The following is a 114,535-nucleotide window of genomic DNA, read 5'->3' as shown; positions in this document are numbered from 1 at the left end:
AGCAGGAGCAACAGCAGCTGATTCAGGCGAAGCTGCTTAAGCCGTACATGGCGGCGCGTCATGAAGAAATTTCGCTCTGGAATCAGGAAAACGGTGAAGGCGAATCGGTGCTGAACCTGCGCAAAATGACCAATATTGGAACCTTCCGCGCCTATTTAAATGAATATCTGCGTAATCACCCGCGGATCCGCAAAGATATGACGCTGATGGTTCGCCAGTTAGCGCCAGAAGCTAACGGGCTGCCAGTTGAAATATACGCGTTCACTAACACGGTCGTCTGGGCGGAATATGAGGCGATTCAGGCCGATATTTTCGACCATATATTCGCCGTGGTGGATGAATTTGGTCTGCGTATTCATCAGTCTCCGACCGGAAACGATATTCGCTCGCTGGCTGGCGTAATAGCGAAATAATCAGGCGCTGGCGCGGGAGATAAAGCGCCAGTCCATCATCACTCTTTCCGTGGGCGCATCCGGGTTATCGATTTTATTCAACAACAAATCGACCGCCTTGCGCCCAATATCCCGCGACGGCTGTTCGATGGTGGTGAGCGAAATCATCTCCGCCAGTTCCGTACCGTCAAACCCGACTACCGCAATGTCTTCCGGCACGCGTAATCCCGCCTGCTGGATCGCATGCAATGCGCCTGCCGCCAGGGTATCGGAAACGGCAAAGACCGCGTCCGGCGGGTTTTCCTTCAGCAGGTTTTGCATCGCCGCCATTCCGGCGCCGAAGCTGAGATCGCTGGCGTATTCCACCGCCTGGTAAGCCAGATCTTTCAGGTGGATAACGCTCTTATAGCCACGCTCGCGCAGGCGGGCATATTTATAACTCAGGTCGTGGTTAATCATCGCGATCCGCCCGCGCCCGCCGTCGGCAAGCTGGCTGACGGCATGCTGCGAGGCGTCCACATCGTTAATCCCGACGCAGGAGACCGCACCGGCATCGGCGTATTCGGCGCACTGCACCCACGGCGCAGTGCCAATCAGGGCGGCCAGCTCAGGAAGCTTTGAGAAGGCATCCATGGTGATAATGCCGTCGACAATTTTACCGGACAGCAAACTCAGCCCCGAACGCGAGCGTTCAATGTCAGAGCCGGAGTTGCACAGCAGAATGCGGTAGCCGTTCTTTTCGGCTTCCTCTTCAATGCCTTTCACCACTTCGGCGCAGAACGGGTTAGCGATGTTCGACACCATTACCAGAATCATATAGCTGCGGGCAGTCCGCAGCTGGCGCGCCAGCAGGTTGGGCTGGTAATTACTCTCTTTGATCGCCTGCAGGACGCGTTCGCGGTTTTTCGCTTTCACGGTATCGCTGTTGTTAAGCACGCGAGAGACCGTTGCCACGGACACCCCGGCAAGCTGAGCGATTTTCTGAATGGACATAGCGACGGCATTTCCTGCGGTTAACGTTTTATGCAGGCTACCATAAATTCGTTGCCCGGCGAACCGGGCAACACGTCAATACGCAACGCGCACCCAGCGCTGCTGCTGATGGCTTTTCACTATCGCATCAATGATATACATGACGTTCGCGCCGTCATGGAACGTCGCAAACAGCGGCTGTGCCGGCATCTCCCCCTGCATCACGGCGCGGTAAAACTGCGCCATCATATTTTTAAAGGCATCAGGCCAGCCTTCGATATGTCCGCCAGGAAAATGGGCGCTTTCGGCCACGTCACGGTTCATCAGGTTTGGATCGTCGGAGAGGGTCTGGTTTGCCTGCGCGCGATGGCCGATCCAGAGTTGCTGCGGCACCTCCTGATCCCACGCCACGGACCGTTCGCTGCCGTTAATTTCAAACGTCAGCCGATTTTTGCGCCCGGCGCTGACCTGCGAGACGTTAAAACTGCCTTTGCTGCCATCGTCGAAGCGCACCAGCACCGAGCCAAAATCTTCGGTGGTGACCGGTTTGTCTTCATCGTTCGCGCTGCGATCATCCGTGAAGGTCCGGTTTCCTGCCGCACTGGCCTTGCGCGTTGGCCAGACGATGGCGAGATCGGCCATCACGTCAGTGATCCGCCGCCCGGTCACAAACTGCACCGTGTCACACCAGTGGGAGCCAATATCCGCCACCGCGCGCGACGCACCGCCCAGCGCGGCATCCACCCGCCAGTTATAGTCGGTTTCCAGCAGCATCCAGTCCTGCAGATAGCTGCCATGCGTGGCAAACAGCCGACCGAGACTGCCCTCGCGCCTCATGCTGGCCGCCTGGCGCACCATCGCAAACTGGCGATAGACAAAGCTGACGCCGTGTACCACGCCCGCCTGCTCAGCCAGAGCCACCAGCTCGCGGGCCTCTTCCGGGGTCATACACAGCGGCTTTTCGGAAAAAACATGCTTACCCGCCCGCAAAATCTGGCGGTTAATCTCTGCGTGCAGATGGTTTGGCGTGCAGTTATGCACCACGTGCAGATCCGGATGGGCGAGCAGTGCCTCAACGTTCCCGTAAGCATGGGGCACATTCAGCTGGCGCGCCTTTTCCTGCGCTTGTGAAAGCGAGCTGTCGCACAGGGCGACCACCTGCACACTGCCGAGACGCCGCAGCGCCTCAATGTGCGCCGGGCCGATAAAGCCGCTGCCGACGATCCCGACGTTAATCATGGCTGCCTCCCGCGGCGAAATCGTCAAACGCGCGCCCGGATACCGGTATGATATGACGACGGATAAATTCGCTGCCTTCTCGGGCACCGGTATCGCCATCCTTAAGACAGCACTCCCACTCCAGCACTGCCCAGCCCTCGTAGTCGTACTGGGTCAGTTTGCTGAAAATACCGGTGAAGTCGATCTGCCCGTCGCCCGGCGACCGGAAGCGACCCGGACGATGAAGCCACGACTGGTAGCCACCGTATACGCCGCTGCGCCCGTTGGGACGAAACTCCGCATCTTTGACGTGAAACGCTTTAATGCGCGCATGGTAGAGATCGATAAACGTCAGGTAGTCCATCTGCTGAAGCAGCATATGGCTGGGATCGTAGAGAATATTGCAGCGCGGGTGGTTGTCCACAAGCGCCAGAAAACGCTCAAACGTCACGCCGTCATGCAGGTCTTCCCCCGGATGCAGCTCATAACAGACATCGACGCCGTACTCATCAAAAGTGTCCAGAATGGGCCGCCAGCGGGTTGCCAGCGTCTGGAAAGCGTCCTGAAAACGCTGCGCATTGTGCGGCGGCCACGGGTAGAAAAATGGCCACGCCAGCGATCCAGAAAAAGTGGCGTGCGCTGTCAGGCCTAATTTTTCGGAGGCCGCCGCCGCCTGATTCAGTTTGCTGGTCGCCCACGCCCGACGGGCCGCGTCGTTATCCCTCACGCCTGCCGGCGCGAAATGGTCAAACGCGTCGCCGTAGACCGGGTTCACCGCAATAAGCTGCCCTTCCAGATGGGTCGACAGCTCGCTGATCGCCAGCCCGTGCTCCGCCAGCGTGCCGGTAATGTCGTCACAGTAGGCCTGGCTCTCAGCCGCTTTCTCCACGTCAAAAATGTGCGGATGATTGCAGGGGATCTGCACGGCTTTGTAGCCCTTACCTGCTGCCCAGCCTGCCAGCCCATCCAGCGAGTTAAACGGCGCTTCTGCGCTGATAAACTGCGACAGGAAAATACCGGGTCCCTTAATCGTTCTCATACCACCTCCTGAACGTTACGCCTTGTCATCGTCATATTTGAACGTGAGAAGGAAAATCAGCGCAATCACCGCTGCCGCCACCGCCGGGATCCACCAGAAGGTGACCCACGCCTGCGGCACGGCCTGTCCCGCCACCAGACGGTTATACAGCGCGCCAGAAATCTGCGAACCAAGCAGCATGCCGATGCCATAGGTGAACATCACGATCATGCTCTGCGCCTGGCCTTTCACCTTTTCGCCCGCCACGCGGTCGGTATAGATAAAGCCCACCACAAAGAAGAAGTCATAGCACACACCGTGCAGCAGGATGCCGAGATAGAGCAGGAAACGTCCCTCCTCACTCACTCCCATGGCAAACATCGCGTAACGGACAAACCACGCCAGCATGCCGACCAGCAGCATAACTTTCACGCCCAGACGACGGAAAAGCAGCGGGATCACCAGCATGAAGACAATCTCTGACATCTGGCCGAACGACATCGCGGTGCTGACATCAGCAATCCCGGCATCCGCCAGATACGAGGCGGTGTAAGCGTAGTAGGTGCCAAGCGGCACGGAAATCAGCATTGCGCAGACGGAAAAGACCAGGAAGTGGCGGGTTTTCAGCAGGGCAAACGCATCAGCGCAGAACAGATCGCGAACCTGGACCGGCATCCCTTTTGCCGGGGCGGGCGTGTGCGGCAGCGTCAGGCTGTAAAGTGCCAGCAGCACGGAGCTCGCCGCCGCAACCTGGAAGATCGTGACGCTGGAGGCTACGCCGGTAACGCCGATAAAGATCCCCGCGACAATCCAGCCGATAGTGCCGAACACGCGCACCACCGGGAAGGTTTTATCGACGTTTGCCAGGCTGTGAAACGCGATGTTGTTCGTTAACGCCAGCGTCGGCATATAACAAAGCGTGTAGCCAAACAGCAGGCCGATCAGCAGCGCACCATTTTCAGCGATCAGCGCCCCCGGAACGAACCACAGGATAGCCGCGCCCGCCAGGTGCATTACCGCCATCACCTTCTGCGAGGCGAAGAAGCGATCCACCAGCATCCCGAGCACGAACGGCGACAAAATAGAGGCGATGGGCCCGGCGGAGAACGCATCACCAATCAGCAACGACATATTGTGCTGGGTCATCACCAGACCCAGCGTGACCGACCAGCTACCCCAGATAAAAAACTGCAGAAACATCATCAGCGACAGACGCGGAACCAGCAGCCGGTGCTGCGCTATCACCTTTCCACTACTTTCAGTTGTTGACACCATAATGAGCCTCACCCTAGAAAAGTAATCGATTACAAATACCCTCAAATGAAAAGTAATCGATTACAAAATAAAGATCCTGTGGATCAGGAGAGATTTGGGAGAGGGGTCACGATAAAGAGGTTAATCGCGTTGGGATGAGAAACCGGATAGCTCGCCCTCTCCCACCGGGAGAGGACGGCATGCATTATTGCTTGCGGGAAAGTTTAAATGCCGCAAACAGGAAGATGACCCACACCGGGAGCAACATCGCGGAAAGCCGCATGTCGTCCATGGTGCACATCAGCACAAGGATCAACCCGAGGAAAGCGATGCAGAGATAGTTTCCTGCCGGATAAAGCAGCGCTTTAAACTGCGTCTCACGTCCCTTGCGACGCATCGCGGCACGAAAACGCAGGTGCGCCAGGCAGATCATGATCCAGTTCAGCAGCAGGGTGGCAACCACCAGCGCCATCAGCAGGCCAAACGCCTCTTTTGGCAGCAGGTAGTTGATCACCACCACCAAAGAGGTGATCGCACCGGACAACAGCAGAGAATTCACCGGCACGCCGCGACGGCTGACGCGGGTTAAGAACTTCGGCGCATTCCCCTGCACGGAGAGGCCAAACAGCATCCGGCTGTTGGAGTAGACGCCGCTGTTATAGACCGAAAGTGACGCCACCAGAATAACGAAGTTCAACGCTGAGGCCACCACATTGCTGTTGAGATCGTGGAAAATCATCACAAACGGACTGCTGTTTGATTTCACCTCAACCCAGGGATAGAGCGCGAGCAATACCACCAGCGAACCGATGTAGAACAGCAGAATACGGTACACCACCTGGTTGACCGCTTTCGGAATGCTTTTATGCGGGTCGCGCGCTTCAGCGGCAGTGATACCAATCAGCTCCAGCCCGCCGAAAGAGAACATGATCACCGCCAGCGAAAGGATAAGCCCCTTCCAGCCGGTCGCCAGGAACCCTCCGTGCTGCCACAGGTTGTCGATCGTGGCACGCTCACCGCCATGACCCGAGAACAGCAACCACAGGCCAAAACCAATCATGCCGATAATCGCCAGCACCTTGATGAGCGCAAACCAGAACTCGGTTTCACCGTACAAACGGACGTTCACAAGGTTGATGGCATTAATGATAATGAAGAAGGCCGCCGCCCAAATCCAGGTGGGCACATCCGGGAGCCAGTACTGCATGTAGATGCCAGCGGCGGTCAGCTCTGCCATCCCCACCAGCACAAACATCACCCAGTAGTTCCAGCCGGAGAGGAACCCCGCAAACGGCCCCCAGTATTTATACGCAAAGTGCGCGAACGAGCCTGACACAGGCTCTTCGACGACCATCTCGCCGAGCTGGCGCATGATCAGGAAAGCGATAATCCCGGCGAGGGCATAACCCAGCAATACCGCCGGCCCCGCCATCTGAATGGCCGGGCCGATGCCGAGAAACAGCCCGGTACCGATAGCCCCACCGAGGGCAATTAACTGTATATGTCGATTTTGCAAACCACGTTGCAGCGTCGGATTCTGTTCCGACGAAGCTTCAGCGCTACCGGTGCCTGAAGCGGATGACGCGTCTTTCACGCCCTACCCCTGTCTCTTTTTTAGAAGGGGCACGTTTTAACACTTCAGGCTGGTGGTAGCAAGGGAATGGGGCATCCCTGCCCCGGATAACGAGCGGCGTTCTCAGAATGCGTAGCCCACCGAGACTTTAAAGGTACGCGGTTCGCCCTGGGTGATGTAGGTACCTGAATCATCCACGCTGGACCAGTAGTTTTCATTGGTCACGTTGTCGATACCCGCACGCACCGTCATCTGATTTTGATTGTGGTTAACGGCGAAGCGATAACGCATACCCACATCCAGCGTGGTGTAGCTGTCCAGCTTTTTGGTGTTCGCCAGGTCCGCGTATTGCGTGCCGGAGTGGTTCACGCGCGCGGTAGCGGTCAGGCCATCAATCGGTTTGATGTCATACTCTGCGCCGAGAACGGCATAGAAATTCGGAACGCCAATCGCATCATTACCCTGGTTGAGGCCGTTGTTGGTTTTGGTCAGCTCCGCCTGCAGCCAGGTAGCGCTGGCGTTCAGACGGACGCCCAGCAGGGGCTCACCGAACACATTCAGCTCCACGCCGCGGTTACGCTGCTCGGCATCAAGACCATAATGACCGTTGCTGTTGAGGATCGCCGACGGCATTTTGATCTCAAATAGCGCAAGGGAGCCGCCCACGCGACCAAAATCCGCCTTCACGCCCACTTCGTTCTGCTTAGAGTGAACGATGCCGGTGCTCTGCCCGTAGTTGGTGGCGGTGTTGGGGGCTGCCTGACCCGGCTGCAGCGCTTCAGTGTGGTTAGCATACAGGGAGATCGCCTCCCACGGCTTGTAAACCACGCCGTAGGTAGGCATCCATCGGCTGCCGTCGAAGCCGTCTGCTTTATTTTCCTGCCCGGTAATTTTGTTGTATCCGCGAATGACCACCTTCTGATGACGCGCCCCGGCGGTAAACAGCAGTTTGTCGTCCAGCACGCCCAGCGTATCACTCAACAGCCAGCCCTGCGTCCGGGTACGCCCGCTGGTGAGCGGATCGCTGTATTTTCCGCCTAAGCCGTTGAAACTGGAGCTGTCCGGCATATCCACACCGGTATTGTGATAGATATTGGTGGTTGGGTTATCCGCCGCCGACGACATTTTCCAGCCGATTTTTTCGTTTTTGGTCATCGCGGAGTAACCGACGTTGACTTTATGCGTTACGAAGCCAGTAGCAAAGTTACCGCGAATACCCGCCATCCCGCTGACGGAATCGCTGATGCGGTTGGTATCAAGACGGCTGACCGTCGCCTTACCGCTTTTATCCAGCAGCTTCGGCGCGCTGTAAATCCCTTCTTCGTGAGCGTGCTGTGCGCCGAGGCCGGTATAGGCCGTCCAGTTATCGGTAATGTCGTACTCGCTGCGCCACATCCCGAATTCATTTTCGATGTTGCTGTAGGCCCATTTCTGCGAGAAGTTGCGATCGTTTTTCGGCGGTTCAGGCACGAAATCCACGGCGGATATATTGACGCTGGTTGGGCTGCCATGGAAGGTTTTCTTCTGATACCCCACATCCAGAGAGGTGCGGAAATTGTCGCCTTTGTAGTCGAGGCCGGTGGAGAGCAGCGTAGTGCGGCGGCGATCGTTGGGCACCCCGCTTTCCCCTTCGCGATGGACGAGGTTCACGCGCGCGCCAAACTGGTCGTTGTCGCCATAGCGACGGCCCGCATCCAGCGTAGTGCCAAACTGGGAATCGGAGGTGTAATCGACGCCCACTTTTGCCTGCGGCGTTTCATCCGCGTGTTTTGGCTCAAGGTTAATCATTCCCCCCACGCCTGAACTTGCCGCGCCGTTCATCAGGGCGTTTGCCCCTTTAAAAATCTCAATGCGGTCGACCATCTGCGCATCCACCACCTGACGCGGCAGAACGCCGGACAGGCCGCCGAAGGTCATATCATCTCCGTCAAACTTCAGGCCACGGATACGGAAGGTTTCGGCGCTGTTGCCGTAACCCTGAACGTACTGCACCCCCGCGTCGTTAGCGACCACATCAGCAATGGTTTTCGCCTGCTGATCTTCTACCAGCTTCGAGGTGTAGCTGATGATATTAAACGGCACGTCCATAGCGTTCTGCTGCCCCAGCATCCCCATGCGTCCGCCGTTCGCCACCTGCCCGTCAAGGAACGCCGGCACAAGCTGGTCGCCGCCGGGTTTAAAATCGCTGGCAGGCGCAGACTGGACAATCAGGGTGTCTTCTTTCTTTTCATCCGCCGCCAGGGCGGAGTGCGTGACCGCGCCAATGGCGAGAGCCAGCAGCGTTTTATGCCTTTTCGTGTTGTTCATAATTAACTCATTAAACGTGCGCGCAAAAAGGGCCCGTTGTCGGGCCTTAGAATGTAATCAAGTGCAATGCAAATGAGAACTATACGCATTACATGATTGTTGGCAAGCGTAAACGCACGTCACTGCGTGAGAAAATCGGTTAACAGGCGCGGGAAATCAGGAGGACATATGGACGGGATAGCGTGGCGCATAACCGCCCCGTTTCCGGGACGGTCTTTCAGGCGCGGCGGGAGAACGATAAAACGCGGGCGGTTCCCGCAACATCAATACGCACAGCCGTACCCGGATTCCAGCCAGGCTGGCTTACAGTCTTCAGAACAACAGGCTCCTGATGCCCGGCAAACGCCAGGGTGAGCGTGGACAAATGACCGGTAAAATCGACATCAATTATCGACACCGGGCTTTCATGCGGCGCGCACGCCGTCACGCGCAGTTGTTCAGGGCGCATCATGACGCGGCCCTGCCCGGTGGCATGCGTATTGTTGGTGGGTATCTCACCCAGCGCGCACACCGCATGGCCGGCGGTAAGCTGAGCGGGCAGGATCACCGCGTCGCCCAGAAACAGCGCGGTCTCTTCATCAACGGGCTGAGTGTAGACGTCATACGGGGTACCCACCTGGGTGAAGCGCCCGGAACGCATTACCGCCACCTGGGTGGCAAAAGATAACGCTTCGTTTTGATCGTGTGTCACCAGAATCGAGGCAACGCCCGCTTCCGCCAGCAGGTCAGCGGTCGCTTTGCGGGTCATGGCGCGAAGACCGGTATCGAGCGCCGAGAACGGCTCATCCAGCAGCATCAATGAAGGACGCTGAGCCAGCGCGCGGGCGAGCGCCACACGCTGCTGCTGTCCGCCAGAAATCTCATGCGGCCAGTGGGTCGCGAGCTGCCTGTCCAGCGACACCATCTCCATCAGCGCCTCTACGCGCTGGCGCTTTTCGTGGCGCGTGCCGTCCAGCCCCCAGGCAATGTTGTCTGCAACGCTGAGATGCGGGAATAACGCCCCCTCCTGGGGAACAAAGCCGATGCCGCGCAGATGGGCGGGAACGAAGCTGTTTTCGTCAAACAGCGTTCGGCCCTGCATCACTATCCGCCCGGCGTCCGGCGTTTCAAAGCCGGCAAGAATGCGCAGCAGCGTCGTTTTCCCTGACCCGGACGGCCCGACTATCGCCGTCCGGCTCCCCGGCGCAACGCTCAGGTTTAAGCTGTCGAGCACCTGCACACCGGAAAAGGATTTAGAAATGGACGTCAATTCAAGCATGTCATAGTCCTGCAATTTTTTTCGACTGCACGTAGAGGATGGCGGTCAGCGGGAGTGAAATCAGGATCATCAGCATCGCGTACGGCGCGGCGGCAACATAATCGATCTCACTGGTCAGCGCCCAGAAACCGGTGGAAAGCGTGCGTGTTCCCAGCGGGGAGAGCAGCAGCGTGGCGGTCAGTTCGTTGCTGACGCCGAGGAAAACAAGCGCAGCCCCCGCGGCGGCACCCGGCGCGGCCAGCCGCATGGTGACGCTCCACAGCGCCTTCGCAGGCGTGCTGCCAAGGCTACGCGCCACGTTTTCCAGCTCTACCGGCGCCTGTGCAATCCCGGCCCGCAGGTTGATGAGCGCGCGGGGCATAAACATCAGCAGATAGGCGAGGAACAATGTAATTTCCGTCTGATAAATGGGGCGGGCGTAATGAATCGTCACCGTTACCAGCGCGAGAGCGGTCACAATCCCCGGCAGCGAGCTGGTGATGTAGATACACCCTTCCAGCATCCGGAAGACGCGGTGCGGATAACGGATACCGAGCCACGCAATGGGGATCACGCAGGCCGTGGTCAGCAGTGCCCCACCCACGCCGAGCATGAGCGTCTGGCGCAGGGAGTGCCAGAGGTCCGCGCTCATCCAGTTCTCAATACCGCCCAGCCAGACCCAGCGACAGAGCACAATTAACGGTACGCCCAGCGCCAGCACGATCAGCGTGAGGAAAAACAGCTGGCCCAGCGTGGCCGCGACCGGCTTCAGCGGCCAGCGTTTCTGTTCACGTGCTGCCCCGCCGCCGATGCGCGCATAGCGTGCTTTTCCGCGCGTCACTCCTTCCAGCATTAAGATGGCCAGACAGCATAAGGCCAGCACGCCCGCCAGCATATTGGCTGCCGGGCCGCTGAAGGTAGACTGAAACTGGTCATAAATCGCGGTGGTGAACGTATCAAAGCGGATCATCACGTACAGGCCGTATTCTGCCAGCAGGTGCAGCGCGACCAGCAGCGCCCCGCCGCAGATAGCAAGCTTGAGCTGCGGCAGCACTACGCGGAAAAAGACCCGCCACGGCGGCGTGCCGAGCGACGCGGCCACATCTTCAAGCGTCGGGTCGAGGCGGCGCAGTACCGCGGCAACCGGCATGTAGATAAACGGGTAGTAGGCTAAAACAGAGAGGAATACTCCCGCGGAGAGACCGTGCAGGGAGGGGACGACGCTCACCCAGGCATAGCTTTGTACAAACGCGGGGATTGCCAGCGGGGCGACCGCCAGCGCAGACCATATTCCCCGCCCGGCCAGTCGGGTACGCTCCGTGAGCCAGGCTATCGCCACGCCGGTCACAATACAAAGCGGAACCGCTAAGGCCGTCAGCCACAGCGTGTTGCTGAGCAGCTCAGCAACACGCGGGCGGAACACCAGCGTCTTAATGGTCTCCCAGCCCGTCTCAATGCCAATGGCAATGATAAAACCCAGAGGCAGAAGCGCCATTAATGAAAATAAGACAGCTAACGCAACCATCGGCAGCGCAGGTCGCCTGCGGGCAGGCTCCTGCATCCTGTTTTTTCCGATGTCGAGACTCAGACCAGACATAAGGCGTTCACTTAACTCTCAGGATCACAGCAGGCCGGCTTGCGTCATCAGCTCGATAACTTTTTTGCTGTTAAGCGTTGAAGGTTCCACTTTCGGCGCATCCAGATCTTTCAGCGGAACCAGTTTCGGGTTAGAGGCCGCGTTCACGCCAACCGCATATTCAAACGCGTTGTTGGTGCGCAGGCTCTCCTGACCTTCTTTACCGGTGATCCACTTGATGAATGCCTGAGCCTGTTCTTTGTGTTTGCTGGACGCCAGTACGCCACCGCCGGAAAGGCTGACAAAGGCACCCGGATCCTGATGTTTGAAGTAGTAGAGTTGGGTGTTTTTGCTGTTTTCACCCGTTTTGGACTGATCGACAAAACGGTAGTAGTGATAAATCACACCGCCATCAATCTGGCCGGCGTTAACGGCTTTCATCACGGTGCTGTTACCTTTGTAGGCCACAAAATTGGTTTTCATCGCCTTCAGCCACTCAAGGGTAGCCTGCTCGCCTTTCAGGGCCAGCATCGCACTCACGATCGCCTGGAAATCCGCGCCTGACGGCGATGCCGCCCAGCGGCCTTTCCACTCAGGTTTCGCCAGATCCATCAGCGATGTTGGCAATTGCTGTTCGCTCAATTTTTCCGGGTTATAGACAAACACCGTGCTACGCGCAGCAATCCCGATCCAGCGGCCGTGCGCAGGACGAAATTCCGCAGGCACCTGCTTCAAGGTCTCTGCATCCAGTGGCGCGAACAGTTTGGCATTATCCACCAGAACCATTGAAGGCGAGTTTTCCGTCAGAAACACGTCTGCAGGTGATGCCGTGCCTTCCTGAACCAGCTGGTTACCCAGCTCGCTGTCATCGCCATTACGCAGCGTCACCTTAATACCCGTTTCTTTGGTAAAACCGTCAACCCACGCCTTCACCAGATTTTCATGCTGCGCGTTATAAACAACGATACCTTCGTTGTTATCAGCGGCAAATGCTTGTGTGGAAAGGAAAAGAGATGAAGACAACAAGGCAAGCGAGAAGCATGACAACAGGCGAGAATTCATGAACATATCCTTTATAGACCAGGGTGATTTACCACGCATAGCGTTGTGGGACAGGATTAAAGCACACAAAAACGCTAATGATAATTAGTATCAATCAAGTTTAGTCGTAAAAGTGTAAAATATTCTTATACAGTGGATAAATATGATAAAAATCCAGATTATAAAAATGGATTAAATAAAGATTAAGAAAACCTTAGGCTGGAAAAATAACAAATATTCATTAGCGTTCTATTTATTTCCCGATTATTTAATCGACAGAATGAGATCGGCATAAACGCGTATTTAGCGTAAAACGGGAGAGTGGAAGCAAAAAGGGTGAAGGCAGTAAATGGCACGCCCTGTAGGATTCGAACCTACGACCTACGGCTTAGAAGGCCGTTGCTCTATCCAACTGAGCTAAGGGCGCACTGAGAAGAGTGAACTTCGCGGTGGTGAAACGCCTGGAATTATACGGTCAATGACAGGTGAGTCAATGCCTTTTCGGCTTTCAGGGGCAATTACCGCTAGCCGATTGTAAATACGGCTGTTTTTTCAACATTCATCGCTTTTCCGTCGTAGAATTTCGCGCTGCGAAAAGGCTTAGTTGCATTTAAGTAACGCCTGCTGTTTTCCTGAGCGTCAGCTCGTCACACTAGTGTGACGTATCCCGGCCGCCTGGAGGCTGACAGACAACAGGACCATGGAGTGACAGCGCAAAACCTGACCTATACGCCCCCCCGGTTACAGTACCTTTCTCAGGACATCGTCGGCATCAAACTTGAGCCCATCGTCGCCCTCTCCTCTTTACGCAGGGTCGGCGTGGAGGTCCTTAGCGTCCTGTCTGAAACGCAGCATAGCGAAGCCTTTTTCCGCCATCAGTCTGCAGACTGGTCGATAACGCTGCTTGAAGTACAGCTCACCGCGTTAAAAAATACCCCGCACTGTAATAATTTTTTCATTAATCTGCCGATAACCGTCCTGACAGAGCCCGACGCTTTTCAGCGGCTTAGCCGGATAAAATGTCCGCCGCTGAATATTGAACTTGTCGACCCCAGTGCTTTTTTAACGCTGTCAGCCGCGCAGAGGCAGACCGTTACCCGGAGCCTGTTGCAGCTCATAAGACAAGGTCACGGTATCTGGCTGGATGACATTGATGAAACACTCATCCCGCCCTTTTTATCCTGCCGGTTACCGTTAAGCGGCGTAAAAATCGATAAGGATGCATTCTGGCGTCTACGCGCCACGCCCGCGCTACGGCAACTGGTGTCCCGGTGCTTTCAGCTTGCCGGGAAAGTGCTTATTGAAGGTATTGAGACTGAGCAGGATTGTACCTGGGCACTGCAGGCAGGCGCAGAACTCGGCCAGGGCTATTACTGGCCGTCCTGGACATGGCCGGAGGATTAAAAAGCCATTTCCAGGGGGGAGGCCATGCGAATGACAGTGCGCCGTTACCGGCGGCGGCGTACAGGAAGTGATGCACTGGGATTTACGCGCTCGCCTTTTGCTCCCCCCTTCTTCGACCGGCTCGAATTTTTGAGTCAGTCCATCAGCCAGCCCCGCAAAACAGACGCTCCGTTTATCATTCTGGTGACGGAGGATCATTTTCTGCGCACCGGTTTTCTCAACGGCCAATTTCCCCTGAGCAGCTGTTGCGACTATCCCACGCTGGAGGATGCGTTTAGCGCCCTGGCCCAGTGGCCTTCCGCCCGTCTGGTGGTGGATATTGAAAGCCGCTCCACTGCGCTGATCGACAAGCTGGATCAGCTCAGAAGGCATAGCCTCTATCCCCCTTTTCTGACGCCCTATCTGTTAGTCAGGGCGGATAATTACGATACTCGCCTGTTCTGCAAAGCGGCGGGCCCTTTTCACGTGCTCGAACGTCAGCTGACGCCGTCTGCTTTCCAGCACAGCCTGATGGATACCAGCCCTCCCCAGGGCTGCGATAAAGACTGGTTCTCCCGCACCGAATGGCCTATTTTGCAGGAGTTATCGCGGGGGAAGACCCTTCGCCAGATAGCGTTGATGCAGAATCGCCCCTATAGCCGCATTATCTATCGTCTCAGCTGCATTCTGTTGAAACTGGGTCTGACCCATCGCCAGGAACTGCTGCACCTTCTCAATAACCTCTCAGACTGCACCTTCTAACCCACCCACTAAGCCCTTATTTCCTAAAGACCTTTAGGAATTTACTTATCAATCATGTTACTTATTTGTTAAATTTTAACAATAATTTCAATTTTATAACTATTCCTAATTTACGGGCTTAAACCATGTGAAATGTCACAGAATGAATAATCTGCAGCACTTTCCTCCGTGCGTTAAGTGTTTGATAAAGGAGTTAATAAGACGATAATGATGTAAAAACAAGCGGCTCGGCGAGACTGCCTGGCAGTCGAAAGCGAAGTCTGTAGTATGTTCTGCTGTACGACGGGTGCCCTTTCCGGCGGCGACCCGATCACTTTCAAACGAAGGTCTGGTGCCCTCTGTGAACACTTTTTCGCCATCCGATCCCGCTTTCAGCCCCTGAAAACGGCTGTCGATTTGTTAACATTTGATCAACATACAGTGTGATATGTCATTTTTTGTTATTACATAAAGATCAAAAGATGCGGTAAATGGGATAACAGGATATTTAAGCTAATTTTAAAAAAATAGCTATTCGGATCCAGAAGATAATACAAAGTAATAAGCGAGGGGTAATTTACAGGGTTTTCGGAAAAAACTTACACGGTATAATAAGACGCGTATCAAATATGAATAAGAAAAACCTTTTTGCCAACACCAGCCTAATGAGATGACCGCGCTGAGGCATAGATTTCTTCACTACGTTAACAAGGATGCTTTCGCTCTTTCCAGGGAAATACTACGGTATAAGGATCTGCACATTTATCCTTCCGGCATTTCGAGAGTTTTAACCAAACTCGGCATAACGCTTTTAACAGTCTGAGGCATTAAAAATGAAACCGGCATCCGTTATCATTATGGACGAACACCCTATCGTCAGAATGTCGATAGAAGTCCTGCTACAGAAAAATAAAAACATCACAGTCAAACTCAAGTCTGGCGACAGCCATGAAGTCCTTGACTGTATCCGTAACCACCCTATCGATCTGGTGATCCTGGACATCGAACTTACGGGCACAGATGGCTTCGCTTTACTGAAGAGAATCAGAAACTTAAATAAAGACATCAAGGTCCTGTTCCTCTCTTCAAAATCCGAGTCTTTTTACGCGGGACGCGCCATTCGCGCCGGGGCAAATGGTTTTGTCAGTAAACGAAAAGATTTGGGAGAGATCTACAACGCCGTTGAAATGATCCTGATGGGCTATTCTTTTTTCCCGTCGGAAACGTTGAATTTTATAAACCATTTGGGTTCGGGGAAAGGGATGGTCGCGGATATGCCATTATCGAATCGTGAGGTGACGGTATTACGTTACCTGGCAAATGGTTTATCCAATAAGGAGATTGCAGAGCAGTTGCTATTAAGCAACAAAACCATCAGCGCACATAAATCCAATATTTATTCCAAGCTGGGTGTGCAAAGCATCGTTGAATTAATTGATTATGCCAAAGCACACGAACTGCTATAACCTGAATTCACTCCCTGCAGCTTATCCGAGCTGCAGGGAGTGCGGTCAGCGCTAATTATAATTAATCATGAAAGTGGCATCAGCATCAGCCCGTCCGGGCTGAGGGTTATCAGCAGTGGCAATATAATTGGCATAAAATGACAATGTCGCATTTCCCTGCGCATCAACCGCTACCGACTGGCTGGCCTGCTGAAGTGCCAGACGCGTTTTATCCGCATCCCTGATCTCGACGGCAACGTTGCTTGCCGTACTGGCGTCATTGAGCGCCAGTAACCCGTTATTGCTTCCGTCGGCTTTACCCGAAAACGTGATGGACGCCGCACCAGGCGGACAGCCGGTCAGCTTCAGCGTAAACGGCATGGGCTGCGTGCGGCTTCCCGTGGTGCTGAGCTGTTTCGTGGGCCAGGTTCCCAGCGTAACGCTCTTGTCGCTATCGCTGCCCTCGGCCACACAGGTAAAATCAACAATGTTGCCGTACATCTGAATATTGATCTCCCCCAGCGCAGTGGCTGCCTGCGCGCTGGCGTGAAGCATCATCAGTGTCATTGCGGCGAAATGCCAGTTCCGGTTCCGCATCTCTTCCCCTTAATCGTAATCCACACGCAGATAACCCCGCGACGTAAAACGGCCTTCCGCAGGCTTATTCCCCGTCACGCTGACCGGCCAGACCCGGATCCCCACCTGCGCCTGCGCACTGTCGTCGAGCCGGAACGGAATTTTGCTGGTCAGGTTGTTGGGCGTTAGCGGGGTACCGCTTTCGTTGGCAATCACAAACCCCACATCGGGGTTATCCGACACCACCGCGTTGCTGGAGACCTTTTCTGCCTCAACGCGCATCGTCAGCATTGCGTTCGCTTCCACGTTGGTGCATTTGATGGCGATGGTTTTGCTTTGTGCGGTTACCCCTTCCGGTTTGTTACCCGCCCCGGCCTTGCTGAACAGGGAGGCCCCGATATCGCCGAAGTCAAACTCCACGATATTCCCCGCATTAATGGCGCAGCTTTGCGGCACCTGAATGGTCCCGCTGTAGCTGATGGTGTAGACCGGCGAGGTTAACGGATCAGAAGAGGTAGTGGTGACATAGACGCGGAACATGGTCGCCCGCGGGATCACCACCATATTTATAAACCGTCGGGTCACTTTGAGGCGAAAGACGAGGCTGGAATCCTGAACGCCAAACGGTTTGTTTTTAGAGACGTTCGGGTGACTCCCCATCTGGATGTAACTTTTGGGCGGATAAAATACGCCAGCAAAGCTGTCCGTAATTTTCATTGCCCCATCCAGATAGTCGTTTAGCTTCAGGTACTGATAGCCATCACTTGTTCCCGTGACCGGGTAATCGGTAACATAACTACGTTTGGTTGTGTTCCCGGTAGTGCCCTTCGGACAGACGGCATTCACCCCCACCCACTGCGATTTCTCGCTGAGCGTCACCACCTGTCCGATCTGGTTATTCGAACTGTTAAATTTATCCGTCAGGTCGTAATGCACCTCCGTAGGGACGCCCTTTTCATTCACACACACGGTGGCTAAGGCATTCCCCACGGGCAAAATAGAGAGAAGTGATAAAGCCAGGCAATGGATTTTACTCACAGCGAATCCCCTTAAGTGTGATTGCCTGTTGCAGGCTCTTTTCTGGCAAGCTGTAGTGCGCACGACACTGGGATTGCATCCCGTTGCCCCACTGGATCAGCAGTTCACCTTCCAGCGGCAGGCCGCTCAGGTAAATCTGTCCGTCATCGCCCACCATACTGGTGACGCCGCTCTGGGTTTCACGCACCACGGCACCGAATGGCACAGGCTGGTTGCCGCGCGTGACGGTCAGCAGGGCGCGCACGCCAATACGGGTATCAAAGCTGGCGCGTACCAGCGCCCCTTTTGTCGGCACCACGCTGCTCACGTTATTTTCGATATCGGTGTTATTGCTCATGGTGTTGGTATCCAGCGCCACGCGGTTATAGCGGTAGACGGTGGCATACGGCATCACCGCATAGCCACGCCAGTCGGTTTTCACACCGGTCTGGTTTTCCACGCTCACGCCCGATGCTCCCGGCGCTTTGATCAGAACGTTGGTATCACCCAGCGGCTGGCTGAAGGTTACGCCATCCGCATGGCCGACCACGCCGCCGGAGAGCTGCCAGTTGAGATCGTGCTGGTCGCGTGCGTAGTTGTAGCCAACCCCCAGCGTGCCGTAGGTTGCCTGCCAGTTCGCGCTGGCGCTTCCGCTTGAGCCGTTATTGCTGGTGTGGCCCTGGGTCACGCTGTAGTTCAGGTTGCGATCTTCCAGCAACGTCCCACTGACCCCGGTTTGCCAGCTTGTGTCGCCATCACTATTACGGCTGGCTGACGCCGTGGCATAGGCGCGGTCAATGGCGCTGTCCCGACGAAAACCCTGGCGGGTAAAGAGGCTGAACGGTACGGAGACGTTAAACGACGCGATTCGGTCCGTGCCGTCTATCCCGACCGATTTGTTCCATGACCAGGACACGGAGTAGTTGACGCCCTTCACGCCACCCGCGTACCCCAGCTGATACCAGAGGTTGGACTCATCGGTGCCCCAGTACGTCTGTTCACTACCGGAGATATAGACCGAGCCGTAATCCCCCAGCGACTGGGAAATATTGAGCTGGAAGCGCCCTTTTTTATTCCACGTCAGGTTGTGATAACTCTCCACATCCGGCACACCGTCATCATCCTGGTTGTCGGCATACTGGTAGCCTTCCATTGAACGCCACGCGACATCGTCCAGGGTGTAGAACCCTTTTGTGGAGTAGCGGTAGCCCAGCAGCTGGAAGTTGGTTCCGAATCCGTTAAGCGATTTTGCATAGAGGAAACGCAGCGACTGCCCTTCATGGCGGCTGTCATCCGCAAGCTGGCTGCGGGCATGGGTGATATCGAGCGACACTGCCCCCCAGTCACCGAGGTTTTTCCCGGCCCCGATAGCCACCGCGGTATAACGTGACGCGAGTTGGGTACCGCCGTACAGCGTGTAGCCGTCGCCAAGCCCGGTAATCAACGTACCCTGCGTGAAGAATGGCGTATCCTGTTCGCTGTTGCCGCTGCGGTAATCCCCGGCCACCAGGTCATACTTCCAGCGCCCTTCGCGCTGCAGGAGGGGCACGGTGGAATACGGCACGGTATAGCGCTGCTGGCTGCCATCCTTCTCTTCAACCGTCACCTCAAGGTCACCGCTTGACGAGGTTGGGTTAAGATCGGTGATGGCAAAGGCGCCAGGCTGTACATAGCTTTGATAGATAACGTAGCCGTTCTGCCGAACGACCACTTTGGCGGGCGTTCGGGCGATGCCGCGAACGGTTGGCGCGTAGCCCTGCAGGCTGTCCGGGTACATGCTGTCAGACGAGAAGAGCCGCCCGCCGCGAAAACCCACGCTATCGAAAACATCATTACCGGTATTGCTGTCGCCCAGCACCAGCTCGCTTTTCAGCGGGATCACGGTGCGCTGCGCCCAGGTGCCAATATTCTGCCAGTTGCTGTGCCGCTGCCCGTTATTCTGCGTGTAACGCCATGCGCCATTATTGCGTAAACGCCACGCGCCATAGTTCAGCCCGCTCTGCAGGTTCAGATAATAGCTGTCGTCCTCGCTCCCGCGGTTGCCGGTAAAGCTGTAGTTCACCAGCGCGGCAGGGATCCCTTCATCCCATTGTTCGGGCGGAATGTAGCCGCGTGCGCTGTTCTGCATCGCCACCTGTGGCAGGCTGATATTCAGGCGCAGCGAGGCGAAGTTGAACGCGATCTCACTGCCGGGAATAGCCTTCGCCAGGGGAATACAGGTCTCCCCTTTCACGTTAACCAGCTCAGGAAAGGCCGCGATATTGACGCCAAAACGCTCCAGCATCACGCGCGTAATGCACGGCGACAGCCCACCGGCAACCGGCGGTGTATTGTCGGCCTGCTCGAAGAGCACATCCTGCGTCGCGATAAACTCATCGTTACGCCAGATATCCACGCGATAAACGCCAGGCGCCTGCTGGTGACCTTGTTCAAAACGCGATAAATCCGCCACGTTGGCGGTGTCATCGGACAAGAAGGCCGGGTTAAAGTAGCTTTCGCTCCAGCCAGCCTGTGGCCAGAGCGCTGCCATCAGCGCCAGTGCGACCGGGCAGTAACGTCCCTGGTGATTATTCATCGCGCTGACTCTGCTCACAGGTTGACGCTACGCGCCGGCGTAATGGCACCGTAGTCATTCACGCTCTGCCAGGAGAGCGTACCGCTTGCGGCGGCTGGCAGTACCTGCTGCGCCGAGTTTTTAGGCGCAACCATCAGGTTATCCAGCGTCTGTCCGCCCAGCTTCATATTGACCAGCGTGATGTAATACGGCGAAGCGTTACTGACTTTGAGGTGGTTGCCGACGCGCTCAAAACGCAGCTGCGAGAGCGCCTCTTCCGGCTGCATCGGCAGATTTGTCGGGCGGACAAACAGCTTGATCCGCGACAGGATAGCCAGCTGCAGCACGTTATTGTTTTCCGTTTTCGCTTTGTTCACGGACGGGATCGCTTTCACGTTCATGTAGAAGAGCGATTCACGATCGGCAGGCAGCGCGGGCCCGGCATAAATAATGCGTAGCGTATTTTCGCTGTCCGGCTCGCTGACAAACAGCGGCGGGGTCACGGCAAAGGTTTTTTCTTTTTGCCCGTTCGCATTTTCGATCCACGCGTTGATTAAATAGCGCTCTTGTTTATTGCTGTTGGTGATCGCCAGCGAAGTTTGCTTTGCATCTGCCGGATAAATAACGCGGGTGGCCCCCAGCGCAATACCGCCGGAAGCATTTGCGCATGCAGAAACCATCATTAAAATTAACGATAAAAACAGTCCTGGTTTAATTAGGGTATTCATCACAACCGTACCTTTAATAATGTGTTCGCAGGTGTTATGGATAAATCAACGTAAACCAGACATCCGACTGAATATTGCCTGGCACGAGGTGTTCGGAAATAGCCCGATAGCGGGCGCTAAAATGAAACGCAAGCTCACTGGTATTCACCGGCAACCAGCTGACGGCCGTTGCGTTCGGGATAATCTGACGTTGTTGTTCGTCAAAAAGAGCCAGCCCGACGCCGCTGCTTATCGGTGATTCACCTGGCCGCGATGTCGCCAGAAAAACCTGCGGATCTTCTGCTGGCGTAACGCCCTGAAACTGGATCCCCACGGTGCGCGAGACATCCACGCTGCAATCCAGCAGCCGCACGGTGAAGGGCACATTGACCGTGGAAAAACTGCCCACACCGGAAAATGAATTGGTTCGGTACTGCCCCATTTCGATGCGCATGTTCTGGCTGTCGGGTGCCACGGCGCAGCCGCCGTTCACCAGTTCACCTCTGAGATGAACTTTGCCGCCGTCGATTACCACGGTATGTGCTGAGGCCTGGCAGGCCATCGCAAGGGTTAACAGCAGTAGTGTTCCGGTCCTTGTCATCCTTCGTTCCTGGCCTTTGCGTATGACGGCCTCTTCCCTGAGGCCTGAACATCCCTGTGCGGAGGAATTACTCGTATTTCATTACGAAAGTGGCGTCAGCGTTTGCCTGGCCTGGCTCGGTGGTCGCAGCCGTTGATTTGTAACGCGCGGTGAAGTTCAGGGTGTTAGTCCCTTCGATCAGGTTCTGCGCGGCAGAGAAGGTTGAACCATCTGGAGTCAGGGTGGTGGATTTGCTGTCGAGGATCTCGATGCCCACGCCCTTCGCGGAGTTGTCGTTGTTACCAGAGGTTACCGCCAGCAGGGTTTTGTCGGTCGCGTCGATCTGACCGGTGAACGCAACTGCGGCCGTTTTCGCAACCAGCGGGTCACAATCATTCAGTTCAATGGTGAACGGAATATTAGAGGTGGTGTCACCTACTTTCGTGAACTTCGCGGTACGGTATTGGCCCAGGTTAACCGTCTGCTCGGAAGAATCAGTATTTACTGAACATGCAGCATTAACCAGTTCACCTTTAAAGTGTACGGTACCGCCATTTACGGTAACCGGAGTGGCTGGATCTGCTGCATTTGCGGCACCCGCAACCAGGGCCAGAGTAGCAATAACAGTAGAAGCAATGTTGCTGAGTTTCATGTCTATTCCTTTAAAATGTAAATAACCCTTCCCGCGAATAATCGGGAATAAGAAATACGTTCAATTGATTAATTGAAAGCTTATTTCGGAGGAGACAAAGTAGCTCATGAATGTATTTTAAAATATGTCAAAACGCTGTCATTTCGCCAGGTCACATCCTAATCCCGCCTAAGAAATTGACCATCCCCTCAGAAGGGTTTTTACGGCCTCCTGATGAAAACTCGCAAAGGGTGACTGACAGCGGCGCTCGCTTCTGACAAAATACAGGCAATCCCCCCTTTCAAACGTTACAGACGGAATCTTCTCTCTGATGGCAGCAAAGATTATTGACGGTAAAACGATTGCGCAGCAGGTGCGCTCTGAGGTCGCGGAAAAAGTGAAGGCGCGTAAAGCTGCCGGAAAACGCGCCCCCGGGCTGGCCGTTGTGCTGGTCGGCAGCAACCCGGCATCGCAGATTTATGTCGGCAGCAAACGCAAAGCGTGTGAAGAGGTGGGGTTCGTCTCCCGCTCTTACGATTTGCCGGAAACCACCAGCGAAGCAGAACTGCTGGAACTTATTGATACCCTGAATGCCGACAACGCGATCGACGGTATTCTGGTTCAGCTGCCGCTGCCAGCCGGCATCGACAACGTGAAGGTGCTGGAACGTATCGCCCCCGACAAAGACGTCGACGGTTTCCACCCGTACAACGTGGGCCGTCTGTGCCAGCGCGCCCCGCGTCTGCGTCCGTGCACGCCGCGCGGTATCGTTACGCTGCTGGAGCGTTATAACATCGATACCTACGGTCTGAACGCCGTGGTCATTGGCGCATCAAACATTGTCGGCCGTCCGATGAGCATGGAGTTGCTGCTCGCTGGCTGCACCACCACCGTGACCCACCGCTTCACCAAAAATCTGCGTCATCACGTAGAAAACGCCGATCTGCTGATCGTGGCGGTCGGGAAGCCGGGCTTTATTCCGGGTGAATGGATTAAAGAAGGCGCGATCGTTGTGGACGTCGGTATTAACCGTCTGGAAAACGGGAAAGTGGTCGGTGACGTGGTTTACGAAGATGCTGCGGCTCGCGCCTCTTATATTACCCCAGTACCGGGCGGCGTAGGCCCGATGACCGTTGCCACACTGATTCAGAATACTTTGCAGGCATGCGAAGAGTACCACGACGTAGAGGACGCGTAAGATGGCCACATTTTCATTAGGTAAACACCCGCACGTTGAGCTGTGCGATCTGCTGAAGCTGGAAGGCTGGACCGAAAGCGGCGCACAGGCCAAAATCGCCATTGCCGACGGGCTTGTTAAGGTGGACGGCGCAGTGGAAACCCGCAAGCGCTGCAAAATTGTCGCGGGTCAGACCGTGAGCTTTGAAGGGCAAACCGTGACGGTGACCGTCTGATGCTCTCCCCCTCTCCCGTCGGGAGAGGGAACCCACATTCCCCCACATCCATCACGGTTAATTATCGATCGACTTCAAATAATCACTATTTCATCTGTTGAAAAGTGAAAATTCTGTTGCGCGTTTTTCACTCTTTCCCCACGATAAGTAGAACGTTCTACTAAAACGTTCTACTTACAATAACAGCGCCAAAAAAAGCGCTACTCGGGGGAAATCAGCATGAGTCTGATATCAGGGTTTGTTAAATCGCTCTCTAAATTATCGATGATTGGTCGCGCGTTAATGCTGCCAATTTCACTGCTTCCCGCTGCAGGCCTGCTGCTGGCCTTTGGCGATAAGTTTCACCTGCCGCTGATGATGAACGCGGGCGGGGTTATCTTTGATAACCTGCCGATGCTGTTTGCCATTGGTTCCGCCGTGGGGCTGGCATCCGAGTCCGGCATTGCCGCGCTCTCGGCGGCGGTCTCGGTGTTTGTCACCAACATCACCATCAGCACCGTCTTGAGCATCACGCCGGAAATGGCGTCTCAGGGCGGCAAATACGCGATGGTGGTCGGCATCCCGACGTTGCAGATGGGCGTCTTCGGCGGCCTGATCTGCGGTATTCTCGCCGCCTGGTGCTATAACCGTTTCCACACCCTGCAGCTGCCAGAGTTCCTCGGGTTCTTCTCCGGGAAACGCTTTGTGGCGATTGCGACAGCGTTTCTCTCTTTCCTGCTCGGCCTGCTGTTGCCGTATGTCTGGCAGCATATCCAGGCGGGCATCGATGCGCTCTCCGTGGTGGTTAATGGCGATAATCAGGCAGCCTCGACCTTTATCTTCGGTCTGGTGGAACGTGCGCTGATCCCGCTCGGCCTGCACCACATCTGGTATCCCTCTTTCTGGTATTCGTTTGGGGATTACACCACCCAGGCCGGTCAGGTGATTCACGGCGACCAGACCATCTGGTTCAAGATGCTGGAAGAAGGGGTCAAATCCTTCAGCAGTGACAGCTACCAGAACGCCGGTAAGTTCATGCAGGGTGAATTCCCGCTGATGCTGTTCGCGCTGCCTGCGGCGTGTCTGGCGATGTACCACGAAGCGCACACCAAAAATAAGAAAATCGCGGCCGGTATTTTATTCTCTGCGGCGCTCACCTGCTTCCTGACGGGGATCACCGAGCCGGTTGAATTTACCTTTATCTTCGTCGCCCCTATTCTGTACGTCTTTAACGCCATCATGGCCGGTCTGGCGTACATGACCATGTATCTGCTGCATGCGCATATCGCCAAGTCGTTCTCTGCGGGCTTTATCGACTACCTGTCGTTCGGGATCCTGCCGTCATTTAACGGCTACAAAACCAACTTCCTGAACGCCATTATTATCGGCATTCCGATGGGCCTGATTTACTACTTCACGTTCCGCTTTGTGATCCGTCGTTTCGACGTGAAAACGCCGGGCCGTACAGAAGTGACCGCCAGTGCGGACGATAAGTCAGATTCAGAACTCGCTACAGAGATCATCAACCTGCTGGGCGGCGCGCACAACATCGACTCCGTCGGCTCCTGCATCACCCGTCTGCGCCTGGAAGTGGCAAAAAGTGAAGCAGTTGATAAGGACGGTCTGAACGGCCTTGGCGCCCGCGGCGTAGTGTTCGTCGGTGATAACGGTATTCAGGTGATTTTCGGTGCCAGAGCACAGTTTATCGCCCAGACCATGTCCACCATGATTGGCAAATAATAAGATGCCTGAACGACACGTCTCCTGTACGCTGGGGGACGTTGTCTTATCTGGCTGATAATCGGTAAATTTCAGGGAGCGGTTTTGAAGAAAGTCAGCATTATTGATGTCGCAAAGCATGCGGGCGTTTCGGTCTCCACCGTGTCGCTGGTGCTGCGCCAGAAAGGGAAGATTTCAGACGCAACGATCGCGAAGGTCAATGCTGCCATCACTACGCTGGGCTATGTTCACAACGTCGCCGCTGCCAATCTCCGCGCCAACACCTCCAACCTGATCGGCCTGATCCTGCGCGACTTTAGCGACAGCTTTTCCATTAAGGTGATGGCGAGCATCGTCCAGGAGCTGGAGAGACAGGGGTATATGGTTTTCCTCGGCCAGCCGCTGAACGACCATGAACATCTTGAGCGCTGCCTGCTGTCGTTTAAACAGCAGGGGGTCGCCGGCGTTATCTATCTGGCCTCTGACACCCGGGCATTCTCGCTGCCGGAACACATCCGCCAGTGCCCGCTGCCGCTGGTGGTGGTCTCTCAGTCCCTGCTGGATGAAAAATGCAATCTGGTGATGCGCGACAATCGCCAGGCGGCGAACCTTGCCGCGCGTTATCTTATCGAGCGCGGACACCGCAACATTGCCTACATTGGGGGTCGTGAAGGCTGCCTTATCCGCGAGCAGCGTCTGCTCGGCTTTCGCAGCGCGATGACCCAGAACGGCCTGGTCTGGCGTGAGGAATACTCGCCTGCGTGTAGCGATGACACGCTGGCCGCAGGTTTCGCCACCCGCCAGCTGCTGGAAAAAAACAACACCATTACCGCTCTGCTCTGCCACTCGCCGGATGCGATGATCGGCTCCATCTCCTGCATTCATCAGGTGGGGCGCACCGTGGGGAAAGATGTGTTTCTCACCCAGCAGGTCGCGCTGGTCGGTTTTGAAGATATGCTGCACGTGAACCTGACGTCTCCCTCGTTTACCTACGTTTCCTCCGCCAGTGAGGAGACGGGGCGTCAGGCGGCGGGGTTGATCATCCGCAAGCTAAAAGAGCCGGATCTGCAAACACAGCGTATCACCCTTTCCGGGCAGCTTATTGCCCGGGAATCGGCGTAAATAAGACGCTAACACCATCCTCATTGCGCCCATTCGCTGCTATATTTCCCTGCTTTGCCATGGATAATCGCAATGCCTACCGTTATCACCCACGCTGCAGTGCCTTTGTGTCTGGGTTTAGGCCTGGGACGTAAAATCATCCCTCCCCGCCTGCTGTTTGCCGGCGTCGTCCTCGCCATGCTGCCGGACGCCGACGTGCTGGCGTTTAAGTTCGGCGTTGCCTACGGCAATGTGTTCGGCCACCGCGGCTTTACCCACTCCCTGCTGTTTGCCTTTGTGGTGCCGATACTTTGCGTACTGATGGGCCGACGATGGTTTCGGGCAAGTCTGACCCGCTGCTGGCTGTTCTTAACCGTGTCTCTGCTGTCGCACAGCTTGCTGGATTCCATCACCACCGGGGGAAAAGGCGTCGGCTGGCTGTGGCCGTGGTCAGATGAACGGTTCTTTGCACCGTGGCAGGTCATTAAGGTCGCGCCGTTTGCGCTGTCACGCTATACCACGCCCTACGGGCATCAGGTGATTATGTCGGAACTGCTGTGGGTGTGGCTGCCAGGGGTCGTGCTGATGGGGCTGTTGTGGTGGAAGCGGAGGTAAAAACAAAACGGCAACCCAGTTGCCGTTTTAGTGTTTGCACCCTCTCCCGGTGGGAGAGGGCATCAGCGCGCACCAGAATTATTTTCGACGCCAGGTGGTTCCCTGCGGGCCATCTTCCAGAATGATGCCCATTTCCGTCAGACGGTTACGCGCGGCATCTGCTGCCGCCCAGTCTTTCGCCTGACGCGCTTCCAGACGCGCGTTGATAAGTTGCTCAATCTCCGCCACTTCGCTATCGTCCGCCTGCGCACCGCTTTGCAGGAACAGATCCGGTTCCTGCTCCAGCAGACCCAGTACCGAAGAGAGCTTACGCAGATGGGAGGCCAATGCATTCGCCGCCGCCATATCTTCTGACTTCAGACGGTTAACTTCACGCGCCATATCAAACAGCACGGAGTAGGCTTCCGGCGTGTTGAAGTCATCGTTCATCACGTCAATAAAGCGCGCTTCAAACGCCTCACCGCCTGCCGCGGGTACAGATTTATCGGTACCGCGCAGGGCAGTGTACAGACGCTCCAGCGCCGCACGCGCCTGTTTCAGGTTCTCTTCGCTGTAGTTCAGCTGGCTGCGATAGTGACCAGACATCAGGAAGTAGCGCACGGTTTCCGCATCGTAATATTTCAGCACGTCGCGCACGGTGAAGAAGTTGCCCAGAGATTTAGACATCTTCTCACGGTCAACCATCACCATCCCGGAGTGCATCCAGTAGTTCACGTACTCGCCACCATGCGCACAGGTTGACTGTGCAATTTCGTTTTCATGGTGCGGGAACATCAGATCCGAACCGCCACCGTGAATATCGAAATGTTTGCCCAGCTGTTTGCAGTTCATCGCCGAGCACTCAATGTGCCAGCCAGGACGCCCTTCGCCCCACGGGGAAGGCCAGCTTGGTTCGCCCTCTTTGGACATCTTCCACAGCACGAAGTCCATCGGATTACGCTTCACGTCCACCACATCAACGCGCGCACCGGCCTGCAGCTGATCCAGATCCTGACGGGAAAGCTGACCGTAGGTAGGGTCAGTCGGCACAGAGAACATCACGTCACCGTTATCGGCCACATAGGCGTGACCACGTTCGATCAGCTTCTCGGTGATGTCGATAATTTCGTGGATATGGTGGGTGGCACGCGGCTCGCTGTCCGGACGCTGAATATTCAGGGCGTCGAAATCTTTGTGCATTTCCGCGATCATACGATCCACCAGCGCAACAAAGCTTTCGCCATTTTCGTTCGCGCGCTTGATGATTTTGTCGTCGATGTCGGTGATGTTACGCACGTATTTCAGGTTGTAGCCCAGAAAACGCAGGTAGCGCGAGACAACGTCGAATGCAACAAAGGTACGGCCATGGCCGATATGACAGAGATCGTAAACCGTAATACCACACACGTACATGCCGACTTCCCCGGCATGGATAGGTTTAAATTCCTCTTTTTGGCGCGTCATTGTATTAAAGATTTTTAACATCGAAGATTCCATGTAAACACGTGTGTGGTTGAAAACCGGTTATTCTACCTGTAATTCAAACCTGAAGCAGCACACAATGCAAGGTGATCGCATCCTGTGGTTATGCTATAACAAGCCCCTATAGATGACCCAAACGCGGGTCGACGTACCACAATAACGGAACAGGATGCAAAAATGGTTACTTTCCACACTAATCATGGCGATATCGTAATCAAAACCTTTGATGACAAAGCGCCTGAAACAGTTAAAAACTTCCTGGACTACTGCCGCGAAGGTTTCTACAACAACACTATTTTCCACCGCGTGATCAACGGCTTTATGATCCAGGGCGGCGGTTTCGAACCTGGCATGAACCAGAAAGCGACGAAAGAAGCGATCAAAAACGAAGCGAACAACGGTCTGAAAAACACCCGTGGTACGCTGGCGATGGCGCGTACGCAGGCTCCTCACTCTGCAACAGCCCAGTTCTTCATCAACGTTGCTGACAACGACTTCCTGAACTTCTCCGGCGAAAGCCTGCAGGGTTGGGGCTACTGCGTCTTCGCAGAAGTGGTTGAAGGTATGGACGTAGTCGACAAAATCAAAGCCGTGGCGACCGGCCGCAGCGGCATGCATCAGGACGTTCCAAAAGAAGACGTCGTGATTAACAGCGTGACCGTCAGCGAGTAATTCGTGGCGACACTCTTTATTGCAGATTTGCACCTGCAAACAGAAGAACCGGCGATAACCGCCGGTTTTCTGCGTTTTTTACGCGGTGAAGCGAAAAGTGCCGATGCACTTTACATTCTGGGTGACCTGTTTGAAGCCTGGATTGGCGACGACGATCCCAACCCGCTGCACCGTGAGATGGCGGCTGCCATTAACGCGCTGGTCGATTCCGGCGTCCCCTGCTTCTTTATCCACGGCAATCGTGATTTCCTGCTCGGCAAGCGCTACGCCCGCGAAAGCGGCATGACGCTGCTGCCGGAAGAGCAGGTACTCGACCTTTATGGCCGAAAGGTGTTAATCATGCACGGTGACACACTTTGCACTGACGACACCGGCTATCAGGCGTTTCGCGCTAAGGTTCATACCCCGTGGATCCAAAAACTATTCCTGGCTCTGCCGCTGTTTATCCGCAAGCGGATCGCAGCCAGAATGCGTGCAGACAGTAAGGCCGCCAACAGCGGAAAATCCATGGCCATTATGGACGTTAATCCCCAGGCGGTAGTCAGGGTCATGGAAAAACACCGCGTTCAGTGGTTGATCCACGGTCATACTCATCGTCCCGATGTGCATACCCTTACCGCCAACGGCGAAGCGGCCCACCGCGTCGTCCTGGGGGCCTGGCACAGCGAAGGTTCTATGGTCAGCGTCACGCCTGACGGTGTGGAACTGATCGCTTTCCCGTTTTAACCCGTCAAAAATCATTCTATTTTTTTGAACAATATCGGCAAATTGTTTCGATTTTAATCAGCCCATGGTCGGCCTATTATTTATCACATCAGGGCAACACGCCCTATCCCAGATAAAACATTTAAGGAATACGACCATGAAATCCATCAAAACTTTCGTTGCAGTTGCCGCACTCTCTCTGATCTCTTTCGGTTCTTTTGCTCAGAGCGTCAGCGCCACGGCCTCTACCCTTGACCGCGCAGAAGCGAAAATTGCCGCTCAGGCTGCTGAACAGGGCGCGTCTTACAAAATCACCAGCGCTCAGTTTAACAACCGCGTTCACATGACGGCAGAACTGACCAAATAAGACGTCTGCTGACCGTGCCGCCCGTCAAAAGCACATCAAAGCACATCGATGCCTGATAAAACAGACCGCCAGAACGCGGTCTGTCTTGTTATCTCCTGAGAGCCACAACGGCTCAGTTTTTAACCGCGCAACCGTTTTCCTTGCCCCTATTACATGCTATTCTCTGTGCCCTCGAAAGCAGTGTGTTTCGCACCACAGGAGTTTTAAGACGCATGTCTTCCCGCAATAATCCGGCGCGTGTCGCCATCGTGATGGGGTCCAAAAGCGACTGGGCTACCATGCAGTTCACCGCCGAAATCTTTGAAATCCTGAATGTTCCGCACCACGTTGAAGTGGTCTCCGCACACCGTACACCGGACAAACTGTTCAGCTTCGCCGAAAGCGCCGAAGAGAAGGGTTATGAGGTGATCATTGCCGGTGCGGGCGGCGCAGCACATCTGCCAGGCATGATTGCCGCCAAAACGCTGGTACCGGTTCTGGGTGTTCCGGTGCAAAGCGCTGCGTTAAGTGGTGTCGATAGCCTCTATTCCATCGTTCAGATGCCGCGTGGCATTCCGGTCGGCACGCTGGCCATTGGTAAAGCGGGCGCTGCCAACGCTGCCCTGCTCGCCGCGCAGATCCTGGCGACTCACGATAAAGCGTTACATCAGCGTCTGGCGGACTGGCGTAAAGCCCAGACCGACGAGGTGCTGGACAATCCGGACCCGCGGGGTGCGGCATGAAGCAGGTATGCGTCCTCGGTAATGGTCAGTTAGGCCGTATGCTGCGTCAGGCCGGTGAGCCGCTGGGTATTGCCGTGTGGCCCGTCGGGCTGGATGACGAACCGGAAGCCGTGCCGTTTCACCAGAGTGTGATCACCGCGGAGATTGAACGCTGGCCACAAACGGCCCTGACGCGCGAGCTGGCGCGTCACAATGCCTTCGTTAACCGCGACGTCTTTCCCATTATTGCTGACCGTCTAACGCAAAAGCAACTGTTCGATAAGCTCGGGCTGCCGACTGCGCCGTGGCAGCTGTTGTCCGATAAAAGCGAGTGGAAGGATGTTTTTGCAATGCTGGGCGAGCTGGCAATTGTGAAGCGTCGCGTCGGCGGGTACGACGGTCGTGGACAGTGGCGTCTGCGCGCCGATGACACTCACGAGCTGCCGGACGATTGCTACGGGGAGTGCATCGTTGAGCAGGGCATTAACTTCAGCGGTGAAGTCTCGCTGGTAGGTGCTCGCGGGCAGGACGGTCATACCGTTTTTTATCCGCTGACGCATAACCTGCATCAGGACGGGATCCTGCGAACCAGCGTTGCATTCCCGCAGGCCAGTGCTGAACAGCAGGCGCAGGCAGAAGAGATGCTCTCTGCCATCATGCACGAACTCGGTTACGTCGGCGTCATGGCGATGGAGTGTTTTGTCACGCCGTCCGGTCTGCTGATTAACGAACTGGCACCGCGCGTTCACAACAGCGGTCACTGGACCCAAAACGGGGCGTCCATCAGCCAGTTCGAGTTGCACCTGCGCGCCATCACTGACCTGCCGCTGCCGCAGCCGGTGGTGAACAGCCCGTCGGTGATGATCAACCTGATCGGTACCGATCTGAACTACGACTGGCTCAAGCTGCCGCTGGTGCATCTGCACTGGTATGACAAAGAGGTGCGTCCGGGTCGTAAGGTCGGTCACCTGAACCTGAACGATACCGACACCGATCGTCTGAGCGCCACGCTGGAAGCGATTATTCCTCTCCTGCCGCCGGAATACGCGAGCGGAATTATCTGGGCGCAATCAAAGCTTAAGTAATACTCCTCTGCCGGGGAGTTGACCTTCCCCCTCCCCGGCGTACAATCCCCGCCCATTGCAGCTTAGTTTTCTTCTGGAAAAACCATGAACGATGGAACGGACTATCGCGCGATCCTCGCATCCGATACCCCTTTAATCGACGTTCGCGCGCCGATCGAATTCGCCCAGGGCGCGATGCCTGCGGCAATCAACCTGCCTCTGATGAACGATGATGAACGCGCCGCCGTCGGCACCTGCTATAAACGCCAGGGGCCGGACGCTGCGCTTGCTCTCGGCCATAGCCTGGTCGCAGGCAGTACCCGTGAGATGCGCATTAACGCCTGGCGCGAAGCCTGTCTCTCCCACCCCACCGGCTACCTCTGCTGCGCGCGTGGCGGTCAACGCTCGCATATCACTCAGGCCTGGTTGAAAGCGCGCGGCGTGGATTACCCGCTGATCGCAGGCGGCTATAAAGCGCTGCGTCAGACCGCAATTGAGGTAACCGCTGAGCAGGTGCAAAAACCGATGGTGCTGATCGGCGGCTGTACCGGGAGCGGCAAAACGTTGCTGGTGAAACAGCACGCGCAGGGCGTGGATCTGGAAGGGCTGGCACACCATCGCGGCTCGTCGTTTGGCCGCACGCTTACACCACAGCTTTCGCAGGCGAGCTTCGAAAATCAGCTCGCTGTCGTGCTGTTGAAAAAAGAGGCCGCACGCTGGGTGCTGGAGGATGAAGGGCGGATGATTGGCTCCAACCACCTGCCGGAATGCCTGCGAGACCGCATGGTTCAGGCGCCTGTTGTGGTGGTAGAAGACCCGTTTGATGTCCGTCTTGAACGCCTGCGTGAAGAGTATTTCGACCATATGTGGGCGGATTTTTCTGCTGCCTTTGGCGAAGAGGCGGGCTGGAACGCGTATAGCGAATATCTGCACCACGGCCTGTTTGCCATTCGCCGCCGTCTGGGGCTGCAGCGCTTTGCAGACTTTACGGCGCTGCTGGATTCCGCCCTGCAGGAGCAACAACGTTCTGGCAGCACCTACGCGCATTTGCGCTGGCTTGCCCCGCTGCTGAACGACTATTACGACCCGATGTACACCTGGCAACTGGCAAAAAAGGCGGAGAAGATTGTGTATCGCGGAACGTTTGAGGACGTGGCTGACTGGCTCAATCGCTGAATCACGCGCAAAAAAAACGGCAACCCAGGGTTGCCGTTTTCATATCGGGGTGACTTCCCTGCTGACTGAACTTAGAAGTCGTAACGCAGACGCACCAGGTTCATGTCGCCCAGGTTATCCGTGCTGGAGGTGAACACGTGTTCGTAATCAACACGGAAACCGTAGTCCAGCTGGACGCTAACACCCACGCCGTTATCGATACGCTGGTAGTTACGACCATTCACGTACTCAATACGGTCACCCATGAAGTAAGGCTGGATGGATTTCACCGCATACTGATCGATTGGGAATTTGTACCCTGCGAAGTATTCAATACCCCATGCATCACCGGCAAAGTAGTTGTCAGTAGACACTTTTTTGGTGGTCAGGAAGTTCTGGTACCAGCCGCCGCCAGCCGAGAAGGTCCAGTTATCCGGCGTCCAGCTCAGCGCGGTACCGAGGATATTCTGGTCGTAAGATTTGCTGTCGCCGTTGTCCGGGTTACGCATGTCCGCGCGGGTGTAGTTCCACGCTGCGCCCCAGGTCAGATCGGTGGTCAGGTGGTAATCCAGCCCCAGTGAACCGCCGCCTTTACGTTTGTAACGCAGGCCATTGCCCGGCAGGTATTCGCTGTCTTCAAACAGGTAGGATGCATAGATATCCGCATCGCCTACGGTTTTCTTATATTTCAGCATTTTGCGTGAACGATAAGAGCCGTCGTAGTCACCGTTGATCCCGTTACCTGGAGCCTGACCAATCATGTCGTAGTCCCAGATATCGGTTTTCACGCCAACCACATCATAGTAAACGCTGTTCTGTTGACCGAAGGTCAGCGTACCCCAGGTGTCGCTCTTCAGACCGGTGTACAGCATACGGCGAGAGGTGTCGTTAGCACCTTCAGCGTAGTGATTATCCCAGTTGAACAGTGCCGGAATGTTCACACCCAGTTCGTAGTAGCTGATCCAGCTGATGTCATCAAACAGATAGTAATCTGCTGCGAAACGGAAACGGGTGCCGCCGTCGAAGCCATTACGTTTGTAGGAGCCTTTATCGCCGTCGCCCGACATCATGTTGAACTGAGGACGAATACTGCCGCCAACGGTAAAGTTAAGACGGCTCAGCGGGTTACCTGCCTGAGGGTCTTGTTTAAGAACCGTGATTTCCGCCTGAGATGCGAAGGAGGTCAATGCCACTGCTGCGCCAATTGTTACTGCCAGCGCTGATTTTTTTATAGTCATTATTTTTTCCTTTATAGACACGCTGCTAAATATTTAGCAGGTGAATATTAACTGGAAATAATCTTGCTGTGTGCGCGGGTTTTTAATGTTTTGTGCTACTAAACGCATGGGTATTACCGATTTGTGCTGCTAAATTATTACGCACCAGCAGATAAACCGGTGCGTAATTATCACGGATTTGAACTAACTGGCAAACTGAAGGAACAGCGCTTTCCCTTTTAGCAATCGCGTGCCGAGCCAGCCGCCGCACAGCGACAGCAGCACCGCACCGCAGACCGGCAGCGTGAACCACAGTCGCCAGTCAGGCTCCCACGGGAAATCGAAGACGCGGGTCTGCAGCACGGCTAACGCCGTCTCAGCACCCATCGCCGCCACCAGACCCGAGACCAGCCCCAGCAGGGCGAACTCGCTCCACAGCGTGGTGCGCAGCAGTCGCTTACTCGCCCCGAGCGTGCGATAGACCACCAGCTCCTGATGACGCTGCCGCATCCCGACCTGCACCTGGGCCAGCAGCAACAGTACGCCGCAGATCGTCACCAGCACCACCATAACCTCCAGTGCCCGGCTGACCTGCTCCAGCACCTGCCCGACCTGTTTAAGGATCGCGCCAATATCCAGCAGGCTGACCGTCGGAAATTCGCGGTTCAGCCGGGTCAGCATACCGTTGCCGTTTTCCCAGCGGAAACTGGTGAGCCAGCTTTGCGGCTGCCCGTCCAGTGCGCCTGCGGGGAAAATAAAGAAGAAGTTCGGCCGCAGGCTTTCCCAGTCCACCTTACGCAGGCTGGTGACCTTAGCGCTAAAGTCCTGGGTATCGCCGGTAAAGGTCACGCTGTCGCCCAGCCTGACGTTCAGGCGCGTCGCCAGCCCCTCTTCCATCGACACTTCACCCGCTTTCGGCGGCCAGCTGCCGGCGGTAATCGGGTTGTGATCTGGACGTTTCTCCTGCCAGGTCAGGTTCAGTTCGCGGTTAAGCGATTCATCCTTGTTTCCCTCCGTGGACTGGCCGTTGATCTGCGTCAGACGCGCACGGACGATGGGGTAGAACGACTCCGGCACAATCTGGTGTTCCGCCAGGAACGTCTTCAGCGGTGTCACCTGCTCAGGGGCGATATTGATCAGGAAATAGTTCGGGCTTTCCGGCGGAAGCTGCTGTTGCCAGCGATCCAGCAGATCGCCGCGCAGCACCAGCAGCAGTGCCAGCAGCATAAACGACAGCGAAAAGGCAGACAGCTGACTCAGCGTAGACCAGGGCTGGTGCAGCAGACGGTTCACCGCCAGCCGCACGGGAAGCGACTTCACCGTCAGCTTTTTAAGCACATTAAGGAGCACCCAGCCGACCACACCACACAGCAGCGCCAGCACCACCGCCCCGGCCAGTACGGCCCACAGCAGCGTGCTGCCGCCCATCAGCCAGGCCAACAACCCAACCGACACCGCAACAATGACAGGAAGATAGAACTTCAGCGGCCAGACGTTGGCCACCACGTCACGGCGCAGCACGCGCAGCGGCTGCGTCGCGAGCAACAGCCGGTACGGGCGAAGCCCCACCAGCACCGAGATCACCATCATCGCGCCAATCGCCCACAGCCACGGCCAGAGGCTGGCCGGTGGAAGTGCGGCAGGCAGTACCGGTTTCAGCATGACCATCAGCAGCTTTTCAAACAGCAGCCCCATCGCCCCACCGGTGAGTGCTGACAACACCAGCAGCATCAGCCACTGGCCGACAATCAGCTTACGCAGCTGGGCGCTGCCCGCGCCAAGGGTTTTGAGGATCGCCACCAGATCGTATCGGCTGCGGCAGTAGTGCCCCATGGCCACCGCCACCGCCGCCACGGCCAGCAGCAGGGTTAACAGCGCTGAAAGCAGCAGGAACTGCTGAGACCGTTCGAGAGATTTACCAAGCGCCCCTTCGTCCTGCTCCAGTCCGTACCAGCGGTGCTCCGGTTTTAACTGCGGCAGCAGCCATTTTTCATACGTGTCAAGCTGGGCGGGCGTTCCCGCAAACTTATAGCGCCAGGTGACGCGGCTTCCCGGCTGCACGGCATGGGTATTCGCCACATCAGCGGTATTCATCAGCAAGCGCGGGGCAAGCTGGAACGGGTTAAAGCCGGAGTCAGGTTCCTGAATCACTTCCCCGGCGATACGGAGCGTGGCGTCACCCACGTCGATGCTGTCACCCGTTTTCAGGTTCAGCAGCGCCATTAAACGTGGCGCCAGCAGTACCGTGCCCGGTTTCGGCTTTAACCCAGGCGGGCTGGTCTGCAGTTCACCGTACAGCGGGTAAAGGTCGTCGACGGCTTTGACGCTCGCCAGCTGCGGCGTATCGCCGGCAAAGGTCATGGTCTGAAAGCTCAGCTGTTCCCCCACCTTCAGCCCACGCTTACGCGCCTCGTCAAGCCAGCCCGGCGGGACGGGACGCGAGCTTTGCAGCGCCCTGTCTCCGGCCATAAACTCGCGGCTTTGCTGGCTTAACCCTTTCTCCATGCGATCGCTGACGCTGCCCAACGCCAGCACGCAGGCTACCGCCAGGCTTAACGCCATCCAGACAATCAACAGCGTGGGCGAGCGCCATTCGCGCCAGAACCAGCGGGCAATCATGCTTCCTCCTGCAGTTCACCGTTAACCAGCCGCAGGCGACGGTCGCAGCGGGCAGCCAGTTGCGGATCGTGGGTCACCAGAATCAGCGTGGTCCCGTGTTCGCGGTTGAGCGAAAAGAGCAGGTCGGCAATTTTATCCCCGGTCTTTCGGTCGAGGTTTCCGGTAGGCTCATCCGCAAACAGCACGTCCGGGCGGCCGTTAAACGCCCGGGCCAGGGCCACACGCTGTTGCTCCCCGCCGGAAAGCTGCGCCGGAAGATGGTCGAGGCGTTTGCCAAGCCCAAGCTGCTCCAGCAATGCCTTCGCGTGGGCGCGACTTTCACGGCTGTTACCGCCGCGCAGCAGTGCCGGCAGTTCAACGTTTTCCAGCGCATTGAGCGTCGGGATCAGCATGAAGGACTGAAAGACAAACCCGATATGACGTGCGCGGAGCGCGGCACGCGCCTCTTCATCAAGCTGATGCAGCGGTTGCCCGACCAGGTTGACCTCTCCACTGCTGCCGTCGTCCAGACCGGCTAAAATGGCCAGCAGCGTGGACTTCCCGGAACCGGACTCGCCAATCAGCGCAATGGTTTCGGCGCGTTTGACAACGAGTTCAACTCCGGTGAGGATGGAAAGCTCGTGTTCCCCCTGACCGACGGACTTCTTAAGACGATGAACTTCAACAATGTTTTCCGCTGGCATTTGCCCTTCCTGTTTTTAATCCTGATGACCTTCCGCGCGGCGGCAGCGGACACGTTACTGGTTCTCGGTGACAGCCTGAGTGCAGGCTATCGCATGGCGGCCAACGCGGCCTGGCCAGCTCTGCTCAATGACAAATGGCAGAGTAAGACAACGGTTATTAATGGCAGCATCAGCGGTGATACCTCGCAGCAAGGCTTGTCGCGCCTGCCAGCCTTGCTCAAACAGCATCAACCGCGATGGGTGCTGGTTGAGCTGGGCGGTAATGATGGCTTGCGTGGTTTCCAGCCTCAGCAAACGGAACAGACCCTGCGCACGATCCTTAAGGATATTAAGGCCGCGAATGCGCAACCGCTGCTGATGCAAATTCGCCTGCCCGCCAACTATGGACGTCGGTATAATGAAGCCTTTAGCGCGATCTACCCAAAGCTTGCAAACGAGTTTGATATTCCGCTGCTGCCATTTTTTATGGAAGAGGTCTATCTCAAACCCCAGTGGATGCAAGACGATGGGATCCACCCCAATCGCGATGCGCAGCCGTTTATTGCCGACTGGATGGCAACACGGCTGGCCCCTTTAGTTAAACATGACTCCTAATTCAGCGGAGATCCTGACAGGTAAAGTTATGCAAAAATCGGTCTTAATTACAGGATGTTCCAGCGGAATCGGTCTTGAAAGTGCACTCGAATTGAAGCGTCAGGGATATTGGGTACTGGCGGCCTGCCGTAAACCCGACGACGTCGAACGCATGAACGGGCTGGGCTTTACCGGTGTGTTACTGGATTTAGACTCACCGGAAAGCGTGGAACGCGCAGCCGATGAGGTGCTGGCCCTGACCGACAACCGTCTGTACGGTCTTTTTAACAATGCCGGTTACGGCGTGTATGGTCCCCTGGACACGCTCACCCGCGAGCAGCTGGAAAAACAGTTTTCCACCAATTTCTTTGGCGTCCATCAGCTCACCATGCGCCTGCTCCCCGCCATGCTGCCGCACGGTGAAGGACGCATTGTGATGACCTCCTCCGTGATGGGGCTGATTTCAACCCCGGGCCGCGGGGCCTATGCCGCCAGCAAATATGCGCTGGAGGCCTGGTCCGATGCCCTGCGCATGGAATTGCGTCACAGCGGCATTAAGGTCAGCCTGATTGAGCCGGGCCCTATCCGCACCCGCTTTACGGAAAACGTTAACCAGACCCAGGCGGATAAACCGGTCGAAAACCCCGGTATCGCCGCACGCTTTACGCTCGGGCCGGAAGCAGTCGTCGCTAAAGTGCGCCATGCTTTTGAGAGCGAAAACCCAAAAATGCGCTATCCGGTGACGCTGGTAACCCATGCGGTAGGCTGGTTAAAACGCCTGCTGCCGGGCCGGATGATGGACAAAATTTTACACGGTTGAGTTGAAGCGTCGTCGCTAACCCCCATGTAAATAACAAACCGATAAAAGAGAAGGCCGCATGTCCGTACAGAATATCGTCAATATTACTGAAGCAAACCTGCAACAGACCCTCGAACAGTCCATGACCAAACCGGTGCTGTTCTACTTCTGGTCTGAGCGTAGCCAACACTGTCTGCAGCTGACGCCGGTACTCGAAAGCCTTGCCGCGCAATACAATGGCCAGTTCATTCTCGCCAAACTGGATTGTGACGCTGAGCCTATGGTGGCGTCTCAGTTTGGCCTGCGCGCGATTCCTACCGTCTATCTGTTCCAGAATGGGCAACCTGTTGATGGCTTCCAGGGGCCACAGCCTGAAGAAGCGATCCGCGCCCTGCTGGATAAAGTCCTGCCACGCGAGGAAGAGCTGAAGGCGCAGGAAGCCATGGGACTGATGCAGGAAGGCAAATACGACGAAGCGCTGCCGCTGCTCAAAGAGGCGTGGCAGCTGTCGAAACAGGACAGCCAGATTGGCCTGCTCCTTGCGGAAACGCAGATTGCCCTGCACCGTTCCGACGATGCAGAAGCTGTGCTGAAGACCATTCCACTGCAGGATCAGGATACCCGTTATCAGGGTCTGGTCGCGCAGATCGATCTGCTGAAACAGGCGGCGGATACGCCGGAGATCCAGCAGCTTCAACAGCAGGTTGCCGATAACCCGACCGATGCCGCGCTGGCAAGCCAGCTGGCGCTGCAGCTGCATCAGGTGGGACGTAACGAAGAAGCGCTGGCACTGCTGTTCAGCCATCTGCAAAACGATCTGGGTGCCGCCGACGGTCAGGCGCGGAAAATGTTCCAGGAGATCCTGGCCGCGCTGGGCACCGGCGATGCGCTGGCGTCGACGTACCGCCGTCAGCTGTACGCCCTGCTCTACTGATGAACAGGCCCGGTGCCGTTTGCGCTCACCGGGCCTGCACAAGAGGCGGTCACCCCGCCTTTTTCAACTGCGTCACCACCAGCTGATGGCGCGCGTTGTAGAACTTCCGATAGGTTAAATAGCAGGCAATGATGGTCGACAGGCTGGCCGTAGAGAGCAGCATAAAGGTCACCATGATCTGATATTTAATGGCTTTGACCGGATCGATACCGGCAAAAATCAGCCCCGACATCATTCCCGGCAGGCTAACCAGCCCAACCGTTTTTGCGGAATCCACCGTTGGGATCAGCGACGAGCGGATGCTGTCGCGGATCAGTACCGCCGAGGCCATTTTCGGTGTCGCCCCCAGACTTAATTTCTCCTGCAGCTTCTGTTGTTCACTGCTAAATCGCTGGCCGAGGTTGTTGTAACACAGTCCTACAGCCACCATAGCGTTCCCCGCAATCATCCCGGAAATAGGGATAACCTGCATTGGCGTAAACTCGATTGAGCCGGACACCACCAGCACCGCCAGCGTCAGCGCCGTCCCGGTTGTAATGGCGATAAACGATGAGACAAACGCTTTATCGATATACTTACTGCGTTTCTGCGCGTTCCACGCCGCGTTAAAGCAGATAAACAGCACCATCAGGAGCGTCAGCACCGCGTGGTTGACGTTAAAAATATACTTCAGCACATAGCCGACAATAATGAGCTGGATAACCGCGCGGCAGATACTCCAGATAATATCTTTCTCCAGACCCAGCTTTTCCCGGTAGCTCACCACAATAGCGATCAGTACCAGTACCATCGAAAACGCCAGCGACGTATTCGTAATATTATGCTCACCCACGGTTTGCCTCCTGCATTTTCCCGCCCTGCGGCTCAAGCGTAATGACGTCATCCGCATGGGTAATTTCGTTTGAATCGTGCGTAACCCACAGCACGGCAATATTCTGCTCGCTTGCGTAACGATGAATAATCTCGTTAACGTTGCGTTTGTTCAGCTCATCCAGCGCGCTGGTGATCTCGTCCAGTAACAATATCTTCGGCAAAAACTGCAGATTGCGAATCAGCGAAACGCGCTGCTTTTCGCCGCCCGATAATTCATTGATGGATTTAGTCAGCGTCTCTTTCGACAGGCCAAAGCGGGCCAGATCGGCGATAAATTTTTCTGGCTCCGGCGTTTTATGACGGATTTGCCACGGAAAGACCAGGTTGTCATAAACCGTGTCCCCAAACAGCGAAGGGGTTTGCACGCAGTAAGAGACCTGCTGGCGATAGCTTTCTGGCGACAGCGTCGCGATATCCTGCCCTTCAAACAGAATAGCGCCCTCAGTAGGGCTGAGCAGTGAAGCGACAATCTTTAATAACGTACTTTTGCCACAGCCTGACGGCCCTGTTATCAGTTTGAACTCACCCGGGGAAAGACAAAAATCGACATGCTGAAGGATCGTGGTATTTGCCACACGAAAACCGACATCCCTGACCTGCAAGAGCGTATTTTTATTGTTCATCATGCATCCTGTAACCACCTTTATTGCAACCACGCGTAGAATAATCCTTTCACGAACGCAGCGCGAATAGGGTGTGTCGATGACTGGAGTAAAGGTTTTACCGGTATTCGTCGCGCCCCCTTCTTTGCAGGGGCGAATTTCAGCCCGATAGCCGATATACTGACTTATAACACACACGCAGTTCCCTTCGTCACAGCATGCAAAACAGGAGGTTTTTATGCTTATCGTTATACCTGTCCTTATTTTCGTTGCGCTGGTTATTGTCGGCGCTGGCGTCAAAATTGTCCCACAGGGGTATCAGTGGACCGTTGAACGCTTTGGCCGCTACACCAACACGCTCCAGCCGGGTTTAAGCCTGATTGTCCCTTTCATGGACAGGATTGGACGTAAAATCAATATGATGGAACAGGTGCTGGATATTCCTTCCCAGGAAGTGATCTCCAAGGATAACGCCAACGTCACCATTGATGCGGTCTGTTTTATACAGGTTATTGATGCGCCAAAAGCGGCCTATGAAGTCAGCAATCTGGAGCTGGCTATCGTAAATCTGACGATGACCAACATTCGTACCGTGCTCGGTTCAATGGAGCTGGATGAAATGCTCTCTCAGCGCGACAGCATTAACACCCGCCTGCTGCACATTGTCGACGAGGCCACCAACCCGTGGGGGATCAAAGTTACCCGTATTGAGATCCGTGACGTGCGCCCACCGGCAGAGCTGATCGCCTCCATGAACGCGCAGATGAAAGCGGAACGGACCAAACGCGCCTACATTCTGGAAGCTGAAGGGGTACGTCAGGCAGAGATCCTGAAAGCCGAAGGGGAAAAACAGTCGCAGATCCTGAAAGCGGAAGGTGAACGCCAGTCTGCCTTCTTACAGGCGGAAGCCCGTGAACGTTCTGCAGAAGCGGAAGCCCGCGCCACCCAGATGGTCTCTGAAGCAATTGCAGCAGGTGATATCCAGGCGGTGAACTACTTTGTTGCGCAAAAATACACTGACGCGCTGAAAGAGATTGGCTCCGCGAACAACAGCAAAGTGGTGATGATGCCGCTGGATGCCAGCAGCCTGATGGGCTCCATCGCCGGGATCACTGAACTTATCAAAGACAGCGGAAACGAGCGCAAAAAATGATTGAGCTAATCGTCGCACATCCTCATGCATTCTGGCTAAGCCTCGGTGGCTTATTGCTGGCCGCGGAGATGCTTGGCGGCAACGGTTACCTGCTCTGGAGCGGTGTTGCCGCTGTCATTACCGGGTTAGTGGTCTGGCTACTGCCCCTGGACTGGGCGTGGCAGGGGGCATTATTTGCCGTGCTGACGCTGTTGGCCGCCTGGCTGTGGTGGCGCTGGCTTAACCGCCAGGTGACAGAGCAGAAACCGCTCGACGCCCACCTCAATCAGCGCGGGCAGCAGATTGTCGGCAAACGTTTTACGCTCGACACGGCGCTGGTTAACGGGCGCGGACATATGCGCGTGGGCGACAGTTCATGGCCCGTGGTGGCCGACGATGACCTCAGCGCCGGCACGCAGGTTGAGGTCATTGCGGTGGAAGGGATAACCCTGCGGGTTAAAGCCTGTCAGGCATGAGCCTTACGATGACAGCAGCCGGACAGATTATCGATAATCGGGCAGTCGGCGCTGTCATCCCCCGGACAGGATTCCGCCAGCGCCAGAAGCTGCTGACGCATCGCCTGTAACTCGGTAATGTGGCGTTCAATCTCAGCCACTTTCTCCAGCGTACGTTTTTTCACGTCTGCGCTATGGCGCGCCGGATCGTTGAATAAGGTGACCAGCTCGCCGCACTCTTCAAGGTTAAATCCCACCTGCCGCGCCTGGCGCAGCAGCGTCAGTTCATCAAGATGCCGTTGCGTATAACTGCGGTAGCCATTTTCACTGCGCAGCGGCGGTGTCACCAGCCCCTTCTCTTCATAAAAACGGATCGCTTTGCTGGTCAATCCGGTTTTTTTCGCAACATCACTGATATTCACATTTCCCCCTTGACCTTCCCCTTGATGGAAGGTTTAACCTTCATAACAGTTAGCGAAAAGCGTTATGCCGGTCAACATCTGACCAGATCATTATACGGGAGTTTTGTTATGTCTCACACTATTGACCTGACACTGGACGGCCTCTCCTGCGGCCACTGTGTCAAACGCGTTAAAGAAAGTCTGGAACAGCGTCCTGATGTAGACAGCGCTGAAGTGACCCTTGATCACGCCGCCGTCACCGGTAGCGCCAGTGCGGATGCGCTGATTGATACGATCAAACAGGCTGGTTATGGGGCGGAGCTGAGCCACCCAAAGGCTAAACCGCTGGCAGAGTCATCATCCCCGTCGGAAGCACTGACAGCGGCCACTCCTGAGCTTCCGGTAGCTGATGATATTGATGACAGCCAACAGCTGCTGATCAACGGCATGAGCTGCGCCAGCTGCGTCTCCCGGGTACAAAATGCCTTGCAGGCTGTACCGGGTGTCGCGCAGGCACGGGTCAATCTTGCGGAGCGTACTGCGCTGGTGATGGGCAGTGCCTCCGCCGCAGATTTAGTGCAGGCCGTTGAAAAAGCGGGCTACGGCGCAGAGGCCATCGAAGATGACCTCAAACGTCGTGAACGCCAGCAGGAAACGGCCGTCGCCACCATGAAACGCTTCCGCTGGCAGGCCATCGTCGCGCTGCTGGTTGGGGTGCCGGTCATGGTGTGGGGTATGATCGGTGACAATATGATGGTCACCGACGATAACCGCACGCTGTGGCTGGTCATTGGGTTGATTACGCTTGCCGTGATGGTCTTCGCAGGCGGTCACTTCTACTCCAGCGCCTGGAAAAGCCTGAAAAATCGCACCGCGACGATGGATACCCTTGTCGCACTCGGCACGGGTGCGGCGTGGCTGTACTCCATGAGCGTCAACGTCTGGCCCCAGTGGTTCCCGATGGAAGCGCGTCATCTCTATTATGAAGCGAGCGCGATGATTATCGGCCTGATTAACCTCGGCCATATGCTTGAAGCGCGCGCCCGTCAGCGCTCCTCCAAAGCGCTGGAGCGCCTGCTGGATTTAACCCCACCGACCGCGCGCGTCGTGACGGATACGGGTGAAAAAAATGTCCCATTGGCTGAAGTTCAACCCGGCATGACGCTGCGCCTGACCACCGGCGACCGCGTTCCCGTCGACGGTGAAATCACTCAGGGCGAAGCCTGGTTTGACGAAGCGATGCTGACCGGCGAACCCGTCCCGCAACAGAAAGCCCAGGGCGATGCCATTCATGCCGGTACGGTGGTGCAGGACGGTAGCGTGCTTTTCACCGCCAGTGCGGTCGGCAGCCATACCACGCTGTCACGCATTATTCGTATGGTGCGTCAGGCACAGAGCAGTAAGCCGGAAATTGGTCAGCTGGCCGATAAAATCTCCGCCATTTTTGTGCCGGTCGTGGTCGGTATCGCGCTGCTGAGCGCGGCTATCTGGTATGTCTTCGGCCCGGCACCGCAAATTGTTTATACCCTGGTGATTGCCACCACGGTGCTGATCATTGCCTGTCCTTGCGCGCTCGGTCTTGCCACGCCAATGTCGATCATCTCAGGCGTAGGCCGTGCCGCTGAATTTGGTGTGCTGGTACGGGATGCCGATGCGTTACAGCGGGCGAGCACGCTGGACACGCTGGTGTTTGATAAAACCGGCACGCTGACGGAAGGGAAACCGCAGGTAGTGGCCGTGATAACCGCAGGCATCACGCAGGATGACGCACTGCGTCTCGCCGCGGCGCTTGAACAAGGCTCCAGCCACCCGCTGGCCCACGCCATTATTGAGAAAGCCGGGAATGCCAGCCTGCCGCAGGTGAGCAATTTCCGCACCCTGCGCGGTTTAGGCGTCAGCGGTACCGCCGAAGGGCACACGCTGCTGCTGGGGAATCAGGCACTGCTGAAGGAGCATGGCGTTGAGACCTCCGCCCTGGAACAAGACCTGAAAGCTCAGGCCTCTCAGGGCGCAACCCCGGTTCTGCTTGCCGTTGATGGCAAGGCCGCGGCGCTGCTGGCGATTCGCGATCCGCTACGTCAGGACAGCGTGCAGGCGTTGCAACGCCTGCATCGCGCGGGCTATCGCCTGGTGATGTTGACCGGGGATAATCCTGTGACGGCGAACGCCATCGCCCGGGAAGCAGGGATTGACGAGGTCATTGCCGGGGTGTTACCTGACGGCAAAGCAGATGCCATCAAGACGCTGCAAAGCCAGGGTCGCCAGGTGGCGATGGTCGGTGACGGGATTAACGATGCGCCGGCGCTGGCACAGGCAGAAGTGGGTATTGCGATGGGGGGCGGTAGCGATGTCGCCATTGAGACGGCCGCCATCACCCTGATGCGTCACAGCCTGATGGGCGTTGCGGACGCGCTAGCGATTTCAAAAGCCACCTTGCGCAACATGAAGCAGAACCTGCTGGGCGCCTTCGTCTACAACTCGCTCGGTATCCCGATTGCTGCCGGTATTTTGTGGCCGCTGACCGGCACGCTGCTGAACCCGGTTGTCGCGGGTGCGGCGATGGCACTCTCGTCCATTACCGTGGTGAGCAACGCAAACCGGTTGTTGCGGTTTAAACCGAAAGATTGAACCTTCTTCTCCTACGCGCTAGCATGAACCTTTCCGTTTATGGAGCGCGTATGAGTCTGTTTAATCGTATAAAAACATCGTTTCGCGCCCTCTTCCCCCGCCGTTATGCCTGGCCCGGCATGGATATCTCGCTTCCCGGCGGGCAGCACCTTCACCTGGTGGGCAGCATCCATATGGGCACGCAGGATATGTCCCCGCTGCCAGCCGGTCTGATGAAACTGCTGAAGAGCGCCGATGCGCTGGTCGTTGAAGCGGATATTTCGGGCCAGACGTCGCCGTTTGCCGGCCTCGAAAGCGATCTCCCCCTGGCTGAACGTCTGAACGACACGCAGTTTGCTGAACTGACGCGCGTCGCAGATGAGACGGGCGTGTCGCTCTCCATGCTGGACACACTGCCGCTGTGGCAAATCGCGATGGTCCTGCAGGCGACCCAGGCGCAGCGTCTGGGGCTACGCGGGGATTACGGTATTGATTACCAGCTGTTGAATGCCGCGAGAGCACGCCATTTGTCAGTCATTGAGCTCGAAGGCACGGACAGCCAGATAGCCCTGCTGCGCCAGCTTCCTGATGATGGGTTGATGCTGCTGGATGATACCCTGACCCACTGGCACACCAACGCGCGTCTGTTGCAAACGATGATCGGCTGGTGGCTGAATGCGCCACCCACGGACGATAAACTGGCGCTGCCGTCGACGTTCAGTGAATCGTTGTATGATGTGCTGATGAACGAGCGCAACAAAGCCTGGCAGCAGACGCTACATGCGTTGCCTGCGGGGCGTTACGTGGTCGCTGTCGGGGCGTTACATTTGTACGGAGAAGGGAATTTGCCGTCACTGCTGAAATAAAAAAATGGCCAATATTTCTATTGGCCCGTCAAAGAGGAATTTCATCGTTTTTATTATGCCGAAGGAGACCTTCGGTTGAGCCGATTGTCGCTCAAAGTGACCATCACTGCCAATACTATTGCGCAAGATGGTGCTATTTTTTAGACAAACGTCAGGCGTATGCTGTCAGCATGAATTGTCTGTCGTAAGAAGGATAGCTATGACTCCCGCCGTTAAATTACTCGAAAAAAACAACATTCCCTTTCGGATCCACACCTACGATCACGATCCCAGCGAAACGAATTTTGGTGATGAAGTGGTGCGCAAACTGGGGCTGAACGCCGATCGGGTTTATAAGACGCTGCTGGTGGCGGTGAACGGTGATATGAAACACCTCGCCGTTGCGGTAACGCCCGTTGCCGGGCAGCTGGATCTCAAGAAAGTGGCCAAAGCGCTGGGGGCAAAGAAGGTGGATATGGCCGATCCGATGGTTGCGCAACGCACTACCGGCTACCTTGTTGGCGGTATCAGCCCGCTCGGGCAGAAAAAACGCCTGCCGACGCTGATTGATGCCCCTTCGCAGACGTTCGACACCATTTATATTTCCGGCGGCAAACGCGGGCTGGATATTGAACTGTCCGCAGGCGATCTGGCGAAAATACTGGACGCGACATTTGCGGATATTGCGCGACGGGATTGAGGAAGTGGCCCGGAGGCACTGTGCTTACCGGGCCGACGATTCTCATACAGGCCGGGTCAGGCGTAGCCGCCCCCCGGCACAAAACCGCACTACTGCCAGCTCACCTCGCCTTTCGGCTCATAGGTATTCACGTCGATCGGTGAATTCTGCTCGATGAACTGCTTCAGCACCTCCGCATCGATAAACCCGGTATTCACATAGCCCGGTTTATTGTCGATATGCGGATAACCGTCACCACCGGTGGCGTTAAAGCTTAATGTTGCCATGCGGTAGGTTTTGGCAGGGTCGACCGGCTCGCCTTTGATTTTGAGGTCGTTGAGCTTGCCGTCCTTCGCCACAAAGCTGACGTTGGCAAACTGCGGATAAGCGCCGGAATCCGGCTTCATCTGCGCCACGGCGGTGAGATAGTCAATCACCTCTTTACCGCTCATGTCGACATACACCACGATGTTACCGAACGGCTGAACCTTCAGCACATCTTTATAGGTGATGTTTCCGCCTTCGATGGAGTCGCGGATGCCGCCGCCGCTCATCACGCCAAAATCGGCATTTGTGCGCGCCATTTGTGCCGCCAGCACCAGATGCCCCATATTGGTCTGCACAAAGCGAACTTTGCTGCGGTCCCCTTCCAGACGACCATTCAGCGTACCAATCTTCACGTCCAGCTGCGCCTTGCCTTTATTCTGGAAGGGCGTCAGCAGGGAGAGCATCTGCGCGTTCTCGGCAATTTCCGGGGTGTAGAGTACGCGTTCACTCTTCCCGTCAGGGTAAGTCACTTTCTTCTTCAGGTTGACCGGAATGAGCTGATAGTGCACCAGCTTCATCTCGCCGTTACGGAACTCAAAGTCCGCACGCCCCACGTATTTACCCCATTCGTGCGCCTGCACAATCCAGATACCGTTCTGACGGTCCGGAGCACACGGCGTGCCTGGCACGTAGTCGACCTGCTTTTTATTCTCTGACGCCATGCAGACCGGGTCTTGTGAATGACCGCCCACAATCATCGCCAGCGAGCCCGCAGGCAGGCTGCGAGCCATCTCCACGTCACCCGGCGCATTCGAGCCGTGCTCACCGTTGTCGTAGTGGCCCATATGGGTGGTGGCAATAATGACATCCGGCTTTTCGTTCTGCTGCAATTCCTGAATGACCAGCTTCGCTTCGTCTGCCGGTTTACGGAATTCGATATCGGTAAAGAACTCAGGGTTGCCGATTTTCGCCGTATCATCGGTGGTTAACCCGATGACCGCAATTTTCAGATCCTGACGCTTAAACAGCGCCCAGGGTTTGAAGAGTCGCTCGCCGGTGCTTTTCTGGTAGATGTTGGCAGAGAGGAACGGGAATTTGGCCCATTTTTCCTGCTGACGCAGCACCGTCAGCGGGTTATCGAATTCATGGTTACCGACGGCCATCGCATCGTAGCCAATAAGATTCATGCCGCGGAAATCAGGCTCCGCATCCTGTAAATCAGATTCCGGCACGCCGGTATTGATATCGCCCCCCGACAGCAGCAGTACGCTGCCCCCCTGGGCTGCCACCTCTTTACGAATGCCATCCACCAGCGTTTTTTGTGCCGACAGACCGTATTCGCCGTATTCACTGCGCCAGAAATGGCCGTGATGATCGTTGGTATGCAGAATGGTGATTTTATAGGTTTTATCTTTTTCATAGGCCTGCACGGGCAGGCTAACCAGACCCCAGGCGGCGATCAGCGCCAGCGCGACGCTCCGCTTCATTAACTTCATCTTCTCTCTCCCTGACCAATAGACAAAGGCAAAAATTACAGTGACTAATAAGAATAGACAAATAAGTTTTCAGAATTGCGACTTTATTCAAATGTCACTGCCGGGTATGTTAGTTGGATAATAATTACACCCTGCATTTCTAATAACAAAAGACGTGGTATTCATCTCTATGGCAATCAGTGAATCAACCCAGCCCGTGTCTGGCGCTCCGGCGTCGCGCACCTCGTTTAAAGTGTTAGGCGCAATCAGTCTTTCACATCTGCTCAACGACATGATCCAGTCGTTGATTCTCGCGATCTACCCGCTACTGCAGTCCGAGTTTTCGTTAACGTTCGTGCAGATCGGGATGATCACCCTGACCTTCCAGCTGGCCTCCTCGCTTCTGCAACCGGTCGTGGGCTACTGGACGGATAAATATCCCATGCCGTGGTCGCTACCGATTGGCATGTGCTTTACCTTGAGCGGGCTGGTGCTGCTGGCAATGGCAGGCAGCTTTGAAGCAGTGCTGATTGCCGCCGCGCTGGTGGGCACGGGGTCGTCGGTCTTTCACCCGGAGTCCTCACGCGTGGCGCGCATGGCCTCCGGGGGCCGTCACGGGCTGGCGCAATCGCTGTTTCAGGTGGGCGGTAACTTTGGCAGCTCCCTCGGCCCACTGCTGGCAGCGGTGATCATCGCTCCGTACGGCAAGGGTAACGTGGCGTGGTTTGTGCTGGCAGCCTTGCTGGCGATTATTGTGCTGATTCAGATCAGCCGCTGGTATGCCGCGCAGCATCGCGTGAACAAAGGTAAACCTAAAGCGAAGGTTATCAATCCCCTTCCTCGCGATAAGGTCATTCTGGCCGTCTCCGTGCTTCTGGTGCTGATTTTCTCGAAATACTTCTATATGGCGAGCATCAGCAGCTATTACACCTTTTACCTGATGCAAAAATTCGGATTATCGGTCCAAAACGCCCAGTTTCACCTGTTTGCCTTCCTGTTTGCGGTGGCTGCAGGGACGGTTATCGGCGGGCCTGTGGGCGATAAAATCGGGCGCAAATACGTCATTTGGGGCTCTATCCTCGGCGTGGCCCCGTTTACCCTTATTTTGCCGTATGCAAGCCTGGAGTGGACGGGGATTCTGACCGTGATTATTGGATTTATCCTCGCCTCGGCGTTTTCCGCCATCCTTGTTTACGCACAGGAGCTGCTGCCAGGCCGTATCGGTATGGTTTCCGGGCTCTTTTTCGGTTTTGCTTTCGGCATGGGCGGCCTTGGTGCGGCAGTGCTGGGCATGATTGCCGACCACACCAGTATCATCCTGGTCTATAAAATCTGTGCTTTCCTGCCGCTTCTGGGGATGTTGACCATATTCCTGCCTGATAACCGTCATAAAGCGTAATATAACGGTCGCTAAAGTTTTACTTTGGCGACCTGACACCCTGATGCCATAAGGGTTTCTTCTGTATCCCCCCGCCTAATTTATCAAAATGCGCTTTTTTACACGCATATTGCTGTTTTATTCAAACTTCAACAATTATTCATAAACATAACGGCAAAAATTGTCATAAACTATTACTCGGTTTTTGGTTTTTTAACCAAATGGAACACCCACAACGAAAGGAGACGGAATGCATCACGCCACACCGCTTATCACCACCATTGTTGGTGGACTTGTGCTCGCTTTTATCCTCGGCATGATTGCCAATAAACTGCGTATTTCGCCTCTGGTGGGCTATTTGTTAGCGGGTGTGCTGGCGGGTCCCTTTACACCAGGTTTCGTGGCGGATACCAAACTGGCGCCCGAACTGGCGGAATTAGGCGTGATTCTGCTGATGTTTGGCGTAGGTCTGCATTTCTCACTGAAGGATCTGATGGCGGTAAAGTCGATCGCCATACCGGGAGCGATCGCACAGATAGCCGTAGCGACGCTGCTGGGAATGGCGCTTTCGACAGTGCTTGGCTGGTCGCTGATGACCGGTATCGTTTTTGGGCTGTGTCTTTCAACCGCCAGTACCGTCGTACTGCTGCGCGCACTTGAGGAGAGGCAGCTTATCGACAGCCAGCGCGGACAAATCGCGATAGGCTGGCTGATTGTGGAAGACCTGGTGATGGTGCTGACGCTGGTGTTGCTGCCTGCCGTCGCCGGTATGATGGAAAAAGAGAGCGTCGGCTTTGCGACGCTGGCGCTGGACATGAGCATCACCATCGGGAAAGTGGTGGCGTTTATCACCATTATGATGCTGGTGGGCCGCCGTCTGGTGCCGTGGATCCTGTCCCGCAGCGCGGCCACCGGCTCCCGTGAGTTGTTTACCCTGTCTGTCCTTGCCCTGGCGCTGGGGATTGCCTTTGGTGCCGTTGAACTGTTCGACGTCTCCTTTGCACTGGGCGCGTTCTTCGCCGGGATGGTGCTGAACGAATCCGAGCTGAGCCACCGTGCGGCGCACGATACGCTGCCGCTGCGCGACGCCTTCGCCGTCCTGTTCTTTGTCTCCGTCGGGATGCTGTTTGATCCGATGGTTCTGGTTCAGCAACCGCTGGCCGTGATGGGCACCCTGGCAATTATTATCTTTGGTAAGTCGGTTGCCGCCTTCTTCCTGGTACGGATGTTTGGCCACTCGCCGCGTACCGCTCTTACCATCGCCGCCAGCCTGGCGCAGATTGGTGAGTTCGCCTTTATTCTGGCAGGCCTGGGTATGGCGCTGAATCTGCTGCCGCAGGCCGGGCAAAACCTGGTCCTCGCCGGAGCGATCCTCTCCATCATGCTGAACCCGGTCCTGTTTGCGTTGCTGGAAAAATACCTCGATAAAACCGAAACGCTGGAAGAGCAGACGCTGGAAGAAGCTATCGAAGAAGAGAAGCAGATCCCGGTGGATATTTGCAATCATGCCCTGCTGGTCGGCTTTGGCCGCGTAGGAAGCCTGCTCGGTGAGAAGCTGATGGCGCAGGGGATCCCGCTGGTGGTGATTGAAACATCACGTACCCGTGTCGACGAGCTGCGCGAGCGCGGCGTTCGCGCGGTGTTGGGCAATGCGGCAAACGAAGAGATCATGAATCTCGCGCATCTGGACTGCGCGCGCTGGTTGCTGCTGACCATTCCAAACGGCTATGAAGCGGGTGAAATTGTGGCGTCCGCACGTGAGAAGTGCCCGAATATTGAGATCATTGCCCGCGCCCATTATGACGATGAGGTGGAGTACATTACCGAACGGGGTGCGGATCAGGTGGTGATGGGTGAACGCGAAATTGCAAAAGCGATGCTGACGCTGTTAACGAAACCGCCGGTTGACGAGGTGGTGACGGGGTAAGTGTGCCTCCTGCAGCCCTTGACTGCCCCTCTCCCACCGGGAGAGGGTACAAACACGAATACGGCAACCGCAAGGTTGCCGTTTTGCCTTTATCGGTCCCAGTAGGCTTCTTCGAGGCTATCTTCCCTTTCCGGCAGACCGCGGGTTAAGCGCGGCGAGTGCTGGTTCAGCACCTGATAACTCACGCGGTTCGCGTACTTACACACCTGCGCCAGCGACGAATAGGTCAGCCAGTTGAATTTGTGCTTGCTGGAATTCGGGACGTTGGTTTTATGGTAGGCATTCGCAGTGATGTCATGCAGCAGCGCCGCCAGTGCGCCATCTCCCGCGCCATTGGTGTTCATGATCTTTTCTGGCCCGCCCATATACGGCGCGATGTGGGAGTAAATACGCAGCGGGTTTTCGCAATCTTTATGGCGAATCGCGCGGCTGAACTCGTACTGGTTAAACTCGGCAATGGCGCCTGGCAGCAGTGGATGCTGCGTTTTGCGTTTGCTCTCTTCTTCCGTGAAGCCTGCCATATACAGCCCTACCGGTCCGGCAGTGCAGAGCACCAGATCGACCCAGTCGAGCGCTTTATCGGAGGCCAGCAGCGGATCGCTCTCGCCGGTCAACGCTTCAGCCTCTTCTTCGTTCATCGCCAGAATCGAGACGTGTTCCTTCAGGAAGGCCTGCCACCACTCGGGGTTGTCGGCTATCACGAATTTGGTACCCAGCGTCAGAACGACCGGCACATTGTATTTCTTCGCGTACTCAATCGCTTTCATGGTGGCTTCCGGCATCGGCTCGCCGGGTTTACAGCGCACCAGATACGACGTCAGCACCAGTGCAGACGCACCCGCTATCACCGCTTCCGGAATGCTCTCTGCACGCAGCTTATTCATGTGGCCGGGGCTGATGGCAAAGGTACGTTCGCCGGAATCGCTGATCAGCGTGAAGCAGCGGCCAATCGGCCCGTCAACGCCCTGAAGATAGTTCAGATCGGTGCGGCTGGAGGTATTGCACAAATAACGGTAGGCGTAGCCACCAATTTCGATGTTGCTGCACATGACGCCCAATAACACAGAGCGGTCGTCGGCAAGCACCGAGTAGTTGTGCATGGTGTTGCCGATAGTGCCACCAGCAAACTGATGGGTGATCAGGTTTTCGCGCGTCAGCTCCTGATACAGGGCTTCGGCAACATCGTCCTCAATCACCAGCGAGTGACCGGCGCTCAGACCGTAACGAGCGACAAACGCATCATCCACTTTAGCTTCAATGTCCACCAGCGTCTGATCGATACCGACGACCCATGCGGCGCTGGTTTCATTTTCCGGCTGGATTTGCTGCAGGAGCGGATCGCGGGCATCAACGGGAAAGTAGTGTTTAGATTTGCGTTTACCGGGAAATTTCATGGGTCTGAACTGTGCAAGGATTATGGGCCGGGAATGGTAGCACAAACCCGGCCCATAGTGCGATCAGCGGCTGTTTGTCACCAGCGACACCATCATCTCGATATGCTCAGGCGAGTCGTTAAGGGCCGGAATGTATTCATATTTCGTTCCGCCCGCCTCGAGGAAGAACTCTCTGTTCTGCACGGCAATCTCTTCCAGCGTTTCCAGACAGTCGGCGGAGAAACCGGGTGACATCACCTGAATATGTTTCACGCCCTTCTCACCGAGCATTTTGAGGGTTTCGTCGGTGTAAGGCGTTAACCACGGCTCGCGACCAAAACGCGACTGGAAGGTCATCATCACTTTCTCTGGCGGCAGGCCGAGGGCTGAGACCAGCTCACGGGTGGTGTCGCGGCAGCGCTGCGGGTAATCATCCCCTTCATTGGCGAAGCGCTGCGGGATCCCGTGATAGGAGAGCAACAGCAGATCCGGCTCGCCATGTTTTTCAAACGACGCGCGCGCGCTACTGGCAAGCGCTTTAATATAGCGATCGTTATCCGCGTAATCGCGAATAAAGGTCACGCCAGGAATACGGCGGCGGGTCGCCAGAATACGTGCCAGCTCATCCCAGACGGCGGCAACCGTCGAGCAGGAGTACTGCGGATAAAGGGCGAGAACCACAATGTGGTCGACGCCCTGCGCCAGCAGCGAGTCGACCGCGCTTTCCAGTGACGGTTTACCGTAGCTCATGCCCAGCGCGACGGGCATATCCGGCAGGCGGGCGGCCAGCGCTTTTTCCTGCCGACGGCTATACACCATCAGCGGTGAGCCCTCCTCCATCCAGACGGACTGATAAAGCTTTGCGACACGTGGGGCACGAATCGGCAGAATGACGCCACGCAGCAGCGGCCACCACAACAGTCTTGGGGTATCCACGACGCGCGTGTCGCTTAAAAATTGTCGCAGGTAGCGTTTTACCGCTTCTGATGTCGGTGCATCTGGTGTACCCAGATTGGCAAGCAGGATGCCGGTTTTCGCCTGACTCATTCACGCCTCTTAACCATTTGAATGGTTTTCAATTGTAGCGGAAAAGCGTTTAAACGAAACCCATTGCTGCAATAGGTAAGATGAGAATTTTTCTCACCCGGAGAACCCGGGTGAGAGAGGTGCAATTAGCCGAGGATTTTTTCCAGCTCTGCACGAACGTCAGCAACGGCTTTGGTGCCGTCAACTTTCGCGTATTTGGTGTTACCCGCCTGCGCTTCTTTGGTGTAATAACCGATCAGCGGAGCGGTCATCTGATGGTATTCCACCAGACGTTTACGCACGGTCTCTTCCTGATCGTCTTTACGGGTGGTCAGCTCTTCACCGGTAACGTCATCTTTACCTTCAACCTTAGGCGGGTTGAATTTGATGTGGTAAACGCGGCCAGAGGCAGCGTGTACGCGACGACCAACAATACGGTCAACGATCAGCTCGTCCGGCACGTCGAACTCGAGCACGTAGTCCACGTTGATGCCCGCTTCTTTCATGGCATCAGCCTGAGGAATGGTGCGTGGGAAGCCGTCCAGCAGGAAACCGTTACGGCAGTCTTCCTGAGCAATGCGCTCTTTGACCAGAGCGATAACCAGCTCGTCGGTCACCAGCTTGCCTGCGTCCATGATGTCTTTCGCTTGTTTACCCAGCTCGGAGCCAGATTTAACAGCGGCGCGCAGCATATCACCGGTGGAGATTTGCGGAATACCGTATTTCTCCATGATGAACTGAGCCTGAGTTCCTTTACCCGCGCCCGGAGCGCCAAGCAGAATAATACGCATTGCGAAAATCCCCTCAAAAGTCGATTCAATTTTTCAAAAGCGCTAAACAATACCACCAGAACGGATATGGCTCAAGGAAGGCAGGCGGGCTGAAACGGTTAATGAAGGGAGATTAACGGGAAGGAGCGGTCTGGTGCCCTCCCCCGGTCCTCTCCCACAGGAGAGGGAGAAGACCAGGGGGAGGCGGGTCAATTACGCCAGCAGCAGCGCATTCACACGTTTAATGAACAGGTTAGGATCTTCCAGCGTGCCGCGCTCGGCCAGCAGAGACTGATCCAGCAGGAGCTCAACCCACTCGGCAAAGCGTGCTTCGTCCTGCGTATCCGCCGCGCGTTTCACCAGCGGATGATCCGGGTTCAGCTCGAAGATATATTTCACTTCTGGCATCGCCTGGCCCGCCGCGGCGAACAGTTTCGCCATCTGGGTGCTCATTTCATCCGCATCCGTGGTGACAATGGCCGGGGTATCGGTCAGACGGTGAGTGAAACGCACCTCCTTCACGCGATCGCCCAGCAGCGTTTTCACGCGCTCAACGAAAGGCTCCAGCGCCTTCTCCGCTTCTTTCGCGCTTTCGTCCACTTCATCGGCCAGCTTATCGATCGACTCATCGGCTTTGGCGACGGACTGGAACGCCTTACCGTCGAACTCGGTCAGGTAGTTCATCATCCACTCGTCGATGCGGTCAGACAGCAGCAGTACTTCGATGCCTTTCTTACGCAGCAGCTCGAGGTGTGGGCTGCTCTTCGCCGCGGCGTAGCTGTCGGCGGTGATGTAGTAGATCTTCTCCTGCCCTTCTTTCATGCGGGAGACATACTCCTCCAGCGACACGGTCTGCGCAGAGGAGTCGGTGTGAGTGGAAGCGAAACGCAGCAGCTTAGCAATGGCTTCTACGTTGGATGTATCTTCCGCAGGGCCCTCTTTCAGCACCAGACCGAACTGTTTCCAGAAGGTCTGGTATTTTTCTGCATCGTCTTTCGCCAGTTTTTCCAGCATCTGCAGCGCACGTTTGGTCAGTGCATTACGCAGGTTGCGGGTGACGGTGCTGTCCTGCAGAATTTCACGGGAGACGTTCAGCGGCAGATCGTTGGAGTCAATGAGACCACGCACAAAGCGCAGGTAGTTCGGCATGAACTGCTCGGCGTCATCCATGATAAACACGCGCTGGACGTACAGCTTCAGACCGTGCTTGTGATCGCGGTTCCACATATCCCACGGCGCCTGAGACGGGATATACAGCAGGCTGGTGTACTCCTGCTTACCTTCCACACGGTTGTGGCTCCAGGTGAGCGGATCGGTAAAGTCGTGGGCGATGTGTTTGTAGAATTCGTTGTATTCGTCGTCTTTAATTTCAGACTTATTGCGCGTCCACAGCGCCTGCGCCTTGTTGATTTTCTCCCAGGACACCACGGTTTCACCGTCTTTCTCTTCCTGTTTTTCAATCTCAACCGGCAGGGCAATATGGTCGGAGTATTTGCTGATGATGGAGCGCACGCGCCAGTCATTCAGGAAATCATCTTCGCCTTCACGCAGGTGAAGGGTGATTTCGGTACCGCGGTCCGCTTTGGTGATGTCATCAACGGTGTATTCGCCTTCGCCTTTAGATTCCCAGAAGACGCCGTGATCCGCACTGTCGCCTGCTGCGCGGGTACGTACGGTGACTTTGTCCGCAACGATGAACGCCGAGTAGAAGCCCACACCGAACTGGCCGATCAGCTGGCTGTCTTTCGCCTGATCGGAGCCCATTGATTCGAGGAACGCTTTGGTACCGGATTTAGCAATGGTCCCGAGATGATCGATGACCTCGTCGCGGTTCATACCAATGCCGTTATCGGCGATAGTCAGGGTACGGTTCTCTTTATCGAAAGAGACGCGCACGCGCAGCTCTCCGTCGCCTTCGTACAGATCCGGGTTAGACAGGGCGCGGAAGCGCAGCTTGTCCGCCGCATCGGAGGCGTTGGAAATCAGCTCACGCAGGAAGATTTCTTTGTTGGAATACAGGGAATGGATCATCAGGTGCAGAAGCTGTTTTACTTCTGACTGGAAACCACGGGTTTCTTGTCCTTTCATCTATGTCGACCTCAACAATGCCATTTAATGGGGTTTTAAAACGTTGAGGGAGAGATGGGGATACGAGGGGAGAATTTCAAGCGGAGGCCGCGATTGCAGCCTCCGTTTGGTCAGAAAATAATCTTGTGACGTCCAGCCAGAGAGTGGGACAGCGTGGTGCCGTCCACCATCTCCAGCTCACCGCCCACTGGCACGCCGTGAGCGATGCGGCTGGCGTCAACGCCATACTGTGCGCACAATTCGGCGATGTAGTTGGCCGTAGCTTCCCCTTCCACCGTTGGGTTGGTGGCGAGGATCACCTCTTTGATCGTTTCGGACTCAAGACGCTGTTCAAGGCGATCGAGACCGATATCGTCCGGGCCAATACCGTCCAGCGGGGAGAGATGCCCCATCAGCACAAAATAGCGGCCAGAAAACTGCCCGGTCTGTTCGATGGCATAGATGTCCGCCGGACTCTCCACCACGCAAATCTGACCGTTTTCCTGACGACGCGGATTAGTGCAGATGTTACACACGTCCTGCTCGGTAAAGGTACGGCAATCCGCACAGTGACCAATTTCTGACATGGCACGGGTCAAAGCCTGCGCCAGGCGCATCCCGCCGCTGCGGTCGCGCTGCAATAGCGTAAACGCCATGCGCTGCGCCGACTTCGGGCCGACACCCGGCAGACAGCGCAGTGCTTCCATTAACTGCGTGAGCAGCGGACTGGTTTGCATCAGAATGGCATCTTGAAGCCAGGCGGCAGTTGCATACCGCTGGAAACAGAGGCCATTTTCTCTTTCTGAGTTTCATCGATACGGCGCGCAGCATCGTTAAACGCGGCTGCAACCAGATCTTCCAGCATGTCTTTGTCGTCTTCGAGCAGGCTTGGGTCGATTTCAACGCGACGGCAGTTATGCGCACCGTTGATGGTCACCTTGACCAGACCGGCACCGGATTCACCCGTGACTTCCAGCTGAGCGATCTCTTCCTGCATCTTCTGCATTTTTTCCTGCATCTGCTGAGCCTGCTTCATCAGGCCACCCAGACCGCCTTTTCCACCAAACATAGGCTTCTCTCTTCTTTCACGTTTAAGGATTACAACCGTAAGTCAGACTCACGATCAAATGGGGCGAATACTCTCTTCATCCAGATCGGCGTCGAAGAACCGGCGCAGAGTCTGGATATTGTTATCCGCGATAATCGACTCGCGCGCTTGCGCGAGCTTCTCTTCATAAATCGCCTGACGCCATTCCAGTGGCGTTCGCACCGCCGGATTATCATCTTCAATGATAGTCAATTCAACCGGTGCACCGTGTAATGCGGTGAGCGCCTCGGCCAGCGCTTTTTGCGCGCCAGGGGAATTCAGGTGCCGCTGACCCGGTCGCAGGTGTAAACGTACCTGATGACCGTCCTGCTCTTTCCAGGCATTCAGCGCGACCTGCTCAACCAGTTTCGGCAACTGCAGTTTACTGACCTCTGCGGCCCACGCGTCACGCTCAATAGACTCTTCGGCAAGTTTCGCGGAAAGCTCAGGTGTTTTTTCATGCTCCAGCGCCTTTTTTAGCGCTTTCGGTGTGGCAACTTCTTCTTTCACCTCTTCAACGAGGGTCGTTGCCTTCCAGCGGTAAGCCTCTTCTTTCACCGGGGCTTTTTGCTCGAGCGCGGACGGTGCAGGGCGCGACTGAACGCGCTCCGTAACCGAAGCCAGTCGTTCAAGCGCGGCGTTGTTCACCGGCCGCGCTCTTCCTGGCGCTGCCGGTTCACTCTTTTTTGGTTTGGTTGCTCCCTGAGCACGTTGCAACTGGCTTCGTGCGGCAAGCACCGAACTGGTGGCCTCCGGCAGCGGTACGTTCTGCTGCGGGGGAGCCGTCGGCTGCGGTGGCACCTGCTGAGGCGACATCACCGCAGTGGGGGCGACCGGAGCAAAAGACTGTCGGGGCACTTCCGGCTCCGGCAGAGGCATGCGCGGATGGAACGCCAGCGCACGCAGCAGGGTCATTTCAACGCCCATCCGGGGATCCGGCGCAAACGGCAGCTCTTTGCGGCCAATCAGCAGCGTCTGGTAATAAAGCTGCACGTCAGCCGGTGGGACGGTGCGCGCAAGCTCACGCATCCGGTGTTCAATAACCGCCATATCGGCACCGATGGCTGACGGAGAAAGCTGCAGCATCGCCACGCGGTGCAGCAGACTCAGCATCTCAACCAGCAGCGCTTCCCATTCAATGCCCCGGGCAGCCGCGGCGTTCACCAGCGACATGACGCGTTCACCGTTGGCGGCAATCATCGCTTCGATGAGAGAGAGCGCCTGATCGTCATCCAGCGTGCCGAGCATGGTGCTGACCGCGTCGGTCGAGAGTTTACCGTCACCGCTGGCAATCGCCTGGTCGGTGAGACTTAAGGCATCACGAAGGCTGCCGTCTGCCGCGCGGGCCAGCAGCTGCAGGGCGCGCGGCTCGTGGACAATCTTCTCTTCATCAAGAATATGTTCAAGCTGAGCGCGGATCTGCTCGACGTCCAGCGCCTTCAGATGGAACTGCAGGCAACGCGACAAAATAGTGACCGGCAGCTTTTGCGGATCGGTGGTCGCCAGCAGGAATTTCACATGCGCGGGCGGCTCTTCCAGCGTTTTCAGCAGGGCGTTGAAGCTGTGGCGTGACAGCATGTGCACTTCATCGATCAGGTAGACCTTGAAGCGGCCACGCGCCGGCGCGTACTGCACGTTGTCGAGCAGATCGCGGGTATCTTCCACTTTCGTGCGCGAGGCGGCGTCGATCTCAATCAGATCGACAAAGCGCCCCTGCTCAATTTCACGGCAGTTGTCACACACGCCGCACGGCGTGGCGGTGATCCCGGTTTCGCAGTTCAGACCTTTTGCCAGCAAACGGGCAATAGAGGTCTTACCGACGCCGCGGGTGCCGGAGAAAAGATAAGCGTGATGGATGCGACCTAGCGACAAGCCGTTCGCCAGGGCCGTCAGCACATGCTCCTGACCGACAACGTCAGCAAAGGTTTGTGGTCGCCATTTACGGGCTAACACCTGATAACTCATGGGCAGGCTCTGCAACGCTGGAAGGTGAATTTATGGAGGGGAATGCTATCACAACCTCACCCATTGAGCGAGGTTGTGAAAACCGGGATTAATGACCCGGGAAAGGCACCAGGCTGTAGCTGGTAATGCCCTGTTTTTCCAGGCGCTGTTCGCCACCCAGATCGAACAGGTTAATGATGAATGCCGCGTCGGTCACTTCACCACCCAGACGACGGATCAGCTTCACGGTCGCTTCAATCGTGCCGCCGGTCGCCAGCAGATCGTCAACCACCAGCACTTTATCGCCAGGCTTGATCGCATCAACGTGGATTTCCAGCTGATCGGTGCCGTACTCCAGTTCGTAGCTCTCTGCGATGGTTTCACGCGGCAGTTTGCGCGGTTTACGCACCGGCACAAAGCCAACACCCATTGCCAGCGCGACCGGCGCGCCAAACAGGAATCCACGGGCTTCGGTACCCACTACTTTGGTGATCCCGGCGTTTTTATAACGCTCGACCAGCAGTTCAATGCTGAGCGCGTACGCTTTCGGGTCTTCCAGCAAGCTGGTGACATCACGGAAAAGAATGCCAGGCTTTGGATAGTCCTGGATACTTTTGATGCTGTTTTTCAGATATTCAAGCTGCTGTGCAGTTGCGGTCATCGGTTTGTGCCTAAATGAAACAGTGTTACTCACAGCGCGCAACGAGTCGGCCAGGGTAACAATTGTTTAACCTTTGACCAGGCGCAGCTGTGCTCGAAAACGGTCGAATTTACTGGCTGCGCGCAATAATTGCAACAGCCATTATAAGGCTTCAGTGCTTTTGTTGCTTTTCATCAACCACGGGGATCCGCCACATAAAGAAAAGCAGACAGGCGAGGATCGTCAGCAACAGAATACGCACCCACATCATTTTCACCAGCCATAATGAAATGGCAAAGGTAATCAGGATCACCGCGATCGCACGCGGCTTCGCACCGGGCGGCATTGCCCGATGTTTTTGCCAGTGGCGCAAATAGCCGCCAAACCAGGAGCGGTACAGCAGCCAGTGGTGAAAGCGCGGCGATGAACGGGCGAAGCACCAGGCTGCCAGCAGGATAAAAGGCGTGGTGGGCAATAAGGGCAAAACCACGCCCAGCGTGCCTAACACTACCGCGAGCCAGCCAATGATGATTAAAATAGTACGCTGCATAATGCGAATCGTTATCAAACTGAACGGCTACTTTACCACTGGAGAGCGTATTGAAAACAGCCCTGCTTCTGGAGACGCTGCAAAATCAGCTGTCCACCCTGCGCGCGCAGGCTACGCCGTTAATGGGGCATGCTACGCTGAAGCCGCGCTTTGACCGGCAGCTTTTTCGTACCCGCAGCACGCGCATCCAGGATTATGTTGATGAGGCGCAGATGAATCTTGATGAGTTGCGCCACGCGGTTGAGAACAACCAACAGCAACAGGTCGCCTGGCTTGCGGAACATCTCACCGAGCAGATCACCGCCCTGCACCGAGAAATGACCGCCTGGCCCTTACGCGTCTGGGACAACGCGTCGCCGGGTCTCGGTAAATGGCAGCGCAAGCGGCTGGAGAACCAGGAGTTTGCGCGCCGTCTGTTTGAGATGAAGCAGGGGCGGGAAACGCGCCTGAACGCAAGCGAGACGCTGGAAGAGCAGCAGTTATTAATGCGAGAGATTAGCGCCCTCGAGGGCCGCATCGTTCGTTGCCGTCAGGCGCTGGATGAAATCGAACGCGTCATTGAACGTCTGACCCGTTAACAGGAGCCGTAAATGTCACTGGAAAATGCACCCGATGAGGTCAAACTGGCCGTCGATTTGATTATGCTGCTGGAGAATCATGACATCCCTGCTCAGACGGTGTTGAAAGCCCTTGAGATAGTGAAGACGGATTTTGAAGGCAAGGCGAAGGCCAGTCGCCTTCACCCTGACCCTCTCCCACCGGGAGAGGGAACCTGAATTACGCCGGGGTAGGATCGTCACCCTGAATCTCGCGCTTCACTTCCGTATGCTCATCACCTTTCTCGTTACGCAGGTGAACTTCAAGCTGGTTGAAGGCGATGTTAATGTTGTTTTCACGGCACAGACGATCGATAGTGCGGTTCAGCTCATCCACGGTGTAGCTGCGATCGCGCAGCTCACGCACGTATAACCGCAGCTCGTGATCCAGCGTGCTCGGCCCAAAGGTGGTGAAGAACACATCTGGGGCGGGCTCGTGCATCACCTTAGGATGCGATTTCGCGGCTTTTAACAACACCTCTTTCACTTTATCCAGATCGGAGCCGTAGGCCACACCCAGTCGAATGACGACGCGCGTTGTGGTGTCAGAGAGTGACCAGTTGATCAGTCGCTCGGTGACGAACGCTTTGTTCGGGATGATCACCTCTTTGCGATCGAAGTCGGTGATGGTGGTGGCACGAATACGGATCTTGCTGACCGTTCCCGAGAAGGTGCCGATGGTGACGGTATCACCGATACGTACCGGACGTTCGAACAGGATGATCAGGCCGGAAACAAAGTTACCGAAGATCTCCTGCAAGCCAAAACCGAGACCGACAGAGAGCGCGGCCGCCAGCCACTGCAGTTTATCCCACGAGACGCCAAGCGATCCAAAGACCGTCATCGCCCCGACAATAATAATGACGTAGTTGAGGATGGTGGTGATGGCATACGACGCCCCCTGACGCAGGTTCAGACGCGACAGCACCAGCACCTCAAGCAGGCCTGGCAGGTTTCGAATCAACGCCCAGGCCACCACTGACGATACCAGGGCAAAGAGCAGGCTGCCCATGGTCACGCTTTTCATTACCGCGGCGCCCGCTTCGGTGCCGTTGTATTGCCAGAGGGTGATACTGTCGAGGTAGGCGAAGACGGTGATTAAATCAGACCAGATCGCCCAGAACATCACCGCAAACAGCGCGATCATCACCAGCATGGTGATACGCAGTGTCTGCTGGTTAACCTGCTCCAGCGCGATGGTTGGCTCTTCCTGTGGCTCCGCGCCTTCGGCCCCCTCCTTCACCTGATGCTGGCGACGCGCGATGGCACGACGATAAGCGATGCGGCGAGCCGCCACGCTCAGGCCACGCAGTACGGTCTGATAGAGCAGGTTCCAGACGATCACCAGATAGACGGTTTCAATCCAGCGTCCGGACAGGCGCAACGTGGTATAGAAGTACCCCGTCGCCGTGAGCACCATCAGTGCCAGTGGAATAATCGCCAGTACCGTCACGGTGGCCAGACGAATGTTGTGAGACTCTTTATCCCGCCAGCTGTCGCGGCACATCGGCCACATCAGGATGGCAATGAGCAGCAGGTTCAGCAAAATAACCAGCTGGCCCATGACATCGTCCATCAGGTGCAGCGGAGACAGCTCAGCGACAACGGACCAGAAGTGCAGCGGCAACAGCGCCAGGCTGACGCGTACAATCTGACGACGCCAGTGGCTGGTCAGTTGCGCAGGCATGTTGAAATGACGCACCGCAACGCCGTCTTTTTCCAGCACTTTCCAGCACACGCCAAACACCAGCCAGAACAGGGCCAGTTTTTTACTGAACGCCCACAGCAGGTCGCTGATGTTGAGTTGCATCGTCAGCAGGATAAGCCCCACCGCCAGAATAATCAGGCAGACCGGCAGCGCGCGGATCAGATCGATCAGAATCGCTTTTGGCGTGTGCAGCTGACTGTCGTTACGCAGTTGCCCCACTTCAGACGCCAGCTTATCCTGGTATTTCTTCAGCCAGCCCAGACGCCAGCGGATCAGGCCAGCAATCAGCAGCAGCGGGAGCCCCGCCAGGAAGGCAATCATCACCGCAGGCCAGGCTTTCTCCCAGTTTACGGTGATTTTCATGCTCTTAATCTGCGCCTTCAGCGTTTCAGGGAAGGATTTGATCCAGTCCCAGTCCATCGGCTTGTTGCTGTTAACCCAGAAAATCTGCTGGGTCAGGATCTCCTGCAGACTTTTCGACACGCTCACCAGCTGTTGCTGGTTGATCTGCAGGTTAATCGCCATCATCAGCTGGTTGCCGAGCTGTTTGTTGAGCTGGTCGAGCAGCTCGCGGCGCATATCCACAACCTGCAGCAGGGCGTCGTGAACTTCCGGGTTCACTTCACTGGAATGGCCCTCTTCCAATTTGGCGACAAACGTATCGCTCTGGAAAAGGGCGTCGCGCTGCTGGTTCACATCGAATTGTTCCAGACGCAAATCCGCAATGCGGTTGGTCATGTCCTCGAGCTCATCGGCGGACGGCAGCGTCTGCTGTTGCTGGTAGAGAATACGCGACAGCAGCAGGCTGCCTTTCAGAACCGCAATCTGCTCTTTAATGTTGCGTTCAGCCTGCAGCGCGCGGTCCAGCCAGTTTTTCACTCTGATATTTTGCTGAACCAGCGAGTTTCCGCTTTCTGTTGCCAGTATCAGGCGCTGGCTCAGCTGATGGTTAGCCTCGAGCTCCTGTTTCACCAGCGGGTTCGCCTGAATGCGGGCAGTTTCGTCCGGTGAGACGGCTTCCTGAGCCGTTTTCTCCGTCAGCGTAAGGCGCTTACTGTTAACCGCCTCCTGCAACAGCTGAAGCTGATGTTCCAGACGATTAATGTTCGCCGTTACGTAGTCGCGCTGCTTCTGGAGCGTATCCTGCAGCACCGTATTCCCTTCCAGGCTTTTACGCTGCTGTTCGATTTGCGCATTCAGTAAGGCCTGCTGCACCAGCAGCAGCGTTTGCTGCGTTGGGCGCAGGGTGCCTTCGCCAACCGACGTACCGTTCAGACGGTTGCGGATCTGCTGCAGCTGCTGAGAGGCGGCGTACATCGCATTTTGCACGCGCTCGGGCTGGGTTTGCAGGGAGACAAGCTGGCTGTTGTACGTGCCGAGATCGGACTGCGCCGTTTGCAGATCGTCGAGCAGCTGTGCGACGCGCGATTCCAGCTGACGCAATGACAGGGTCGCGAGCGTTTTACGGGTTTCGTCGTCATTATCCACATCGCTCAGGGCATTCAGCGATTCCGTGGCCTTACGCATGTTTTCTGGCGCCTGCGCCACTTTCTGCCGAAGCTGTGTGGTTTCCGCTTTAACACGCTCAATTTTATCAAGCGTTTCCAGCGTCTCCGTCAGATCCTGCTGAACGAGCTTATCCAGAGCAGAGAGATCTTTTTGTTTATTCAGGGTGTCGAGTTGCGACTGAACATCACTGCGTGAAGGGATGTCATTGTTGTTATCGGCGCGGGCCCAGGAAAGCGGTGCCGTTGCGAAGAAAAACAGCGTCGCCAATAAAAATACAAGAACAGGATGTTGCGAGCGATTGGTGTGCAGCATAGTTGTGAATGATGTCAGAAGATGACCGAAAATAGTCCGGCGTGCAGGATATCACGCTCGCCTGAAGCAGAATAGCGCGAACGTGAGCCTCTAAGAGAAATCCTGGAATCGCGTCAGGCTGTTAGCGAGCCTGACTTGCCATGCAGCGTCGGGGAGAGCTGGCACATCTCCAGGAAAATAGCGACATAGCTGCGGGCTTCGTTCTTCAGGTCAAAGGAGTCCGGGGCGAAAAGCCAGTTTTCCATCAGGCCGGAAATATAACTGCGCATCAGGACTGCCGCCCGTCGGGTCATTAACGTCGCCGGCAGCTGGTTCGCCTGCATGCACTGGGTGAGGACCTGTTCAATGCGATCGTAGCTTTCCAGACACAGGCTGCGCTGCGCCTGCTGGACGACCGCCATCTCTCCAACCAACTCGCATTTATGGTAGATGATTTCCATCATTAACCTGCGACGTTCTTCAACTACCGTTGCTTCAAGGATATATACTAATATTTCTCTTAATACTGAGAGTGGATCCTCGGGGAATTTTGCCCGATACTCAGTCTCAAGATCGCTAATGCTGGACTCTGAGAGTTGCCAGATTTCACTGAACAGATCTGTCTTGTCTTTAAAATGCCAGTAAATCGCTCCCCGCGTGACGCCCGCGGCCTGAGCAATCTGCGCCAGCGAGGTTGACGAAACACCCTGCTGAGAAAACAAACGCATAGCCACATCCAGAATGTGTTGTCGGGTTTCAAGCGCTTGTTGTTTGGTTTTTCGTGCCATACGTTAGTGAATTTACAGGAGTCAGATTTACATACATTTGTGAATGTATGTACCATAGCATGACGATAATATAAACGCAGCAATGGGTTTTTGGACTCAGGACCATTGATCAATTTGAAATCGGACACTCGAGGTTTACATATGAACAAAAACAGAGGGTTAACGCCTCTGGCGGTCGTTCTGATGCTCTCAGGCAGCTTAGCGCTAACAGGATGTGACGACAAACAGGCTCAACAAGGAGCTCAGCAGGTGCCAGAAGTTGGCGTGGTGACGCTCAAGTCCGAACCTCTCCAGATAACGACAGAATTACCGGGCCGTACCAGCGCATACCGCATCGCAGAAGTGCGTCCTCAGGTGAGTGGTATCATCCTGAAACGTAACTTCACCGAGGGTGGTGAAGTGAAAGCTGGCGAGTCTCTGTATCAGATTGATCCGGCAACCTACCAGGCCTCCTATGAGAGCGCGAAAGGCGATCTGGCGAAAGCAGAAGCTGCAGCCAAAATCTCCCAACTGACGCTGAACCGTTACAAAAAACTGCTCGGTACCAAGTACATCAGTCAACAGGATTATGACACTGCCCTGTCTGATGCACAGCAGACCAACGCCGCCGTGATTGCCGCGAAAGCTGCAGTGGAAACAGCGCGTATCAACCTCGCCTATACCAAAGTGACCTCCCCAATCAGCGGTCGCATCGGTAAATCTTCCGTCACGGAAGGGGCGCTGGTGCAGAACGGTCAGACCAACGCGTTGGCCACCGTGCAGCAGCTTGATCCGATTTACGTTGACGTGACCCAGTCCAGCAACGATTTCCTGCGCCTGAAACAAGAGCTGGCAAACGGCACGCTGAAGCAGGAAAACGGTAAAGCCAAAGTGGAGCTCGTGACCAATGACGGTATCAAGTTCCCGCAGGCAGGCACACTGGAATTCTCCGATGTGACGGTCGACCAAACCACCGGTTCCATCACCTTACGTGCGATTTTCCCGAACCCGGATAAGACACTCTTACCTGGTATGTTCGTTCGCGCGCGTCTGGAAGAAGGCACCAACCCAACCGCACTTCTGGTGCCTCAGCAGGGTGTCACCCGTACGCCACGTGGCGACGCGAGTGCACTGGTTGTCGGGGCTGATGACAAAGTCGAAACGCGCAACATCACTGCCACGCAGGCGATTGGCGATAAATGGCTGGTGACGGAAGGTCTGAAAGATGGCGATCGCGTGATTATTACTGGTTTGCAAAAAGTTCGTCCTGGCGCGCAGGTCAAAGCACAGGAAGTGAAATCTGACGATAAACAACAAGCTTCGGCCGCTGGCCAGTCAGAACAAACCAAGTCTTAACTTAAACAGGAGCCGTTAAGACATGCCTAATTTCTTTATCGATCGCCCCATATTTGCATGGGTGATCGCCATAATCATCATGCTGGCTGGGGGACTTGCGATCCTGAAGCTGCCTGTCGCGCAATATCCAACGATTGCGCCACCGGCGGTAACAATTTCCGCAACCTACCCCGGGGCTGATGCAAAAACGGTGCAGGACACCGTGACACAGGTTATCGAACAGAACATGAACGGTATCGATAACCTGATGTACATGTCCTCAAACAGTGACTCAACCGGTACGGTACAGATCACCCTGACCTTCCAGTCAGGTACTGATGCTGACATCGCGCAGGTTCAGGTCCAGAACAAACTGCAGCTCGCCATGCCGTTGCTGCCACAAGAAGTACAACAGCAGGGTGTGAGCGTCGAGAAATCGTCCAGTAGCTTCCTGATGGTTGTTGGCGTTATCAACACCAACGGCACCATGACGCAGGAAGATATTTCCGACTACGTGGGCGCCAACATGAAGGACGCCATCAGCCGTACATCTGGCGTGGGTGACGTTCAGCTGTTCGGTTCTCAGTACGCGATGCGTATCTGGATGGATCCGAACAAACTGAACAACTTCCAGCTGACGCCGGTGGACGTGATCAACGCCATCAAAGCGCAGAACGCCCAGGTTGCCGCCGGTCAGTTAGGCGGTACCCCGCCGGTGAAAGGCCAGCAGCTTAACGCCTCGATCATCGCACAGACCCGTCTGACCTCCGCCGATGAGTTCAGCAAAATTCTGCTGAAGGTGAATCAGGACGGTTCGCAGGTTCGTCTGCGCGACGTGGCGAAAGTGGAACTGGGTGGCGAAAACTACGACATCATTGCGAAGTTTAACGGCAAGCCGGCTTCCGGTCTCGGGATCAAACTGGCGACAGGTGCTAACGCCCTGGACACCGCGACGGCTATCCGTGCGGAACTGAAGAAGATGGAACCGTTCTTCCCGTCAGGCCTGAAGATCGTTTATCCGTATGACACCACGCCGTTCGTCAAAATCTCGATTCACGAAGTGGTTAAAACCCTGGCAGAAGCGATCATTCTGGTATTCCTGGTCATGTATCTGTTCCTGCAAAACTTCCGCGCGACGCTGATCCCAACCATCGCCGTACCGGTCGTATTGCTCGGCACCTTCGCCATACTGGCCATCTTTGGCTACTCGATAAACACCCTGACGATGTTCGGGATGGTGCTCGCCATCGGCTTGCTTGTGGATGACGCCATCGTGGTGGTAGAAAACGTCGAGCGTGTCATGGCGGAAGAAGGTCTACCGCCGAAGGAAGCAACCCGTAAATCCATGGGCCAGATCCAGGGCGCGCTGGTCGGTATCGCGATGGTACTGTCTGCGGTATTTATCCCAATGGCCTTCTTTGGCGGCTCTACCGGTGCAATTTATCGTCAGTTCTCCATCACCATTGTCTCGGCGATGGCGCTGTCGGTACTGGTTGCATTGATCCTGACGCCTGCACTGTGTGCCACCATGCTGAAACCTGTTCAGAAAGGCGGTCACGGCGAGCATAAAGGGTTCTTCGGCTGGTTTAACCGCATGTTTGATAAGAGCACGCATCACTACACCGACAGCGTGGGTAACATCCTGCGCAGCACCGGTCGTTACCTGCTGCTCTATATCATCATCGTGGTGGGTATGGCCTATCTGTTCGTTCGTCTGCCAAGCTCGTTCCTGCCAGATGAAGACCAGGGCGTGTTCCTGACGATGGCACAGCTGCCGGCGGGTGCCTCGCAAGAACGTACCCAGAAGGTGCTGGATGAAGTGACGGATTACTACCTCACCAAAGAGAAAGCTAACGTTGAATCCGTGTTTGCGGTTAACGGCTTTGGCTTTGCGGGTCGTGGTCAGAACACCGGTATTGCCTTCGTTTCTCTGAAAGACTGGTCAGAACGTCCGGGCGAAGAGAACAAAGTTGAGGCGATTACTGGCCGTGCAATGGGCACGTTCTCACAGATTAAAGATGCGATGGTCTTCGCCTTTAACCTGCCAGCGATTGTTGAACTGGGAACAGCGACAGGTTTCGACTTCCAGCTGATTGACCAGGGCGGTCTGGGTCATGAAAAACTGACACAGGCACGTAACCAGCTGTTCGGTGAAGTGGCGAAGCACCCTGACCTTCTGGTCGGCGTGCGTCCTAACGGTCTGGAAGATACACCTCAGTACAAAATCGACATCGATCAGGAGAAAGCACAGGCACTGGGCGTTTCCATCAGTGACATCAATACCACGCTGGGCGCGGCCTGGGGCGGTAGCTACGTCAACGACTTCATCGACCGTGGTCGTGTGAAGAAAGTGTACGTGATGTCAGAAGCGCAATACCGTATGTTACCGAACGATATCAACAACTGGTACGTTCGCGGCAACAACGGCCAGATGGTGCCGTTCTCATCCTTCTCTACGTCGCATTGGGAATACGGTTCGCCGCGTCTGGAACGTTATAACGGGCTGCCATCCATGGAGATCCTGGGTCAGGCCGCACCAGGCCGAAGCACCGGTGAAGCCATGAACCTGATGGAAGAGCTGGCAGGTAAACTGCCTGCGGGTATCGGCTATGACTGGACCGGTATGTCCTACCAGGAACGTCTGTCCGGAAACCAGGCCCCTGCCCTGTACGCCATTTCACTGATTGTGGTCTTCCTGTGTCTGGCGGCACTGTATGAGAGCTGGTCGATTCCGTTCTCCGTTATGCTGGTGGTGCCACTGGGGGTTATCGGTGCGCTGCTTGCGGCAACGTTCCGTGGATTAACCAACGACGTGTACTTCCAGGTGGGCCTGCTGACAACCATTGGCTTGTCGGCGAAGAACGCGATACTTATCGTTGAATTCGCCAAAGATCTGATGGAGAAAGAAGGTAAAGGCCTGATTGAGGCGACCCTTGACGCGGTGCGTATGCGTCTGCGCCCAATCCTGATGACGTCACTGGCATTTATCCTCGGGGTAATGCCGCTGGTTATCAGTACCGGTGCGGGTTCCGGTGCACAGAACGCCGTCGGTACAGGCGTTATGGGGGGTATGGTTACCGCAACCGTACTTGCTATCTTCTTCGTTCCGGTATTCTTCGTGGTGGTTCGCCGCCGCTTTAGCCGCAAGAATGAAGATATTGAGCACAGTCATTCGGTAGAACCGCACTGATACCGGTTTCACATGATAAAAAGGCCGCATTAGCGGCCTTTTTCTTTTTCAGAAAAAAATCATAAAATAGGCTTATTGTGCTTCTATTTATTTCCTGCCGCCTACAATGACATATCATAATTAAGTGATAACGTAATCGCTGAATTCAGGATTTTTTTAATTTCATTTCCCTGCTTAAGTGATTAGGAATATTCCTAACCATATCTTCAGACAAAGAGAACTCCGGATTTGGACATCTTAGGATTGTTTACGCTAAGCCAATGAAACGTAAGGGAGCGAAAAAAGTTCCGCGTTAATCTGGATAAAAATGTTTAGCGCTGAAGGCACATTTGCGTAAAGGCTCGCAGTCAGTGCTTTTATTTGTAATTTTTCGTAATAGCGCGGTGAAATCTTGATCAGAGTGGATTATAGTTAGAGTTATCAGGAACACAGCACCCGTGCGGCTAAGTATGTTGTATCCATCCCGACATGATGTTCGGTGAGTAAGAAATCACTCAGAAGGGGATGCGCTATGGACGAGTACTCGCCAAAAAGGCATGATATCGCGCAGTTGAAATTTCTCTGCGAATCCTTGTACCATGACTGCCTTGCCAATCTTGATGAAAGTAACCATGGCTGGGTAAACGACCCAACGTCTGCCATCAATTTACAGTTAAACGAGTTGATCGAGCATATTGCAACCTTCGCACTTAATTATAAAATTAAGTACAATGAAGATAATAAGCTGATTGAGCAAATTGATGAATACCTGGATGACACCTTTATGTTGTTCAGCAGCTACGGCATTAATGCGCAAGATTTGCAGAAATGGCGTAAATCGGGCAACCGACTATTTCGTTGCTTCATCAACGTGAGCAGAGCTAACCCCGTTAGTCTTTCCTGTTAAAATTATTACAATTAGTAAGGTAAATTTATGTCTGAAAAACCACTCACAAAAATCGATTATTTGATGCGTTTGCGACGCTGTCAGTCAATAGACACGCTTGAACGTGTAATTGAAAAGAATAAATACGAGCTTTCTGATAATGAACTGGCGGTATTTTATTCAGCGGCTGACCACCGTCTTGCAGAACTGACCATGAATAAGCTGTATGACAAAATCCCAACGTCCGTGTGGAGATTTGTCCGTTAATCTTTGAAGTGTGTCTGTAGAGGTTCTACGCCACTTTCTCAGCTGTATTCAACTTTCTGGTTATACCCTCCTGCCCCAGTGCAGGTCTCCGTGTAAAACGTGCTCATCCGCAATATTATTGTGATTATAGTCACAGTGGTTTTCCGGGAACGTTCCCCTGCCATCCTGTTCCGATTACCCTACGGTAAAGACGACCAGTGAGGTTCCCAATGAGCATAGAAAAGCAGAAGATGATTGCAGGTGAACATTACCGCCCTGGTGATGAAACATTACGGGCCGACCGATTACGCGCCCGACACCTGGTTCACCGTTATAACCACACGGCACCTGATGAGAAACTCGAACGCCAGAACATTCTGGCGGAACTCCTCGGGCAAAGCGAAGGGGCCTATATTGAGCCGAGCTTCCGCTGTGACTATGGATATAACATTTATCTGGGCAAAGAATTTTACGCCAATTTCGATTGCGTGATGCTGGATGTCTGCCCGATACATATTGGCGACAACTGCATGCTCGCGCCAGGGGTGCATATTTACACGGCAACCCATCCGCTGGACGCCGACGCGCGTAATAGCGGCGTGGAGTTTGGCAAGCCGGTGACCATCGGCAACAACGTCTGGATTGGCGGACGTGCGGTTATTAACCCGGGCGTTACGTTGGGTGATAATGTGGTGGTGGCCTCCGGCGCTATCGTAACGAAAGACGTCCCGGCGAATGTCGTCGTCGGCGGCAATCCGGCAACAATCATTAAACGGCTGTAAAGTGACGGGGAGTCAACTGTTATGGTCTTTTAGCGCCTGACTGTTACTTTTTTCAGCCAAATGGCTCCCCTAAAATTGGCAGACATCCTGTATTGTCAATTTTCATAAAGGCAAAAAATGACCGAGATACAGCGCCTGCTTACTGCCACCATCGACGATCTTAATCACCGCGAAAAGCGCGACAATCGCCCGCGCTTTAGCATCAGCTTTATTCGCAAACACCCTGGACTGTTTGTCGCAATGTATGCCGCCTGGCTGGCGACACTGATTGTGATGCTGAAGTCCGAAACTCTGGTGGACTCCGTCTGGCTGCTTGTCATTCTGTTTGTGGTGTTTAACGCCTTTTTCTTTTTTGACGTTAATCCCCGCTACCGCTACGAAGATATCGACGTCCTTGATTTCCGGGTTTGCTATAACGGTGAATGGTATAACACGCGTTACGTGCCGCCGGAGCTGATCGAAAGCATCATGCACTCCCCCGCGGTTGAAACAGTGCAAAAAGAGAAGCTGCAGAAGATGGTATCCACCAAAGGTCAGCTCTCTTTTTATGATGTCTTTACCCTTTCCCGTCCTGCTGCTGCGTGATTAAAGCCTGTATGCGTCGGATACCCGACACAAACTGAGAAGCAGAGGTATTGCCGTAACCTAACACCAGACCGGTTTGCCCCTGCTTCGGCTCCAGGTAATACCCGCTCAGTGCAGCGGGTGCCAGCTGAAACGTCCTCGCCTGCGCGACCACTTTCTGGTCGTCGATGCCGTCTATTGCCAGCGTCAGATGCATCCCCCCTTCACCCGCCAGAATGCGATGCGGAGTATGAAGCTCAGCACTCAGCACCTCACGCAGCTGTCGGTAGCGCTTACGGTAGAGCCGGCGCATGGCGGCAAGGTGGCGGGCATAATGTCCTTCCTCAATAAACAGCGCCAGGGTTCGCTGTTCGGCGCGATGCCCGCCACGCAGCAGCGCGCCAATGGCCGGACGGGCCGCTTTTGCCAGCGCCGGGGGTAACACCATGAACCCCATTCTCAGCGACGGAAAGAGGGTTTTGCTGAAGGTACCAAGATAGACAACCGGCGCATTGTTGACCATTCCCAGCATTGCGGGCACGGGCTCACCGGAATAACGAAACTCGCTGTCGTAATCATCTTCAATAATCCAGGCGTTATGCTGCCGGGCCAGATCCAGCAGCGCCAGGCGTCGCCGCGCGCTGAGCACGCTTCCGTACGGAAACTGGTGCGAAGGTGAGGTGAAAATAAGCGCAGGGGACGGCGTATCCAGCCCTTCCCAGAACATGCCTTCGTCATCAACCGGCATCCCCGTCATGACTAAGCCCGCTTTGGCAAAGGCGCTTTTAGCCCCGCCATAGCCAGGATCTTCCACCCACGCGACGCTGCCGGGTTCGCTCAGCAGCAACGTGCAAAGGTTTACCCCCTCAAGCGCGCCTTCGGTCATCACTATCTGACTGGCATCGCAGTCAATGCCGCGCGAAAGGGCAAGGTGGCGGGCAATGGCCGCCCGCAGCGACGGCTCCCCGGCAGGATCACCATACCCTAACAGCGCGCTGCCCTCTTCGCGCAGAACCCGGTCGTACAAGCGCCGCCACAGCGGCAGGGGAAAGTAGTTGATGGCCGGTGTTCCCGGCGTAAATGCCGGAACCGGGGTATCACGCGGCACCGCCGCAGGCAGCGAGGCGACCCGGCTGCCGAGCGCGACGGCAGAGTCCGGCAATGCCTGAACGAGCGTACGCTGCGCCAGCTGCGCCACCCGCGTCCCCTGGCGGTTACGCAGCAGATACCCTTCGAGCGTCAGCTGTTCCAGCGCCGCATTGACGGTATTCCGTGAAAGCGAGAGCTGCTGAGCCAGCATTCGCGAACCGGGAAGCCGACTCCCGGCGTGTAGCCGGCCGCACAGTATCGCCTCACGCAATGCATGATACAGTGCACGCTGTAGCGTCTCTTCCCCCCGCGCTTTCAACGCGGCATTCAGCAAAGTATAAAATTCATCGCCCGGTATGTTCATCTCGCCTCCCGTGGTACCACCAAAACATATCTGAGTGGCACTTTTTAAGGAACCAGTAATTCACTAGTCTGGCGTTCTTATCAACGTCACGGACAGTAAAATGAAAACATTCAACGAGTTTGGACAGCCAGTAGGCGAGGCGCTTATCGACTGGCAACCCCGCCAGCACCCTTCACGTGTGGTGCTTCAGGGCCACTATTGTCGCCTTGAGCCGCTGCGGGTGGAGCACGCTGAGGCGTTGTTCAGCGCGTATTCTCTGGCCGAAGATACCCGCAGCTGGACGTGGCTGCTGCGTGAGCCGGATGCCAGCGCAGAGGCGTTTGCAGGATGGGTAGAGAGCGTGCGTGACTTATCCGATCCGATTCACTTTAGCGTTATCGACAACCAGACCCAGTCTCCGGTCGGCACGCTGGCTCTGATGCGGATCGATCCAACCAACGGCGTTGTGGAGGTGGGACATGTTCATTTCTCCCCGCTGCTCAGCCGCACGCCGATGTCGACGGAAGCGCAATATCTGCTGATGCGATACGTGTTCGACACCCTTGGGTATCGTCGATACGAGTGGAAGTGCAACAGCCTGAACGCGCCTTCGCGCAAGGCGGCACTGCGTCTTGGCTTTCAGTTTGAGGGGCGTTTTCGTCAGGCACTGGTCACGAAAGGTCATAACCGGGATACCGACTGGTTTTCGATTCTCGACAAAGAGTGGCCGGCGCTGGCGAGTGCCTTTGAAGGCTGGCTTGCCACCGACAATTTTACTGCCGATGGCAACCAAAAAAGATCCCTGGAAAGCTGGCGCGAAGCACGCGTCTAGCGTCTTTTCTTACGTCCCTGAACCGCCTTAAAGCGCGGATTGGATTTGCAAATCACGTATAAGCGTCCCTTGCGTTTGACTATCTGGCAATCCGGGTGACGCTGTTTTGCACTGCGCAATGAGTTAAGTACCTGCATGGTTATCCCCGCTTCGCATTAAGAAAGCCGCCGAAACGCTTACGGAAGCGCGCCGCACTGCCATCCGTCGAGAACGTTTTCTGCTTGCCGGTGTAGAACGGGTGCGATTTTGAAGAGACCTCGATGGTGATATACGGATACGTTTCACCGTCGAGTTCAATTTCGCGGTCGGTCTTAATGGTTGAGCCGACTTTAAAGTATTCATTAGCACTGGTGTCGTGGAACACCACGGTGCGATAGGCTGGGTGGATATCTGGTTTCATCGTAAACTCTTCATGTTTTGTTATAACATAACAAAATGATATCTAACCCCTGCTGAAAAAACAACCCCTCTGCCCCGACGATATTTTCTGTTGTGCCGTAAATCATGACCTGCGCGTGCTATAACTTTATCATTTAGCGGTAAAATCTTTCTCCTCTGGCAGGTTTTTCAGCGCCCAGGAGCGGGCATAAGAGGAAGGAGACAGCACCATGAAAACCCGACATCTGGTCAGTCTGGTGACCGGCGTACTTATCATTGCGGTACTGGTTCCGATTAGCCTGAGCATCTGGCTGGCACATCGCCAGGCGGAAGATAAGTTTGTCGATGCGCTGGATAGCTATGCCTCACGCGTGCTGATACGTACCGCCAGGGTGGTGGATGATGCAAAGGAAGCGCTCAATAGCCTGCAGACCTTTAAAGGGATCCCCTGTAGCGTTATGCATTTAAGGGAGATGCGGCGGGTCGCTTTTTCATGGCGTTATGTTCAGGAAGTTATTTATATCAACAATCTTGAGCCCCTTTGCTCGTCCCTGGAACAAACCAGTCAGTCGGCCCCTTTCCCGCCGCCCATGCGAATCACGGAAGATGGTTATGGCGCATGGCTCACCACGCAAAACGATCTCGGTTTTAGCCGCTACATGGCGGTCCTGGGTCGGGGCCACTATCTGGTGCTGCTCGATCCTGCCTCGCTTGTCGATGTGATCCCTTTCGGTGAGATCGCCACAGATGCCGCCCTGGTGGGCAGCAAATCACATCTCATTTTTGCCAGCAGCAGCAATCTCGATCCGCATATCCGCAATCTGGTTAAGGATCAGGGCGTCACCCGTATTCAGTACAACGGCTCGATATACATTATGAAGCCTGTTCCTGAACTGGGGTTTACGGTGGTCGCCTGGGCGGCGTTAAAACCGCTGGCTGAAACCTGGCACCAGCAACTTCTCATCTGGCTGCCGTTTGGCATACTGATAAGCCTGCTTGCCGCACTCTTTGTTTTACGACTGCTGCGTCGCATCCAGTCGCCACGCAACCGCCTGCTTGACGCCATTAACAACCGGGAATTTGTGGTTCATTATCAGCCCATTATTGAACTCTCTAGCGGGAAGATTGTGGGCGCAGAGGCGCTAACCCGCTGGCCCCAGCCTGACGGCAGCAGCCTTTCACCGGATATTTTTGTGCCGCTTGCTGAGCAAACGGGGCTCATCTCGCAGCTGACGCATTTGGTCATTGAAAAGGTATTTGAGGATATGGGCTACTGGCTGCACCTTCACGCCGGTCAGCATATTTCCATTAACCTCGCGCCGGCCGATTTGACCTCGGGAAAACTCCCGCCACTGTTGAGCCACTTAATGAATAAGTGGAAAGTCCATCCGCAACAGATCGCCCTTGAGTTAACCGAGCGCGGCTTTGCCGATCCTAAAATCAGCGCTCCGGCCATCGCCGCCTTTCGTCATTCAGGCCACGCAATCTATATTGATGATTTCGGTACGGGCTATTCCAGCCTGAGCTACCTGCAGGATCTGGATGTCGACACGCTAAAAATTGATAAAGCGTTTGTGGATGCACTGGAATATAAAAACGTGACGCCACACATTATTGAAATGGCGAAATCGCTGAAGCTGGCGATGGTGGCGGAAGGCGTGGAGACCGAAGGGCAACTCGCCTGGCTACGTCGTCACGGCGTTCAGTATGGGCAGGGTTGGTACTACAGCAAGGCGTTGCCGAAAGCGGACTTTATTCTTTGGGCGGAAGATAACCTCAAAACACATCCTACTTAAGGTAGGATTTGATCACCTGTAACACGACGCCAAGATCGGCTTCGCGCTGAGCTTCTTCAGGCTCTTTCACCACATGATCGGTGAGATGACCTTCGATCACCTGCATCATCATGCCGTTTACCGCGCCGCGGATCGCCGCCAGCTGTTGTAACACGTCGGCGCATTCGTGGTCGCTATTGAGCATTTTTTCCAGGGCAGCGCTTTGCCCCTGAATTTTCTTCAGGCGAGTCAATAACATCTTCTTGTCGCGAACCGTATGTGACATCTCTGTCTCCCTCATCGTATGGCTTTTAAAGCATATCATGCTCTACTCCCCCTGAGTATTTTTCTACTGGGGGGTAGTATTAGACTACTGGGGGGGAGTAGTATCTGAACACGCTTTCCACTCCGGAATTTTCCATGAACGATTTTGCTTCACTCCTGCAGCAGGGCAATGCCTGGCTGTTTGTACCCAGCGCTATCCTCCTCGGCGCGCTGCATGGCCTGGAGCCGGGCCACTCCAAAACGATGATGGCCGCGTTTATTGTGGCTATTCGCGGTACGCTGAAACAGGCGGTGTTGCTTGGTCTGGCGGCAACGCTTTCCCATACGGCGGTGGTCTGGATCATTGCCATGGCAGGATTATGGTTTGGCCGGGGCTGGGATGCGCATACGTCTGAGCCCTGGTTCCAGCTGGTCTCGGGGATACTGATCGTGCTGATCGCCCTGTGGATGGCCTGGCGAACCTGGAAGGAGAGTCAGCCACACGATCACCACCATCATCACGATCACCATGACCATCATCATGACCATGACCACCATCATGATCATCACGACCATGACCATGACCATGACCATGACCATGACCACCATCATGATCATCACGACCATGGGCATCCACTGGTTGAAGAAGAGTGGCAGGACGCCCACCAGCGCGCGCATGCACAGGATATTAACCGCCGCTTCAACGGCCAGAACGTTACCACCGGACAAATTGCACTGTTTGGCCTGACCGGAGGGCTTATCCCCTGCCCGGCCTCAATCACGGTCCTGCTCATCTGCCTGCAGCTGAAGCATTTTGCCCTCGGCGCAACGCTGGTATTCAGCTTCAGTATTGGTCTGGCGTTAACGCTGGTCGCTTCCGGTGCAATTGCCGCCCTGAGCCTTAAGCATGCGACAAAACGCTGGCCGGGTTTCAGCGAGTTTTCACGAAAAGCACCGTGGATCTCCGCCGCCCTGATTACTGTGGTCGGGATTTACATGAGCCTGCACGGCCTGAGCGGTATCCTGGCGTAAGCGAGGCGGCCACTGCTGTGGCCGCCTCTTTGCTCAGTCAGGGTTCTGCTGCCAGCTGAAGGTATAGCGAAGCTGGCGTTTCTGCAGAATAAATTCCGGCGAGACGCTGGGGCTCCACGAGTCATCACCGCCCACGCCCATATGGAACGCGTCCAGGTTAAGCCAACACCCCGGCTCCTCGCGCAACAGATGATGGTGAGTTGTCTCATGCAACTGCCGCTGGCTGTAGCGGCTGACGGAGAAATGGAACAGGCCATTCAGCCGATGCGCGCCCAGCAGCAGTTCACGGGTATCACAGCGCAGACCATTTTCTGTCGGGAAGATGTAAGGCGTGTACATGGCTTCCAGCGGTAATGTCCAGCGCCCCTGCTGAGCCGCCAGCGTTCTGTCCGGGTAATTTTCATGTGGCCCAAGCCCCAGCCATTGAACCGTTTCCGGCGTTGCGGCAAGGTGAACACTCAGGCCTACGCGTGCCGGTTCCGGGATATCAGACGCAATATCGACCTGAATATCGCCATGCAGAACGCCCCGATCGTCCACCCGCCAGACTTTACGGCTCAGGAACAGCGCTTTACCGCGATACTCCCAGACATGCAGGGTTTTCACCACCGCCTCGGCTGCATGCTGCTCTCCTTCACAGTGCAGTAATCGCGAGGTGAGCTCGTACATGCCTGCCGCTTTCCAGCGCTCCACCCACGCATTCGGATCGATTCGCGTGGCCTCGCTCACGCCAATATCATTGTCCAGCGGTGCGCGGCTAACGTTATCCGTCAGCGGTGAGAGCAGCGTTTCAACGCCATTGCGCCACCATTGCGTCAGGTGTCCTGACGCGCGGTTGAACTGCCAGCGTTGCTGCTGATGTACCAGCTCAAGCACGTCGCCAGTTTGCGTTAACACCGGCGGTACACCTTCTGGCACTGGCGGGGCGATATACAGGGGAGTCGGAACCGGCCACTGCTCCCACGCGCAGCGATGGTTTGCCGGTGACCACGGCGTCGCCCGCGGCTGGTGCACTTCAACGTTCAGCCAGACGTCACCCGCTTCAGGCGCCAGCGCTGGCAGGTTGATGTCCAGACGCTGTGTGCCCTGGGGAGCAATGGAGAGCGTCACGTCCCCCCTGGCCAGCACGTTGCCGTCGCGGACAAGGGTCCAGCGCAGCACCTCGTTATCGGTATGACGGAACAGGTAATCGCTGTGGACTTCAATCACCAGCGGAGACGTACTTACCCGCGTAAAGGTGAAAAACTGCTGAGCGCGCTGGGCTTCATACAGCGCCGGATGCGGTGTGCGATCGGGAAAAACCAGCCCGTTAAGGCAGAACTGGCGGTCATTGGGCGTGTCGCCAAAATCTCCCCCGTAGGCCCAGAACGGTGCGCCATTGTCGTCTTTCCTGGTCAGCGCCTGGTCAACCCAGTCCCAGACAAATCCCCCCTGCAGGCGAGGATGGCGGCGAAACGCCTGCCAGTATTTGGCAAAACCACCGAAGCTGTTCCCCATCGCATGGGCGTATTCACAGAGAATAAGCGGACGCGTTTCATCCGGCATGCCGATCCATTTTTTAACAGACCATTTCGGTACCGCCGGGAAGGGCTGATCCTGATCGACCCGGGCATACATTGGGCAAACGATATCGGTCGCTGCCGTATTCGCTCCACCGCCTTCGTACTGCACCGGACGCGTCGGATCGGTGGTTTTCAGCCAGCGATACAGTGCGTCATGGTTCGCGCCATGGCCGGACTCATTCCCCAGCGACCAGATGATAATCGAAGGATGATTGCGGTCGCGCTGCACCATGCGGGTGACGCGTTCGCTCATGGCAGGGAGCCAGCGCGGATCGTCAGCAAGGCGACTCATCGGCACCATGCCGTGGGTTTCAATATTGGCTTCGTCGACGACATACAAACCATAGCGGTCGCAAAGCGTGTACCACAGCGGATGGTTCGGATAGTGCGAGCAGCGCACGGCGTTGAAGTTATGCTGCTTCATGAGTTCGATATCGCGGCGCATCGTCGCTTCATCCATCACCTGGCCGTTTTCCGGGTGATGCTCATGCCGGTTAACGCCGCGGATCAGCAGGGGTTTACCGTTGAGCTTCAGCAGGCCATTGCTGATCTCTATGCGGCGGAACCCCACATCGCAGGCCTCCGTTTCAAGCACCTCACCCTGCGCGTTCAGAAGGGTCATCGTCAGGCGATAAAGTTCCGGCGTTTCCGCACTCCACAAGGCAGGCGCCTCAACGGGGAGCGTCACCGTTAGCCGCTCGGCCCAGCCGCCGCGCTCATCGACAACGGCAGTGCCCGGCCGCCCGGTGGCACTGGCGCATTTTTCGCCGTTGCGCCACAGGGTAAACGCCACCTCACACTCTGCAAACTGTGCGCCTGCGAGCGCGAGATCCACCTTCAGCACCGCGCGATCCCGCTCCGCATTCAGGTCAATCACAACCTGATAATCGGCTATGTGCGTCTCTGGCTTATGCAGCAGCGACACATCGCGGAAAATCCCGCTCATGCGCCACATGTCCTGATCTTCCAGATAGCTCCCGTCGCACCAGCGCAACACCATGACCGCAATGCGGTTCTGGCCAGGACGCAGTACCGCTGAGAGATCGAATTCGGCGGGCAGTCGGCTGTCCTGTGAATAACCGATCCATTGACCGTTACACCACAGATGAAACGCCGAGTTCACGCCATCGAAGATAATGCGGGTTTGGCCGCTCTGCAGCCAGGCATCATCCATCTCAAATGTGAGCGAGTAACAACCGGTTGGGTTTTCTTGCGGCACAAACGGTGGGTTTACGGGGATCGGATAGGTCACGTTGGTGTAGATGGGCGTGTCGAACCCCTGCATCTGCCAGTTAGAGGGCACGGGCATCAGCACGGCATCGGCGCAATCTTCACTGACCCATACCGAAGGAACCTGCTCTGGTGCGGGAAAGAAGCTAAAACGCCACTCCCCGTTAAGGAAGCGTCGGCTGACGGTTCCCCCGTCTTCTCTGGCGGAGTGTTCGTCACGCCAGCTGTGCAAGGGAGCATGTGCTGCCAGGCGGTTCCACTGGGTGACCCCCGGGTTTTCCCAGTCCCGACGAGCCAGAAGTGCGCTGAGGGTCAGCGATGGAGTGTTGGACATATTAACCTCTTTGCGAAGCGCTCACAATTTTAGCTAACATGCCCTGGCTACCGGGTGCGGTAAAGCGTCGGATCGCGGGGTAGCGAGTCAGATCACAAAAGTCTTACCGGCGAGCAAGTTGCTCAGCCGCTAACGCCAGGCTCCTGAGCTGCTGTGCCAGATCCTCGCGTTCGATCTGCTGCGGATCGTGGCGAGCGGTAGAATGGCGGGTCACCAGCGTCACCGGAAGCTGAACCTGCCAGCATGCGTCACCCTCAACTGGCGCCAGCAGCCACTCCACGCTTCGCTCGCCGGCCTCGCGAAAAGCCTGGCGAATGGTGGTCAGTGGGGGAGAAAACCAGGCGCTGTCTGCCGTATCGTCGAACCCGACAACCGACATCTGGCCCGGGATCGCGGTCCCTTTTTCCGCACAGGCGCGCATCACCCCCAGCGCCATTTGGTCGTTCGCGACCACTATCGCATCCGGGAGTTGCGCGGCAGATAACAGCAAATGTCCTTTCTCATAGCCGCTTGCCGCACTCCAGTCGCCGTGCGCCACCGCGACAGCCTCAAGCCCGGCCTGTGCCAGCGTGGTGTTCCAGCCTGCGAGACGTGCCCGGGCGGAGACAGAGCTTTCCGGTCCGCTCAGCAGCGCTATACGCTCATGCCCCAGCGAAAGCAGATGCTCAATCCCGAGACGAGCACCCTGCTCTGCATTAAACACAAGACTGTTTACCTGAGCCGAGGGCGAGACATCCAGAAACAGCACCGGAATGGGCGATGCGAGGGCTTTTAGCGCTTCAGCATGAGGATCCTCCAGCGGCACATTCACCAGCAGAGCTTCCACACGCTGCGCCAGCAACGCCTGAAGGGCAGACTGGCACTGCTGTGGATGTTCCACCATTGAGATAAGCACGCTCGCCCCCTGCTCAACCGCCCGGGATTTTACCGCCGAAACAATTTGCGAAGGGGCGTGCAGCGCCAGATCGGTAGTAATAAGACCAATCGTACGGGTACGTTTACCCGCCAGCTGTTGTGCCCTGAGATTGGGGACGTAGTGCAGTTCCGCCATCGCCTGCTGCACCTTTTCCCGCGTGCGGGCAGAGACATGCTCCGCGTCGTTAATCACACGGGAAACGGTCTGATAAGAAACCCCCGCAAGGAGGGCGACATCATAGAGAGTGATTGCTTTCATGCATTCTGGCATCGCGTCATTCGAAGGCCACCATTCTGACACAGCGACGCCATGAAAACATGTGAGCGCTTCGCAGAATTAAACAACCCGCTCCGGCTGGGGAGTCTTCTCAACGCGCGGCTTATAACGGAACAGAGGCAAGCAGATCTGGATAAGCGGGCCAATGGTCAGAGCATACGCGACGGTGCCTATCCCGAACGTTCCGCCCAACATGCACCCAATCAGCAGCACGGACACTTCAATCGAGGTACGTACACTGCGGATGGACCATCCCATACGGGCATGGATCCCGGTCATGAGACCGTCGCGCGGGCCCGCCCCGAAACCGGCACCGATATACATACCGGTGGCTATCGCGTTCACGACAATTCCGGCCACCAGCAGCGCGATACGCAGGGGCAGCGAGGTCACCTCGGGGATCAGGGCCATGGAGGCATCTGCCGCCAGGCCAATAATAATCACGTTACTGAGGGTTCCCAGACCAGGCATCTGACGCAGCGGGATCCACAGCAGGAGTACCGCCGCACCGGTTAAAATAATCACCATCCCAATGCTCAACCCCAGCTGGATCGCCACGCCCAGGTGGAAGACGTCCCACGGGTCGAGCCCCAGATCCGAACGAATAAACATCGTGGTTGAAAGCCCATACAGCCCTAAACCGACATACAGTTGTAGCAGACGACGTACCATTTTTTATCTTCTCCAGTGAACCAGGCTTTCATCTTGAGCGAAAATGGCATTATGATTAATGTCCAGTTTTCAAATAGTGGACTGCATATGTCATCTCGCCGCTTCGGAAGCCAGTCATTGGTACGCCTGTTAGGCCACTGGCAACAAACCTCGTCCCGGACCCCGCTCTGGCGTCAGCTGGCGGATGCGTTACGCCTGTTAATTCTTGATGGCCGACTGGCGCTTAACACCCGTCTACCCGGCGAGCGGGAGCTGGCCACTGCGCTGGATGTGAGCCGGACCACCATCAGCAGCGCACTCGCCCATCTGCGTGAGGAAGGTTATCTTGAAAGCCGCCACGGCAGCGGTTCACGCGTGATCCTGCCCGACACACGCGCCGTGCCAACCCTTTCAGCAGCCAGTGCCGCGCTGGATCTCTCCACCGCGGCGCTCAATGCCGGGCCTGAGATCCACCAGGCCTATACCCATGCGCTCACGGCCATTACGCAACATCTCTCGCTTACGGGTTACGATCAGCTTGGGTTGCCGGCGCTGCGGGAAGCCATCGCCGCACGCTATACCGCGCGGGGGCTTCCGACCCGGACAGACGAGGTGATGGTGGTCAATGGCGCGGTCAGCGGTTTTGCGCTGGTCCTGCGGATGATGACCGGTCCGGGGGATCGCGTCGTGGTCGATCATCCCACTTACCCGCTGGCGATCGCCGCCATTCAGGGGGCGCAGTGCCGTCCAGTGGGCGTGTCGCTGCCGGAAACGGGCTGGGATACCCATGGGTTTGCCGCAACGCTTGCCCAGACAGCGCCGCGCCTGGCATACCTGATGCCCGATTTTCATAACCCTACCGGGCGATGCATGGATATTCCCACCCGTCAGGCAATCACCGAGATTGCCGCGCAAACCCGCACGACGCTGGTAGTAGATGAAACGATGGTGGATCTGTGGTTTGACTCGCCCCCGCCGCCGCCGCTGGCGTCATTCAACCCGCAGGCCACCGTGATAACGTTAGGCTCTGCCGGAAAAAGTTTCTGGGGCGGCCTTCGTCTTGGCTGGATCCGTGCCTCCTCGCGCACCATCGCTACGCTTGCCCAGACGCGGGATACCCTGGATTTAGGATCGCCCATGCTCGAACAGCTGGCGACGCTGTGGCTTATCAATAACAGCGAAACGTTTTTGCCCGCTCGCCGGAAGATGCTGGCAGAACGGCGAGATCAATGCGGCGCGCTGTTGCGCGAGCACTTCCCTGAATGGACATTCCATGAAGCGGAAGGCGGGCTTTCCTACTGGATTGAACTGCCGGGGATGCTGGCAACACAACTTGCTGCACGCGCAGAGATACTGGGAATCAACCTGGGGACCGGCACGCGGTTTGGTTTATCGGGTGCGTTTGATCGGTATTTACGTATGCCCTTTTCACTCGATCCGGCTGAGCTTGAACAGGCATTACTGAGAATTAAACCCTTGTGGCTCGCCCTGAATAAAAACATGCCATCAATAAAAAGAAGTCTGGTTTGATATAAAAAATTTGAAGTGGATCATAAAATAAAAACTGCTGACTGTCACAGATACAGTCAGCAGTTTTCACCATTCAGGATTTAGTGCTGAGGAGGAATAGGAAAACCTTTCAGTGAAATAACGAAATTTTCACCGTCTTTCTTTATTTTTGCGCCGGTATCACACCAGTCAGACGCAATACGAAAGAACTCATCACTTCCTACATTCCAGCCAAGACGTACATGCTTCACGTAGCCTGAACGCAACAGATCGCAGGCCTCGTTGTAGTCACTGGCAGTTGACAGTTGTTGTTTCATTTTCTCTTCTTAAGAATTTTACGTAGAGCCTTGATTTCTTTAGGAGTAAATGGAGAAACACTCTCTTCTTCCGTATGCTGGTTATCAATATCCTCTTCCGATACTCCCGCCTCTTCTACCGCTTCGAATGCCAGCAGCAGCAGTTTCTCTGTCGTCACGCTTAAATTCTCGTTATTAACTTCAGCATAGTGGCGAAGTCTTTCTTTTAGCGCTTGATCAATCTTAACGTTTAACACCGCAGTAGCCATGTTTGTCACTTCCCTTCGGAATAAGTACTTTATTTAATACACGAACTTACCAATGTTATCCAGATATATATTTTTAAGTTATGACAGAAAAAAGACATCCGATATTAAAATGACAGTCTATTATTACAGGTTTATGACAGTAATATTTCAATGCAATGAAATATATATTACATACAGTCAGTAAAGTCCTAATAACGTTGTGGATTAAAGGCTATTCGAAGCAAAGAGAAACAGGGAGAGTGCTGGTGAGAGCAGAAATGGGTGGGGGCCCTGCCAGCTACATCCCGGCACACACGTCGTCTGCCCTGGCTGCTTCCTTCCGGACCTGACCTGGTGAACAGAGTAGCGTTGCGGGAGAACCAACAGAGCCCCCATTGAGAGCGTTGATAACCAACGCGCTGGCGCATTATCCCTGTGCTTACCGCCAATTGCAAGCGACCCGCAACTGGATGCTGGTTTCTTGCGCAAACTGGCGCAGCAATTGGGTTTATCTTCGTTTAACATGACTGTCCAGACATTCCCCACAGGTAGACGTATGGACGAACATGACTCCTTTCCACAACGCGTATGGCAAATTGTGGCCTCTGTGCCGGAAGGTTATGTTACCACCTATGGCGACGTAGCGCGTCTGGCCGGTTCCCCGCGTGCGGCGCGGCAGGTCGGTGGCGTACTGAAAAGGTTGCCGGAAGGAAGCACCCTGCCCTGGCATCGGGTGGTAAATCGTCATGGGGCGATCTCGTTGACCGGGCCTGATCTGCAGCGCCAGCGTCAGGCGTTACTGTCAGAAGGGGTGCAGGTGTCGGGGTCAGGACAGATTGATTTGCAAAAGTACCGCTGGGTGTATTAAACCCTCTCCCGAAGGAGAGGGTTTAAAGCGTTACATCTGGGTCGGAGGGGTTGGCAGAGACGGTTGGTTAGTCTGTGGCGCAACCGGCACTTCGGTTTGCTGTACCGGAACCAGGTTCAGGTCAACTTTTGTCCCGCCGTGGTTAATCGCTTCCTGCACCGTATCGGTGATAAACACCAGTTTATCGTTGATCGTTACTGCTGCGCTCAGGAGGATACGGGCATTAGGCTGCACGTCTGATGGGTTATACGGCAACACGAAGCTAAACGGTGCCTGCTTACCTTCCGTACGCACGGCACGCTGGGCCAATACTTTAGACGGCGCGTCTGCCAGGGAAGCATCAGACAGGGTTACCGTTAATACCGCATCTGGCGGTAACGCGACTTTCTGTTTAATCCAGATAGTCCCGGAAACGTTAGGCTGCTGAATGGACTGCTGTGAGAGTGTATTAATCCCGTTTGGATCTGCTGCTGGCACCGGCACCTGGGCGCTCTTTCCTGCACAGGCGGACAACGCCACCGCAATTGCTACACCACTTAGCATGGGCACGAGTTTCATTGAAGTCTCCTTATCATCAATGCACCAGCGGGATCGATCCCATCCGATGTCGTTTCAATCACATAACACAGGTAAGTTTGGCACAGATCACTGATTTATGCCTAAAATCGTCCAGATATTCAGATTATTCTACCCATCGGACCACTTTCATTTCTGCGTTATACTCTGCCTATCTTTCGCTACGGCGTTTATTGAGGACAACTATGAGTCAGGCACTGAACAATCTGCTGACATTACTGAATCTGGAAAAAATTGAGGAAGGACTCTTTCGCGGACAGAGCGAAGATCTCGGCTTACGCCAGGTCTTCGGCGGGCAAGTCGTAGGACAAGCGCTCTACGCAGCAAAGGAGACCGTCCCTGCAGACCGTCTGGTGCACTCATTTCACAGCTACTTCTTACGCCCTGGTGATAGCGCGAAACCCATCGTATATGACGTTGAGGTATTGCGGGATGGCAACAGCTTTAGCGCGCGTCGTGTCGCGGCGGTTCAGAATGGCAAGCCTATCTTTTACATGACCGCCTCGTTCCAGGCGCCGGAACCGGGCTATGAGCATCAAAAAACGATGCCACCCGCGCCGTCGCCAGACGATCTCAAATCCGAGACCGATATCGCCCGTGCGCTGGCGCATCTGCTTCCACCGCAGGTAAAGGAGAAGTTTCTCTGCGATAAACCGCTTGAGATCCGCCCTGTCGAATTCCATAACCCGATGAAAGGCCACACGGCCGAGCCAAAGCGCCAGGTCTGGATCCGCGCTAACGGCACCGTGCCCGCGGATTTCCGCGTTCATCAGTATCTGCTGGGTTATGCCTCAGATTTCAACTTCCTGCCGGTGGCGCTGCAGCCGCACGGCGTGGGCTTCCTTGAAAAAGGGATGCAGGTGGCCACCATCGATCACTCCATGTGGTTCCATCGTCCGTTCGACATGAACGAGTGGCTGCTCTACAGCGTGGAGAGTACCTCGGCGTCAAGCGCGCGCGGCTTTGTGCGCGGTGAGTTTTACACTCAGGATGGCGTGCTGGTCGCGTCGACGGTGCAGGAAGGGGTAATGCGTAACCGCGGGTGAGGTTGTACTGCGGCCCTCTCCCGACGGGAGAGGGAACAAAACGAAAACGGCAACCCTGGGTTGCCGTTTTGCTTATCAGGCATTGTACGCATTCTCGCCGTGGCTGTTGACGTCCAGACCTTCGCGTTCCTGTTCTTCCGGAACACGCAGACCGACGGTCATATCCGCCAGCTTATAGCCGATGAAGGCCACAACGGCAGACCACACGACGGTGATGGCAATACTTTCCAGCTGCACCAGCACCTGGTGAACCATGGTGACGCCTTCTGCGTAACCCACGCCGCCCAGCGATTTCGCCGCGAAGATACCGGTCATGATACAACCGACGATGCCGCAGACGCCGTGTACACCGAAGACATCGCACGGGTCATCGACGCGCAGAACACGTTTCAGCGCCGTCACACCCCACAGACCCGCCAGACCGGCCACCAGCCCGACAAGCAGCGCGCCGCCAACACCGACGTAGCCACAAGCTGGCGTGATACCAACCAGACCGGCAATTGCACCTGAACAGGCACCCAGCAGCGAAGGCTTACCGCGTACCGCCCACTCACCAAATACCCATGAGAGGATCGCACCCGCCGTGGCCACAACCGTGTTCACGAAGGCCAGCGCGGCGATTTCGTTTGCTGCGCTTGCTGAACCGGCGTTGAAGCCGAACCAGCCAAAGTAAAGGATCGCTGTACCGGTAAAGACCATCGGCAGGTTGTGCGGTTTGAACGCTTCTTTACCGAAGCCCACGCGTTTGCCAATCAGGTATGCCCCTACCAGGCCCGCCACCGCGGCGTTGATGTGTACAACGGTACCGCCTGCGAAGTCCAGCGCGCCATGGCTCGCCAGCAGACCGCCACCCCAGACCATGTGCGCAATCGGCACATAGGAGAGCGTCAGCCAGACCACCACGAAGATCAGTACGGCGGAGAAGCGAATACGCTCAGCCAGCGCACCGACGATCAGCCCAACGGTGATACAGGCGAACGAGCCCTGGAAGGCAACGTGAATATATTGATAGAAACTGCCCATCAGCGCGGTCAGTTCGATGTTTTTCAGCATGACCCAGTCAAAGTTTCCGAAGAACGCATTGCCCGTGCCGAAGGCCAGAGAGTAACCGTAGACCACCCACAACACGCAAACCAGCGCGAACGTGACGGCAACCTGCGTCAGCATGGAGAGAACGTTTTTGCCACGGATCAGGCCGCCGTAGAACAGCGCAATGCCCGGAATGGACATGAACAGCACCAGCGCGGTGCTGATCATCATAAAGGCGTTATCGGCTTTGTCTGCCACCGCAGGGGCAGCCAGTGCCAGGCCCGGCAGCAGTGCCAGCGAACCCAGACCCGTTTTGATTGTTGCTATCTTCATTTTCTCGATCCCTATCACTGTGTGCCAGGAGTTACTTACAGTGCCGCTTCGTCAGATTCGCCGGTACGGATGCGAATGACGCGCTGCAATTCGGCAACGAAAATTTTGCCGTCGCCAATTTTGCCGGTGTAGGCCGCTTTGCTAATGACATCAATAACTTCATCAAGCTGGTCATCAGCAATCGCGACATCAATTTTTACTTTTGGCAGGAAGTTAACGCTGTATTCTGCCCCGCGGTAAAGCTCGGCATGACCCTTCTGACGACCAAAGCCTTTCACTTCGGTGACAGTCAGTCCCTGAATACCCATGGAAGACAATGCTTCACGCACGTCTTCGAGTTTGAATGGTTTGATTACAACCGTAACCAGCTTCATAGATCCCCTCCAGTCAGAATTCGGTAATGGCCGCCGCTAATACGCAGAAGACATTGCAAGGGGTGTGCCAGAAATGAAAACCTGAGGGAAACGCGCTGCAATGAGCATTACACGAGCATGTTTAACGAACCGGTGAAAAAAAACGCACCATGACAGTGCACGGTGCGTTTCAGTTTTGCACCAACAGTAATGACTGTTAGCGCGCTGCCTTGTTTTGGTGCATCAGGCGCTGAGGGACTCGTCCTCACGCACGCTGGCAGCCAGCTCTTCACCGGCCAGCTGCAGCTGATACATCTGCCAGTAGCGCCCTTTTGCTTCGAGCAGCTCCCGGTGCGTACCGCGTTCGACGGCCTGACCGCGGTGCAGCACCAGGATGGTGTCTGCGTCGACAATCGTTGAAAGACGGTGTGCGATAACCACCAGCGTCGTGTGGTCACGCACCGCGGCCAGCGCCAGCTGGATAGCCTGCTCAGTACCAGAGTCGATGCTGGCGGTCGCTTCGTCGAGTATCAGCACCTGCGGCGTTTCAATCAGCACCCGCGCCAGGGCCAGAAGCTGCTTTTGTCCCACCGAGAGGTTATTCCCCTGCTCACCAAGCCGGGTATTGATCCCATCGCTAAAGCCGCGCGCCAGCTCTGCCAGCTGCACGGTTTCCAGCACATCCCACACCTGTTGCTGGGTATAGTCCCGACCGAGAGTGACGTTGGCGTAAAAGGTATCGGCCATGACCACCGGGTCTTGCTGCACCATTGCAACGCCTTTGCGCAACACATTGTGGCTCAGTGATGCGAGCGGACGACCATCAATGCGGATTTCACCCTGACTGACCGGGTAATAGCCCATCAACAGGCTGGCGAGGGTACTTTTACCGCTGCCGGTATGCCCCACCAGCGCCACAAAGCTGCGCGACGGCACATCAAGAGAGATGTCCTGCAACACCAGACGGTCTTCACGGTAAGCAAACGAGACCTTATCAAACGTAATCTCTCCGCTTAGCAAAGGACACTCATCATCGCCGTAGGTCTGACGTGGCCGGTCCATCAGTTCGAACACGCGCTCCCCCGCCACCACGGCCTGTTGCAACATAGACTGCTGGGTGGTGAGTTCTATCAACGGTTCATTAAGGCGTCCCAGATAGCTGATAAAAGCGTACAGAACCCCAACTTCAATTGTTCCGTTCGCGCTCATCCCGAAAAGCATCAGCAGGCCACAGAGAACCAGCGCCGAGAAGAGGCTCAGCAGCGGACGCAGCAGGAAACCGTCCAGTCGCAGCGTTTGCATACGCGCCATATAGTGCGACCGGCTGGCTTCTCCCATGCGTTCACCAAAGCGAGCCTGCTGGCGGAACTGCTGAATGACGCTCATGCCGTTGATCACTTCGTTGAAGCCATCGTTGATATCGGCCAGATAGGCGCGCACCCGACGCACAATCGGCGTGCTGTAGCGTTGATAGATGACCATTACAATCAATACGGCCGGGAAGATGGTGATCGCCACCAGAGCCATACGCCAGTTGAGGCTGAACATCGCCACCAGCATGGCGCCAATCAGCGCCGCGCTGCGCAGCACGGTTGCCACAACGGTGACATACAGATCGCGGATCACCTCGGTATCGTTGGTCACCCGGGATATCACCTGCCCAACCGGCTGGGTATCAAACTCGCTCAACGGCTGGCGCAGTGCCGCATCCATCACATCCGTACGTAACTTCTGCACCACGCCCACGGCCGCCCGGTTAAAGAGCAGAGACTGGGCGTAATGCAGTGACGCCGCTGTCAGCTGTAGCCCAACGTAGGCCACACCTAACCCCGCGACAAGCCCCAGCGGCAAATAGCTTTTCGCCACCATATTGTCGATAAAGTAGCTGATAAGCAGCGGACCGCTCACTTCAGCAATCGCGGCAATCCACAGCAACAGCACGGCAAGTGAAAGCGGTTTTCGCCACGGAGAACCATAGGCCAGCAGGCGTTTTAGCGTCGGCCACTGCGTCACGGTCTTACGCATTAGCGTTCTCCTCATCCTGTTCCGGGGCGTCGTCCAGCGCAGCTTCAAGCTGCTGATAACGATACATATCGCGATACCAGCCCGGTTGCTCCGCAAGCTGTTCATGCTGTCCGCGCTGGGCAATGTGCCCGTGCTGTAATACCAGAATTTCATTGGCTTCCGTCAGCGCCGACAACCGGTGTGCACTGATGATCACCGTCCTTCCATCCCCCCACTGTCGCAGGTTATGCAGGATCTGATGCTCGGTGCGGCCATCGACGGCAGAAAGCGCATCATCAAGGATCAGGATTTCGGCATTCAGCAGCAGCGCGCGGGCAATCGAGAGACGCTGTTTTTGCCCGCCGGAAAGCATAACGCCACGCTCACCCACTTCCGTTTCATAGCCCTGTGGCAGACGCAGAATATCGTCATGGACGCTGGCCAGGCGCGCGACGTGCTCAATCTCTTCCTGAGTCGCCGCCGGGCGTCCGAGGGCAATGTTATTCGCCACGGTGTCAGAAAAGAGAAACGGCGTCTGGCTGACCACCGCCAGACGACCGCGCCAGTCATCGAGCAGCAGGTTCGTCAACGGAATATCATGGAAGCGAATATCGCCCTGCGTGACGTCAAAGTGACGTTGAATCAGGGAGAGTACGGTACTTTTCCCGGCGCCTGTCGGACCGCAGATACCGAGCATCTGACCCGGTTTGAGCGTAAAGCTGACGTTCTCCAGTACCGTATGTTCCGTTTGCGGATACACAAACTTACGGACGTCGACATTCATCACGCCGCGCCCTTCCGGTACCGATTCGCTACCGTCATTCACCACTGGCGCTTCGGCAAGCATCGCGCGAATGCGGCTGTAGGCGGCGCTGCCGCGCTCTACGATGTTAAACATCCAGGCCAGTGCCAGCATCGGCCATATCATCAGCCCCAGGTACATGGCAAAGCTGGTCAATTGCCCGAGGGTTAGCGAGCCCTGCACCACCATCCAGCTCCCGCCACCAATGGCCAGCAGGTTGGCCATGCCAATCGCGACATAGATTGTCGGGTCAAACCGCGCATCGATACGCGCAACGCGCATGTTCTTCGCCCCCGTGTCGGCGGCATCGGCTGCAAACAGCGCGGATTGTCGATCTTCCAGGCCAAAGGCTTTGATCATGCGGATGCTGGTCATGCTCTCCTGCGTACGGTCATTCAGCGAGGAAAACGCCGCCTGCGCCAGCTTGAAGCGCTCATGAAGCTGTTCGCCATAGCGGTTGATCGCCAGCGCCATCAGCGGCATAGGCAGCAACGCCAGCAGCGTGAGCTGCCAGCTTATCTGGGTGGACATCACAATCAGAACCGCACAGCCCATCACCAGAGAGTCCACCAGCGTTAACACCCCTTCCCCGGCGGCAAACACGACGCGGTCAACGTCATTGGTGGCGCGAGCGATAAGATCCCCGGTGCGATGACGCAGGTAGAACTCGGGATGCTGGCGGCTCAGCTGACGATAAAAATCTTCACGCAGTTCGACGGCCAGCTGATAGGACGCGCCAAACAGCAGTACCCGCCAGACGTAGCGCAGCAGATAGACAATGATGGCCGTCAGCACCAGCGTGCCGACCCACATCAACACCCGTGCGGTGGTGTAATGCTGTTCTGTAACACCATCCACTACGTATCCCACCACTTTCGGTGGAATTAACTGCAGGATGGCAATGATAATAAGCAGGGCCACAGCGCCGAGGTAGCGTTGCCACTCCCGACGAAAGTACCAGCTTAATTGGGCAAATAATCGCACGCGGTTTGTTCCTGAAGGTATGGATCCGGCTACGCCGGGAAGTTATTCAATTAATCAATGGGTAGTGCTGTGGTGTATTTAATCTGTTCCATGGCGAAGCTCGAGGTGACGTCCGACAAGCCCGGTACGCTGTTCACCAGCCGCTTGTAAAAATCATCATAACGCTTCATGTCTGCCACCTGGACGCGCATCAGATAGTCATACTCTCCCGCCATGCGCCAGAAACCGAGCACCTCCGGCATCTCGGAGACCTGTGTTACGAAGCGGCTGTACCACTCGCTGCTGTGATGTTGGGTTTTTATCAGGACAAATGCCGTCAACCCAAGCCCCAGTTTTTCGGGATCTAAAAGCGCGACTCGCCCCAGAAGGATGCCGTCATCTTCAAGCTTCTTGAGGCGCTTCCAGCACGGCGTGGTGGTCAGATTAACGGCATCTGCCAGTGCCTGCAAAGAGAGGGTACAGTCACTTTGCAGTAAAGAAAGCAGCTTACGGTCTATTTTATCTAGCATACCCACCTCACAGAGAAAAATTTTCTCCCTTCATTCTATTTTAAAGGCCATATAGCAACAATTTTTTCTGTGCTTTTCGCTATGCTGGGCACAAAATGACAAACGGATAAATACGATGAATAGCGCCTGGGTTAAACATGCCATCAGCGAAATCAATGCCGACTATCAGCGCTCGGCGGACACCCATCTCATTCGCCTGGCTCTGCCGGGTTTTGCTGGCATCCAGCTGTACCTGAAAGATGAAAGCACCCATCCCACCGGTAGCCTGAAGCATCGCCTGGCGCGTTCGCTCTTTTTATACGGTTTGTGTAACGGCTGGATTAAGGAGGGAACCACGATTATTGAATCCTCCTCCGGTTCAACCGCCGTATCCGAAGCCTACTTTGCCCGCCTGCTGGGCCTGCCGTTTATCGCCGTGATGCCCTCCTGCACCGCGAAACGAAAAATTGAGCAGATCGAATTTTACGGTGGACGCTGTCACTTTGTGGAAAGCGCCTGCGAAATTTACGCCGCGTCTGAAATGCTGGCCCGTGAGCTGAATGGCCACTATATGGACCAGTTCACCTTTGCGGAGCGAGCCACAGACTGGCGCGGCAATAACAACATTGCCGACAGTATTTTCCGCCAGATGACCCACGAACCTCACCCTGTTCCGTCGTACATCGTGATGAGCGCCGGTACTGGCGGCACCTCAGCCACCCTGGGGCGTTACATCCGCTGTCAGGGCTATGATACGCAGCTGATGGTGGTGGATCCGCAGAACTCGGTGTTCCTGGACTACTGGCAAAGCCGCAATGCGGATCTGCGCAGCCCGGTGGGCAGTAAGATTGAAGGTATTGGCCGCCCGCGCGTGGAGCCTTCATTCATTCCGGACGTGGTGGATGAAATGCTCCGCGTGCCGGATGCCGCCAGCGTGGCAACCGCGCACTGGCTGGAGACACAGATTGGCCGTAAAGTCGGTGCATCTACCGGCACCAACATGTGGGGAGCCCTGCAGCTTGCGGCTCGCATGCGTGAAGAGGGGCGCACCGGCTCTATCGTCACCCTGCTCTGCGACAGCGGCGAGCGCTATCTTGAGACCTATTACAATGCGCAGTGGGTTCAGGCAAACATCGGCGATATTGAGCCGTGGAAAGCGCAGATTACGCAGCTGGTGAAATAAAAAAAAGCCAGACCGGGGTCTGGCTTGCTGGAAGGGTCTCACTATTCGGGGGAATATGGGAGGTTGTTGTTGTCCAGCCAATGCGTCAAAAAATGAGACACTGCTTCGTTACCGCAGTGCCCGATAACCGGTAGATGGGGAAGCTCTGCCTTCAACTGCGGCATCGCATTTCCCATAATCAGACCGCGACCAACGCTGCCCAGCATTTCGCGGTCGTTCATGGCGTCGCCAAACGCCATACATTCCTGCATCGTTAAGCCCAGGTGATCGCTCAGTACCGCCAGCGCCGATCCTTTATTACACCCAACCGGCAAAACCTCGAGGCAGTCCACCGCTGAAAACGTCAGGTGCGCCCGGTCGCCTAACGCGTCATTCAGCTGAATGCGTAAGCGACAAAGATCGTCATGATCGCCGCAGAAACAGATCTTCGTCACCGCGTGAGCCGGAATACGGCGCAGATCGATAAGCTGATAGCGGAAACCACTGTAGACATGGGCGTGCAGCAATGCCGGAATGTCATGCCCGGTAAACCAGCCGTTATCGTTAAAGACGTGAACGCTGGCCCGGGTGTCCCAGGTGCTGTGCAATACGATATCTGCCACTTCCGGGTTGAGATCCTGACGGTGGAGAACATCGCCTTCGACAGAGTGAATGCGTGTCCCATTGCCGGTAATAAGAAAAGCATCCAGGGAAAATGCCCCCAGCAAATGGCGCATCTCCAGCACATGACGGCCAGTGGCAAACGTCAGGGTGACATCACGTTCGTGCAGGCGCTTCAGGGTACTCAGGGTTTTCTCACCCAGACGGTGATCCGGCATTAACAACGTACCGTCCATATCAAACGCAGCGAGACGAGCCATGATTACTCCTGAAATGTGATGCGGTTAACTTGTGCATCAGTATTGCGTGAGATATACGGAAGTAATAGTGAATAGATGATAATTATTGTTCAGGGTTTCTCATGCGCCAGCTTAACCGACTCAACCAGTACCACCGTTTGTGGCAGCCTTCCGCTGGCGCGACGCAGCAGGCCACCATCAGCGAGCTGGCCGCCCGCTGTTTTTGCAGCGAACGGCATGTCCGTACATTACTGCGTCAGGCGCAGGAGGCGGGCTGGCTTAGCTGGCGAGCGCAGTCTGGCCGCGGTAAGCGTGGGGAGCTAACTTTCCACGTCACCCCGGAGTCACTGCGCAATACGATGATGGAAGAGGCGCTGAAGCGTGGGCAGCAGCATAACGCGCTTGAGCTGGCCCAGCTGGCGCCGGAGGAGCTGCGGTCACTGCTTCATCCGTTTTTAGGCGGCCAGTGGCAAAACGATACGCCGACGCTGCGCATTCCCTATTACCGCTCGCTGGATCCACTGCATCCCGGCTTTTTACCCGGTCGGGCGGAACAGCATCTGGCAGGACAGGTTTTTTCCGGGCTGACGCGTTTTCACGGTAACAGCAGCGAACCGACGGGCGATCTTGCCCATCACTGGGATGTGTCGGAGGACGGGCTGCGCTGGCATTTTTATATTCGCTCCACGCTTCACTGGCATAACGGTGATAAAGTCGAAACGGCCCAGTTACAGGAGAGTCTGAATGTGATGTTGACGCTCCCGGCCATGCACAGGCTTTTTCAGAGCGTGCTGCGCATTGAAGTTACCCATCCGCAGTGTCTGACGTTTATTTTACACAAGCCCGACTACTGGCTGGCGCATCGACTGGCAACCTATTGCAGCCGTGTGGCGCACCCGGCACAACCGATGACAGGCAGCGGACCTTTCAGGCTCACCGCGTATAAGCCGGACCTGGTTCGTCTGGAAAGCCATGAGCAGTATCACCTTAGCCACCCGCTACTGAAGGCCATCGAGTTCTGGATCACCCCTCAGCTATTTGATCAGGGGCTTGGAACCAGCTGCCGGCATCCGGTACAAATCGCCATCGGGGAGCCTGACGAACTGACCCGTTTGCGGCTGGTGAGTAACAGCATCAGCCTGGGGTTTTGCTACCTCACGCTGAAGCGCAGCCCGCGTCTTAGCGAAATGCAGGCAAGACGCCTTATCAACATCATTCACCTCTCAACGCTTCTGCATACTCTTCCTCTGGATGAGGGGCTTATCACCCCAACGCAGGAGTTGCTGCCGGGCTGGCGTATTCCTGAGTGGCCGGATCTCACGGATGTCCCTTTGCCTGAGACGCTGACCCTGATTTACCATCTGCCCGTTGAGTTACATACCATGGCGAGTCAGCTAAAAGCGTATCTTTCCCGCCAGGGCTGCGCGTTAACGGTCATCTTTCACGATGCCAAAACGTGGGACGGATGTCAGCATCTTGCCGACGCGGACCTCATGATGGGAGACAGGCTGATTGGCGAAGCACAGGAATACACCCTTGAGCAGTGGCTTCGCTGCGATGCGCTATGGCCGCACCTGCTGAGCGCACCGCAATATGCCCATCTGCAGGCGACACTGGATGCCGTTCAGACCCAGGCTGACGAGCATGCCCGGCATCGCGGGCTGAAAGCTATTTTCACCCAACTCATGGAGAGCGCGGTGCTGACACCGTTGTTTAACTACCAGTACCAAATCAGCGCGCCCCCGGGAGTCAATGGCATACGGCTTAACACCCGCGGCTGGTTCGATTTCACCGAAGCCTGGCTCCCGGCCCCCAAATCGTGAAGAAGCTGGTCGTCGCCGTAGTCAGACGGTAACATGATGTTTTTACCGTAACTGTCGAGATGATTTATGAAACGTGCCGTCGTCGTGTTCAGCGGAGGACAAGATTCCACTACCTGCCTGGTTCAGGCGCTTCATCAGTACGATGAAGTTCACTGTGTCACTTTCGATTATGGTCAGCGACATCGCGCTGAAATCGACGTCGCCCGTGAACTGGCGCTGAAACTGGGCGCGCGCGCGCATAAGGTGCTGGACGTTACGCTGTTAAATGAACTGGCCGTCAGTAGCCTCACCCGCGACAGTATTCCCGTTCCTGACTATGAACCTGATGCCAGCGGCATTCCGAACACCTTTGTGCCAGGCCGCAACATTCTCTTCCTGACGCTGACGGCGATCTACGCCTACCAGGTGAAAGCCGAAGCGGTGATCACGGGCGTGTGTGAAACCGACTTCTCCGGGTACCCTGACTGCCGTGACGAGTTCGTGAAGGCTCTCAACCACGCCGTGAATCTGGGGATGGCAAAAGAGACGCGCTTTGAAACGCCACTGATGTGGCTTGATAAAGCGGAAACCTGGGCGCTGGCAGACTACTGGGGCAAACTGGACATGGTTCGCAGCGAAACCCTTACCTGCTACAACGGCATTAAAGGTGATGGTTGTGGCCAGTGTGCGGCCTGTAATCTGCGCGCAAACGGGCTGAATCACTATCTGGCCGACAAAGCGGGCGTGATGTCGGCGATGAAGAAAAAAACCGGGCTCAAATAAGCCTCTTTGACCGTGCTGGCGAACAGAATATCGACAGCACGGGTCATGAACACAACGCGTCTAGACGATCATCAACTGCAGTTTTTCCCGCAACTCCCCTTCCAGCGGCAACGCTTTCTGGGTTTTCAGATCAATACAGACAAAGGTGATCAGCGCGTCGGCAACGGCCTGGCCTTCAGGATCCAGCGTCACCGCCTGGGTTAACACGCCGCTCTTGCCGTTTAACTGTTGAAGCTGGCTGGTGATGGTCAGCACATCTCCCAGCACGGCCGGACGACGGTAGTTGATATTGATGTTGACGACCACGAACGCGATGTTGTGCGCGGTCATCCACTGAAAGCTTTCGCTGCTTTCCAGACCGTCCCAGCGCGCTTCTTCAAGAAACTCAAGATAACGGGCGTTGTTGACGTGCTGGTAAACATCGATGTGGTAGCCGCGTACTTTGATTTTTGTCTGCATAGCGCAATAGCCTTTACTGTTGTTATAGGATAAGAGGTCATGACTGGTATGACCTCTTTATCCTGGCAAAATTTTGCCGCCGTGCAAGTAATTATGTGATTACAACGTCAGGTGTGAGAGGTTGCGCTCAACCAGCGCCCCGCCCATACCGGGCACTTGCTTAAGATCGTCAACCGTTTTGAAAGGACCGTACTCTTCGCGATAGCTGACTATCGCCTGCGCTTTTTTTAGCCCTACGCCATTCATCACCCGGGCGAGATCCTCTGCCGATGCCGAATTGATACTGACTCGCGTACCGTCATCATCCGCGCTTTTTCCGGCATCCGTGGCTTTCGTCTGGCCAGCTGCGGGTGCCGCTGCGTCAGACCTGGTTTGCACCGCCGGTGTTTTCGCCGCAGGTGTCGTCGCCAGCGCACCTGCGCTCATCCCGGTGGTGGCAATCGCCAGAGTAATGAACAGAGCCTTGATTCCACATTTCATGCTGTTATCTCCTTGTTTGTTGACAGCCAGGCCACAATATCCAGCGTTATAACCCGGCACAAACGGCAGATTGCAGAAATGGAAAAGGCCGCGAAAGCGGCCTTTAGTTATTGCAGAGCGTTACGAAAATATGCGAGCAAATACGTAATTATTGCTGCTGAGTCATCACGTCACCGAGCTTGATTTTGGCTTCTGTGCGCAGGTTGCTCATCATCGCTTCGAAAGCAATCTGGGCATTGTTCTGGGTAATACCCTGCACCATCGCTTTCTTCTGCTCTTCAGGCATCGTGCCTGCTTTCACATCGTCCAGCGCGAGCAGAACGACGTTACCCTGCATATCGGTAGTGGTACCGAAGCTTGGTTTGTCCTTCGCAGGCAGGCTCAGACCGAACGCTGCCTGACTGACAGGATCCTGACCGGTACGGCTCAGCGTTTTTGGCTCACCGAAGCTCAGACCTGCCGCTTTCAGTGCATCCTGTTTACCCGCTTTCAGGTCAACCAGAATCTTCTCAGCATCCAGTTTTGCCTGCTGTTCCGCTTTGTTGTGCTTAACCTGAGCAACCACCTGATCTTTCACTTCTGCCAGCGGTTTAATCGCTTCTGGTTTGTGCTCGCTGACGCGAAGAACAAACGCACGATCGCCGTCTACGGTAATGATGTCAGAGTTGCTGCCCGGCGTGCCATTCTCGCCAACCAGACCACCGTTGAAGATGGCATCAGCAACCGGTTTGAAATTCAGCTCTTCCGGCAGGTTGTTACGACCGAACCAGCCGGTCTCAACCGCTTTCACCCCTGCAGCCTGCTCAGCACCCGCCAGAGATTCGTTGTCGTTGCTGGCAGCATCACTGACTTTCTGTTGCAGCGCGTAGTATGCATCCAGCGCTTTTTCCTGCTTCACTTTCGCTGCGATATCATCGCGAACGTCAGCCAGCGGCTTGGTTTTCGCGGCCTCGATGTCATCCAGACGCGCCACCAGGAAACCAACGGAAGATTTAATGACACCCGAAAGCTGGCCTTTATCTTTCAGACCGGCATTTTTCAGTTCGTCAGGCGTGGTGCTCTCTTCCAGCCAGCCCATATCACCGCCGTTTTTAGCAGAGATAATATCGGTGGATTTTGCTTTCGCGAGGGAGGCGAAATCAGCGCCCTTATTCAGCTCATCCAGCACGGCTTTGGCGTCTGCCTCAGTTTTGGTCTGGATCACGCTGTAGCGGTTACGCTGCGGCTGAGTGAACTGATCCTGATGCTGATCGTAATAAGACTGAATTTCCGCGTCAGAGGCTGTTTCCTGCAGCGCGGCAGCATCCAGCTTGATGTAGCTCACACGGAACTGTTCTGGAGCAACGAAGTTACTCTTGTTCTGCTCGTAATAGGCGTTAATGTCCGCGTCGCTAACCTGCTGCTTCGCCGCCAGAGCATTCACATCGATGGTCGCTTCACGTACCACGCGCTGCTGTGCAACCAGGGCTGCCAGCTCTTCCGTCTCACCTTTGAGCATGAAATCAGTGCCAACGACGGCATTGATGAGCTGTTGGGTTGTCAGTTGATTACGCAGAGCCTGAGCGTATTGATCGGCAGTCATGCCCATCTGATTAATGATGCCGTTGTAACGCGCATTGTCGAATTTGCCGTTAGACTGGAATGCCTGAGTCGATAAGATGGCTTTTTTAACCTGCTCATCGCTGATGCCCAGGCCCAGTTTTTTCGCGTATTGATCCAGCAGCGCTTCGTCGATCAGACGGTTCAGGGTCTGTTGGCGCAGGGATTTCATATACCCTTCGTTTGCCGCGAGTTCAGAGAATTGGTCGCCCAGCTGTTGCTGCATACGGTTACGTTCACCGGCAAAAGCATTCTCGAACTGACCACGGCTGATCTCCTGGCCATTCACTTTTGCGGCATAGTTCGCGCCACCGCCGATAAGGTAACTGCTCACGCCGGTCAATATGAACGACACGATAATGATACCGAAAATAATCTTGAGCACGAGACTGTTAGCAGCCGTGCGTAAGCTGTCCATCATGGTGTAACAACACTCCGCTGTAGGTGACTGGTTACCTGACGCTAACGGAAAATCCTGCCCGTCGCGCGTAAAGGCGTATTGTGACAAGAAAACGGTGCGATTGTCAGCCCACAACTCGCATAAACTCGCACAAATCAGGCCTGGACAAACAAAAAAGGCACATCAAATGATGCGCCCTTGTACTATTCGGCTTCCCTGAGATGGGAAAGCAATCAGTTTACTGCGTCTTTCAGCGCTTTACCTGCACGGAAACCCGGCACTTTAGCGGCAGCAATGGTGATCTCTTTACCGGTCTGAGGGTTGCGGCCAGTACGGGCAGCACGCTCTTTAACAGCAAAAGTACCGAAGCCTACCAGTGCAACGTCGTCCCCAGCCTGCAGAGATTCAGTAACAGAAGCAATTAATGCATCTAACGCACGTCCAGCTGCAGCTTTAGAAATATCAGCACCAGCAGCAATTTTGTCAATCAGTTGAGATTTATTCACTGTTCTCTTCCTCTCTTTATAATTTATATCGCGCCTGAATCCTTCACAACGCGACCGCGCAGCAGTTATATCAGGCCTGCCATGACCTTACAACACCCGTTGTTGATGGCTGGCCTAATCAGCAATCTAAATTAGCTATACAAAAAAAGGCTGGCAAGTGCGAAATGACTTACCAGCCTTACTTTTATTGACGCTCTTTGCGCGAGGTCACTATTTTGCGGTTACAACCTGCATTCCGGAAGGTTCATTCTGCAGGGCGAGAGTCAGAACTTCCTCAATTCGCTTCACAGGATGAATCTGCAGATCGGCAATCACGTTGTCCGGAATCTCTTCCAGATCGCGTTTATTTTCGTAAGGGATCAATACGGTTTTGATCCCACCACGGTGTGCCGCCAGCAGTTTTTCTTTTAACCCACCGATTGGCAGCACCTGGCCACGCAACGTGATCTCACCGGTCATTGCCACATCGGCACGCACCGGGTTGCCGGTAAGGCAGGAAACCAGTGCGGTACACATGGCAATACCTGCGCTTGGGCCATCTTTCGGCGTTGCCCCTTCAGGCACGTGCACGTGGATATCGCGTTTCTCGTAGAAATCAGGGTTGATGCCCAATTTCTCCGCACGCGCGCGTACCACGGTCAGCGCGGCCTGAATCGACTCCTGCATCACTTCACCCAAAGAGCCGGTGTAGGTCAGCTTGCCTTTACCCGGGACACAGGCGGTTTCAATGGTCAGCAGATCGCCACCCACTTCCGTCCATGCCAGACCGGTGACCTGGCCCACGCGGTTTTCATTGTCCGCGCGACCATAGTCAAAGCGCTGAACGCCCAGATAGGCATGCAGGTTGTCGCCATTGATCACGATGTGTTTCAGGCTCTTATCCAGCAGCAGCTGTTTAACCGCCTTACGGCACAGTTTAGAGATTTCGCGCTCAAGGCTACGCACGCCCGCTTCACGGGTGTAGTAGCGGATGATGCCAATAATCGCGCTGTCCTCAACGGTCAGCTCGTTGGCTTTCAGCGCGTTACGCTCAATCTGCTTCGGCAGCAGGTGCCGTTTCGCAATGTTCAGTTTTTCGTCTTCGGTATAACCGGAGAGACGAATCACTTCCATACGGTCCAGCAGCGGCGCCGGAATGTTCATGGAGTTCGAGGTCGCGACAAACATGACATCGCTCAGGTCGTAATCCACTTCGAGGTAGTGATCGCTGAACGCCACGTTCTGTTCTGGATCAAGAACTTCCAGCAAAGCAGACGCCGGATCGCCACGCATGTCCGAAGACATTTTGTCGATCTCATCGAGCAGGAACAGCGGGTTTTTAACGCCCACTTTCGCCATCTTCTGGATCAGTTTACCCGGCATAGAACCGATGTAGGTACGACGGTGACCGCGGATCTCCGCTTCATCGCGTACGCCACCCAGCGCCATACGGATATACTTACGTCCGGTCGCTTTGGCGATGGACTGACCCAGAGAGGTTTTCCCTACCCCCGGTGGTCCCACCAGGCACAGAATCGGGCCTTTGATTTTGTTCACACGGCTCTGGACTGCGAGGTACTCAAGAATGCGGTCTTTCACGCGCTCAAGGCCGTAGTGGTCGGTATCCAGGATCTCCTGCGCCTGACGCAGGTCTTTTTTGACCTTGCTGCGGGCATTCCAGGGAACCTGAACCATCCATTCGATATAGCCGCGCACGACGGTCGCTTCAGCCGACATTGGAGACATCATTTTCAGCTTCTGCAGTTCTGCTTCGGCTTTCTCTTTGGCCTCTTTCGGCATTTTCGCCGCGTCGATCTTACGCTTCAGCGCTTCGTTTTCGTCCGGCGCGTCATCCATCTCGCCGAGCTCTTTCTGAATGGCTTTCATTTGCTCATTCAGATAGTACTCACGCTGAGATTTCTCCATCTGCTTTTTAACGCGGTTACGAATACGCTTCTCAACCTGCAGCAGATCGATCTCAGACTCCATCATCGCCATCAGATATTCCAGACGTTCGTTAACGTCGGACATCTCCAGCACGGACTGTTTGTCAGCCAGCTTCAGCGGCATGTGTGCAGCGATGGTGTCCGCCAGACGCGCAGGATCGTCGATGCTGTTCAGCGACGTCAGCACTTCTGGTGGGATTTTCTTGTTCAGCTTGATATAGCCTTCGAACTGGCTAATCGCGGTGCGCACCAGCACTTCCTGCTCGCGCTCATCCAGCTGAGGTGATTCAAGGTACTCTGCCTTGGCAGAGAAATGCTCGCCATCGTCAGACAGGGTGGTAATACGCGCACGCTGCAAGCCTTCTACCAGCACCTTAACGGTGCCGTCAGGCAGCTTCAGCATCTGCAAAATAGAGGCCACGGTCCCGACGGTGAAAAGATCGTTTACACCCGGCTCATCCGTTGATGCTTCTTTCTGCGCCACCAGCATGATTTTTTTATCATGATCCATGGCGGCTTCGAGGCAACGGATAGATTTTTCCCGCCCTACAAATAAGGGTATGACCATGTGCGGATAAACCACCACATCGCGCAACGGCAATACGGGGATTTCAATGCGTTCAGAACGCTCAGGATTCATAGAGCTCTCTCTTAGTTTAGTGTCCGCCAGGTAAACTGGTCATGTCACTGTGCTTCACATAACCATTAACATGTATCCAGTATATGGGGATGTTTCCCACACATTCAACGCCGCGTATACGGAAAAATAAAAGGGGAGATAAAATCCCCCCTTTTTGATTAACTGCTTGTATGATTTGGTGAATTATTCGCCAGATGCCTGTTGCGCTTCCGGCTTGCCATAAATCAGCAATGGCTTGGTCTGGCCGCTAATGACCGACTCATCAATCACCACTTTCTCAACATCTTCCATCGACGGTAGATCGTACATGGTGTCAAGCAGCGCCGCTTCCACGATAGAACGCAGGCCACGCGCACCGGTTTTACGGATCATCGCTTTCTTGGCAATCGCGTCCAGCGCTTCGTCACGGAATTCCAGCTCAACGCCTTCCAGATTGAACAGCGCCTGATACTGCTTGGTCAGCGCATTTTTCGGCTCTTTCAGGATCTGAATCAGCGCGTCTTCACTCAGTTCGTTCAGCGTTGCCACAACAGGCAGACGGCCAATGAACTCAGGAATCAGACCAAACTTGATCAAGTCTTCTGGCTCAACCTGTGACAGCAGCTCGCCTTCGTTCGGCTTTTCGGACGAGGCTTTCACCGTCGCGCCAAAACCAATGCCGGAGCCGGTTTCAACACGGTGAGAGATCACTTTATCCAGACCGGCAAACGCACCACCACAGATGAACAGGATCTTGGACGTATCAACCTGCAGGAACTCCTGCTGAGGATGTTTACGGCCACCCTGCGGTGGAACGGCTGCAACCGTACCTTCGATCAGCTTCAGCAACGCCTGCTGCACGCCCTCACCCGATACGTCACGGGTAATGGACGGGTTGTCAGATTTACGGGAGATCTTGTCGATCTCATCGATGTAAACAATCCCGCGCTGCGCTTTCTGTACATCGTAATCGCATTTCTGCAGCAGTTTCTGGATGATGTTTTCTACGTCCTCACCCACATAACCGGCTTCGGTCAGGGTGGTGGCATCGGCCATTGTGAACGGAACATCCAGCAGACGCGCCAGCGTTTCAGCCAGCAGCGTTTTACCGGAGCCGGTTGGGCCGATCAGCAGAATATTACTTTTACCCAGTTCTACGCCATTGCTGGTATCACCGTTACGCAGGCGTTTATAATGGTTGTATACCGCCACGGCGAGCACTTTTTTCGCCTGCTCCTGACCGATGACATAGTCGTCAAGATGATGACGAATTTCATGCGGCGTTGGCAGCGCGCTGCGCTCGCGGTGAGGTGCTACTTCTTTAATCTCTTCGCGAATAATGTCGTTACATAAGTCAACACATTCGTCGCAGATATACACGGACGGCCCGGCAATCAGTTTACGCACTTCATGCTGGCTTTTGCCGCAAAAAGAGCAGTACAGCAGTTTGCCCGAACCATCTTTGCGTTTATCTGTCATGAGTCCAAACCTCTTTTTAAGTTCTTTGTGCCGCACATGACGACGCAAATGCCATTTTCAGACGCAAGCTGCTTTTAGCAACATGCCGCCCTACCTGAGTATAGCGGCACACTCGCGTCACGGGCATCAATTACGATGGGTCAAAACGGAGTCGACTAAGCCGTACTCAACAGCCTCAGAGGCAGAGAGGAAACGATCGCGCTCGGTATCGCGCTCGATCTGCTCAAGAGATTGACCCGTATGCTGCGCCATAAGTTCATTCATGCGCGCTTTTACTTTCAGAATTTCGCGGGCGTGGATTTCAATATCCGTCGCCTGCCCCTGATAACCCCCCAGCGGCTGGTGAATCATCACGCGGGAATTTGGCAGGCAGAAACGCTTACCTTTAGCCCCTGCGGTTAACAGGAACGCACCCATAGATGCAGCCTGACCCATACAGATAGTGCTGACATCTGGCTTGATGAATTGCATGGTGTCATAAATGGACATACCTGCCGTGATCACGCCGCCCGGGGAGTTAATGTACAGGTAAATGTCTTTTTCCGGGTTTTCCGCTTCCAGAAACAGCATCTGCGCCACGATCAGGTTAGCCATGTGGTCTTCCACCTGGCCGGTCAAAAAGATAACGCGCTCCTTGAGCAGACGGGAATAGATATCAAAAGAACGCTCACCACGTGAGGTCTGTTCAATAACCATTGGCACCAGAGCCATATGGGGTGCAAAGTTATCTCGTTCGCCACTGTATGACATTTCCGTCTCCTGGATCAAAATTGAAAACACCTGCTGTACTGATTGTAACCTTACGGACGGATTATCAGCCAGTCTCAATCATCGTGATTACACACTTATGGGGTTCATACTGCCCTATTTCAAGCATAACAACCTTTTGTTGTTACGCTAACACTGAAAGGGCGTTTTAGCACTCTTCCTGGGGTAAAGCCGTGATAAAAAAAACCCGTCGCCGGAAGGCAACGGGTTTTTTGTTCAAACTTTAAACCCTGGGGGCGAAATTACGCCTGCTGGTTCATCAGTTCGTTGAAAGAGGTCGCTTTTTCGGTCACTTTCGCTTTCGCCAGTACCGCTTCAACAGCCTGCTCTTCCAGGGCAACATTGCGCATGTTGTCCATCAGCTCTTTGTTCTTACCGTAGAACTCGATCACTTCTGATGGATCTTCGTATGCAGAAGCCATCTCTTCGATCAGGCCTTTCACACGCTCTTCGTCAGCTTTCAGCTCGTGGGTACGAATCACTTCGCCCAGCAGCAGGCCAACAACAACGCGGCGTTTAGCTTGCTCTTCGAACAGCTCGCGTGGCAGTTCCATCGCTTGCTGCTGGTTGCCACCGAAACGCTGTGCAGCCTGACGGCGCAGAACGTCGATTTCGCTGTCAATCAGGGCAGCCGGAACGTCGATTTCGTTCGCTTTTACCAGACCGTCAATCGCCTGAGATTTCACACGGTTACGTACAGCGCCGTTCAGCTCACGTTCCATGTTTTTACGCACTTCGGTACGCAGACCGGCTACAGAACCATCTTCCACGCCGAAACGCTTGATGAATTCTTCAGTCAGTTCAGGCAGTTCGCGCTCTTCAACTTTCTTCAGGTTGATAACGAACTTCGCTGCTTTACCTTTCAGGTTTTCAGCGTGGTACTCTTCCGGGAAGGTCACGTCGATGGTGAACTCTTCGCCCGCTTTGTGACCTTTGATACCGTCTTCGAAGCCTGGGATCATACGACCCTGGCCCATTGCCAGTACGAAGTCAGACGCTTTACCGCCTTCGAACTCTTCGCCGTCTACAGAACCGGTGAAGTCGATGGTCACACGGTCTTCCGCGTCAACAGCACCTTCTTTCTCTTTCCAGTTCGCCTGCTGCTTACGCAGAGTGTCCAGCATGCCGTCAACGTCTTCGTCAGTCACGGAAACAACAGGTTTTTCAACTTCGATAGATTCCAGACCTTTCAGCTCAACTTCCGGGTACACTTCGAACTCTACGGAGTAGGTGAAGTCTTCGCCCTGTTTGTATTCGCCTGGAACGTAATTCGGCGCACCGGCCGGATTAATTTTTTCTTTGATGATCGCATCAATAAAGTTGCGGCTCATCAGTTCACCCAGCACATCCTGACGCACGGAAGCGCCATAACGCTGAGCAACAACATTCATCGGTACTTTGCCCTTACGGAAGCCGTCAATACGTACTTTTTTTGCTACGTTGACCAGCTCGCTTTTCACAGCAGTTTCGATGCTGTCAGCAGCGATAGTAATCGTTACACGGCGGCCAAGGCCTTGAGTGGTTTCAACTGAAACTTGCATCTTGTTACCTCAAAAAAATCACAGTGCTCGGTCAACTCTGAATCTGTCTGTTATACCGGGATGCTCTCTTAGTGCAGATTCACATTCCCTGTCGCCAGAATCATCCCGAAGACATTCATTAAGACGCGGCATTATAGCGGCATCACTTAGGTGAGTCGAGAACGGTTGGGGCATGTTGCTGCGGCTTTTTTCACACTTTAAGGCTATTTTTAGCCTTAAAAACGCACCATCCGCTCAAAACTCAGACAAAACAAAACGGCCCGGAGGCCGTTTTGAGGAAATCTGTATGCAACATACTGGAAAAGCTCCAGCCGTTGCAAATCCGATTTATCAGGCGATGGTGCCTGCGCCGCGACACGGCGGCGATGCAAATACCGTATCCTGCAAGCCTTCCCATTCCTTAATGGTATAGGTGTGCAATGCCAGCGCATGTACGGTTGTGGAGAGTTCTTCCGTCAAGGTGCTGTAGATCAAGCGATGTCGGTTCAGGAAACGTTCTCCCGTGAAGCGATCGCTGACCAGAACCACTTTAAAGTGGCTTTCAGAACCTGCCGGCACGTTATGACGATAGCTTTCGTCGACGACTTCGAGGAACACAGGGTTGAACGCTGCCCTTAATTTATCTTCTATCTGTTCACGTATCATCATGAAATCACTCCTCCGACAACGCCAGGATGTCACCCATCCCTTTAAATATTAGCCGCTTTTACCGTTTCCATTACAACAAGACAACAAATATTTAGCTTTCGTCTTATTTTCTCATTCAGACGAATGAAGTTCACTGTGAGACTCATACCTTTTGACCTTCGCGCGTGGAGAAAAAGGCGGGGCTGGTCAGTTTTCGGACAAGGCGATGAATTTACATGCGTTGACCACTTCCCCTGGCCGTTAGCGATGTTATGATGGCGGCAATTTTTCTCTGTAATGCTTACGATTCGTTGAGAACCTGAAAATGTTAAAAAAACTCTTCTTTCCGTTGGTAGCACTTTTTATGCTGGCAGGCTGCGCTACCCCGCCTACAACCATTGATGTCTCCCCTAAGATTACCCTGCCTCAGCAGGATCCTAGCCTGATGGGCGTAACCGTGAGCATTAACGGTGCCGATCAGCGTCAGGATCAAGCCCTGGCTAAAGTGACCCGCGACAACCAGCAGGTGACGTTGACCGCCTCACGCGACCTGCGCTTCCTGCTGCAGGAAGTGCTCGAGAAACAGATGACTTCCCGCGGCTATATGATTGGCCCAAGCGGTGCGGTTGATCTGCAGATCATCGTGAACAACCTGTACGCTGACGTGTCCCAGGGTAACGTTCGCTACAACATCTCCACCAAAGCGGATATCGCCATCATCGCGACCGCGAAGAACGGCAACAAGATGACCAAAAACTACCGTGCGAGCTACTCTGTTGAAGGCGCGTTCCAGGCGTCCAACAAAAATATTGCTAACGCGGTTAACAGCGTGCTGACTGACACCATTTCCGATATGGCGCAGGACACCAGCATCCACGACTTCATCAAGCAAAACGCGCGTTAATCCCGCTTCCTGACCCGGTGTTTCACCGGGTCAGCTTTATATGAACATGTCGAGTCATTACTTACGCATTTTCCAGCAACCTAAATCAGCCATCCTGCTGATCCTTGGTTTCGCCTCCGGTTTACCTCTCGCCCTCACCTCCGGCACGCTGCAGGCCTGGATGACCGTCGAGAATATCGATCTCAAAACCATTGGTTTCTTCTCCCTCGTCGGCCAGGCTTACGTCTTTAAGTTCCTGTGGTCGCCGGTGATGGACCGTTATACCCCGCCGTTCCTGGGCCGTCGTCGCGGCTGGTTAGTGATGACCCAGGTCCTGTTGCTGATCGCAATCGCGGCGATGGGCTTTCTTGAACCCACGACGCAGCTTCGCTGGATGGCCGCCCTTGCGGTGGTAATCGCCTTCTGTTCTGCCTCGCAGGATATCGTTTTTGATGCCTGGAAGACGGACGTGTTGCCTGCAGAAGAGCGGGGAGCCGGCGCAGCCATTAGCGTGCTGGGCTATCGTCTGGGGATGCTGGTATCCGGTGGTCTGGCGCTGTGGGTGGCCGACCGTTATCTCGGCTGGCAGGGCATGTACTGGCTGATGGCCGCCCTGTTGATCCCCTGTATTATTGCCACCCTGCTCGCCCCCGAACCGAGCGATGTGATCCCGGTTCCACGTTCTCTGGAGCAGGCCGTTGCCGAACCTCTTCGCGACTTCTTTGGCCGCAACAACGCCTGGCTTATCCTGCTGTTAATCGTCCTTTATAAGCTCGGCGATGCCTTCGCGATGAGCCTGACCACCACCTTCTTAATTCGCGGGGTCGGGTTTGATGCCGGCGAAGTCGGCGTGGTGAACAAAACGCTCGGGTTGTTTGCAACTATTGTCGGGGCCCTGTACGGCGGCGTATTAATGCAGCGTCTGACGCTCTTTCGCGCACTGCTGATCTTCGGCATCCTGCAGGGGGCATCGAACGCCGGTTACTGGCTGCTGTCGGTGACGGATAAGCATATGATCAGTATGGGCGCCGCGGTGTTTTTTGAAAACCTGTGCGGCGGTATGGGGACAGCGGCGTTTGTTGCCCTGCTGATGACCCTGTGCAACAAATCGTTTTCCGCGACGCAGTTCGCTCTGCTCTCGGCGCTTTCCGCCGTTGGTCGCGTGTATGTCGGGCCGATTGCCGGCTGGTTTGTTGAAGCCCATGGCTGGCCAACGTTCTACCTCTTCTCAGTGGTAGCGGCAGTGCCTGGACTCTTATTGCTACTGGTCTGTCGCCAGACGCTGGAATATACCCAGCGAACAGAACACTTTATGCCACGCACGGAATATCATCGCGCTTACCGTTTTGCGTTACGACTGTTAATGGCGGGTTGCTTTGCCCTGGTGCTGTGGCTCGTGGTGCTCATTATTAATGCCACCACCTCTCTGGTACTGCCTCTCGAAGCGCTTCTGCTGGATGCCGGCGCGCTGCTGGCGGTTGCCGGGATCCTGACTGGCGGGCTGCTCGATTTCATGGCGCTGCGTAAAACGCAGTTAACCTGAAGTAAAATCCGAAAGGTTATTTCCCGTTGTAATCACGAACCGAAATTATAACGGTGAAATAGCCGCCAGCCGCTAAAAAAAATATTTGTTGTTTTGTGCGGGATAGGATTCGGAAATTATTGGAGTCAATTGCAGAACGCTATTTTTCATTAAACGATTCAGCATCAGAGAGTTTGATTTTTCGTTTTTTAGTTGTCTTTTTATTGATAATTAATTGTTAATTTTTTGTTTATTTTTCACAATGGTTATACCAATTGCCCCTTTTAGGGTATGCTTGGGGGTCCTTTCGTTATAAAGCCCATGCCATGCGGCTTACGTCTTAAAAAGCGACATAATTTGCAACACTTGTGACATGTGCGGCAGAACCCGGTAACACCTTCCTGACACAGGTCTAATGATGTTTACAGTAATGTAACCTTCCCGTAAAATGCCCCCACACTTTAAACGCCACCAGACTCCCGTGGAATTGAGGTCGTTAAATGAGACTCAGGAAATACAATAAAAGTTTGGGATGGTTGTCATTATTCGCAGGCACTGTATTACTCAGTGGCTGCGATTCTGCACTACTTGACCCCAAAGGACAGATTGGACTGGAACAACGTTCACTGATATTGACGGCTTTTGGCCTGATGTTGATTGTGGTTATTCCAGCCATTTTGATGGCTGTTGGTTTCGCCTGGAAGTATCGTGCGAGCAATAAAGATGCGAAGTATAGCCCTAACTGGTCACACTCCAATAAAGTGGAAGCTGTGGTCTGGACGGTACCTATCCTGATCATCCTGTTCCTTGCCGTACTGACATGGAAAACCACTCACGCACTTGAGCCAAGCAAGCCGCTGGTTCACGATGAAAAACCGATTACCATTGAAGTGGTCTCCATGGACTGGAAATGGTTCTTCATCTATCCGGAACAGGGCATTGCCACCGTGAATGAAATCGCCTTCCCGGCGAACACTCCGGTTCAGTTCAAAGTGACCTCCAACTCCGTAATGAACTCCTTCTTCATCCCACGTCTGGGTAGCCAGATTTACGCGATGGCCGGTATGCAGACTAACCTGCACCTGATCGCGAATGAAGCAGGCACCTACGATGGTATCTCCGCCAGCTATAGCGGCCCGGGCTTCTCAGGTATGAAGTTCAAAGCTATCGCGACGCCAGACCGTGCCGCTTTCGACCAGTGGGTTGAAAAAGCGAAGCAGTCTCCAAACACCATGTCTGACATGGCGGCGTTCGAAAAAGTGGCAGCACCTAGCGAATATAACAAGGTGGAGTACTTCTCTAACGTGAAACCCGATTTGTTCAAAGACGTTATTGGCAAATTTATGGATCACGGCAAGAGCATGGACATGACCCAGCCTGAAGGTGAGCATAGCGCACACGAAGGTATGGAAGGCATGGACATGAGCCACGCGGAAACCGCTCACTAAGGGGCCGAGGAAGAAAATGTTCGGAAAATTGACACTGGATGCAGTGCCCTACCATGAACCCATTATCGTGGTTACGGTTGCTGCAATTATCATCGGTGGCGCAGCCTTACTGGCCTTGATCACTTACTTCGGTAAGTGGAGCTACCTGTGGAACGAGTGGCTGACTTCGGTTGACCACAAAAAACTGGGTATCATGTACTGCATCGTCGGTATCGTCATGTTAATTCGTGGCTTTGCGGATGCGATCATGATGCGTAGCCAGCAGGCACTCGCGTCTGCGGGTGAAGCCGGCTTCCTGCCGCCGCATCACTACGACCAGATCTTTACCGCCCACGGCGTTATCATGATCTTCTTCGTGGCGATGCCGCTGGTTATCGGTCTGATGAACGTTGTCGTTCCGCTGCAAATCGGCGCGCGCGACGTAGCGTTCCCGTTCCTGAATAACCTGAGCTTCTGGTTCACGGTTGTCGGCGTTATCCTGGTTAACCTGTCACTGGGTGTGGGC

General features: G+C 55.3%; 105 protein-coding genes, 1 tRNA gene, 1 other RNA gene and 1 other annotated feature (2 of these 108 running past the window's edge). Of the genes, 46 read left to right on the top strand and 61 right to left on the bottom strand.

What is annotated here, in order from left to right; genetic code table 11:
* A protein-coding gene (locus BH714_RS01350; protein WP_014168964.1) for a mechanosensitive ion channel family protein crosses the window boundary here: on the top strand, positions 1–413 show its final stretch. Its footprint begins 832 nt before the window's first position; the window shows 413 of its 1,245 coding nt (coding positions 833–1,245); its start codon lies off the left edge, out of view; it ends in the stop codon at positions 411–413.
* On the opposite strand, the gene BH714_RS01345 is transcribed toward BH714_RS01350, so the two are convergent.
* The 10 genes from BH714_RS01345 to BH714_RS01300 all read right to left on the bottom strand — a co-directional run bounded on the left by BH714_RS01345 (position 414) and on the right by BH714_RS01300 (position 13,015).
* A complete protein-coding gene (locus tag BH714_RS01345; RefSeq protein ID WP_040016824.1) occupies positions 414–1,385 on the bottom strand; it encodes a LacI family DNA-binding transcriptional regulator in 972 nt (323 codons plus the stop codon).
* 75 nt (positions 1,386–1,460) lie between these two features.
* Complete coding sequence (locus BH714_RS01340) at positions 1,461–2,603, bottom strand: Gfo/Idh/MocA family protein (protein WP_040016823.1); 1,143 nt, start codon at positions 2,601–2,603, stop codon at positions 1,461–1,463.
* Positions 2,596–3,621 carry a sugar phosphate isomerase/epimerase family protein gene (locus tag BH714_RS01335; RefSeq protein WP_040016821.1) on the bottom strand — a complete coding sequence of 342 codons (1,026 nt, stop codon included), beginning with the start codon at positions 3,619–3,621 and terminating at the stop codon, positions 2,596–2,598. Before BH714_RS01335 ends, BH714_RS01340 begins: the two co-directional genes overlap by 8 nt.
* A 15-nt stretch (positions 3,622–3,636) precedes the next feature.
* The gene (locus tag BH714_RS01330; RefSeq protein ID WP_040016820.1) at positions 3,637–4,875 is read right to left on the bottom strand and encodes an MFS transporter; all 1,239 of its coding nucleotides are present in this window, start codon (positions 4,873–4,875) and stop codon (positions 3,637–3,639) included.
* A gap of 184 nt (positions 4,876–5,059) precedes the next feature.
* The gene (pheP, locus tag BH714_RS01325; protein ID WP_020885145.1) at positions 5,060–6,448 is read right to left on the bottom strand and encodes a phenylalanine transporter; all 1,389 of its coding nucleotides are present in this window, start codon (positions 6,446–6,448) and stop codon (positions 5,060–5,062) included.
* Positions 6,449–6,550: 102 nt separating this feature from the next.
* Positions 6,551–8,734: a TonB-dependent receptor gene (locus BH714_RS01320; protein WP_040016818.1), complete on the bottom strand. Its 2,184-nt coding sequence runs from the start codon at positions 8,732–8,734 to the stop codon at positions 6,551–6,553.
* A gap of 217 nt (positions 8,735–8,951) precedes the next feature.
* Positions 8,952–9,992, bottom strand: a complete 1,041-nt coding sequence (locus BH714_RS01315) for an ABC transporter ATP-binding protein (RefSeq protein ID WP_025204783.1) — start codon at positions 9,990–9,992, stop codon at positions 8,952–8,954.
* A 1-nt stretch (position 9,993) separates the two neighbouring features.
* Positions 9,994–11,568, bottom strand: a complete 1,575-nt coding sequence (locus tag BH714_RS01310) for an ABC transporter permease (protein WP_014168956.1) — start codon at positions 11,566–11,568, stop codon at positions 9,994–9,996.
* A gap of 24 nt (positions 11,569–11,592) precedes the next feature.
* On the bottom strand, positions 11,593–12,609 hold the full coding sequence (locus tag BH714_RS01305) for an iron ABC transporter substrate-binding protein (protein ID WP_020885149.1): 1,017 nt from the start codon (positions 12,607–12,609) through the stop codon (positions 11,593–11,595).
* A 329-nt stretch (positions 12,610–12,938) separates the two neighbouring features.
* Positions 12,939–13,015 (bottom strand) — tRNA-Arg (locus BH714_RS01300).
* A 278-nt stretch (positions 13,016–13,293) separates the two neighbouring features.
* Here BH714_RS01300 and BH714_RS01295 point away from each other — a divergent pair.
* From BH714_RS01295 to fimZ, 3 genes are all read left to right on the top strand, one after another.
* Positions 13,294–13,992: an EAL domain-containing protein gene (locus BH714_RS01295; protein ID WP_032681528.1), complete on the top strand. Its 699-nt coding sequence runs from the start codon at positions 13,294–13,296 to the stop codon at positions 13,990–13,992.
* A gap of 24 nt (positions 13,993–14,016) precedes the next feature.
* Positions 14,017–14,733 (top strand): helix-turn-helix transcriptional regulator, encoded by a 717-nt coding sequence (locus BH714_RS01290; RefSeq protein WP_032677572.1) that lies wholly within the window; start codon positions 14,017–14,019, stop codon positions 14,731–14,733.
* An 812-nt stretch (positions 14,734–15,545) separates the two neighbouring features.
* Positions 15,546–16,178 (top strand): fimbria biosynthesis transcriptional regulator FimZ, encoded by a 633-nt coding sequence (gene fimZ, locus BH714_RS01285; protein WP_014168952.1) that lies wholly within the window; start codon positions 15,546–15,548, stop codon positions 16,176–16,178.
* 51 nt (positions 16,179–16,229) lie between these two features.
* Here the strand turns inward: fimZ and sfmF are convergent, their stop codons facing one another.
* The 6 genes from sfmF to fimA all read right to left on the bottom strand — a co-directional run bounded on the left by sfmF (position 16,230) and on the right by fimA (position 22,243).
* The gene (gene sfmF / locus BH714_RS01280) at positions 16,230–16,754 is read right to left on the bottom strand and encodes a fimbria assembly protein (RefSeq protein WP_032677571.1); all 525 of its coding nucleotides are present in this window, start codon (positions 16,752–16,754) and stop codon (positions 16,230–16,232) included.
* A 9-nt stretch (positions 16,755–16,763) separates the two neighbouring features.
* Positions 16,764–17,771, bottom strand: a complete 1,008-nt coding sequence (fimH, locus tag BH714_RS01275) for a type 1 fimbria D-mannose specific adhesin FimH (RefSeq protein ID WP_020885154.1) — start codon at positions 17,769–17,771, stop codon at positions 16,764–16,766.
* Complete coding sequence (locus BH714_RS01270) at positions 17,764–20,325, bottom strand: fimbrial biogenesis usher protein (RefSeq protein WP_040016817.1); 2,562 nt, start codon at positions 20,323–20,325, stop codon at positions 17,764–17,766. Before BH714_RS01270 ends, fimH begins: the two co-directional genes overlap by 8 nt.
* Positions 20,326–20,339: 14 nt before the next feature.
* Positions 20,340–21,032: a type 1 fimbria chaperone FimC gene (gene fimC, locus BH714_RS01265; protein ID WP_020885156.1), complete on the bottom strand. Its 693-nt coding sequence runs from the start codon at positions 21,030–21,032 to the stop codon at positions 20,340–20,342.
* Positions 21,033–21,066: 34 nt separating this feature from the next.
* On the bottom strand, positions 21,067–21,612 hold the full coding sequence (gene fimI, locus BH714_RS01260) for a type 1 fimbrial protein subunit FimI (RefSeq protein ID WP_020885157.1): 546 nt from the start codon (positions 21,610–21,612) through the stop codon (positions 21,067–21,069).
* 67 nt (positions 21,613–21,679) lie between these two features.
* A complete protein-coding gene (gene fimA, locus BH714_RS01255) occupies positions 21,680–22,243 on the bottom strand; it encodes a type 1 fimbrial major subunit FimA (protein WP_014168946.1) in 564 nt (187 codons plus the stop codon).
* A 310-nt stretch (positions 22,244–22,553) separates the two neighbouring features.
* Between fimA and folD the strand changes: the two genes are divergently transcribed.
* From folD to BH714_RS01230, 5 genes are all read left to right on the top strand, one after another.
* The gene (folD, locus tag BH714_RS01250) at positions 22,554–23,420 is read left to right on the top strand and encodes a bifunctional methylenetetrahydrofolate dehydrogenase/methenyltetrahydrofolate cyclohydrolase FolD (RefSeq protein ID WP_014168945.1); all 867 of its coding nucleotides are present in this window, start codon (positions 22,554–22,556) and stop codon (positions 23,418–23,420) included.
* Position 23,421: 1 nt separating this feature from the next.
* Positions 23,422–23,634 (top strand): ribosome-associated protein YbcJ, encoded by a 213-nt coding sequence (ybcJ, locus tag BH714_RS01245; protein ID WP_040016814.1) that lies wholly within the window; start codon positions 23,422–23,424, stop codon positions 23,632–23,634.
* 219 nt (positions 23,635–23,853) lie between these two features.
* Positions 23,854–25,353 carry a PTS transporter subunit EIIC gene (locus BH714_RS01240; RefSeq protein WP_014168943.1) on the top strand — a complete coding sequence of 500 codons (1,500 nt, stop codon included), beginning with the start codon at positions 23,854–23,856 and terminating at the stop codon, positions 25,351–25,353.
* Between the two features lie 84 nt (positions 25,354–25,437).
* Positions 25,438–26,454, top strand: a complete 1,017-nt coding sequence (malI, locus tag BH714_RS01235) for a Mal regulon transcriptional regulator MalI (protein WP_040016812.1) — start codon at positions 25,438–25,440, stop codon at positions 26,452–26,454.
* 72 nt (positions 26,455–26,526) lie between these two features.
* On the top strand, positions 26,527–27,048 hold the full coding sequence (locus BH714_RS01230) for a metal-dependent hydrolase (RefSeq protein WP_040016810.1): 522 nt from the start codon (positions 26,527–26,529) through the stop codon (positions 27,046–27,048).
* 78 nt (positions 27,049–27,126) lie between these two features.
* Here BH714_RS01230 and cysS read toward each other — a convergent pair whose 3' ends face one another.
* Complete coding sequence (gene cysS / locus BH714_RS01225) at positions 27,127–28,512, bottom strand: cysteine--tRNA ligase (RefSeq protein WP_020885161.1); 1,386 nt, start codon at positions 28,510–28,512, stop codon at positions 27,127–27,129.
* A gap of 174 nt (positions 28,513–28,686) precedes the next feature.
* Here cysS and ppiB point away from each other — a divergent pair, with 174 nt between their 5' ends.
* The 6 genes from ppiB (at position 28,687) to mnmH (ending at position 33,194) form a co-directional block, all read left to right on the top strand.
* Complete coding sequence (gene ppiB, locus BH714_RS01220; RefSeq protein ID WP_014168939.1) at positions 28,687–29,181, top strand: peptidylprolyl isomerase B; 495 nt, start codon at positions 28,687–28,689, stop codon at positions 29,179–29,181.
* 3 nt (positions 29,182–29,184) lie between these two features.
* Positions 29,185–29,907, top strand: a complete 723-nt coding sequence (gene lpxH, locus BH714_RS01215) for a UDP-2,3-diacylglucosamine diphosphatase (RefSeq protein ID WP_040016809.1) — start codon at positions 29,185–29,187, stop codon at positions 29,905–29,907.
* Between the two features lie 136 nt (positions 29,908–30,043).
* A complete protein-coding gene (locus BH714_RS01210) occupies positions 30,044–30,253 on the top strand; it encodes a YdgH/BhsA/McbA-like domain containing protein (protein ID WP_013095921.1) in 210 nt (69 codons plus the stop codon).
* 212 nt (positions 30,254–30,465) lie between these two features.
* Positions 30,466–30,975, top strand: coding sequence for a 5-(carboxyamino)imidazole ribonucleotide mutase (purE, locus tag BH714_RS01205; RefSeq protein WP_020885164.1), 510 nt, complete (start codon positions 30,466–30,468; stop codon positions 30,973–30,975).
* The gene (gene purK, locus BH714_RS01200) at positions 30,972–32,039 is read left to right on the top strand and encodes a 5-(carboxyamino)imidazole ribonucleotide synthase (RefSeq protein WP_040016808.1); all 1,068 of its coding nucleotides are present in this window, start codon (positions 30,972–30,974) and stop codon (positions 32,037–32,039) included. The genes purE and purK overlap by 4 nt, the downstream gene beginning before the upstream one ends.
* 84 nt (positions 32,040–32,123) lie before the next feature.
* Positions 32,124–33,194: a tRNA 2-selenouridine(34) synthase MnmH gene (mnmH, locus tag BH714_RS01195; protein WP_040016807.1), complete on the top strand. Its 1,071-nt coding sequence runs from the start codon at positions 32,124–32,126 to the stop codon at positions 33,192–33,194.
* 71 nt (positions 33,195–33,265) lie between these two features.
* Here the strand turns inward: mnmH and BH714_RS01190 are convergent, their stop codons facing one another.
* The 3 genes from BH714_RS01190 to ybbA form a co-directional block, all read right to left on the bottom strand.
* Positions 33,266–34,411: a porin gene (locus tag BH714_RS01190; RefSeq protein WP_032677564.1), complete on the bottom strand. Its 1,146-nt coding sequence runs from the start codon at positions 34,409–34,411 to the stop codon at positions 33,266–33,268.
* A 183-nt stretch (positions 34,412–34,594) separates the two neighbouring features.
* Positions 34,595–37,009 carry a putative ABC transporter permease subunit YbbP gene (ybbP, locus tag BH714_RS01185; RefSeq protein WP_040016806.1) on the bottom strand — a complete coding sequence of 805 codons (2,415 nt, stop codon included), beginning with the start codon at positions 37,007–37,009 and terminating at the stop codon, positions 34,595–34,597.
* Positions 37,006–37,692: a putative ABC transporter ATP-binding protein YbbA gene (ybbA, locus tag BH714_RS01180; RefSeq protein WP_014168931.1), complete on the bottom strand. Its 687-nt coding sequence runs from the start codon at positions 37,690–37,692 to the stop codon at positions 37,006–37,008. The genes ybbP and ybbA overlap by 4 nt, the downstream gene beginning before the upstream one ends.
* Between ybbA and tesA the strand changes: the two genes are divergently transcribed.
* The 3 genes from tesA to BH714_RS01165 are packed head-to-tail and all read left to right on the top strand — an operon-like array spanning position 37,663 to position 39,998.
* Entirely contained in the window at positions 37,663–38,286 is a 624-nt protein-coding gene (gene tesA, locus BH714_RS01175) for a multifunctional acyl-CoA thioesterase I/protease I/lysophospholipase L1 (RefSeq protein WP_025206538.1), read from the top strand. The genes ybbA and tesA overlap by 30 nt on opposite strands.
* Positions 38,276–39,085: an SDR family oxidoreductase gene (locus BH714_RS01170; protein ID WP_014168929.1), complete on the top strand. Its 810-nt coding sequence runs from the start codon at positions 38,276–38,278 to the stop codon at positions 39,083–39,085. The genes tesA and BH714_RS01170 overlap by 11 nt, the downstream gene beginning before the upstream one ends.
* 58 nt (positions 39,086–39,143) lie before the next feature.
* Complete coding sequence (locus BH714_RS01165; RefSeq protein ID WP_025204830.1) at positions 39,144–39,998, top strand: co-chaperone YbbN; 855 nt, start codon at positions 39,144–39,146, stop codon at positions 39,996–39,998.
* A 49-nt stretch (positions 39,999–40,047) separates the two neighbouring features.
* Here BH714_RS01165 and fetB read toward each other — a convergent pair whose 3' ends face one another.
* Both fetB and fetA read right to left on the bottom strand, forming a co-directional pair.
* Entirely contained in the window at positions 40,048–40,830 is a 783-nt protein-coding gene (fetB, locus tag BH714_RS01160; RefSeq protein ID WP_020885171.1) for an iron efflux ABC transporter permease subunit FetB, read from the bottom strand.
* Positions 40,823–41,494, bottom strand: a complete 672-nt coding sequence (gene fetA / locus BH714_RS01155) for an iron efflux ABC transporter ATP-binding subunit FetA (RefSeq protein WP_040016805.1) — start codon at positions 41,492–41,494, stop codon at positions 40,823–40,825. The genes fetB and fetA overlap by 8 nt, the downstream gene beginning before the upstream one ends.
* A 217-nt stretch (positions 41,495–41,711) precedes the next feature.
* Here fetA and BH714_RS01150 point away from each other — a divergent pair, with 217 nt between their 5' ends.
* Positions 41,712–42,626: an SPFH domain-containing protein gene (locus tag BH714_RS01150; RefSeq protein WP_014168925.1), complete on the top strand. Its 915-nt coding sequence runs from the start codon at positions 41,712–41,714 to the stop codon at positions 42,624–42,626.
* Positions 42,623–43,081: an NfeD family protein gene (locus BH714_RS01145; protein ID WP_014168924.1), complete on the top strand. Its 459-nt coding sequence runs from the start codon at positions 42,623–42,625 to the stop codon at positions 43,079–43,081. Before BH714_RS01150 ends, BH714_RS01145 begins: the two co-directional genes overlap by 4 nt.
* On the opposite strand, the gene cueR is transcribed toward BH714_RS01145, so the two are convergent.
* Positions 43,072–43,482 carry a Cu(I)-responsive transcriptional regulator gene (gene cueR, locus BH714_RS01140; RefSeq protein ID WP_040016804.1) on the bottom strand — a complete coding sequence of 137 codons (411 nt, stop codon included), beginning with the start codon at positions 43,480–43,482 and terminating at the stop codon, positions 43,072–43,074. The genes BH714_RS01145 and cueR overlap by 10 nt on opposite strands.
* 108 nt (positions 43,483–43,590) lie before the next feature.
* Here cueR and copA point away from each other — a divergent pair, with 108 nt between their 5' ends.
* The 3 genes from copA to ybaK all read left to right on the top strand — a co-directional run bounded on the left by copA (position 43,591) and on the right by ybaK (position 47,613).
* Positions 43,591–46,089: a copper-exporting P-type ATPase CopA gene (gene copA / locus BH714_RS01135; protein ID WP_040016803.1), complete on the top strand. Its 2,499-nt coding sequence runs from the start codon at positions 43,591–43,593 to the stop codon at positions 46,087–46,089.
* 50 nt (positions 46,090–46,139) lie between these two features.
* Positions 46,140–46,934: a TraB/GumN family protein gene (locus BH714_RS01130; RefSeq protein WP_040016802.1), complete on the top strand. Its 795-nt coding sequence runs from the start codon at positions 46,140–46,142 to the stop codon at positions 46,932–46,934.
* Positions 46,935–47,133: 199 nt separating this feature from the next.
* Positions 47,134–47,613, top strand: a complete 480-nt coding sequence (gene ybaK / locus BH714_RS01125; protein ID WP_020885175.1) for a Cys-tRNA(Pro)/Cys-tRNA(Cys) deacylase YbaK — start codon at positions 47,134–47,136, stop codon at positions 47,611–47,613.
* 89 nt (positions 47,614–47,702) lie between these two features.
* On the opposite strand, the gene ushA is transcribed toward ybaK, so the two are convergent.
* Entirely contained in the window at positions 47,703–49,355 is a 1,653-nt protein-coding gene (ushA, locus tag BH714_RS01120) for a bifunctional UDP-sugar hydrolase/5'-nucleotidase UshA (RefSeq protein WP_014168919.1), read from the bottom strand.
* A gap of 169 nt (positions 49,356–49,524) precedes the next feature.
* Here ushA and BH714_RS01115 point away from each other — a divergent pair, with 169 nt between their 5' ends.
* Together BH714_RS01115 and ybaL are read left to right on the top strand one after the other, a co-directional pair.
* Positions 49,525–50,733 (top strand): MFS transporter, encoded by a 1,209-nt coding sequence (locus tag BH714_RS01115; protein WP_040016801.1) that lies wholly within the window; start codon positions 49,525–49,527, stop codon positions 50,731–50,733.
* Positions 50,734–50,962: 229 nt separating this feature from the next.
* Positions 50,963–52,639 (top strand): YbaL family putative K(+) efflux transporter, encoded by a 1,677-nt coding sequence (ybaL, locus tag BH714_RS01110; RefSeq protein ID WP_014168917.1) that lies wholly within the window; start codon positions 50,963–50,965, stop codon positions 52,637–52,639.
* A gap of 89 nt (positions 52,640–52,728) precedes the next feature.
* On the opposite strand, the gene BH714_RS01105 is transcribed toward ybaL, so the two are convergent.
* The 9 genes from BH714_RS01105 to BH714_RS01065 all read right to left on the bottom strand — a co-directional run bounded on the left by BH714_RS01105 (position 52,729) and on the right by BH714_RS01065 (position 62,096).
* Positions 52,729–54,033: an inosine/guanosine kinase gene (locus BH714_RS01105; protein ID WP_020885178.1), complete on the bottom strand. Its 1,305-nt coding sequence runs from the start codon at positions 54,031–54,033 to the stop codon at positions 52,729–52,731.
* A 63-nt stretch (positions 54,034–54,096) separates the two neighbouring features.
* Complete coding sequence (gene hemH / locus BH714_RS01100; RefSeq protein WP_040016800.1) at positions 54,097–55,059, bottom strand: ferrochelatase; 963 nt, start codon at positions 55,057–55,059, stop codon at positions 54,097–54,099.
* 125 nt (positions 55,060–55,184) lie between these two features.
* Positions 55,185–55,829 (bottom strand): adenylate kinase, encoded by a 645-nt coding sequence (adk, locus tag BH714_RS01095; protein ID WP_006809841.1) that lies wholly within the window; start codon positions 55,827–55,829, stop codon positions 55,185–55,187.
* A gap of 192 nt (positions 55,830–56,021) precedes the next feature.
* Entirely contained in the window at positions 56,022–57,896 is a 1,875-nt protein-coding gene (gene htpG, locus BH714_RS01090) for a molecular chaperone HtpG (RefSeq protein ID WP_014168914.1), read from the bottom strand.
* A gap of 110 nt (positions 57,897–58,006) precedes the next feature.
* Positions 58,007–58,612, bottom strand: coding sequence for a recombination mediator RecR (recR, locus tag BH714_RS01085; protein WP_006809843.1), 606 nt, complete (start codon positions 58,610–58,612; stop codon positions 58,007–58,009).
* Positions 58,612–58,944 carry a YbaB/EbfC family nucleoid-associated protein gene (locus BH714_RS01080; protein ID WP_010428194.1) on the bottom strand — a complete coding sequence of 111 codons (333 nt, stop codon included), beginning with the start codon at positions 58,942–58,944 and terminating at the stop codon, positions 58,612–58,614. The genes recR and BH714_RS01080 overlap by 1 nt, the downstream gene beginning before the upstream one ends.
* Positions 58,945–58,998: 54 nt before the next feature.
* A complete protein-coding gene (dnaX, locus tag BH714_RS01075; protein WP_020885181.1) occupies positions 58,999–60,927 on the bottom strand; it encodes a DNA polymerase III subunit gamma/tau in 1,929 nt (642 codons plus the stop codon).
* Positions 59,605–59,669 (bottom strand) — a sequence feature (DnaX frameshifting element). (Overlaps the previous gene by 65 nt.)
* An 88-nt stretch (positions 60,928–61,015) precedes the next feature.
* A complete protein-coding gene (gene apt / locus BH714_RS01070) occupies positions 61,016–61,567 on the bottom strand; it encodes an adenine phosphoribosyltransferase (RefSeq protein WP_000127359.1) in 552 nt (183 codons plus the stop codon).
* A 151-nt stretch (positions 61,568–61,718) separates the two neighbouring features.
* The gene (locus BH714_RS01065) at positions 61,719–62,096 is read right to left on the bottom strand and encodes a DUF454 family protein (protein ID WP_020885182.1); all 378 of its coding nucleotides are present in this window, start codon (positions 62,094–62,096) and stop codon (positions 61,719–61,721) included.
* A gap of 50 nt (positions 62,097–62,146) precedes the next feature.
* On the opposite strand from BH714_RS01065, the gene priC reads away from it, so the two are divergent.
* Complete coding sequence (priC, locus tag BH714_RS01060) at positions 62,147–62,674, top strand: primosomal replication protein N'' (protein ID WP_040016799.1); 528 nt, start codon at positions 62,147–62,149, stop codon at positions 62,672–62,674.
* Between the two features lie 12 nt (positions 62,675–62,686).
* On the top strand, positions 62,687–62,872 hold the full coding sequence (gene rsmS / locus BH714_RS01055; protein WP_032681547.1) for a pleiotropic regulatory protein RsmS: 186 nt from the start codon (positions 62,687–62,689) through the stop codon (positions 62,870–62,872).
* A 1-nt stretch (position 62,873) separates the two neighbouring features.
* On the opposite strand, the gene mscK is transcribed toward rsmS, so the two are convergent.
* Together mscK and acrR are read right to left on the bottom strand one after the other, a co-directional pair.
* Positions 62,874–66,221, bottom strand: coding sequence for a mechanosensitive channel MscK (gene mscK, locus BH714_RS01050; protein ID WP_014168907.1), 3,348 nt, complete (start codon positions 66,219–66,221; stop codon positions 62,874–62,876).
* Between the two features lie 113 nt (positions 66,222–66,334).
* Positions 66,335–66,988, bottom strand: a complete 654-nt coding sequence (gene acrR, locus BH714_RS01045; RefSeq protein ID WP_014168906.1) for a multidrug efflux transporter transcriptional repressor AcrR — start codon at positions 66,986–66,988, stop codon at positions 66,335–66,337.
* 141 nt (positions 66,989–67,129) lie between these two features.
* Here acrR and acrA point away from each other — a divergent pair, with 141 nt between their 5' ends.
* The 6 genes from acrA (at position 67,130) to BH714_RS01015 (ending at position 73,970) form a co-directional block, all read left to right on the top strand.
* Complete coding sequence (gene acrA / locus BH714_RS01040) at positions 67,130–68,323, top strand: multidrug efflux RND transporter periplasmic adaptor subunit AcrA (protein WP_020885186.1); 1,194 nt, start codon at positions 67,130–67,132, stop codon at positions 68,321–68,323.
* 22 nt (positions 68,324–68,345) lie between these two features.
* Positions 68,346–71,492 (top strand): multidrug efflux RND transporter permease subunit AcrB, encoded by a 3,147-nt coding sequence (gene acrB, locus BH714_RS01035; RefSeq protein WP_014168904.1) that lies wholly within the window; start codon positions 68,346–68,348, stop codon positions 71,490–71,492.
* 511 nt (positions 71,493–72,003) lie between these two features.
* Entirely contained in the window at positions 72,004–72,378 is a 375-nt protein-coding gene (tomB, locus tag BH714_RS01030) for an Hha toxicity modulator TomB (protein ID WP_020885187.1), read from the top strand.
* 27 nt (positions 72,379–72,405) lie between these two features.
* Positions 72,406–72,624 carry an HHA domain-containing protein gene (locus BH714_RS01025; RefSeq protein ID WP_014168902.1) on the top strand — a complete coding sequence of 73 codons (219 nt, stop codon included), beginning with the start codon at positions 72,406–72,408 and terminating at the stop codon, positions 72,622–72,624.
* Positions 72,625–72,833: 209 nt separating this feature from the next.
* On the top strand, positions 72,834–73,385 hold the full coding sequence (gene maa / locus BH714_RS01020; protein ID WP_020885188.1) for a maltose O-acetyltransferase: 552 nt from the start codon (positions 72,834–72,836) through the stop codon (positions 73,383–73,385).
* A gap of 117 nt (positions 73,386–73,502) precedes the next feature.
* The gene (locus BH714_RS01015; protein WP_032677533.1) at positions 73,503–73,970 is read left to right on the top strand and encodes a YlaC family protein; all 468 of its coding nucleotides are present in this window, start codon (positions 73,503–73,505) and stop codon (positions 73,968–73,970) included.
* On the opposite strand, the gene pdxR is transcribed toward BH714_RS01015, so the two are convergent.
* On the bottom strand, positions 73,942–75,402 hold the full coding sequence (pdxR, locus tag BH714_RS01010) for a MocR-like pyridoxine biosynthesis transcription factor PdxR (protein WP_040016798.1): 1,461 nt from the start codon (positions 75,400–75,402) through the stop codon (positions 73,942–73,944). The genes BH714_RS01015 and pdxR overlap by 29 nt on opposite strands.
* Positions 75,403–75,502: 100 nt before the next feature.
* On the opposite strand from pdxR, the gene BH714_RS01005 reads away from it, so the two are divergent.
* Entirely contained in the window at positions 75,503–76,213 is a 711-nt protein-coding gene (locus BH714_RS01005; protein WP_014168897.1) for a GNAT family N-acetyltransferase, read from the top strand.
* Here BH714_RS01005 and ykgO read toward each other — a convergent pair.
* Complete coding sequence (gene ykgO / locus BH714_RS01000; protein WP_003859006.1) at positions 76,210–76,350, bottom strand: type B 50S ribosomal protein L36; 141 nt, start codon at positions 76,348–76,350, stop codon at positions 76,210–76,212. The two genes, BH714_RS01005 and ykgO, sit on opposite strands and share 4 nt — an antisense overlap.
* Positions 76,351–76,352: 2 nt before the next feature.
* Positions 76,353–76,613 (bottom strand): type B 50S ribosomal protein L31, encoded by a 261-nt coding sequence (locus BH714_RS00995; protein WP_010428154.1) that lies wholly within the window; start codon positions 76,611–76,613, stop codon positions 76,353–76,355.
* Positions 76,614–76,821: 208 nt separating this feature from the next.
* Here BH714_RS00995 and BH714_RS00990 point away from each other — a divergent pair, with 208 nt between their 5' ends.
* The gene (locus BH714_RS00990; RefSeq protein WP_040016796.1) at positions 76,822–78,387 is read left to right on the top strand and encodes an EAL domain-containing protein; all 1,566 of its coding nucleotides are present in this window, start codon (positions 76,822–76,824) and stop codon (positions 78,385–78,387) included.
* Here the strand turns inward: BH714_RS00990 and BH714_RS00985 are convergent.
* The gene (locus BH714_RS00985) at positions 78,380–78,652 is read right to left on the bottom strand and encodes a metal/formaldehyde-sensitive transcriptional repressor (RefSeq protein ID WP_020885193.1); all 273 of its coding nucleotides are present in this window, start codon (positions 78,650–78,652) and stop codon (positions 78,380–78,382) included. The two genes, BH714_RS00990 and BH714_RS00985, sit on opposite strands and share 8 nt — an antisense overlap.
* 134 nt (positions 78,653–78,786) lie before the next feature.
* Between BH714_RS00985 and BH714_RS00980 the strand changes: the two genes are divergently transcribed.
* Positions 78,787–79,662 carry a nickel/cobalt efflux protein RcnA gene (locus BH714_RS00980; protein WP_040016795.1) on the top strand — a complete coding sequence of 292 codons (876 nt, stop codon included), beginning with the start codon at positions 78,787–78,789 and terminating at the stop codon, positions 79,660–79,662.
* Positions 79,663–79,695: 33 nt separating this feature from the next.
* On the opposite strand, the gene BH714_RS00975 is transcribed toward BH714_RS00980, so the two are convergent.
* From BH714_RS00975 to yczE, 3 genes are all read right to left on the bottom strand, one after another.
* Complete coding sequence (locus BH714_RS00975; protein WP_040016794.1) at positions 79,696–82,788, bottom strand: beta-galactosidase; 3,093 nt, start codon at positions 82,786–82,788, stop codon at positions 79,696–79,698.
* 103 nt (positions 82,789–82,891) lie between these two features.
* Positions 82,892–83,962: a LacI family DNA-binding transcriptional regulator gene (locus BH714_RS00970; protein WP_040016793.1), complete on the bottom strand. Its 1,071-nt coding sequence runs from the start codon at positions 83,960–83,962 to the stop codon at positions 82,892–82,894.
* Positions 83,963–84,040: 78 nt separating this feature from the next.
* Positions 84,041–84,652, bottom strand: a complete 612-nt coding sequence (gene yczE / locus BH714_RS00965; RefSeq protein WP_032677524.1) for a membrane protein YczE — start codon at positions 84,650–84,652, stop codon at positions 84,041–84,043.
* A gap of 87 nt (positions 84,653–84,739) precedes the next feature.
* Here yczE and yczR point away from each other — a divergent pair, with 87 nt between their 5' ends.
* Positions 84,740–86,161 carry a MocR-like transcription factor YczR gene (gene yczR, locus BH714_RS00960; RefSeq protein ID WP_040018998.1) on the top strand — a complete coding sequence of 474 codons (1,422 nt, stop codon included), beginning with the start codon at positions 84,740–84,742 and terminating at the stop codon, positions 86,159–86,161.
* Between the two features lie 80 nt (positions 86,162–86,241).
* Here yczR and BH714_RS00955 read toward each other — a convergent pair whose 3' ends face one another.
* From BH714_RS00955 to ffs, 3 genes are all read right to left on the bottom strand, one after another.
* Entirely contained in the window at positions 86,242–86,457 is a 216-nt protein-coding gene (locus BH714_RS00955; RefSeq protein WP_014168888.1) for a hypothetical protein, read from the bottom strand.
* On the bottom strand, positions 86,454–86,705 hold the full coding sequence (locus tag BH714_RS00950) for a hypothetical protein (protein ID WP_020885198.1): 252 nt from the start codon (positions 86,703–86,705) through the stop codon (positions 86,454–86,456). The genes BH714_RS00955 and BH714_RS00950 overlap by 4 nt, the downstream gene beginning before the upstream one ends.
* A gap of 268 nt (positions 86,706–86,973) precedes the next feature.
* Positions 86,974–87,070, bottom strand: an RNA gene (ffs, locus tag BH714_RS00945) — signal recognition particle sRNA small type.
* A gap of 170 nt (positions 87,071–87,240) precedes the next feature.
* Between ffs and BH714_RS00940 the strand changes: the two genes are divergently transcribed.
* A complete protein-coding gene (locus BH714_RS00940; protein ID WP_025204849.1) occupies positions 87,241–87,552 on the top strand; it encodes an MGMT family protein in 312 nt (103 codons plus the stop codon).
* Positions 87,553–87,582: 30 nt separating this feature from the next.
* Here the strand turns inward: BH714_RS00940 and BH714_RS00935 are convergent, their stop codons facing one another.
* Positions 87,583–88,110 (bottom strand): YbaY family lipoprotein, encoded by a 528-nt coding sequence (locus BH714_RS00935; RefSeq protein WP_014168885.1) that lies wholly within the window; start codon positions 88,108–88,110, stop codon positions 87,583–87,585.
* A gap of 203 nt (positions 88,111–88,313) precedes the next feature.
* Here BH714_RS00935 and tesB point away from each other — a divergent pair, with 203 nt between their 5' ends.
* The gene (tesB, locus tag BH714_RS00930) at positions 88,314–89,174 is read left to right on the top strand and encodes an acyl-CoA thioesterase II (RefSeq protein ID WP_020885200.1); all 861 of its coding nucleotides are present in this window, start codon (positions 88,314–88,316) and stop codon (positions 89,172–89,174) included.
* Positions 89,175–89,249: 75 nt separating this feature from the next.
* Here tesB and amtB read toward each other — a convergent pair whose 3' ends face one another.
* The 5 genes from amtB to BH714_RS00905 form a co-directional block, all read right to left on the bottom strand.
* Complete coding sequence (amtB, locus tag BH714_RS00925; RefSeq protein ID WP_020885201.1) at positions 89,250–90,536, bottom strand: ammonium transporter AmtB; 1,287 nt, start codon at positions 90,534–90,536, stop codon at positions 89,250–89,252.
* A 35-nt stretch (positions 90,537–90,571) separates the two neighbouring features.
* Complete coding sequence (glnK, locus tag BH714_RS00920) at positions 90,572–90,910, bottom strand: P-II family nitrogen regulator (RefSeq protein WP_008503304.1); 339 nt, start codon at positions 90,908–90,910, stop codon at positions 90,572–90,574.
* Positions 90,911–91,132: 222 nt separating this feature from the next.
* Entirely contained in the window at positions 91,133–92,914 is a 1,782-nt protein-coding gene (locus tag BH714_RS00915) for a SmdB family multidrug efflux ABC transporter permease/ATP-binding protein (protein ID WP_040016792.1), read from the bottom strand.
* The gene (locus BH714_RS00910; RefSeq protein ID WP_032681552.1) at positions 92,907–94,679 is read right to left on the bottom strand and encodes a SmdA family multidrug ABC transporter permease/ATP-binding protein; all 1,773 of its coding nucleotides are present in this window, start codon (positions 94,677–94,679) and stop codon (positions 92,907–92,909) included. The genes BH714_RS00915 and BH714_RS00910 overlap by 8 nt, the downstream gene beginning before the upstream one ends.
* 50 nt (positions 94,680–94,729) lie before the next feature.
* Positions 94,730–95,188, bottom strand: coding sequence for an Lrp/AsnC family transcriptional regulator (locus tag BH714_RS00905; RefSeq protein WP_020885204.1), 459 nt, complete (start codon positions 95,186–95,188; stop codon positions 94,730–94,732).
* Positions 95,189–95,303: 115 nt separating this feature from the next.
* Here BH714_RS00905 and BH714_RS00900 point away from each other — a divergent pair, with 115 nt between their 5' ends.
* Complete coding sequence (locus tag BH714_RS00900) at positions 95,304–96,350, top strand: PLP-dependent cysteine synthase family protein (protein WP_040016790.1); 1,047 nt, start codon at positions 95,304–95,306, stop codon at positions 96,348–96,350.
* Between the two features lie 41 nt (positions 96,351–96,391).
* Here the strand turns inward: BH714_RS00900 and cof are convergent, their stop codons facing one another.
* Positions 96,392–97,210, bottom strand: coding sequence for an HMP-PP phosphatase (cof, locus tag BH714_RS00895; RefSeq protein ID WP_014168878.1), 819 nt, complete (start codon positions 97,208–97,210; stop codon positions 96,392–96,394).
* Positions 97,211–97,311: 101 nt separating this feature from the next.
* Between cof and BH714_RS00890 the strand changes: the two genes are divergently transcribed.
* Positions 97,312–99,012 (top strand): SgrR family transcriptional regulator, encoded by a 1,701-nt coding sequence (locus BH714_RS00890; RefSeq protein ID WP_040016789.1) that lies wholly within the window; start codon positions 97,312–97,314, stop codon positions 99,010–99,012.
* A 66-nt stretch (positions 99,013–99,078) separates the two neighbouring features.
* Positions 99,079–99,774 carry a 7-cyano-7-deazaguanine synthase QueC gene (gene queC, locus BH714_RS00885; protein ID WP_014168876.1) on the top strand — a complete coding sequence of 232 codons (696 nt, stop codon included), beginning with the start codon at positions 99,079–99,081 and terminating at the stop codon, positions 99,772–99,774.
* A gap of 60 nt (positions 99,775–99,834) precedes the next feature.
* On the opposite strand, the gene BH714_RS00880 is transcribed toward queC, so the two are convergent.
* The 9 genes from BH714_RS00880 to bolA form a co-directional block, all read right to left on the bottom strand.
* Entirely contained in the window at positions 99,835–100,233 is a 399-nt protein-coding gene (locus BH714_RS00880; protein ID WP_014168875.1) for a YbgC/FadM family acyl-CoA thioesterase, read from the bottom strand.
* Between the two features lie 99 nt (positions 100,234–100,332).
* Positions 100,333–100,713: a helix-hairpin-helix domain-containing protein gene (locus BH714_RS00875; RefSeq protein ID WP_040016787.1), complete on the bottom strand. Its 381-nt coding sequence runs from the start codon at positions 100,711–100,713 to the stop codon at positions 100,333–100,335.
* A 148-nt stretch (positions 100,714–100,861) separates the two neighbouring features.
* Entirely contained in the window at positions 100,862–102,733 is a 1,872-nt protein-coding gene (ppiD, locus tag BH714_RS00870; protein ID WP_020885208.1) for a peptidylprolyl isomerase, read from the bottom strand.
* A 212-nt stretch (positions 102,734–102,945) separates the two neighbouring features.
* The gene (gene hupB, locus BH714_RS00865; RefSeq protein WP_002444653.1) at positions 102,946–103,218 is read right to left on the bottom strand and encodes a nucleoid-associated protein HU-beta; all 273 of its coding nucleotides are present in this window, start codon (positions 103,216–103,218) and stop codon (positions 102,946–102,948) included.
* A 210-nt stretch (positions 103,219–103,428) separates the two neighbouring features.
* The gene (lon, locus tag BH714_RS00860) at positions 103,429–105,783 is read right to left on the bottom strand and encodes an endopeptidase La (RefSeq protein WP_014168872.1); all 2,355 of its coding nucleotides are present in this window, start codon (positions 105,781–105,783) and stop codon (positions 103,429–103,431) included.
* Between the two features lie 183 nt (positions 105,784–105,966).
* Entirely contained in the window at positions 105,967–107,241 is a 1,275-nt protein-coding gene (gene clpX / locus BH714_RS00855; protein ID WP_020885209.1) for an ATP-dependent protease ATP-binding subunit ClpX, read from the bottom strand.
* Between the two features lie 126 nt (positions 107,242–107,367).
* Positions 107,368–107,991, bottom strand: coding sequence for an ATP-dependent Clp endopeptidase proteolytic subunit ClpP (gene clpP / locus BH714_RS00850; protein WP_020885210.1), 624 nt, complete (start codon positions 107,989–107,991; stop codon positions 107,368–107,370).
* Positions 107,992–108,251: 260 nt separating this feature from the next.
* Positions 108,252–109,550, bottom strand: coding sequence for a trigger factor (tig, locus tag BH714_RS00845; RefSeq protein ID WP_014168868.1), 1,299 nt, complete (start codon positions 109,548–109,550; stop codon positions 108,252–108,254).
* A gap of 330 nt (positions 109,551–109,880) precedes the next feature.
* A complete protein-coding gene (gene bolA / locus BH714_RS00840) occupies positions 109,881–110,198 on the bottom strand; it encodes a transcriptional regulator BolA (protein ID WP_013095855.1) in 318 nt (105 codons plus the stop codon).
* A 304-nt stretch (positions 110,199–110,502) separates the two neighbouring features.
* Between bolA and BH714_RS00835 the strand changes: the two genes are divergently transcribed.
* The 4 genes from BH714_RS00835 to cyoB all read left to right on the top strand — a co-directional run.
* Entirely contained in the window at positions 110,503–111,081 is a 579-nt protein-coding gene (locus tag BH714_RS00835; RefSeq protein WP_014168866.1) for a lipoprotein, read from the top strand.
* Between the two features lie 46 nt (positions 111,082–111,127).
* Entirely contained in the window at positions 111,128–112,603 is a 1,476-nt protein-coding gene (gene ampG, locus BH714_RS00830) for a muropeptide MFS transporter AmpG (protein ID WP_025204965.1), read from the top strand.
* Positions 112,604–113,082: 479 nt separating this feature from the next.
* The gene (cyoA, locus tag BH714_RS00825; protein WP_008503322.1) at positions 113,083–114,030 is read left to right on the top strand and encodes a cytochrome o ubiquinol oxidase subunit II; all 948 of its coding nucleotides are present in this window, start codon (positions 113,083–113,085) and stop codon (positions 114,028–114,030) included.
* A 16-nt stretch (positions 114,031–114,046) separates the two neighbouring features.
* A protein-coding gene (gene cyoB, locus BH714_RS00820) for a cytochrome o ubiquinol oxidase subunit I (protein WP_014168864.1) crosses the window boundary here: on the top strand, positions 114,047–114,535 show its beginning. 1,503 nt of this gene lie beyond the right edge of the window; only the first 489 of its 1,992 coding nucleotides appear in the window; its start codon is at positions 114,047–114,049; the stop codon falls past the right edge of the window.

This window comes from Enterobacter ludwigii, assembly GCF_001750725.1.
GTDB lineage: Bacteria > Pseudomonadota > Gammaproteobacteria > Enterobacterales > Enterobacteriaceae > Enterobacter > Enterobacter ludwigii.
This window is presented reverse-complemented; position numbering and strand designations above follow the sequence as displayed.

What these genes read in the sequence shown, in the direction of transcription:
- cof (WP_014168878.1), bottom strand. Translation starts at nt 97,210, where the DNA reads ATGGCTCGTCTCGCTGCGTTTGATATGGACGGTACGTTGTTAATGCCG.
- amtB (WP_020885201.1), bottom strand. Translation starts at nt 90,536, where the DNA reads ATGAAGATAGCAACAATCAAAACGGGTCTGGGTTCGCTGGCACTGCTG.
- BH714_RS00835 (WP_014168866.1), top strand. Translation starts at nt 110,503, where the DNA reads ATGTTAAAAAAACTCTTCTTTCCGTTGGTAGCACTTTTTATGCTGGCA.
- ppiB (WP_014168939.1), top strand. Translation starts at nt 28,687, where the DNA reads ATGGTTACTTTCCACACTAATCATGGCGATATCGTAATCAAAACCTTT.
- adk (WP_006809841.1), bottom strand. Translation starts at nt 55,829, where the DNA reads ATGCGTATTATTCTGCTTGGCGCTCCGGGCGCGGGTAAAGGAACTCAG.
- purE (WP_020885164.1), top strand. Translation starts at nt 30,466, where the DNA reads ATGTCTTCCCGCAATAATCCGGCGCGTGTCGCCATCGTGATGGGGTCC.
- queC (WP_014168876.1), top strand. Translation starts at nt 99,079, where the DNA reads ATGAAACGTGCCGTCGTCGTGTTCAGCGGAGGACAAGATTCCACTACC.
- fimI (WP_020885157.1), bottom strand. Translation starts at nt 21,612, where the DNA reads ATGACAAGGACCGGAACACTACTGCTGTTAACCCTTGCGATGGCCTGC.
- mnmH (WP_040016807.1), top strand. Translation starts at nt 32,124, where the DNA reads ATGAACGATGGAACGGACTATCGCGCGATCCTCGCATCCGATACCCCT.
- ybaK (WP_020885175.1), top strand. Translation starts at nt 47,134, where the DNA reads ATGACTCCCGCCGTTAAATTACTCGAAAAAAACAACATTCCCTTTCGG.
- BH714_RS00995 (WP_010428154.1), bottom strand. Translation starts at nt 76,613, where the DNA reads ATGAAACCAGATATCCACCCAGCCTATCGCACCGTGGTGTTCCACGAC.
- rsmS (WP_032681547.1), top strand. Translation starts at nt 62,687, where the DNA reads ATGTCACTGGAAAATGCACCCGATGAGGTCAAACTGGCCGTCGATTTG.
- BH714_RS01115 (WP_040016801.1), top strand. Translation starts at nt 49,525, where the DNA reads ATGGCAATCAGTGAATCAACCCAGCCCGTGTCTGGCGCTCCGGCGTCG.
- fimZ (WP_014168952.1), top strand. Translation starts at nt 15,546, where the DNA reads ATGAAACCGGCATCCGTTATCATTATGGACGAACACCCTATCGTCAGA.
- clpX (WP_020885209.1), bottom strand. Translation starts at nt 107,241, where the DNA reads ATGACAGATAAACGCAAAGATGGTTCGGGCAAACTGCTGTACTGCTCT.
- BH714_RS00980 (WP_040016795.1), top strand. Translation starts at nt 78,787, where the DNA reads ATGAACGATTTTGCTTCACTCCTGCAGCAGGGCAATGCCTGGCTGTTT.
- ppiD (WP_020885208.1), bottom strand. Translation starts at nt 102,733, where the DNA reads ATGATGGACAGCTTACGCACGGCTGCTAACAGTCTCGTGCTCAAGATT.
- BH714_RS01210 (WP_013095921.1), top strand. Translation starts at nt 30,044, where the DNA reads ATGAAATCCATCAAAACTTTCGTTGCAGTTGCCGCACTCTCTCTGATC.
- recR (WP_006809843.1), bottom strand. Translation starts at nt 58,612, where the DNA reads ATGCAAACCAGTCCGCTGCTCACGCAGTTAATGGAAGCACTGCGCTGT.
- BH714_RS01165 (WP_025204830.1), top strand. Translation starts at nt 39,144, where the DNA reads ATGTCCGTACAGAATATCGTCAATATTACTGAAGCAAACCTGCAACAG.
- pdxR (WP_040016798.1), bottom strand. Translation starts at nt 75,402, where the DNA reads ATGAACATACCGGGCGATGAATTTTATACTTTGCTGAATGCCGCGTTG.
- bolA (WP_013095855.1), bottom strand. Translation starts at nt 110,198, where the DNA reads ATGATGATACGTGAACAGATAGAAGATAAATTAAGGGCAGCGTTCAAC.
- BH714_RS01320 (WP_040016818.1), bottom strand. Translation starts at nt 8,734, where the DNA reads ATGAACAACACGAAAAGGCATAAAACGCTGCTGGCTCTCGCCATTGGC.
- fetA (WP_040016805.1), bottom strand. Translation starts at nt 41,494, where the DNA reads ATGAACAATAAAAATACGCTCTTGCAGGTCAGGGATGTCGGTTTTCGT.
- BH714_RS01170 (WP_014168929.1), top strand. Translation starts at nt 38,276, where the DNA reads ATGACTCCTAATTCAGCGGAGATCCTGACAGGTAAAGTTATGCAAAAA.
- ybcJ (WP_040016814.1), top strand. Translation starts at nt 23,422, where the DNA reads ATGGCCACATTTTCATTAGGTAAACACCCGCACGTTGAGCTGTGCGAT.
- BH714_RS00955 (WP_014168888.1), bottom strand. Translation starts at nt 86,457, where the DNA reads ATGAAACAACAACTGTCAACTGCCAGTGACTACAACGAGGCCTGCGAT.
- BH714_RS01080 (WP_010428194.1), bottom strand. Translation starts at nt 58,944, where the DNA reads ATGTTTGGTGGAAAAGGCGGTCTGGGTGGCCTGATGAAGCAGGCTCAG.
- fimC (WP_020885156.1), bottom strand. Translation starts at nt 21,032, where the DNA reads ATGAATACCCTAATTAAACCAGGACTGTTTTTATCGTTAATTTTAATG.
- dnaX (WP_020885181.1), bottom strand. Translation starts at nt 60,927, where the DNA reads ATGAGTTATCAGGTGTTAGCCCGTAAATGGCGACCACAAACCTTTGCT.
- BH714_RS01340 (WP_040016823.1), bottom strand. Translation starts at nt 2,603, where the DNA reads ATGATTAACGTCGGGATCGTCGGCAGCGGCTTTATCGGCCCGGCGCAC.
- BH714_RS01190 (WP_032677564.1), bottom strand. Translation starts at nt 34,411, where the DNA reads ATGACTATAAAAAAATCAGCGCTGGCAGTAACAATTGGCGCAGCAGTG.
- hemH (WP_040016800.1), bottom strand. Translation starts at nt 55,059, where the DNA reads ATGAGTCAGGCGAAAACCGGCATCCTGCTTGCCAATCTGGGTACACCA.
- BH714_RS00950 (WP_020885198.1), bottom strand. Translation starts at nt 86,705, where the DNA reads ATGGCTACTGCGGTGTTAAACGTTAAGATTGATCAAGCGCTAAAAGAA.
- BH714_RS00875 (WP_040016787.1), bottom strand. Translation starts at nt 100,713, where the DNA reads ATGAAATGTGGAATCAAGGCTCTGTTCATTACTCTGGCGATTGCCACC.
- cysS (WP_020885161.1), bottom strand. Translation starts at nt 28,512, where the DNA reads ATGTTAAAAATCTTTAATACAATGACGCGCCAAAAAGAGGAATTTAAA.
- acrR (WP_014168906.1), bottom strand. Translation starts at nt 66,988, where the DNA reads ATGGCACGAAAAACCAAACAACAAGCGCTTGAAACCCGACAACACATT.
- htpG (WP_014168914.1), bottom strand. Translation starts at nt 57,896, where the DNA reads ATGAAAGGACAAGAAACCCGTGGTTTCCAGTCAGAAGTAAAACAGCTT.
- maa (WP_020885188.1), top strand. Translation starts at nt 72,834, where the DNA reads ATGAGCATAGAAAAGCAGAAGATGATTGCAGGTGAACATTACCGCCCT.
- glnK (WP_008503304.1), bottom strand. Translation starts at nt 90,910, where the DNA reads ATGAAGCTGGTTACGGTTGTAATCAAACCATTCAAACTCGAAGACGTG.
- BH714_RS01305 (WP_020885149.1), bottom strand. Translation starts at nt 12,609, where the DNA reads ATGAATTCTCGCCTGTTGTCATGCTTCTCGCTTGCCTTGTTGTCTTCA.
- BH714_RS01345 (WP_040016824.1), bottom strand. Translation starts at nt 1,385, where the DNA reads ATGTCCATTCAGAAAATCGCTCAGCTTGCCGGGGTGTCCGTGGCAACG.
- acrA (WP_020885186.1), top strand. Translation starts at nt 67,130, where the DNA reads ATGAACAAAAACAGAGGGTTAACGCCTCTGGCGGTCGTTCTGATGCTC.
- BH714_RS01290 (WP_032677572.1), top strand. Translation starts at nt 14,017, where the DNA reads ATGCGAATGACAGTGCGCCGTTACCGGCGGCGGCGTACAGGAAGTGAT.
- BH714_RS01105 (WP_020885178.1), bottom strand. Translation starts at nt 54,033, where the DNA reads ATGAAATTTCCCGGTAAACGCAAATCTAAACACTACTTTCCCGTTGAT.
- ybaL (WP_014168917.1), top strand. Translation starts at nt 50,963, where the DNA reads ATGCATCACGCCACACCGCTTATCACCACCATTGTTGGTGGACTTGTG.
- cyoA (WP_008503322.1), top strand. Translation starts at nt 113,083, where the DNA reads ATGAGACTCAGGAAATACAATAAAAGTTTGGGATGGTTGTCATTATTC.
- purK (WP_040016808.1), top strand. Translation starts at nt 30,972, where the DNA reads ATGAAGCAGGTATGCGTCCTCGGTAATGGTCAGTTAGGCCGTATGCTG.
- BH714_RS00940 (WP_025204849.1), top strand. Translation starts at nt 87,241, where the DNA reads ATGGACGAACATGACTCCTTTCCACAACGCGTATGGCAAATTGTGGCC.
- BH714_RS00970 (WP_040016793.1), bottom strand. Translation starts at nt 83,962, where the DNA reads ATGAAAGCAATCACTCTCTATGATGTCGCCCTCCTTGCGGGGGTTTCT.
- BH714_RS01230 (WP_040016810.1), top strand. Translation starts at nt 26,527, where the DNA reads ATGCCTACCGTTATCACCCACGCTGCAGTGCCTTTGTGTCTGGGTTTA.
- tomB (WP_020885187.1), top strand. Translation starts at nt 72,004, where the DNA reads ATGGACGAGTACTCGCCAAAAAGGCATGATATCGCGCAGTTGAAATTT.
- acrB (WP_014168904.1), top strand. Translation starts at nt 68,346, where the DNA reads ATGCCTAATTTCTTTATCGATCGCCCCATATTTGCATGGGTGATCGCC.
- yczR (WP_040018998.1), top strand. Translation starts at nt 84,740, where the DNA reads ATGTCATCTCGCCGCTTCGGAAGCCAGTCATTGGTACGCCTGTTAGGC.
- BH714_RS01015 (WP_032677533.1), top strand. Translation starts at nt 73,503, where the DNA reads ATGACCGAGATACAGCGCCTGCTTACTGCCACCATCGACGATCTTAAT.
- folD (WP_014168945.1), top strand. Translation starts at nt 22,554, where the DNA reads ATGGCAGCAAAGATTATTGACGGTAAAACGATTGCGCAGCAGGTGCGC.
- BH714_RS00915 (WP_040016792.1), bottom strand. Translation starts at nt 92,914, where the DNA reads ATGCGTAAGACCGTGACGCAGTGGCCGACGCTAAAACGCCTGCTGGCC.
- ushA (WP_014168919.1), bottom strand. Translation starts at nt 49,355, where the DNA reads ATGAAGTTAATGAAGCGGAGCGTCGCGCTGGCGCTGATCGCCGCCTGG.
- sfmF (WP_032677571.1), bottom strand. Translation starts at nt 16,754, where the DNA reads ATGCGGAACCGGAACTGGCATTTCGCCGCAATGACACTGATGATGCTT.
- BH714_RS01330 (WP_040016820.1), bottom strand. Translation starts at nt 4,875, where the DNA reads ATGGTGTCAACAACTGAAAGTAGTGGAAAGGTGATAGCGCAGCACCGG.
- BH714_RS01005 (WP_014168897.1), top strand. Translation starts at nt 75,503, where the DNA reads ATGAAAACATTCAACGAGTTTGGACAGCCAGTAGGCGAGGCGCTTATC.
- copA (WP_040016803.1), top strand. Translation starts at nt 43,591, where the DNA reads ATGTCTCACACTATTGACCTGACACTGGACGGCCTCTCCTGCGGCCAC.
- ybbP (WP_040016806.1), bottom strand. Translation starts at nt 37,009, where the DNA reads ATGATTGCCCGCTGGTTCTGGCGCGAATGGCGCTCGCCCACGCTGTTG.
- BH714_RS01310 (WP_014168956.1), bottom strand. Translation starts at nt 11,568, where the DNA reads ATGTCTGGTCTGAGTCTCGACATCGGAAAAAACAGGATGCAGGAGCCT.
- BH714_RS00975 (WP_040016794.1), bottom strand. Translation starts at nt 82,788, where the DNA reads ATGTCCAACACTCCATCGCTGACCCTCAGCGCACTTCTGGCTCGTCGG.
- lon (WP_014168872.1), bottom strand. Translation starts at nt 105,783, where the DNA reads ATGAATCCTGAGCGTTCTGAACGCATTGAAATCCCCGTATTGCCGTTG.
- BH714_RS00990 (WP_040016796.1), top strand. Translation starts at nt 76,822, where the DNA reads ATGAAAACCCGACATCTGGTCAGTCTGGTGACCGGCGTACTTATCATT.
- BH714_RS00880 (WP_014168875.1), bottom strand. Translation starts at nt 100,233, where the DNA reads ATGCAGACAAAAATCAAAGTACGCGGCTACCACATCGATGTTTACCAG.
- fimA (WP_014168946.1), bottom strand. Translation starts at nt 22,243, where the DNA reads ATGAAACTCAGCAACATTGCTTCTACTGTTATTGCTACTCTGGCCCTG.
- BH714_RS01270 (WP_040016817.1), bottom strand. Translation starts at nt 20,325, where the DNA reads ATGAATAATCACCAGGGACGTTACTGCCCGGTCGCACTGGCGCTGATG.
- BH714_RS00935 (WP_014168885.1), bottom strand. Translation starts at nt 88,110, where the DNA reads ATGAAACTCGTGCCCATGCTAAGTGGTGTAGCAATTGCGGTGGCGTTG.
- BH714_RS01315 (WP_025204783.1), bottom strand. Translation starts at nt 9,992, where the DNA reads ATGCTTGAATTGACGTCCATTTCTAAATCCTTTTCCGGTGTGCAGGTG.
- BH714_RS01335 (WP_040016821.1), bottom strand. Translation starts at nt 3,621, where the DNA reads ATGAGAACGATTAAGGGACCCGGTATTTTCCTGTCGCAGTTTATCAGC.
- BH714_RS00905 (WP_020885204.1), bottom strand. Translation starts at nt 95,188, where the DNA reads ATGCTAGATAAAATAGACCGTAAGCTGCTTTCTTTACTGCAAAGTGAC.
- ykgO (WP_003859006.1), bottom strand. Translation starts at nt 76,350, where the DNA reads ATGCAGGTACTTAACTCATTGCGCAGTGCAAAACAGCGTCACCCGGAT.
- ybbA (WP_014168931.1), bottom strand. Translation starts at nt 37,692, where the DNA reads ATGCCAGCGGAAAACATTGTTGAAGTTCATCGTCTTAAGAAGTCCGTC.
- ampG (WP_025204965.1), top strand. Translation starts at nt 111,128, where the DNA reads ATGTCGAGTCATTACTTACGCATTTTCCAGCAACCTAAATCAGCCATC.
- mscK (WP_014168907.1), bottom strand. Translation starts at nt 66,221, where the DNA reads ATGCTGCACACCAATCGCTCGCAACATCCTGTTCTTGTATTTTTATTG.
- BH714_RS01145 (WP_014168924.1), top strand. Translation starts at nt 42,623, where the DNA reads ATGATTGAGCTAATCGTCGCACATCCTCATGCATTCTGGCTAAGCCTC.
- BH714_RS01150 (WP_014168925.1), top strand. Translation starts at nt 41,712, where the DNA reads ATGCTTATCGTTATACCTGTCCTTATTTTCGTTGCGCTGGTTATTGTC.
- BH714_RS01025 (WP_014168902.1), top strand. Translation starts at nt 72,406, where the DNA reads ATGTCTGAAAAACCACTCACAAAAATCGATTATTTGATGCGTTTGCGA.
- tig (WP_014168868.1), bottom strand. Translation starts at nt 109,550, where the DNA reads ATGCAAGTTTCAGTTGAAACCACTCAAGGCCTTGGCCGCCGTGTAACG.
- clpP (WP_020885210.1), bottom strand. Translation starts at nt 107,991, where the DNA reads ATGTCATACAGTGGCGAACGAGATAACTTTGCACCCCATATGGCTCTG.
- yczE (WP_032677524.1), bottom strand. Translation starts at nt 84,652, where the DNA reads ATGGTACGTCGTCTGCTACAACTGTATGTCGGTTTAGGGCTGTATGGG.
- tesA (WP_025206538.1), top strand. Translation starts at nt 37,663, where the DNA reads ATGAACTTCAACAATGTTTTCCGCTGGCATTTGCCCTTCCTGTTTTTA.
- BH714_RS01065 (WP_020885182.1), bottom strand. Translation starts at nt 62,096, where the DNA reads ATGCAGCGTACTATTTTAATCATCATTGGCTGGCTCGCGGTAGTGTTA.
- BH714_RS00900 (WP_040016790.1), top strand. Translation starts at nt 95,304, where the DNA reads ATGAATAGCGCCTGGGTTAAACATGCCATCAGCGAAATCAATGCCGAC.
- BH714_RS00985 (WP_020885193.1), bottom strand. Translation starts at nt 78,652, where the DNA reads ATGTCACATACGGTTCGCGACAAGAAGATGTTATTGACTCGCCTGAAG.
- BH714_RS00890 (WP_040016789.1), top strand. Translation starts at nt 97,312, where the DNA reads ATGCGCCAGCTTAACCGACTCAACCAGTACCACCGTTTGTGGCAGCCT.
- tesB (WP_020885200.1), top strand. Translation starts at nt 88,314, where the DNA reads ATGAGTCAGGCACTGAACAATCTGCTGACATTACTGAATCTGGAAAAA.
- BH714_RS01240 (WP_014168943.1), top strand. Translation starts at nt 23,854, where the DNA reads ATGAGTCTGATATCAGGGTTTGTTAAATCGCTCTCTAAATTATCGATG.
- apt (WP_000127359.1), bottom strand. Translation starts at nt 61,567, where the DNA reads ATGACCGCAACTGCACAGCAGCTTGAATATCTGAAAAACAGCATCAAA.
- BH714_RS01130 (WP_040016802.1), top strand. Translation starts at nt 46,140, where the DNA reads ATGAGTCTGTTTAATCGTATAAAAACATCGTTTCGCGCCCTCTTCCCC.